This is a genomic window from Meiothermus ruber DSM 1279, from assembly GCF_000024425.1.
GTDB classification, from domain to species: domain Bacteria; phylum Deinococcota; class Deinococci; order Deinococcales; family Thermaceae; genus Meiothermus; species Meiothermus ruber.
Map to the genome: position 1 here is coordinate 2667249 of NC_013946.1, position 112233 is coordinate 2779481.

General features: G+C 63.8%; 108 protein-coding genes, 1 pseudogene and 1 riboswitch (2 of these 110 running past the window's edge). Of the genes and pseudogenes, 51 read left to right on the forward strand and 58 right to left on the reverse strand.

The window, feature by feature from the left end:
- Positions 1 to 222, forward strand: the final stretch of a protein-coding gene (locus MRUB_RS13230) for an aminotransferase family protein (protein ID WP_013014879.1). The gene continues 1134 nt to the left of window position 1, outside the view; only the last 222 of its 1356 coding nucleotides appear in the window; its start codon lies beyond the left edge, outside the window; the stop codon is at positions 220 to 222.
- A gap of 30 nt (positions 223 to 252) precedes the next feature.
- Here the strand turns inward: MRUB_RS13230 and MRUB_RS13235 are convergent, their stop codons facing one another.
- The gene (locus MRUB_RS13235) at positions 253 to 1458 is read right to left on the reverse strand and encodes a bifunctional folylpolyglutamate synthase/dihydrofolate synthase (protein ID WP_041654124.1); all 1206 of its coding nucleotides are present in this window, start codon (positions 1456 to 1458) and stop codon (positions 253 to 255) included.
- Positions 1459 to 1529: 71 nt separating this feature from the next.
- Between MRUB_RS13235 and MRUB_RS13240 the strand changes: the two genes are divergently transcribed.
- Positions 1530 to 2078, forward strand: a complete 549-nt coding sequence (locus tag MRUB_RS13240; protein ID WP_013014881.1) for a hypothetical protein — start codon at positions 1530 to 1532, stop codon at positions 2076 to 2078.
- Between the two features lie 16 nt (positions 2079 to 2094).
- On the opposite strand, the gene MRUB_RS13245 is transcribed toward MRUB_RS13240, so the two are convergent.
- Both MRUB_RS13245 and MRUB_RS13250 read right to left on the reverse strand, forming a co-directional pair.
- Positions 2095 to 3036 carry a VWA domain-containing protein gene (locus MRUB_RS13245; protein WP_013014882.1) on the reverse strand — a complete coding sequence of 314 codons (942 nt, stop codon included), beginning with the start codon at positions 3034 to 3036 and terminating at the stop codon, positions 2095 to 2097.
- Between the two features lie 147 nt (positions 3037 to 3183).
- On the reverse strand, positions 3184 to 4611 hold the full coding sequence (locus MRUB_RS13250; protein ID WP_015586708.1) for a nitronate monooxygenase: 1428 nt from the start codon (positions 4609 to 4611) through the stop codon (positions 3184 to 3186).
- Between the two features lie 209 nt (positions 4612 to 4820).
- On the opposite strand from MRUB_RS13250, the gene MRUB_RS13255 reads away from it, so the two are divergent.
- Positions 4821 to 5486: a uracil-DNA glycosylase gene (locus tag MRUB_RS13255; RefSeq protein WP_013014884.1), complete on the forward strand. Its 666-nt coding sequence runs from the start codon at positions 4821 to 4823 to the stop codon at positions 5484 to 5486.
- A gap of 26 nt (positions 5487 to 5512) precedes the next feature.
- Here MRUB_RS13255 and MRUB_RS13260 read toward each other — a convergent pair whose 3' ends face one another.
- A complete protein-coding gene (locus tag MRUB_RS13260; protein ID WP_013014885.1) occupies positions 5513 to 6163 on the reverse strand; it encodes an MIP/aquaporin family protein in 651 nt (216 codons plus the stop codon).
- A gap of 95 nt (positions 6164 to 6258) precedes the next feature.
- Here MRUB_RS13260 and MRUB_RS13265 point away from each other — a divergent pair, with 95 nt between their 5' ends.
- Positions 6259 to 6720 carry an HD domain-containing protein gene (locus tag MRUB_RS13265; RefSeq protein WP_013014886.1) on the forward strand — a complete coding sequence of 154 codons (462 nt, stop codon included), beginning with the start codon at positions 6259 to 6261 and terminating at the stop codon, positions 6718 to 6720.
- Here the strand turns inward: MRUB_RS13265 and pruA are convergent.
- From pruA to MRUB_RS13300, 7 genes are all read right to left on the reverse strand, one after another.
- Positions 6717 to 8264: an L-glutamate gamma-semialdehyde dehydrogenase gene (pruA, locus tag MRUB_RS13270; RefSeq protein ID WP_013014887.1), complete on the reverse strand. Its 1548-nt coding sequence runs from the start codon at positions 8262 to 8264 to the stop codon at positions 6717 to 6719. The two genes, MRUB_RS13265 and pruA, sit on opposite strands and share 4 nt — an antisense overlap.
- A gap of 59 nt (positions 8265 to 8323) precedes the next feature.
- A complete protein-coding gene (locus MRUB_RS13275; RefSeq protein ID WP_013014888.1) occupies positions 8324 to 9247 on the reverse strand; it encodes a proline dehydrogenase in 924 nt (307 codons plus the stop codon).
- Positions 9248 to 9257: 10 nt separating this feature from the next.
- Positions 9258 to 9917, reverse strand: a complete 660-nt coding sequence (locus MRUB_RS13280) for a GntR family transcriptional regulator (protein ID WP_013014889.1) — start codon at positions 9915 to 9917, stop codon at positions 9258 to 9260.
- Positions 9918 to 10002: 85 nt separating this feature from the next.
- A complete protein-coding gene (gene metK, locus MRUB_RS13285; protein ID WP_013014890.1) occupies positions 10003 to 11178 on the reverse strand; it encodes a methionine adenosyltransferase in 1176 nt (391 codons plus the stop codon).
- Positions 11179 to 11292: 114 nt separating this feature from the next.
- The gene (locus MRUB_RS13290; RefSeq protein WP_013014891.1) at positions 11293 to 13878 is read right to left on the reverse strand and encodes a GAF domain-containing protein; all 2586 of its coding nucleotides are present in this window, start codon (positions 13876 to 13878) and stop codon (positions 11293 to 11295) included.
- A gap of 107 nt (positions 13879 to 13985) precedes the next feature.
- Positions 13986 to 15236, reverse strand: a complete 1251-nt coding sequence (locus MRUB_RS13295) for a DUF4127 family protein (protein WP_013014892.1) — start codon at positions 15234 to 15236, stop codon at positions 13986 to 13988.
- A 218-nt stretch (positions 15237 to 15454) separates the two neighbouring features.
- On the reverse strand, positions 15455 to 17122 hold the full coding sequence (locus tag MRUB_RS13300) for a bifunctional metallophosphatase/5'-nucleotidase (RefSeq protein ID WP_013014893.1): 1668 nt from the start codon (positions 17120 to 17122) through the stop codon (positions 15455 to 15457).
- A gap of 397 nt (positions 17123 to 17519) precedes the next feature.
- Between MRUB_RS13300 and MRUB_RS13305 the strand changes: the two genes are divergently transcribed.
- Positions 17520 to 18623, forward strand: coding sequence for a PQQ-dependent sugar dehydrogenase (locus MRUB_RS13305; protein WP_013014894.1), 1104 nt, complete (start codon positions 17520 to 17522; stop codon positions 18621 to 18623).
- Positions 18624 to 18664: 41 nt separating this feature from the next.
- Here the strand turns inward: MRUB_RS13305 and MRUB_RS13310 are convergent, their stop codons facing one another.
- Positions 18665 to 19414 (reverse strand): hypothetical protein, encoded by a 750-nt coding sequence (locus MRUB_RS13310; RefSeq protein ID WP_013014895.1) that lies wholly within the window; start codon positions 19412 to 19414, stop codon positions 18665 to 18667.
- Between the two features lie 183 nt (positions 19415 to 19597).
- Between MRUB_RS13310 and MRUB_RS13315 the strand changes: the two genes are divergently transcribed.
- The 8 genes from MRUB_RS13315 to MRUB_RS13350 all read left to right on the forward strand — a co-directional run bounded on the left by MRUB_RS13315 (position 19598) and on the right by MRUB_RS13350 (position 27684).
- A complete protein-coding gene (locus MRUB_RS13315; RefSeq protein ID WP_013014896.1) occupies positions 19598 to 20959 on the forward strand; it encodes a glutamine synthetase family protein in 1362 nt (453 codons plus the stop codon).
- Between the two features lie 293 nt (positions 20960 to 21252).
- On the forward strand, positions 21253 to 22413 hold the full coding sequence (locus MRUB_RS13320; protein ID WP_013014897.1) for a branched-chain amino acid ABC transporter substrate-binding protein: 1161 nt from the start codon (positions 21253 to 21255) through the stop codon (positions 22411 to 22413).
- Positions 22414 to 22858: 445 nt separating this feature from the next.
- A complete protein-coding gene (locus MRUB_RS13325; RefSeq protein WP_013014899.1) occupies positions 22859 to 23839 on the forward strand; it encodes a branched-chain amino acid ABC transporter permease in 981 nt (326 codons plus the stop codon).
- Positions 23836 to 25269 (forward strand): branched-chain amino acid ABC transporter permease, encoded by a 1434-nt coding sequence (locus MRUB_RS13330; RefSeq protein ID WP_013014900.1) that lies wholly within the window; start codon positions 23836 to 23838, stop codon positions 25267 to 25269. The genes MRUB_RS13325 and MRUB_RS13330 overlap by 4 nt, the downstream gene beginning before the upstream one ends.
- A complete protein-coding gene (locus MRUB_RS13335; RefSeq protein WP_013014901.1) occupies positions 25266 to 26072 on the forward strand; it encodes an ABC transporter ATP-binding protein in 807 nt (268 codons plus the stop codon). The genes MRUB_RS13330 and MRUB_RS13335 overlap by 4 nt, the downstream gene beginning before the upstream one ends.
- On the forward strand, positions 26059 to 26772 hold the full coding sequence (locus MRUB_RS13340) for an ABC transporter ATP-binding protein (protein WP_013014902.1): 714 nt from the start codon (positions 26059 to 26061) through the stop codon (positions 26770 to 26772). The genes MRUB_RS13335 and MRUB_RS13340 overlap by 14 nt, the downstream gene beginning before the upstream one ends.
- A 17-nt stretch (positions 26773 to 26789) precedes the next feature.
- Complete coding sequence (locus MRUB_RS13345) at positions 26790 to 27134, forward strand: cupin domain-containing protein (RefSeq protein ID WP_013014903.1); 345 nt, start codon at positions 26790 to 26792, stop codon at positions 27132 to 27134.
- A 4-nt stretch (positions 27135 to 27138) separates the two neighbouring features.
- Positions 27139 to 27684, forward strand: coding sequence for a GNAT family N-acetyltransferase (locus MRUB_RS13350; RefSeq protein ID WP_013014904.1), 546 nt, complete (start codon positions 27139 to 27141; stop codon positions 27682 to 27684).
- Here MRUB_RS13350 and MRUB_RS13355 read toward each other — a convergent pair.
- A complete protein-coding gene (locus MRUB_RS13355; RefSeq protein ID WP_013014905.1) occupies positions 27681 to 28061 on the reverse strand; it encodes a YkvA family protein in 381 nt (126 codons plus the stop codon). The genes MRUB_RS13350 and MRUB_RS13355 overlap by 4 nt on opposite strands.
- A gap of 220 nt (positions 28062 to 28281) precedes the next feature.
- On the opposite strand from MRUB_RS13355, the gene MRUB_RS13360 reads away from it, so the two are divergent.
- The 4 genes from MRUB_RS13360 to MRUB_RS13375 all read left to right on the forward strand — a co-directional run bounded on the left by MRUB_RS13360 (position 28282) and on the right by MRUB_RS13375 (position 33172).
- Complete coding sequence (locus MRUB_RS13360; protein WP_013014906.1) at positions 28282 to 29871, forward strand: ABC transporter substrate-binding protein; 1590 nt, start codon at positions 28282 to 28284, stop codon at positions 29869 to 29871.
- Positions 29872 to 30061: 190 nt separating this feature from the next.
- The gene (locus MRUB_RS13365) at positions 30062 to 31066 is read left to right on the forward strand and encodes an ABC transporter permease (protein WP_013014907.1); all 1005 of its coding nucleotides are present in this window, start codon (positions 30062 to 30064) and stop codon (positions 31064 to 31066) included.
- Between the two features lie 70 nt (positions 31067 to 31136).
- Complete coding sequence (locus MRUB_RS13370; RefSeq protein WP_013014908.1) at positions 31137 to 32021, forward strand: ABC transporter permease; 885 nt, start codon at positions 31137 to 31139, stop codon at positions 32019 to 32021.
- Between the two features lie 104 nt (positions 32022 to 32125).
- Entirely contained in the window at positions 32126 to 33172 is a 1047-nt protein-coding gene (locus tag MRUB_RS13375) for a protease complex subunit PrcB family protein (protein WP_013014909.1), read from the forward strand.
- 23 nt (positions 33173 to 33195) lie between these two features.
- On the opposite strand, the gene der is transcribed toward MRUB_RS13375, so the two are convergent.
- Positions 33196 to 34557, reverse strand: coding sequence for a ribosome biogenesis GTPase Der (der, locus tag MRUB_RS13380; RefSeq protein WP_013014910.1), 1362 nt, complete (start codon positions 34555 to 34557; stop codon positions 33196 to 33198).
- 79 nt (positions 34558 to 34636) lie between these two features.
- Between der and MRUB_RS13385 the strand changes: the two genes are divergently transcribed.
- A complete protein-coding gene (locus tag MRUB_RS13385; protein ID WP_015586702.1) occupies positions 34637 to 35299 on the forward strand; it encodes an SDR family NAD(P)-dependent oxidoreductase in 663 nt (220 codons plus the stop codon).
- Between the two features lie 109 nt (positions 35300 to 35408).
- Here MRUB_RS13385 and MRUB_RS15830 read toward each other — a convergent pair whose 3' ends face one another.
- Positions 35409 to 35645, reverse strand: a complete 237-nt coding sequence (locus tag MRUB_RS15830; protein ID WP_013014912.1) for a hypothetical protein — start codon at positions 35643 to 35645, stop codon at positions 35409 to 35411.
- A 423-nt stretch (positions 35646 to 36068) separates the two neighbouring features.
- On the opposite strand from MRUB_RS15830, the gene MRUB_RS13395 reads away from it, so the two are divergent.
- Both MRUB_RS13395 and MRUB_RS15650 read left to right on the forward strand, forming a co-directional pair.
- Complete coding sequence (locus tag MRUB_RS13395) at positions 36069 to 36896, forward strand: IS982 family transposase (protein ID WP_013014913.1); 828 nt, start codon at positions 36069 to 36071, stop codon at positions 36894 to 36896.
- A gap of 91 nt (positions 36897 to 36987) precedes the next feature.
- Positions 36988 to 37557: an AfsR/SARP family transcriptional regulator gene (locus MRUB_RS15650; RefSeq protein WP_157413588.1), complete on the forward strand. Its 570-nt coding sequence runs from the start codon at positions 36988 to 36990 to the stop codon at positions 37555 to 37557.
- Between the two features lie 177 nt (positions 37558 to 37734).
- On the opposite strand, the gene MRUB_RS13405 is transcribed toward MRUB_RS15650, so the two are convergent.
- Positions 37735 to 38004 (reverse strand): hypothetical protein, encoded by a 270-nt coding sequence (locus MRUB_RS13405; RefSeq protein ID WP_013014915.1) that lies wholly within the window; start codon positions 38002 to 38004, stop codon positions 37735 to 37737.
- A gap of 553 nt (positions 38005 to 38557) precedes the next feature.
- Between MRUB_RS13405 and MRUB_RS13410 the strand changes: the two genes are divergently transcribed.
- The 4 genes from MRUB_RS13410 to MRUB_RS13425 all read left to right on the forward strand — a co-directional run bounded on the left by MRUB_RS13410 (position 38558) and on the right by MRUB_RS13425 (position 41706).
- Entirely contained in the window at positions 38558 to 39427 is an 870-nt protein-coding gene (locus MRUB_RS13410; protein ID WP_015586699.1) for an ion transporter, read from the forward strand.
- Positions 39428 to 39454: 27 nt separating this feature from the next.
- On the forward strand, positions 39455 to 40069 hold the full coding sequence (locus tag MRUB_RS13415) for a lysophospholipid acyltransferase family protein (RefSeq protein WP_013014917.1): 615 nt from the start codon (positions 39455 to 39457) through the stop codon (positions 40067 to 40069).
- 68 nt (positions 40070 to 40137) lie between these two features.
- On the forward strand, positions 40138 to 41214 hold the full coding sequence (gene prfA / locus MRUB_RS13420; RefSeq protein WP_013014918.1) for a peptide chain release factor 1: 1077 nt from the start codon (positions 40138 to 40140) through the stop codon (positions 41212 to 41214).
- 15 nt (positions 41215 to 41229) lie between these two features.
- Positions 41230 to 41706, forward strand: a complete 477-nt coding sequence (locus MRUB_RS13425) for an NUDIX hydrolase (protein ID WP_013014919.1) — start codon at positions 41230 to 41232, stop codon at positions 41704 to 41706.
- A 3-nt stretch (positions 41707 to 41709) separates the two neighbouring features.
- On the opposite strand, the gene pheT is transcribed toward MRUB_RS13425, so the two are convergent.
- The 17 genes from pheT to MRUB_RS13505 form a co-directional block, all read right to left on the reverse strand.
- The gene (gene pheT / locus MRUB_RS13430) at positions 41710 to 44064 is read right to left on the reverse strand and encodes a phenylalanine--tRNA ligase subunit beta (protein WP_013014920.1); all 2355 of its coding nucleotides are present in this window, start codon (positions 44062 to 44064) and stop codon (positions 41710 to 41712) included.
- A gap of 12 nt (positions 44065 to 44076) precedes the next feature.
- A complete protein-coding gene (gene pheS / locus MRUB_RS13435; RefSeq protein WP_013014921.1) occupies positions 44077 to 45147 on the reverse strand; it encodes a phenylalanine--tRNA ligase subunit alpha in 1071 nt (356 codons plus the stop codon).
- A 254-nt stretch (positions 45148 to 45401) separates the two neighbouring features.
- Positions 45402 to 45575 (reverse strand): hypothetical protein, encoded by a 174-nt coding sequence (locus MRUB_RS15955; RefSeq protein WP_013014922.1) that lies wholly within the window; start codon positions 45573 to 45575, stop codon positions 45402 to 45404.
- Between the two features lie 47 nt (positions 45576 to 45622).
- Complete coding sequence (locus MRUB_RS13440) at positions 45623 to 46411, reverse strand: DUF1932 domain-containing protein (RefSeq protein WP_013014923.1); 789 nt, start codon at positions 46409 to 46411, stop codon at positions 45623 to 45625.
- A complete protein-coding gene (locus tag MRUB_RS13445; protein WP_013014924.1) occupies positions 46411 to 47061 on the reverse strand; it encodes a 4-carboxy-4-hydroxy-2-oxoadipate aldolase/oxaloacetate decarboxylase in 651 nt (216 codons plus the stop codon). The genes MRUB_RS13440 and MRUB_RS13445 overlap by 1 nt, the downstream gene beginning before the upstream one ends.
- The gene (locus MRUB_RS13450) at positions 47058 to 47771 is read right to left on the reverse strand and encodes a PIG-L deacetylase family protein (RefSeq protein ID WP_013014925.1); all 714 of its coding nucleotides are present in this window, start codon (positions 47769 to 47771) and stop codon (positions 47058 to 47060) included. The genes MRUB_RS13445 and MRUB_RS13450 overlap by 4 nt, the downstream gene beginning before the upstream one ends.
- Positions 47768 to 48700: a DUF6282 family protein gene (locus MRUB_RS13455; RefSeq protein ID WP_013014926.1), complete on the reverse strand. Its 933-nt coding sequence runs from the start codon at positions 48698 to 48700 to the stop codon at positions 47768 to 47770. Before MRUB_RS13455 ends, MRUB_RS13450 begins: the two co-directional genes overlap by 4 nt.
- A complete protein-coding gene (locus MRUB_RS13460; protein ID WP_013014927.1) occupies positions 48697 to 49386 on the reverse strand; it encodes a GntR family transcriptional regulator in 690 nt (229 codons plus the stop codon). The genes MRUB_RS13455 and MRUB_RS13460 overlap by 4 nt, the downstream gene beginning before the upstream one ends.
- A gap of 1 nt (position 49387) precedes the next feature.
- The gene (locus tag MRUB_RS13465; protein WP_013014928.1) at positions 49388 to 50386 is read right to left on the reverse strand and encodes a catechol 2,3-dioxygenase; all 999 of its coding nucleotides are present in this window, start codon (positions 50384 to 50386) and stop codon (positions 49388 to 49390) included.
- An 83-nt stretch (positions 50387 to 50469) separates the two neighbouring features.
- Entirely contained in the window at positions 50470 to 51678 is a 1209-nt protein-coding gene (locus tag MRUB_RS13470; RefSeq protein WP_013014929.1) for a 4-hydroxybenzoate 3-monooxygenase, read from the reverse strand.
- Positions 51671 to 51925, reverse strand: a complete 255-nt coding sequence (locus tag MRUB_RS13475; RefSeq protein ID WP_013014930.1) for a hypothetical protein — start codon at positions 51923 to 51925, stop codon at positions 51671 to 51673. Before MRUB_RS13475 ends, MRUB_RS13470 begins: the two co-directional genes overlap by 8 nt.
- 10 nt (positions 51926 to 51935) lie before the next feature.
- Entirely contained in the window at positions 51936 to 52448 is a 513-nt protein-coding gene (locus MRUB_RS13480; RefSeq protein WP_013014931.1) for an aromatic-ring-hydroxylating dioxygenase subunit beta, read from the reverse strand.
- A gap of 9 nt (positions 52449 to 52457) precedes the next feature.
- On the reverse strand, positions 52458 to 53792 hold the full coding sequence (locus MRUB_RS13485) for an aromatic ring-hydroxylating oxygenase subunit alpha (protein WP_013014932.1): 1335 nt from the start codon (positions 53790 to 53792) through the stop codon (positions 52458 to 52460).
- A 15-nt stretch (positions 53793 to 53807) separates the two neighbouring features.
- Positions 53808 to 55262, reverse strand: coding sequence for an ATP-binding cassette domain-containing protein (locus MRUB_RS13490; protein ID WP_013014933.1), 1455 nt, complete (start codon positions 55260 to 55262; stop codon positions 53808 to 53810).
- On the reverse strand, positions 55243 to 56199 hold the full coding sequence (locus tag MRUB_RS13495) for a branched-chain amino acid ABC transporter permease (RefSeq protein WP_013014934.1): 957 nt from the start codon (positions 56197 to 56199) through the stop codon (positions 55243 to 55245). The genes MRUB_RS13490 and MRUB_RS13495 overlap by 20 nt, the downstream gene beginning before the upstream one ends.
- Positions 56196 to 57059: a branched-chain amino acid ABC transporter permease gene (locus MRUB_RS13500; protein ID WP_013014935.1), complete on the reverse strand. Its 864-nt coding sequence runs from the start codon at positions 57057 to 57059 to the stop codon at positions 56196 to 56198. Before MRUB_RS13500 ends, MRUB_RS13495 begins: the two co-directional genes overlap by 4 nt.
- Before the next feature lie 2 nt (positions 57060 to 57061).
- Positions 57062 to 58249 (reverse strand): ABC transporter substrate-binding protein, encoded by a 1188-nt coding sequence (locus tag MRUB_RS13505; RefSeq protein ID WP_013014936.1) that lies wholly within the window; start codon positions 58247 to 58249, stop codon positions 57062 to 57064.
- Between the two features lie 173 nt (positions 58250 to 58422).
- Here MRUB_RS13505 and MRUB_RS13510 point away from each other — a divergent pair, with 173 nt between their 5' ends.
- From MRUB_RS13510 to MRUB_RS16250, 7 genes are read left to right on the forward strand one after another with little or no spacing between them, the layout of a single operon-like run.
- The gene (locus MRUB_RS13510) at positions 58423 to 59226 is read left to right on the forward strand and encodes an IclR family transcriptional regulator (RefSeq protein ID WP_013014937.1); all 804 of its coding nucleotides are present in this window, start codon (positions 58423 to 58425) and stop codon (positions 59224 to 59226) included.
- Positions 59223 to 60023 (forward strand): 3-oxoadipate enol-lactonase, encoded by an 801-nt coding sequence (gene pcaD / locus MRUB_RS13515; RefSeq protein ID WP_013014938.1) that lies wholly within the window; start codon positions 59223 to 59225, stop codon positions 60021 to 60023. Before MRUB_RS13510 ends, pcaD begins: the two co-directional genes overlap by 4 nt.
- The gene (pcaC, locus tag MRUB_RS13520) at positions 60013 to 60414 is read left to right on the forward strand and encodes a 4-carboxymuconolactone decarboxylase (RefSeq protein ID WP_013014939.1); all 402 of its coding nucleotides are present in this window, start codon (positions 60013 to 60015) and stop codon (positions 60412 to 60414) included. The genes pcaD and pcaC overlap by 11 nt, the downstream gene beginning before the upstream one ends.
- Complete coding sequence (gene pcaH / locus MRUB_RS13525; protein WP_013014940.1) at positions 60407 to 61126, forward strand: protocatechuate 3,4-dioxygenase subunit beta; 720 nt, start codon at positions 60407 to 60409, stop codon at positions 61124 to 61126. Before pcaC ends, pcaH begins: the two co-directional genes overlap by 8 nt.
- Positions 61126 to 61677: a protocatechuate 3,4-dioxygenase subunit alpha gene (gene pcaG, locus MRUB_RS13530; protein ID WP_013014941.1), complete on the forward strand. Its 552-nt coding sequence runs from the start codon at positions 61126 to 61128 to the stop codon at positions 61675 to 61677. Before pcaH ends, pcaG begins: the two co-directional genes overlap by 1 nt.
- Positions 61678 to 61680: 3 nt before the next feature.
- A complete protein-coding gene (gene pcaB / locus MRUB_RS13535; protein WP_013014942.1) occupies positions 61681 to 63042 on the forward strand; it encodes a 3-carboxy-cis,cis-muconate cycloisomerase in 1362 nt (453 codons plus the stop codon).
- Positions 63039 to 64385 (forward strand): 3-oxoacid CoA-transferase, encoded by a 1347-nt coding sequence (locus tag MRUB_RS16250; RefSeq protein WP_013014943.1) that lies wholly within the window; start codon positions 63039 to 63041, stop codon positions 64383 to 64385. Before pcaB ends, MRUB_RS16250 begins: the two co-directional genes overlap by 4 nt.
- Here MRUB_RS16250 and MRUB_RS13545 read toward each other — a convergent pair.
- Positions 64348 to 64935, reverse strand: a complete 588-nt coding sequence (locus MRUB_RS13545) for a glycerol-3-phosphate acyltransferase (RefSeq protein WP_013014944.1) — start codon at positions 64933 to 64935, stop codon at positions 64348 to 64350. The genes MRUB_RS16250 and MRUB_RS13545 overlap by 38 nt on opposite strands.
- A gap of 286 nt (positions 64936 to 65221) precedes the next feature.
- On the opposite strand from MRUB_RS13545, the gene MRUB_RS13550 reads away from it, so the two are divergent.
- The 8 genes from MRUB_RS13550 to MRUB_RS13585 all read left to right on the forward strand — a co-directional run bounded on the left by MRUB_RS13550 (position 65222) and on the right by MRUB_RS13585 (position 72141).
- Positions 65222 to 66415, forward strand: coding sequence for an argininosuccinate synthase (locus MRUB_RS13550; RefSeq protein ID WP_013014945.1), 1194 nt, complete (start codon positions 65222 to 65224; stop codon positions 66413 to 66415).
- Positions 66416 to 66426: 11 nt separating this feature from the next.
- Entirely contained in the window at positions 66427 to 66924 is a 498-nt protein-coding gene (locus MRUB_RS13555; RefSeq protein WP_013014946.1) for a GNAT family N-acetyltransferase, read from the forward strand.
- A gap of 13 nt (positions 66925 to 66937) precedes the next feature.
- Positions 66938 to 68374, forward strand: a complete 1437-nt coding sequence (argH, locus tag MRUB_RS13560) for an argininosuccinate lyase (protein ID WP_013014947.1) — start codon at positions 66938 to 66940, stop codon at positions 68372 to 68374.
- The gene (locus tag MRUB_RS13565) at positions 68361 to 68906 is read left to right on the forward strand and encodes an N-acetyltransferase (RefSeq protein WP_013014948.1); all 546 of its coding nucleotides are present in this window, start codon (positions 68361 to 68363) and stop codon (positions 68904 to 68906) included. Before argH ends, MRUB_RS13565 begins: the two co-directional genes overlap by 14 nt.
- Before the next feature lie 58 nt (positions 68907 to 68964).
- On the forward strand, positions 68965 to 70059 hold the full coding sequence (locus MRUB_RS13570; protein WP_013014949.1) for a type II toxin-antitoxin system HicB family antitoxin: 1095 nt from the start codon (positions 68965 to 68967) through the stop codon (positions 70057 to 70059).
- Between the two features lie 101 nt (positions 70060 to 70160).
- The gene (carA, locus tag MRUB_RS13575) at positions 70161 to 71327 is read left to right on the forward strand and encodes a glutamine-hydrolyzing carbamoyl-phosphate synthase small subunit (RefSeq protein ID WP_013014950.1); all 1167 of its coding nucleotides are present in this window, start codon (positions 70161 to 70163) and stop codon (positions 71325 to 71327) included.
- 189 nt (positions 71328 to 71516) lie between these two features.
- A complete protein-coding gene (locus tag MRUB_RS15660) occupies positions 71517 to 71804 on the forward strand; it encodes a nucleotidyltransferase family protein (protein ID WP_013014951.1) in 288 nt (95 codons plus the stop codon).
- Positions 71794 to 72141 carry a HepT-like ribonuclease domain-containing protein gene (locus tag MRUB_RS13585; protein WP_013014952.1) on the forward strand — a complete coding sequence of 116 codons (348 nt, stop codon included), beginning with the start codon at positions 71794 to 71796 and terminating at the stop codon, positions 72139 to 72141. Before MRUB_RS15660 ends, MRUB_RS13585 begins: the two co-directional genes overlap by 11 nt.
- Positions 72142 to 72189: 48 nt before the next feature.
- On the opposite strand, the gene MRUB_RS13590 is transcribed toward MRUB_RS13585, so the two are convergent.
- Positions 72190 to 72816 (reverse strand): TapB family protein, encoded by a 627-nt coding sequence (locus tag MRUB_RS13590; protein WP_013014953.1) that lies wholly within the window; start codon positions 72814 to 72816, stop codon positions 72190 to 72192.
- Between the two features lie 130 nt (positions 72817 to 72946).
- Here MRUB_RS13590 and MRUB_RS13595 point away from each other — a divergent pair, with 130 nt between their 5' ends.
- A complete protein-coding gene (locus MRUB_RS13595; protein WP_013014954.1) occupies positions 72947 to 73804 on the forward strand; it encodes an alpha/beta hydrolase in 858 nt (285 codons plus the stop codon).
- A 24-nt stretch (positions 73805 to 73828) separates the two neighbouring features.
- Here the strand turns inward: MRUB_RS13595 and solA are convergent, their stop codons facing one another.
- Together solA and MRUB_RS13605 are read right to left on the reverse strand one after the other, a co-directional pair.
- On the reverse strand, positions 73829 to 75004 hold the full coding sequence (gene solA, locus MRUB_RS13600) for an N-methyl-L-tryptophan oxidase (RefSeq protein WP_013014955.1): 1176 nt from the start codon (positions 75002 to 75004) through the stop codon (positions 73829 to 73831).
- Positions 75001 to 75972, reverse strand: coding sequence for an NADPH:quinone oxidoreductase family protein (locus MRUB_RS13605; RefSeq protein ID WP_015586686.1), 972 nt, complete (start codon positions 75970 to 75972; stop codon positions 75001 to 75003). Before MRUB_RS13605 ends, solA begins: the two co-directional genes overlap by 4 nt.
- Positions 75973 to 76099: 127 nt before the next feature.
- Here MRUB_RS13605 and crtI point away from each other — a divergent pair, with 127 nt between their 5' ends.
- From crtI to MRUB_RS13620, 3 genes and pseudogenes are all read left to right on the forward strand, one after another.
- Positions 76100 to 77740, forward strand: a complete 1641-nt coding sequence (crtI, locus tag MRUB_RS13610) for a phytoene desaturase family protein (protein WP_013014957.1) — start codon at positions 76100 to 76102, stop codon at positions 77738 to 77740.
- Positions 77741 to 77749: 9 nt separating this feature from the next.
- A complete protein-coding gene (locus tag MRUB_RS13615; RefSeq protein ID WP_013014958.1) occupies positions 77750 to 78337 on the forward strand; it encodes a SinI family restriction endonuclease in 588 nt (195 codons plus the stop codon).
- Positions 78338 to 78439: 102 nt separating this feature from the next.
- A pseudogene (locus tag MRUB_RS13620) lies at positions 78440 to 79557 on the forward strand (DNA cytosine methyltransferase).
- Here the strand turns inward: MRUB_RS13620 and ilvA are convergent.
- From ilvA to bshA, 3 genes are read right to left on the reverse strand one after another with little or no spacing between them, the layout of a single operon-like run.
- Positions 79554 to 80786: a threonine ammonia-lyase gene (gene ilvA / locus MRUB_RS13625; RefSeq protein ID WP_013014959.1), complete on the reverse strand. Its 1233-nt coding sequence runs from the start codon at positions 80784 to 80786 to the stop codon at positions 79554 to 79556. The pseudogene MRUB_RS13620 and the gene ilvA sit on opposite strands and share 4 nt — an antisense overlap.
- 55 nt (positions 80787 to 80841) lie before the next feature.
- The gene (locus MRUB_RS13630; RefSeq protein WP_013014960.1) at positions 80842 to 81330 is read right to left on the reverse strand and encodes a CYTH domain-containing protein; all 489 of its coding nucleotides are present in this window, start codon (positions 81328 to 81330) and stop codon (positions 80842 to 80844) included.
- A 5-nt stretch (positions 81331 to 81335) separates the two neighbouring features.
- Positions 81336 to 82601 (reverse strand): N-acetyl-alpha-D-glucosaminyl L-malate synthase BshA, encoded by a 1266-nt coding sequence (bshA, locus tag MRUB_RS13635; protein WP_013014961.1) that lies wholly within the window; start codon positions 82599 to 82601, stop codon positions 81336 to 81338.
- Positions 82602 to 82814: 213 nt separating this feature from the next.
- On the opposite strand from bshA, the gene MRUB_RS15835 reads away from it, so the two are divergent.
- Positions 82815 to 82952, forward strand: a complete 138-nt coding sequence (locus MRUB_RS15835; RefSeq protein WP_015586683.1) for a hypothetical protein — start codon at positions 82815 to 82817, stop codon at positions 82950 to 82952.
- On the opposite strand, the gene treS is transcribed toward MRUB_RS15835, so the two are convergent.
- The 18 genes from treS to MRUB_RS13725 all read right to left on the reverse strand — a co-directional run bounded on the left by treS (position 82942) and on the right by MRUB_RS13725 (position 102927).
- Positions 82942 to 85836, reverse strand: coding sequence for a maltose alpha-D-glucosyltransferase (treS, locus tag MRUB_RS13640; protein ID WP_013014962.1), 2895 nt, complete (start codon positions 85834 to 85836; stop codon positions 82942 to 82944). The two genes, MRUB_RS15835 and treS, sit on opposite strands and share 11 nt — an antisense overlap.
- 17 nt (positions 85837 to 85853) lie before the next feature.
- On the reverse strand, positions 85854 to 86543 hold the full coding sequence (gene otsB / locus MRUB_RS13645; protein WP_013014963.1) for a trehalose-phosphatase: 690 nt from the start codon (positions 86541 to 86543) through the stop codon (positions 85854 to 85856).
- Positions 86540 to 87889: an alpha,alpha-trehalose-phosphate synthase (UDP-forming) gene (locus tag MRUB_RS13650; RefSeq protein WP_013014964.1), complete on the reverse strand. Its 1350-nt coding sequence runs from the start codon at positions 87887 to 87889 to the stop codon at positions 86540 to 86542. The genes otsB and MRUB_RS13650 overlap by 4 nt, the downstream gene beginning before the upstream one ends.
- A gap of 176 nt (positions 87890 to 88065) precedes the next feature.
- Positions 88066 to 89496: a phosphodiester glycosidase family protein gene (locus tag MRUB_RS13655; RefSeq protein ID WP_013014965.1), complete on the reverse strand. Its 1431-nt coding sequence runs from the start codon at positions 89494 to 89496 to the stop codon at positions 88066 to 88068.
- 304 nt (positions 89497 to 89800) lie between these two features.
- Positions 89801 to 91579 (reverse strand): acyl-CoA dehydrogenase, encoded by a 1779-nt coding sequence (locus MRUB_RS13660; RefSeq protein WP_013014966.1) that lies wholly within the window; start codon positions 91577 to 91579, stop codon positions 89801 to 89803.
- Between the two features lie 26 nt (positions 91580 to 91605).
- Positions 91606 to 92415 (reverse strand): [LysW]-aminoadipate kinase, encoded by an 810-nt coding sequence (locus tag MRUB_RS13665; protein WP_013014967.1) that lies wholly within the window; start codon positions 92413 to 92415, stop codon positions 91606 to 91608.
- Positions 92416 to 92451: 36 nt separating this feature from the next.
- Entirely contained in the window at positions 92452 to 93003 is a 552-nt protein-coding gene (yjjX, locus tag MRUB_RS13670) for an inosine/xanthosine triphosphatase (RefSeq protein ID WP_013014968.1), read from the reverse strand.
- A 3-nt stretch (positions 93004 to 93006) separates the two neighbouring features.
- Positions 93007 to 94047 (reverse strand): N-acetyl-gamma-glutamyl-phosphate reductase, encoded by a 1041-nt coding sequence (gene argC / locus MRUB_RS13675; RefSeq protein WP_013014969.1) that lies wholly within the window; start codon positions 94045 to 94047, stop codon positions 93007 to 93009.
- Positions 94048 to 94050: 3 nt separating this feature from the next.
- Positions 94051 to 94896, reverse strand: a complete 846-nt coding sequence (lysX, locus tag MRUB_RS13680; RefSeq protein WP_013014970.1) for a lysine biosynthesis protein LysX — start codon at positions 94894 to 94896, stop codon at positions 94051 to 94053.
- Positions 94897 to 94946: 50 nt separating this feature from the next.
- Complete coding sequence (gene lysW / locus MRUB_RS13685) at positions 94947 to 95111, reverse strand: lysine biosynthesis protein LysW (protein WP_013014971.1); 165 nt, start codon at positions 95109 to 95111, stop codon at positions 94947 to 94949.
- Positions 95112 to 95133: 22 nt separating this feature from the next.
- Positions 95134 to 95445, reverse strand: a complete 312-nt coding sequence (locus MRUB_RS13690; RefSeq protein WP_013014972.1) for a hypothetical protein — start codon at positions 95443 to 95445, stop codon at positions 95134 to 95136.
- A gap of 21 nt (positions 95446 to 95466) precedes the next feature.
- Positions 95467 to 95970 carry a LeuD/DmdB family oxidoreductase small subunit gene (locus MRUB_RS13695; RefSeq protein ID WP_013014973.1) on the reverse strand — a complete coding sequence of 168 codons (504 nt, stop codon included), beginning with the start codon at positions 95968 to 95970 and terminating at the stop codon, positions 95467 to 95469.
- On the reverse strand, positions 95963 to 97213 hold the full coding sequence (locus MRUB_RS13700) for a 3-isopropylmalate dehydratase large subunit (RefSeq protein WP_013014974.1): 1251 nt from the start codon (positions 97211 to 97213) through the stop codon (positions 95963 to 95965). Before MRUB_RS13700 ends, MRUB_RS13695 begins: the two co-directional genes overlap by 8 nt.
- A gap of 50 nt (positions 97214 to 97263) precedes the next feature.
- Entirely contained in the window at positions 97264 to 98502 is a 1239-nt protein-coding gene (locus tag MRUB_RS13705; protein WP_013014975.1) for a LeuA family protein, read from the reverse strand.
- A 260-nt stretch (positions 98503 to 98762) separates the two neighbouring features.
- Entirely contained in the window at positions 98763 to 99962 is a 1200-nt protein-coding gene (locus MRUB_RS13710) for an ABC transporter substrate-binding protein (RefSeq protein ID WP_013014976.1), read from the reverse strand.
- Between the two features lie 80 nt (positions 99963 to 100042).
- Positions 100043 to 100837, reverse strand: a complete 795-nt coding sequence (locus MRUB_RS13715) for a carbohydrate ABC transporter permease (protein WP_013014977.1) — start codon at positions 100835 to 100837, stop codon at positions 100043 to 100045.
- A 61-nt stretch (positions 100838 to 100898) separates the two neighbouring features.
- Entirely contained in the window at positions 100899 to 101732 is an 834-nt protein-coding gene (locus MRUB_RS13720; RefSeq protein WP_013014978.1) for a carbohydrate ABC transporter permease, read from the reverse strand.
- A 139-nt stretch (positions 101733 to 101871) separates the two neighbouring features.
- A complete protein-coding gene (locus tag MRUB_RS13725) occupies positions 101872 to 102927 on the reverse strand; it encodes an HD domain-containing phosphohydrolase (protein ID WP_024050596.1) in 1056 nt (351 codons plus the stop codon).
- Between the two features lie 512 nt (positions 102928 to 103439).
- A riboswitch (cyclic di-GMP riboswitch) is annotated at positions 103440 to 103525 on the forward strand.
- Here MRUB_RS13725 and MRUB_RS15840 point away from each other — a divergent pair.
- Positions 103505 to 105247, forward strand: coding sequence for a S8 family peptidase (locus MRUB_RS15840; protein WP_152024900.1), 1743 nt, complete (start codon positions 103505 to 103507; stop codon positions 105245 to 105247). It overlaps the preceding riboswitch by 21 nt.
- Before the next feature lie 2 nt (positions 105248 to 105249).
- Positions 105250 to 105960 (forward strand): type I CRISPR-associated protein Cas7, encoded by a 711-nt coding sequence (locus MRUB_RS13735; protein ID WP_013014981.1) that lies wholly within the window; start codon positions 105250 to 105252, stop codon positions 105958 to 105960.
- Positions 105961 to 105967: 7 nt separating this feature from the next.
- Positions 105968 to 108214: a sensor domain-containing diguanylate cyclase gene (locus MRUB_RS13740; RefSeq protein WP_013014982.1), complete on the forward strand. Its 2247-nt coding sequence runs from the start codon at positions 105968 to 105970 to the stop codon at positions 108212 to 108214.
- Positions 108215 to 108269: 55 nt separating this feature from the next.
- Positions 108270 to 109733, forward strand: coding sequence for a lyase family protein (locus tag MRUB_RS13745; protein WP_013014983.1), 1464 nt, complete (start codon positions 108270 to 108272; stop codon positions 109731 to 109733).
- 160 nt (positions 109734 to 109893) lie between these two features.
- A complete protein-coding gene (locus MRUB_RS13750; protein WP_013014984.1) occupies positions 109894 to 110901 on the forward strand; it encodes an isocitrate/isopropylmalate dehydrogenase family protein in 1008 nt (335 codons plus the stop codon).
- Between the two features lie 195 nt (positions 110902 to 111096).
- Positions 111097 to 112233 carry a type IV pilus assembly protein PilM gene (pilM, locus tag MRUB_RS13755; RefSeq protein WP_013014985.1) on the forward strand — a complete coding sequence of 379 codons (1137 nt, stop codon included), beginning with the start codon at positions 111097 to 111099 and terminating at the stop codon, positions 112231 to 112233.
- Positions 112226 to 112233: the 5' end (the start) of a competence protein gene (locus MRUB_RS13760; protein WP_013014986.1), read on the forward strand. The gene runs 658 nt beyond the window's last position; the window shows 8 of its 666 coding nt (coding positions 1-8); it begins with the start codon at positions 112226 to 112228; its stop codon lies beyond the right edge, outside the window. The genes pilM and MRUB_RS13760 overlap by 8 nt, the downstream gene beginning before the upstream one ends.

Genomic DNA, 112233 nt, shown 5'->3' on the forward strand with positions numbered 1-112233 from the left:
GCCCTGGTCGAGGTGGTGGAGGACAAGGCCAGCAAAAAGACCTTCGATCCAGCCAAAGGCATTGGAGGACACTTGATGCAGGTCAGCCGGGAAAAAGGTGTGATTGTGCGCTGCAACGACACCGGCTTTGCCATTGCCCCACCCCTGGTCATTACCGAGCAAGAGATCGACGAACTGGTAAACGCCCTGGCCGAGACCCTGGACGAAGTCCTGGGCGCCTAAAAAACATCTCGTAGTGGGATGAGACCAGCATCAAACCGGTTCGGTGGCGGGCAGGTCGGTTGTAACGCGCCCCTGTAGCAGCCGGAGCATCTCCCCTACCAGGTACAAAGAGCCTGTCACCAGAACCGGCCAGCCATCCTGCCGGGCTATTTGAGCAGCGTCCTGGAGGGCCTCGAGCGGATCTTCGAAGTAGGGTGCCGGGTAAGCCTGCAAGAGCTCCTCCGCCCGCAAAGCGCCTTTTGCCGCATAAGTAAAGCGCACGCTTCTGGCTTTGGGCAGCAGGGTGTGCAGGATGCTGCGGTAGTCCTTACGGGGGAAGGCCCCAAACACCAGATGAAAGCCCTCAAACTCCTCCACCAGGGCCCTGGCCGCAGGGGGGTTGTGGGCCCCATCCAGCACCACCGGGAGGCCTTGGTAGGTAAGCTGCTGCATGCGGCCTGGGTGCTGGGCGGTGGACAGACCGGTGGCAATCACGCTGTCGCTGTAGCCCAGCAAGCGCAACACCGCCGCAGCCAGACGGGCGTTTTGCTCCTGAAAACGGCCCCGCAAGGAGGGCCGGGCTGGCAGCTCGAAAAGCGGACTGCCTTCGCTTAGCACATACAGCGGCGCGGCCCGCTCAGCGGCGATGGCACGAATTACCTCGAGCCCAACCCCCTCGGCCCCGGTCACCACCGGAACCCCTGCGCGAATGGCCCCTGCTTTGTCCCTGGCCACGCCCTCGAGCGTGCCCCCCAGGGTCTCCAGGTGGTCTTCACCGATGTTGGTCAGCACTGTGGCCCGCACCCCAGGGAGCACGTTGGTGGCGTCCAGCGCCCCCCCCACCCCTGCCTCCACCGCGGCCAGGCCCACACCCTGCTGGGCAAAATGCTGAAAGGCCAGGGCCGTGGTGAGGTCGAAAAAGGCCACCGGCTCGCGGAACGACTGGCCCCGGGCCCACTCCACAAACCGCAGCACCTCCGCTTCGGGGATCGGGCCCAGATGGGTGCGGATGCGCTCACGAAAGTCCAGCAGGTGGGGGCTGGTGGTAGCCCCATAGCCTTCACCGGAAGCTTTAAAGGCCGCCTCGAGGTAGGCCACCACGCTGCCTTTGCCGTTGGTTCCAATCACATGCACCGCAGAGAACCCGGCCTCGGGATGACCCAGGCGTTCCAGCAGTTCTCGAATCCGCGACAGGCCCCGCGGCGCCCCGGCGCGGCTTTGGGAAAACAACCATTCCACCGCTTCTAGGTAGGTCACGAGCATCAGTCTAGCGGGGTGCCCCCTGCAAGGGTAGGGTGCTTGGTCAGTCCGTACCGGATAATGGGGTCATGGAACAGATGCGCGCCCGGATGGAACTCGAGCTCAGCCAAGCCCTGCTGCACACCTGGATCAGCCGCCAGCTTGAGCGGGTGGATCTGCCGGTTCGGCTGCTACGCTTTCCGCTGGGCCGCCTCCAGCACGGCCAGCTTCGGCATTTTGAGCTGGGCGAAAACCACTGCCAGGCCGAGCTTGGGTTCGCCAGCGGCCCGGCCCTGCGCCTCAGGGTGCGGGCGCTGGACTTCCAGCCCGAGTCGCAAACCTGGCGGCTACGGGTCGAACACCTGCATTTTTCGGGGTTTCGGGGAGGGCCGGTGCTCAACCTGTTGCCGGGCAAGGTGCTGGAGATGGTCGCCCAGCAGGCCAACCGGCAGCTACCCGGCCTGCTGGCGGTGCACAACAACCTGGAACTCGAGCTTCGCCTGGAGCCGTTGCTGCAAAAAATCCTCAGGGCAGCGCCGCTCCAGACCATGGGCCTGGAAAAGCACCCCAGCGCGCGAATTGAGCACCTCGAGCTAGCGCAAAACCTCTTGCGGCTCAGCCTTCAGGCCAGCGGCTGAGCTGGGGAGTTTGGTTTTAGATGACCTGGCGCCGCAGGTTGGCGAGCAGCAGGCTCGAGGCCAGCAACACCCCGGCCAGCAGCCCGAACATACCGCTAATTTCGGTGCGCTGGGGCTTCCAGCCCACCATCCGGCCCAGGTTGCGGTAGGCCTGCCGCAGGGCCTCCGCCGAGCCTGCAGCGTAGTACTGCCCCCCGGTGGCCTCGGCGATGGCCCGCAGGGTTTCTTCGTCGAACTGCATCCAGTAACCGCCCCAGTACTGGTCGGGGTCGCCGGGGTTGCTGCGGCGGCCCAGCCCGATGGTGTGCACCACCACCCCCATATCCCTGGCAAAGGGGGCGACTTCCATCGGGTCTACCCCGCTGTTGGTTCGACCGTCCGAGAGCAGCACCACCGTGGAGGGGCCCAGGGGCTTGCCGTTTTCGTCTTTGGGGATGGCCCTGAGGCTCTCCAGCAAACCATCGCCAATGGCCGTCCGGCGGGCCATCTGTAGCAGTTCGATCTGGTCTATCACCCGCTGGTGGTCGGTGGTGGGCTCCGCCTCCAGGGTGGCGTAGCCCGCAAAGCTCACCAGCCCCACCTTGATCCCATCCGGCAGCGACCGCACAAAGTTTTTGGCTTCCTGTTTGGCCGCCTCGAAGCGGGTGGGCTGGATGTCCTGGGCCCGCATGGAGAGGCTGATGTCGATGGTCACGATGACGGTGGCCGTGGGGTCGGGCACTGGCACCACGGCTTGCGGACGGGCCAGCGCGGCAATGGCCAGGGCCAGGGCCAGGCCGTATAGAACAGCACTTAGGTGGCGCTTCCAGCGAGGCTCGGATAAGCGGGCCAGCTGGGCCAGGCTGGGGTAGAGCACGTGGCCGCTCGAGCGCCCTTCCTGCACCCTGCGCTGGTAGGCCCAGGCCAGCAGCGGCAGCAACAGGAGCAACAACAGCAGCAGCGGAAACTCAAACCCCACAGCTCACCCCCTCGAGCAGCGCTTCGGGAAATAAACTACTCCTCGAGTTTGCCGACTAATGCCCTGCCAGATGGTAGGCCCATTTACGGTTGATCTTCAAAAATTTTACACAAACCAACAGACGCGGGGGCTCCAAGCAAAGGCGCATTACCCATGAACCATCGCCGGCTGGGCTTCCAGTTGGGATTGAGCTGTGGCGCCCAGCAGATAGGCCACCACATCCCGTGCGCTGTACTCAAGGCCAAACCGGCGCACAAAGCGGCCGATGCGCTCGAGGTCGTCGCCGCTGGTGATCAAGGGCCGCTCGAGGTCGCCGTTTTTCTGTAGCTGGCCCATCCCCACCGCCGCTAAAAGGGCGTTGCACAGGCACTTGCGCCCCTCGGTGTTGGCGAGCTCACCCCCTTTAGCCAGGTACTGCTCGATGGGCTCGGAAGCGCAGCGAAAGCCGATTTTGCCTTCGGGCGTCTGGTAGGCTTCCCGCAGGTAGCCCAGGTCGCAGACCCGCACCCGGCGCTGGTAGACCTCCGGCTGGGAGAGGGTGCCTTCCACCTCGGCCACCTTGAAGGGAAAGCCGGTGGGCGAGGCCTTGGGGTCGGTAAACACCTTCACGGCTCCCTGCGCGGCCTGCTCGAGGACGCGCCGCTTGAGCTCCGCTTCGAAGCCCGATTCCTGGCTGTAGGCAAACAGGGTTCCCACCTGAATGCCGGCGGCCCCTTGTGCAAGGGCTTCCTGCAAGGCCTCGGGCGAGCCCGTACCGCCGGCCAGCCAGAAGGGCAGGCCCAGGGCTTTGATCTGCTCGAGATCCACCACATCCCGCTCGCCGTAGACCGGCTGCCCGCGCTCGTCAAACACCGGGGCACCCCTAGGCGGGGCGTTGTGCCCGCCAGCGGTGGGGCCCTCAATCACGAAGCCTTGGATGCTGCCCGTCACCTTGCGGGCCAGCAAGGTCGCCAGGGAGTTGGAGGCGATGATGGGCAAAAAGTGGGGGCGCTTGAGGGTTTGCGCGCCGCCCAGCACCTCACGCGGGTCGAAGTGGAGTCGGGGGGCCTCGCTGCCCGTCCAGCCGGTTACGTCAATTTTGAGCGAGGCAGTCTCGCCAGCGGATAGTTTGTCGAGCACCTCGGGGATCTCGCGGGGAATGCCCGCCCCCATCAACACGTAGTCCACCCCGGCCAGCATGGCCCCATACAGCGTGCCCAGGGTGGGCAGTTGCAGCTTGGTGAGCAGGTTGATGCCCACCAGGCCCGAATGCCCTTCCTTGGCCAGAAACACCTCGATATACCCCCCCAACACATGCATAATCTGCGAGGCGGTATCGCCCAGTCGGCTGGGCATGGGCAGACGTTTATAGGGCTGATCGCGGCGGCCCTCGGGCTGAAAATACCTCTCCAGCACCGGCTTAACCCAGCGCTGTACCGGAAACGCGGCCAGGGCCCGGCGCACCAGCCCGCCGGGGTCGCCGTCCTGCAACCGCCGCACCAGCACGGTGTCCATGGCGGTTCCGGAAACCACCCCCAGTTGTCCCAGCATCGAGACCGTTCGAGCCAGGCGCCAGTTGGAAACGGAAACGCCCATTCCGCCTTGGATGATGCGCGGTAGGGCTATAGTAGCAACACTTTGCACGTCAACAAACCTCCATCAAAGCACTACGAGACCACGACAAGATGGCTGATTGTACGGTATGCGCAGGTGAGAACTACCGGCGCAGGTTCAAAAGTCGCCCGATCTGTACTGGGTACAAAACTATAGCCACAGGCTTACTCAGATGATGTAATGAAACCTGCATGAGCCTCGAGGCCCTCTACGCTCAACTCACCGCCTGCCGGGCCTGCCCCCGGCTGGTGGTCTGGCGGGAGCAGGTCGGGCGGGAAAAACGCGCGGCATTCCGCCACACCCCGTACTGGGCCAAGCCCGTGCCAGGCTTTGGCGACCCCAAGGCGCGGATTTTGATTTTTGGACTGGCCCCTGGCGCCCACGGCTCCAACCGCACCGGGCGGCCTTTTACCGGCGATGCCTCGGGTGATTTCCTGTACCCGGCCCTCTACCAGGCCGGGCTGGCCAACCAGCCCACCTCGAGCCACCTGGACGATGGCCTTGCGCTCGAGGGGGTGTACATCACCGCAGCGGTGCGCTGCGCCCCGCCCAAAAACAAGCCCACCCCGCTCGAGCTCCGCACCTGCGCGGGCTGGACAGCCCAGGAGCTGGCCCTCTTACCCCACCTCCGGGTCTACCTGGCCCTGGGCCAGATCGCCCACCAGGCCCTGCTGGCATACCACGGCCTGCCCAGGGCTCACCACCCCTTCCGGCACGGCGGCGAGTATCGAGTGGGGGAACGGGTTCTGCTCAGCTCCTACCACGTGAGCCGCCAGAACACCCAGACCGGTAAGCTAACCAGGCCGATGTTCGAGGCCATCCTCGAGCGGGCCAAGGCGCTGGCCGAGATCGGGTAAAAAGTGGTGCCCCTGCGAAAGACCGACTAGCTTTCTACCTGCTTGCTGTACAAAAAATCGTAGAGCAAAGCCGCCAACCCAGCCCCCACCAGCGGGCCCACCCAGTAGACCCAGTGGGCCGCCCACTCCCCACCGATGATGGCCGGGCCCAGCACCCGCGCCGGGTTCATGGCCGCCCCAGAGATGGCCCCACCGGCCAGGATGCCCATGGTAACGGCCAGGCCAATCGCCAGTCCGGCAAAGCTAAAGTTATTGAAGACCGCCGAACCAAAGATAACCGAGACCAGGAAAAAGGTCAGGAAGATCTCCATCATGAGGGCCTGGATGACGGTGTGGTTCGCCCCGGGGGTCGGGGTTCCATCGGCCACCGCTGCACCGCCATACAAAGCACCAATGAAAAAGGCCGCAAGCAGTCCTCCTAACAACTGGGCCACCCAGTAGCCCAGCGCGCCCACCGGGGTAATGCGTCCAGTAATGAGCATGGCAAAGGTCACGGCGGGGTTAAAGTGCGCCCCCGAGACAGCCCTCAGCGCCACCACCGAAAGGCCTATGGCCAGGCCGGGGGCCAGGGCCACCACCATCCAGTCATCCCTCTGGGTGGCCGCAATAGCCCCAACCGCCACAAAACACATAGCAAACACCCCTAAAAACTCCGCCACAAGGGCACGCAAGTTCATGCTTTCCTCCCGCTCATACGTTACCCCAGCCCGTCAACTTCTCACAATTGGCCGAATTTGACAATCAAGGGGGCTTGTGTGCGTAGGATAAATCCGTGTGGTTGCGGCTTAAGCGTTTGTATAAAGCCTTCATCCCAGCCCAGGCCCAGCCGGACGACGCCTGGGCGCTGGCCGAGCTTAGCCTCGAGGAGGCCCCCCTGTACAAAGCCATGGACGTGCGCGACCGCGAGCACGCCGTGCGGGTAGCCAAAAGGCTGCTGGAGCGCTACCCGGACGCCCCCAGCTATGCCGTGCGGGCCGCCCTGCTGCACGACTGCGGCAAGGCCCTGCGGCCCTACCGTCCTTTGGAGCGCATCCTGACCGGGCTTATAAGCCTGGACGTGCCGATTGAACCGCTGCACAAAGGATGGCGGGGGGCCTGGCAGATTCGCCAGCACCACCCCGAGTACGGGGCTATGCGCATCCTCGAGCCCCAGGTAGCCCAGATTGTGCGGGAACACCACCAGCCGGTGAGCCTGTGGGCCAGGCGGTTACACGAAGTGGACGAAGAGTTCTAGAACCGCTCGGTGACGCTTTTCATCTGCAAAAAGTTGAGCAGGTAGTCGGGCCCCCCGGCCTTGGTGTCGGTGCCCGAGAGGTTGAAGCCGCCGAAGGGCTGCACCCCCACCAGGGCCCCGGTAATCTTGCGGTTGAAGTAGAGGTTGCCCACGTGGAACTCGCGCCGGGCCCGCTCGAGGCGTTCGCGCTTGCGCGAGAAGACCCCGCCGGTCAGGCCGAAGCGCGTGCCGTTGGCTACCTCCAATGCGGTGTCGAAGTCGGGGACGCGGATCACCGAGAGCACCGGGCCAAAAATTTCCTCCTGGGCGATGCGGGCATCGGGGGATACGTCTTCGAAGACGGTGGGCGAGATGAAGAAGCCGCCGCCCTCGAGCCGCCGCCCCCCCAGCACCAGCCTGGCCTCCTGCTGGCCGATCTCGATGTAAGAGAGCACGGTTTTCTCCTGCTGGGCGCTGGCCACCGGCCCCATGTCGGGGTTCTCCTCGGCCGGCCCTACAATCAGGCTTTCGGTGCGGTCGAGCACCTGCTCCATGAGCTGGTCGTAGATTCCATCCACCACAATCAGGCGCGAGGCCGCCGAGCACTTCTGGCCCTGGAAGCCAAAGGCGCTCTGCACGGTGGCCTGGGCTGCCGCGGCAATATCCGCGGTTTCGTCCACGATCAGGCCGTCTTTGCCGCCCAATTCCAGGAAGACCCGCTTGAGCCAGATCTGCCCCGGCGAAAGCCGGGCCGCGCTCTCGTTGATCTTGAGGCCCACCTCGAGCGAGCCCGTAAAGTTGATGAAGCGGGTGCGGGGGTGCTGCACCAGGTAGGCCCCCACCTCACTCCCCTCCCCAGGCAGGTAGTTGGCCACCCCGGCGGGCAGGCCGGCTTCCTCCAGAATCTCGAAGAGCTTGGCCGCAATCACCACGGTGTCCTCGGCGGGCTTGGCCACCACGCAGTTGCCCACCGCAATGGGGGCCACGGTCATGCCGGTCAGGATGGCCAGGGGGAAGTTCCAGGGGGCGATCACCACCCCCACCCCCAAGGGGATGTAGAAGGCCTCGTTGTCCTCGCCCGGATAGGGCACCACCGGGGCGCCGTCCTTGTACTTGAGGGCCGAGAGGGCGTAGTAGCGGGTGAAGTCGATGGCCTCGGCCACGTCGGCGGCGGCCTCCACCCAGTTCTTGCCGATCTCATAGACCAGCCAGGCCTCGAGCTCCCGCTGGCGGCGCTTCATGATCTGGGCCGCCTTCAGCAAAACCCGGCTGCGGTGCTCCTGGGGCCAGTCGCGCCAGGTTTTGAAGGCCCGCCAGGCCGCATCCAGGGCCGCGTCGGCCTCGGCGATGCCAGCCTTGGCGCTCACCCCCACCACCTCGCTGGGGTTGGAGGGGTTGGTGGAGGTGATGGTGGCCGGGGTGTGCACCCGCTCCCCCCCGATGATGAGGGGATAGTGGCGGCCAAACTGGGCCCGCACCGCAGCCAGGGCCTTGCGCATGGCCTCGAAAGCCTCGGGGCTCTGAAAGGTTTCAATGGGTTCGGGACGGTAGGGTTCGGTGGTCATACTTGCTCCTTTCAGTTAGGTTACAATAGGGCGTTCGCGATACCCGGGATTGAACATATCTACCCCTGGATCAGGCTGCGCGCCACGAACAAAAGGTTCTCGGGGCGCTCGGCGATGCGGCGCGAGAAATAGGGATACCAGTCGGTGCCGTAGGGCACGTAGGCCCGCACGGTATAGCCCTCGGCGGCCAGCTTTTTCTGCTCGTCGCGGCGCACCCCATAAAGCAGTTGAAACTCGAAGCGATCCGGCCCGATGCCCATCTGCGCCGTCCAGCGTTTCATCTCCTGGATGATCTGGGGGTCGTGGCTGGCAATGGCCGTGTAGAGGCCGTTTTCCATGGCTTTCTTGCACAGCAGCACAAACTGGGCGTCCACCAGGCGCTTATCCTGAAAAGCCACCTCGGGGGGTTCTTTGTAGGCACCCTTCACAATGCGCACCGGCGCTTTGAGGGGTATCAGGGCCTGCAGGTCTTGTTCGGTGCGCTTCAAGTAGCTTTGCAGCACCACGCCGGTGTTGTCGAAGCCGGCCTCGCGCAACCGCCGGTACATCCGGAGTGTGGCGTCTACACGGGGGCTGTCCTCCATGTCCATGCGCACGAAGCAGTCGTGCTGCCGGGCCTCGCTCAGAATCTCCTCCATCAACGAAAAAGCTAGGTCTTCGGAGATATCCAGACCTAGCTGGGTGAGCTTGAGGGCCACATAGCGGGGGTAAGGTCGCTCACCCAATGCCTGCACCAGCCGGATAATCTCACGCTGGAACTGCCGGGCCTGGGCTTCGGAGGTGACCATCTCGCCCAGCAGATCCAGGATGGCGTGAATCCGGTCGCGCTCGAGGGCCTCCACCACCTGCAAGGCCTCCTCGAGGGTATCGCCGGCAATAAAGCGGCGGGCAAATTTGCGGCCACGGGTGAGCACCAGGTGTTTGATGCGCTGGTTCTGGGCCAGGGCCAGCACAAACGAGCGGTAGCTTTGGTTGAAATCCATAGGGGTTCCTCTACTGCCAGGCCTGCGCCTGGAGGCTTTGTAGCACTAAGTCGCGGAAATAGCGCACATGGGCCCGCGCGGCCTCGGCGGCCTCGACGGGGTTGCGGGCCTTAAGCGCTGCCAGAATGGCCTGGTGCTGCTGGCGGGTTTTGGGGTGCTGGGACTGGGTTTGCTGAAACGAACGGACGAGGGTGAGGCTCGAGCGCAGATCGGCGTAGATGCGGGCCAGGGTTTTGTTGTGGGCCGCTTCGACCAGGGCGGTGTGAAAGTCGAAGTCCACCTGCATCTGCTGGGCATAGGCTTCCTTTGGCAGGGCCTCCAGCACCTGGAGCAGCCGCTCCAGCCGATCCAGTTCGGCCTCGGTGGCGTTTTGCGCCGCCAGGGCCGCCGCCTCGCCCTCGAGCAGGGCCCGCACATCGTAGACCTCGCGCACCTCCTCAGCCGAGAGCACCCGCACCCGCGCCCCCTTGCCCGGCAGCAGTTCTACCAGCCCCTCCTGGGCCAGACGCTGCAGAGCCTCGCGCACCGGGGTGCGGCTGACGCCCAGTTCCTGCGCCAGCCCCGGCTCGGAGATGCGCGCCCCGGGCAGCAGGGAACCCGTCAGGATGGCCCCCCGCAGGTGGCTGTAGGCGGCTTCCCGCACCGAGTGGGGTCGCTGAAACTGGGCCATAAACTGTATACAGTATACATTACAGAACCCCCTGGGTCAAACAAAAAAGGGCGGCCCGCAGGCCGCCCAGAGCAGTTAAAGAGCGCTACGGCAGGAGCTTGCGCAGCTCCTCGACCTTGTCGGTGTTCTCCCAGGGGAAGCCCTCGCGGCCAAAGTGCCCGTAGGCCGAGGTGGGGGTGTAGATGGGGCGCTGTAGTTTCAGGTTCTCGATGATGGCCTTGGGGCGGGCATCGAAAACCTTCTGGGCCACCTCGGTGATTTTCTCGTCGGGTACAATCCCGGTGCCAAAGGTCTCGACCCGCATTCCCACCGGGCGGGCCTTGCCGATGGCGTAGGCCAGCTCGATCAGGGCGCGCTTGGCCAGCCCCGCCGCCACGATGTTCTTGGCGATGTAGCGGGCGTAGTAGGCCGCCGAGCGGTCTACTTTGGTGGGGTCTTTACCGCTGAAAGCCCCGCCGCCGTGGGGCACCGCGCCGCCATAGGTATCCACGATAATTTTGCGCCCGGTCAGGCCGGTGTCGCCGTGGGGCCCCCCAATCACAAACTTGCCCGAAGGGTTGACCAGGTAGAGGGTCTCTTTGCTCAGGTACTCTTCGGGAATGGCCTTTTCGATCACCTTGGTGCGGATGTCGTGGTGGATCTGGTCGGCCTCCACTTCTTCGGAGTGCTGGGTGGAGACCAGGGCCGTACCCACGTAAAGGGGCTTCTGGCCCTCGTAGACCACCGTCACCTGGGCCTTGCCATCGGGGCGCAGATAGGGAATTTCCCCGGTTTTGCGGGCCTCGGCCAGGCGGCGGGTCAGGCGGTGGGCCAGCGAGATGGGCAGCGGCATCAGCTCGGGGGTCTCGTCGGTGGCGTAGCCGAACATCAGGCCCTGGTCGCCCGCGCCCACCCGGTCGAACTCATCGCGGGAGCCCAGCACCCGCCACTCCCAGGACTCGTTGACCCCGCCGGCAATGTCCGGCGACTGCTCGTCGATGGCCGTAAGCACCGCGCAGGTATCGCCGTCGAAGCCGTATTTGGCCCGGGTGTAGCCCACCTCGAGCACAGTCTGACGCACCAGGCGGGGAATATCCACGTAGCTATCGGTGGTAATCTCGCCCGCCACCATCACCAGGCCCGTGGTCACCAGGGTTTCGCAGGCCACCCTGGCTTTGGGATCCTGGGCCAGAATCGCGTCCAGCACCGCATCCGAGATGCGGTCGGCCAGTTTGTCGGGGTGCCCCTCCGTCACCGATTCCGAAGTTACCAGTCGTTGCAACTTAGTCCTCCTTATAGCAGCGGTCGGGCCGCGTCAACCGAAAGAGTATAGCACCCCGCTCTTCCGTTCGACGAAAAAGCACTCCAGCCCTGTCTTTTACGCTGTATAAAGGGGTCAGGCCGAACCCACCCGGCTGGCGATCAGCTCGACAAAAGCCTCCACGATGGCCGCATCGAGGGTCTGCCCGGCCTGCCGCTGCAGCTCGCACAGCGCATCCTCACAGCACCAGGCGGCTTTATAGGGCCGGGGGTGTATCAGGGCATCGTAAACGTCCACTACAGCAAACAGGCGGGCCTCGAGGGGTATCTCCTCGCGGGTCAGGCCAAAGGGATAGCCGGAACCATCCACGCGCTCGTGGTGGTAGCGAACGATATTCCGGGCCGTCTGCGACAAGAAGCCCAGGTTTTCCAGCATGCCAAAGCCAATATCGCAGTGGCTTTGCATAATGCGCCACTCAGCATCGGTGAGGGCTCCCGGCTTGAGCAGAATCGAGTCGGGGATGGCCAGCTTGCCCAGGTCGTGCAGGTAAGCCCCCATGCGCAACCCCTCGAGGTCGGGGAAGCCCAGGCGCTGCCCCAGGGCCACGGTCAGGGCCACCACCCGGTCGGTGTGGCCTTTGGTCTCGAGGTCGCGCAGCTCCAGGCCCAGACCCAGGGCCCGCAAGGCGTCCTCGCGGGTGCGGGTGATCTCCTCGAGGTGCGCTGCCCGCTCCAGCGCCCGCTCGAGCCGCCGGGCCACCGCTTCCAAAAGCGCCAGGTGCTCCTCGGAAACATGGGCCCTGTGGTCGAAGCTGGCCAGGGTAAGGGCCCCATACGGCTCACCCCGTAAAAACAAAGGGGCGGTTAGCAGGGTTCTTAGCTTGTGAACCTTCAGCTCCGGCCAGGCCCCCTCCCAGTCCTGGTAGTCCTCGATGCGCTGCACCTTGCCGCTGGCCAGGGCCTTACCCATAAACCCCTGGCCCAGGGTGATGGGTAGGTTGGAAAAGTGCTGCAAGCGCCCCTCCCTGGCCCGCTCGTGCCCCAGCACAAGCCGCACCCGACCGCTGCCCTGGCTCGCGTCCTGCAGTTCCAGGCGAAAAAAGCCGCCGGCGGAAAGCCCCGTAAGATCGATCAGCGTCTCCAGGGCCCGCTGGGCCATGCGGGTGGGGTCATCCAGGGTCTCGAGGTCGGAGGACATCTGCACCAGCCTGCGGTAGCGCTCGGTCTCCCGGTTGGCGCGCTCGAGGGCCTGCAAGCGCGAAAGCAACACCCCGGCCACCCTGGCCAGCACCTCCAGGGCGTAGCGATCCTGGGGGTGTATCTCCCCGCCGGCTCCGGCCGTATCCACCGAGAGCACGCCCACCATTCGGCCTTCAGGGTCACCCAAAGGCACCCCCAGGTAGGCCGCCGGAACCCGCCGGCCCGAGGCATACACGGCGCTGGGTTCGCGGGAGGCATCCGGCAAATACAGGGGGCTGCGCTGCTCCAGCACCCGCCAGGCCAGCCCTTCATTCCGCCTGATCCGGATACCTGCTGCCTTTTCGGCCGCGTGGCCGGCCGCTGCCACCACCTCGAGGAGGTCTTCTTTGGGCCGGTACAACGTGACCAGACTGGTGGAAGCCCCGGTCTGCTCCAGGGCCTCCCGCACGATAAGCTGTAGCAGTTCTTCGGTGGTTTGTGCAGCCGTTAGGCCTTGACTGGCCCGGGTCAGGCTCTGCAACCGGGCCAGCTCGCGCTGCTGGGCCGCCTGGGCCTGCAAGCGGGCCAGCACCTGGCCGGCCCCTCGGCCGAAGGCCTCGAGCACCGGCATATCCTCCGCTTCGAAGGGGGTCTCCGCGTAGGCCACCACCACCCCGAAGCCCTCCCCCTGGGCATCCTGGAGGGGGATAAAAGCGGCGTACTCCTGAGACCTGGCCGGCACCGCGAATTTGGGGCCGGCATCCTCGAGACGCAACATCTGCACCCGGCGCTCCTCGAGGGCCGCCCAGGAGATTCCCTGGCCCCTGGGAAGCGAAAAACCCAGCGCTTCCTTCCAGTTGATGGCGGCCTGTATCCTTAACTCGCTGCCCTCCCGACGCAGCGCCACTGCGCGCTCCGCGCCCAGGATTTCCATTACCAGGCGGGGCAGGGCCTGCCAGAGCAGATCCACCTCGCGGAAAGTAGACAGCACCTCCAGCACCCGGGCTAATCGCTCTTCGCGCTCGAGGCGGGCCTGGGTATTCTGGCGCTCTTTGATGGTTTGCAAAACCACGCCCAGGCTGAGCGCCAGCTCCCGCGCCAGCGGCAATGCCTCCGGCGGGAAGGGGGAGGCCTCAAAGCGATCCAGGTTGATCCAGGCCTCTACCCTGCCCTGCAGCGGGATGGGAATCTTGAGCAACCAGCGCATGCCCTGCAGGGTCTGGCGATCCCGTGGCAACAAGCCGCTCCGCTCGGCCTGAATCTGGAGAGCTCGAGGCCAGCCCGATAAGGCCTCCTCCAGGCTGCCCCCATACCAGCGAAGCTCATCCTGCAGGTTCAGGGTATACCCGGGCAGGGGCATCTCGTGGCCTCGCATAGCCACAAAGCGGTAGGCGTTTTCCTGGCGCAGCAAAACCGAACCGGCCTGGGCCCCCGGAATCAAGCGCATGGCCCCCTCGAGCGCGGCCACGAGCAGATTCTCCAGGGTGGGGCACCCAACCAGCTCACGCAGTAGGGCCAGCATGCCCTGATAAGAACCGCCCATCTTTGCACCAGCCTAGGGCCATATCCACCCCGCCCAAGTTTATACATCACAAGCTTATTGGGCTTGGCTTTGGTACAAAAAGCGGGCGTGTTTTTTGCCCTGCACGCTCAGCGCTGAGAATTCGGCGCCCAGTCCAAGCGGTACTGCCATTCGGCCTCAAAACTACGCCCCCAGGGGAATTTCAGACCCTCCGGCCGAAGCTGCCCCAGCCCCAGGCGCGGCATGGGTTCAACCTGCAGGCGTTCAAAAACATAGCGGGCGGCTTCCTCGGTGAGGGGTTCGGGAAAGCGCGCGCGCACCCACGGGCGACCGATCTCACCCCAGAGGTACTCGAGGTAGGCCTGGGCCAGCACCTGGGTGCGCCGTTCCTCGCACCAGGCCACAGGGTTTCCGGCCCGCTGGCACAAAGGCGTGGCAAACAGCCCTCCCTGGGCCAGCGCCGCGCCCAGGTTGTTGCCAGGGGTTCCCCACGAAGCATACGAGGCCAGCCCGGGGTAGAGATCCAGGGCCACCAGGTAGCGAACCAGCGAGGCATCGCCCCGGTTGACCCGGGCGATATCGGCCAGCGCGACCGGCGCTTCACGCAAGCCCTGCAGCACCGTTAGAACACCTCGCCGGGGGTCGCCACCGCTGTACACCACCAGCACCAGATCGGGCCGGCTTTCCACAGCAACCGCCCCTGCCGCAGCCAGCAGGCGCGAAACGGATTCTTGCAAGGGAATCCCCTCGTAGCGGGTAACCTGCTGGGCAGCCTGGGGCTGGTCGTAAAGCACCCGCACCCGCATCCCTGGGTTCAAAGCCCGCAGCAACAGCACCTGCCCCGCCTCGTCGGCCCCAGGCCGGGTGGGAATGGGTAGGGTGGCGGCTTCGGCCACCGCCGGTGAACCCGGCAAGGCGTCGTCCCAGGGCGCTTCGACATACGCAAAAGCATCCCCCAAATTGCGCAGCAGGTCTAGGTTGCGCGTCCGGTGGGTGGCGTCGGGATGGCGTGGAATCACCCCAAAAGCCAGCACCCGCCCACCCGTACGGGCCTGCCAGTGGGACAGCACCTCGAGGCGGCGCTGGGCCTCTTCCAGCGGGAGGGGCGAATTGCGGCTCTGCACCAGCCCGCCATACACCAGGGCATCCAGGCTGGCCACCAGGGTATGGCCGGTCTGTTCCTGCAACCAGCCCCAGAGCGCCTCCAGGCTGGCTCCTTGGCGCCCTTGGTAGAGCGCTCGAGGCGGGCAGCGTACCACCTGCCAGGTGCAGGGCGACCAGTTGGGGGGCCGATCATCGAGGGGCAGGTAGAGGGTTCCACTCGGAAAAGCCCAGCCAAGCGACACAAAGATCAAAGCAAGCAACGACGCCCATCGCATCAAGCCATGGTAAAGCAGGTTGGTGAGGAAAGTTGCAGGGGCCGGACAGCCGCGCCTGGGAGCGGATCGGCTTCAGCATCTGAGCAACCATCCCATGGCACTGGGATTCCTTTGCAGGAAAGGTGGCCTGGAGCTGGCATGGGGCAATTGAAAAAAAGAGGGCGGGCTGGGGCGGGTGACCTCCCCCCACCCCAGCGCCCTCACCTTGGATTTAGGTACTAGACCCCCACCCGCAAAAAGCGATCGGTGTAGAAGGGGCCTTCCCAACGCTGGCTGCGCGGTTCGTTGAGGATGGTGATGCGGTTTTCCAGGCGCGGCTCCCAGGAAGGCTGGGTGCGCAGGTACTCGATGAGCACCTCGGCATCGCCAAAGCCCGTATCCACCCGGAGGCCTTTGGCATCCCGCAAGACGGCAAAGCCGTCCCCACCGTTGGCGATAAAGTTGTTGGTGACAACCCGGTAGGTGGCGTTGGGGTCGAGCGGCTGGAAGCCGGTGGGGGTCTGCACCTGAACCTGGGTCACCCGGCTGCCCGCTGGGCGGGAAAGGTCGAAAGTGTAGCGAATACCAGCCACCCCCGACAGGAAGCGGCCTGCAATCTGCTCCCACTGGGAAACGCCGTTTTCTAGCGCGGCCAGAACCTCGCTGCCCTTGAGCTCGAGCACCACCAAGGTGTTGCCAAAGGGCAGTACCTCGTTGACCTGCCCAACCGTAATGTTCCCCGCCGGGATGGTGGTGCGGATGCCCCCCCCGTTCTGCAGAGCGATGGTGGTACCGGCCTGGCGGGTTTTCCAGAGCATGGCATCGGCAATCAGGTTAGCCAGGTTGGTTTCGCGGCGGCGCACATCGTTGCGCTCACCGTTGAGCACCACAGCGGCCCTGGAGATCACCTGGGCCCGCAAGGCTGCGATGGGCATGCCATAAGCTGTAATAGCGTCCAGGGCGAAGCGATCCTCAGGAAGGTTGGCGGTCAGGGGAATCACCTGGCCTTGGTGAGCCACCAGCTCGCCCCGCTCATCGAAGGTGACCTGCAGGCGGCCCACCACCTTGGCCCACTCCCAGGCCTGCACGATCAACACATCTTTGTTTTCGGGGTTTTTCACGATGGTGGGGTAAGGCCCCCCGGGGCGCAGCTCGGGGAAGGGGGTTTGCCCCAACAGGGTGTGGCTGTGGCCGCCCACAATCACCTGTACCCCCGTCACTTTGCGGGCCAGCTCCTGGTCTTGCAAGTAGCCCAGGTGGGAGAGCACCACAATGTACTTCACACCCTTGGCCAGCAGTTCCACCACGGCCTGCTGGGTGGCCGAAACCGGGTCGGTAAAGCGAACGTTGGGGCCGGGGCTGGACATGATGGGGGTATCGGGGGTGGTCAGTCCGATGATGCCCACCGGCTGCCCTCCCACGCTCACCACCGCGTAGGGCTTGATGCGCCCGGCCAGCTTGGGCTCCCTCGAGACGTCGGTGTTGGCCGAGACCACCGGGAAGCGCACCCCATTCAAAAAGTTCGCCAGCCCATCCGGCCCCAGGTTGTACTCGTGGTTGCCGGGGGCCATGGCCCGGATACCCATGCGGTGCAAAAAGAAGCGGTCGGCCAGCCCCTGGTACTGGTTGAAGTAGAGGGTTCCCTGGAACACATCGCCCGCGTGTAAAAACAGGGGGTTGGTCGCGGTTGCACGCAGGCGGTCAAACAGCGAGATCACCCGCGCAAACCCCCCCAGGCGCTGGTCTCGCTGCCCCCCCAGGGTGAGGCCACCGGTGGGCTCGAGGTGGGCGTGGGTATCGTTGATGTGAACGATGGTCATGGTGAAGCTGCCACCCTGGGCCCGGGTTAGCCCGGCCAGTGCCGCTCCACCCACCAAACCCGCTTTGAGTACTTCTCTACGACGCATGGTTCCTCCTCGCAATGTTGCAAGGCTATTTTATACCGATGCCAGGTCAGTACTACGTCATTACTTCGTAGCATGCAAAGCGAAATAAATTTGGTGTAGTTTTCGATATAGAACGGCTTGCTAAGTTTACAGCAGCGGGGCTCGAGGTTTTTTACATGCTGCCGGATGTGCGGGTTGACTGGAATTATCCCCAATCCATCCGGCCCATCCCCTCTCGTGCCGGCAGCGGCTCGTCGAAAAACGAAGCCTCACGCAGCCAAGCCTTCCTAGACATCACTGCAAAAACCCCAACTCCGGCAGGGTGAGCTGTATGTCATGAGACCAAAGGGCAGATCTGGCGGGTCAACCTGTAGCCTGCACACACCGACCTCAGAAAAAGCTTGGCTACACTGCGTTTATGCGACAGATTGTTTGCTTTACCCTGTTGTGGTTTGGCCTGGCTTCTGCGCAATCTATTAACCTGGTTCCAATCGCCAACAACCTGAACCGCCCGCTGTTTCTCACCTATTCCCCAGATGACACCGGGCGGCTTTTTATCCTCGAGCAGGGCGGCACCATCCGCATCTGGCAGAACGGGCGGCTGCTCGCAGAGCCGTTCTTGGATATAAGCAGCCTGGTGGCCTGTTGCGGTGAACGGGGCCTCTTGGGGCTGGCCTTCCATCCCAATTTCCGCCAGAACAACCTGTTCTTCATTAACTACACCAACCGCAGCGGCAACACCGTAATTGCCCGCTACCGGGCAAACGGCAACCGCGCCGAGACAGATTCCGCTCAAACCCTGCTCACCATCGAGCAGCCCTATGCCAATCATAACGGCGGCATGATTGCTTTTGGCCCGGACGGCATGCTGTACATCGGCATGGGCGATGGGGGCTCGGCCGGCGACCCCCTCAACGCCGGCCAGCGGCTTGACACTTTGCTGGGCAAGATCCTGCGCATAGATGTGAATCGTAGCGAGGGCAGCCGGGCCTATGCCATCCCCGCCGATAACCCTGTTCTGGCCGGACGCCGCAGCGAGATCTGGTCGTATGGCTGGCGCAACCCCTGGCGCTTCAGCTTTGATCGTCAGACCGGCGACCTGTGGGTCGCAGATGTCGGGCAGAACGCCGTGGAGGAGGTGCACTTTCAACCCGCCAGCAGCAAGGGCGGTGAGAACTACGGCTGGCGCATCATGGAGGGGAATCGGTGTTTCAACCCCCCGCAAAACTGCAACCGCAACGGTCTGGTTATGCCCGTGCTGACCTACACCCACGACCAGGGCCGCTCCATCACCGGGGGCTATCGCTACCGGGGCAGCGCCATGCCGGCCTTTCGCGGGGCCTACTTTTATGCCGACTACGTAAGCGGTCGCATCTGGGCTGCTACCCCTCAGGGCAGCGGCTGGCAGAGCCGGGAGGTGCTTAAGACCGATCTAAACATCAGTTCCTTTGGTGAGGATGCCGAGGGTGAGCTGTATGTGGTGGATCACCGCGGCACCATCTACCGCATGACCCAGCGCTAAAAAAAGCCTCCCGCAAGGGAGGCAAGCTCTTGCATATAAGCTCAGGGCAGGTAGTTGCCGGGCGTGCCCAGGGTCTCGGGTTTTTCCGTCCACTCGCCGGCAATGCCCAGCTTCCAGGCCCCCGCTGCGCCGCTGGCGTTGGTGTAGCCGCCGTATACCCCCAGCCGCAGCCCCCGCATCACTTCGTAGTACAAGGAAGTGGTGATGTCATAACCCAGGCTCAGGCCGAAAGGATAGCGAAGACCTCCTTCCAGATAAGCGTTCAGCTCACGGGTAAGCTCCAGCTTCAAGCCGGCATAGGCGTTGGCCGCAGCATTGAGCGAAAGCGACGGCGCCACCACCAAGGTGGCGTCCAGGCCCGCGCCCCCATACAGCACCGCCGCACTGGCGATGCGCTGGGTAATGAAAATTTCCCCTCCTGCGTCGAAATCAAAGCCAAAAGGCCCAGGTAAAATCACCTGGTTCGAGCCCAGGCGGAGGGCTCCTTCTACATAACCCGCATTGGATTCATTGAGCTTGGCTACCCCTACCAGCCCGGCGCGGCTGGCCAGCACCAATTGCCCGGCGAAAAAACCTGGGCGCAGACTGGCTCCAGCCACGACGTTATCCGACAGGTTGAAGGTGTAGTTGACCGCAGTACCCCGGTAGCTGCGGTAAGGGGTTGTAAACTGCCCACCCACCAGGCCAACGTCGGGCAAAAACTGCAGGTTGCCTGTAACGGAAAAACCATCGGCCAGAGCCGCCCCACCGATACCCAACGAAGCCATTACTGCCAACAAGGTTTTTTTCATGATTCCTCCAGATGGCTAAAGCGCCACAAACGGCCCAATGATAGCGTCTGCGTTTGCTCAAAGATTGAGAAGGATTACAAGTTTCCTTAACACACATCCACATCGAAGCGGATTCACCTGCAATGACCGGTTGCGCAAAAAGATCGTCGTTACAAGGCTAGAGGCTATCGGTATGCTGTATATATGGCGCGAACCAAGCAAGACCTATTGCAGGAACTCAAAGACCAGCGAGTGCGTTTTCTACGCCTACAGTTCACCGATATCTTAGGCATCAACAAGGTAGTCGAGCTGCCGGTTACCCAGTTCGAGAAAGCGCTGGACGGCGAAATTATGTTCGACGGTTCCTCCATCGAAGGGTTCGGTCGCACCGAGGTGGAGGAGTCGGACATGCTGCTCAAACCCGACTACAACACCTTTGTGGTCTATCCAAGCGACCTCGAGCCCACCACCAAAGGGGCTGTGGCCCGCCTCATCTGCGACATCGCCTACCCCGATGGCAAGCCTTTTGAGGGCGACCCCCGGCAAGCGCTCAAGCGCCAGATTGAGCGAGCCCAGAAAAAAGGCTTCGATAACCTTTATGTGGGCAGCGAGGTGGAGTTCTTTCTGTTCAACCGCAGCCCGGAGGGTGGCCCCACCATTCACACCTACGACCGGGCCGGCTACTTCGATCTGGCCCCCACCGACAAAGGCGAGGAGGCCCGCCGGGATATGGTGGACATGCTGGTGCGGATGGGCTTGCAGCTCGAGGCCGCCCACCACGAAGGCGCCCCCGGCCAGCACGAGATTGACCTCAAATACACCGATGCCCTGCAAGCGGCCGACAACCTAACCACCCTTAAGTTTGTGGTCAAGCGAATTGCCATCAACCATGGGCTGCATGCCACCTTTATGCCCAAGCCCATTGCCGGCATCAACGGTTCGGGCTTGCATTTCCATCTGTCGCTCTTCAAAAATGGCGAGAATGCCTTTTATGAGCCAAAGGGGAGGCTCGAGGTCTGGCCCCATCAGCTTTCCAAAACCGCTCTGCAGTTCATCGCCGGCCTCTTCGAGCACGCCGAGGGCATGGCCGCCATCACCAACCCGCTGGTCAACTCCTACAAGCGCCTGACCCCCGGCTACGAGGCCCCCACCAGTGTGGCCTGGTCGGTCTCGCACCGCAGCGCCATGATTCGGGTGCCCAAGCGGCGCGGCACAGGCACCCGGGCCGAGTTTCGCTTTCCCGACCCCTCCTGCAACCCCTACCTGGCCCTGGCGGTAATCCTGGGGGCGGGCCTCGAGGGCATCGAGAACAACCTAACCCCCCCACCGCCCATCGAGCGCGACGTATACGAGCTTTCGGTGCGCGACCGGCGCAAATACCGCGTAAGCGAGATGCCCGGAACCCTGCGCGAGGCCCTCGAGGCCCTGCAAAAGAACCGGGTTATACGGGCTGCACTGGGTGAGCAAATTTATAAAGACTTCTTACATGCCAAACAGGTGGAATGGAACTCTTACCGAATCGCCGTGCACCAGTGGGAACTTGACCAGTACTTGGCCGAGTACTAGCACCTAGCAGAGGTTTTTGCCGTACCGCTTGTAGCGGATGTAAGGCTTCATCGGCTGTGCGTGGTGGTCTTACTAAAACCAGTCAATGCCACTCCACCTAAAGGAGGATGCACAGGCCCTGACCTGGATCAGGAATCACACAAAGTACATAATCTTGCATTTTTATCAGGGTTGTGTAGGCTCATATTGGCTGGTTGGCAAAACATCCCCCCAGATTGACACAACGCTGCATGGGTCGGGTAAAATAGGCCAGCCAGCTAAGGCTAACTTGTTGTTCTTCAGGAGGAATCGGCATGAAAAAGCTCGCAATTCTAGCACTGGGCGCATTGGCTTTGGGTGCAGCCTCGGCCCAGTCCAACGTGATCAAGATCGCTTCGGTCTCGCCCCTGTCCGGGCCCCAGTCGGGTCTGGGCACTGCCATTGCGCAGGGTGCGCAGATGGCCATCGAGGACGCCCAGGCCCGCTTCCAGCAGCTTGGCTTCCAGCTCCAGTTCGCCCCCCAGGACGACCAGGCCAACCCCGACGTGGGCGTGGCTGTGGCCCGGCGTATCGTCAACGACCCCGACCTCTTGGGGATTGTGGGCCACCTGAACTCCGGCGTGGCCATTCCGGCTTCGGAGATTTATAAAGACACCAACCTGGTGATGGTCTCCCCGGCCAACACCAACCCCCGCGTGACCGACCGCGGCTACCTGAGCGTCAACCGCATCTGCGGCCGCGACGACGTGCAGGGCCCGGTGGGCGCTGAGTACGCTGTTAGGATACTCAAGCGCAGCCGTCTGTTCGTGATCCACGACAAGACCCCCTACGGCCAGGGCCTGGCCGAAGCCTTCGCTGCCCGCGCCAGAGAGCTGGGTGCTACCGTTGTGGCCCTGGTGGGCACCGAGGAAGCCTCCAACTTCCAGCCCCTGATCCTCCAGATGCGCGCCCAGCGCCCCGACCTGGTCTACTACGGCGGCATCTACGACAAGGGCGGTGTCTTGGTCAAGCAGATGCGCGAGCGCGGCATTACCGCCACCTTCATGGGCGGCGACGGTCTGGACGCCTCCGACCTGGTCAAAATCGCCGGCTCGGCCTCCAAGGGTGTGCTCTTCACCACTACCGCCGGCCCCATCAGCACCCTGCCCAAAGCCGCGGCCTTTGCCCAGCGCTATAAAGCCAAGTTTGGCAAAGACCCCGAGGCCTATGCGGTGTATGCTTACGACTCGGCCAACGTCATCCTAGCTGGCCTCGAGGCTGCCATCAAAGCCAATAATGGCCGTAAGCCCACCCGTGAGCAGGTGGCCCGTGCGGTGCGCGAGGTCAAGATGGACGGCCTCACCGGTCGCATTGAGTTCGACAGCAAGGGTGACCGCAAGCTTTCCGACTACTACGTCGTAGGCTTGAAAGAGGCCAAGTACCCCGGCGAAGTACTGCGCGTGATTCAGTTCGCACCCCCGGCTGCTCGCCAGTAGGGTTGCTTATCCATCAAAGGCCCCCGTTTGCGCGGGGGCTTTTTTGTTTGTTCCAGAAAAACCTCCAGGTACAGCCCACAGAACCCCCCCATCGGCCGGTCGCGCGCTTCTGGATTTATACGCATTTCGGTAGTATCGTTCACGGTGGCAAGCCTAAACGATACTACCGAAATGCTTTTCTACTCCCTTCGGTCGGCTTGAATCCTTCACCTCTGACTACGCAGGGCGGTGAAGGATTCAAGCAAAAACGGTATTAGAAGCTTTTTTACGGAAATATCAAGGAACTGACCCGATGGTCAGTTTTATCCAAATTTTCAGCATTGCCAACCCGTTGTCAGGTTGGTTTGCAGCCTATATACTCTGGCAGGCTAAAGCTGGAAAGAACGCACGCTTGTATGGTTTTTTATGCGTGTGTTCGTATAATCATAAAGACTAGGAGGTTTACTTGACGGTTGCAGATCTGTTTGCCATCCTACCGCAAACCCTGCTCGAGGGGCTGCTTTTGGGGTTCGTATATGCCATGGTGGCCCTGGGGTACACCATGGTTTATGGGGTGCTGGGGCTGATTAATTTTGCCCACTCCGAGGTGTTCATGATCGGGGCGGTGATCGGCCTCGAGGTCTTCCGCTTCTGGGGCAATCCCGAATCACCGGTGATCGCCAATCCGTTTGTGCTGCTCTTGGTGGCCCTGATTTTTGCCGCGGTGGGTTCGGGCATCATGGCTGTTCTGGTTGAGCGCTTCGCTTACCGGCCCCTGCGCAAGCGGGGCAGCAAAAACATCCTGGTGCCCATGATCACGGCCATTGGGGTCTCGTTTTTGCTGCAAGACCTGACCCGTATCTACGCCGCGCTGCGCCACAATGAGTTCAACATGCAGTACCGTACCTACGACGCTCTGAACCAGACCTTTGAGCTGCCCTTTCAGACCATCATTCAGGTCAAGGGCATCATCATCATCGTGGTCTCCATCCTGATGCTCATCGGGCTCACCTACCTGGTCAACCGCACCAAGCTGGGCAAGGCCATCCGGGCCGTCTCACAGGATATGCAAACGGCCTCCCTGATGGGTATCAACCCCGATGTGATCATCTCGCGCACCTTCTTGATTGGGGGTTCGCTGGGCGGGGTGGCAGGGGTTTTGTTTGGCCTGCTCTACACCAACGTAACCCCCTACTCCGGGGTGCTGCCAGGGCTCAAAGCCTTTACTTCGGCGGTGCTGGGGGGCATCGGTAACATCCCCGGTGCAATGGTCGGGGGGCTTATTCTGGGCCAGCTCGAGACCCTTTCGGGCACCTACCTGCCCTTCCTAACCAACGGCAACTTTGGCACCGAGTACAAAGATGTGTTTGCTTTCCTGACACTGGTGCTGCTGCTGCTGTTCAGACCACAAGGCATCTTTGGTCAGAATGTGAGTGAGAAGGTATGAGCCCGTTCATGCTTCCTTTTACCGTGGTCTTCACGGCCCTCTCCGTACTCGGGGCCTTTCTAGCACCCCAAAATGGACTGACCAACCTGGCCATGCTGCTCTCGGTTGGACTGGTCAGCCTGGGCCGGCTGCCCACCGCCTGGCGCTCGGGCTTGCTGGCCGTGCTGGCCTTGGCCCTGACGCTCCTGCTGCGGCTCAACCCCAGCGATAAGCTGGCCTTTTATGGCCTGCTGGGGGTGCTGGTAGCAGCGTTTTTGCTGCCCAACCTGAGCACCCTGGTGCGCGTTGCGCTGGGGGCGGCCATCCTGTTCATTGCCGTGCCCATTGCCGGGCTTACCAACTCGTTCCTGTTCGAGCTGGGCATCCAGATCGGTATTTTTGCGGCCCTGGCTCTGGGCCTCAATGTGGTGGTCGGGCAGGCCGGGCTGTTAGACCTCGGTTTTGCGGCTTTCTTCGCCATTGGAGCCTACACCTGGGGCATCTTTGGCTCGCCACAGGCAGCCCAGTTCATCCCCGGTTACCCCTCGGAGGGCCTGCCGGGCAACTACCTCTACTTATTCATGGCCCTGGCGGTTATAACAGCGGCCATTACCGGGGTGCTTATCGGTTTACCAGCCCTGCGCTTGCGGGGCGACTATCTGGCTATTGTGACCCTGGGCCTGGGTGAGGTGGTACGGGTCTTCGCCAACAACCTCGACAAGCCCCTCAACATCACCAACGGCCCACAGGGCATTACCCCAGTCAACCGACCGGAGGTGGGGCCGCTCACCGAGTTCCTGCGGGCCATTGGGGCCGAACGCCTGTACGGTCGGCCCATTGACGAACCCATCGCCTATGCGTTTTTCTTCTACCTGCTGGTGCTGGTGGTCATCGGCATTGTGGTGCTGGTCAACATCCGGCTGGCCAACTCCCGCTTTGGACGGGCCTGGGTAGCCATCCGCGAGGATGAAATTGCCGCCAAGGCCATGGGCATTCCGCTTCTGCCCACCAAGCTCTTGGCTTTCGCCACCGGCGCGGCCTTCTCCGGTGCGATGGGGGCCATTTTCGCCGCCAAGCAGACCTTCGTAAGCCCCGAGTCCTTTACCCTGCAAGCCTCCATTAATATTCTGGCCTTCGTGATTCTGGGCGGCATGGGCTCCATCGGTGGCGCGGTGGTGGGTGCGGCGGCGGTCACGGTGCTCAACATCGGCATCCTCAAGGACTTCTCCGACCTCCTGAACACCTGGCGCCAGACCGGGGTGACCATCCTGGGCTATAACATGGCCAACCTGCCTCCCCAGCTCAACCCCGCCAAGTACGAGCGCCTGGTCTTCGGATTGATTCTGATTCTGATGATGATCTTCAGGCCTGAGGGGCTTATACCCGAGCAAAGGCACCGGGCCGAACTACAGGAAGCCCGTCAGGAGGCCAAGGAAGGTGGTGGCAAGTGAGTGAGCTAGCCCTGGATGTACAAAACGCCACCAAAAAGTTTGGCGGCTTGGTGGCGGTCAACAACGTGAGCCTTCAAGTACGACCCAAAGAAATCTTCTCGGTGATTGGCCCCAACGGGGCCGGCAAAACCACCTTCTTCAACCTGTTGACCGGAATTTACAAGCCCGATACCGGCAAGGTGGTGTTTTTTGGGAAAGACATCACCGGCTACTCGCCGGATAAAGTAGCCCGCACCGGCATTGGTCGCACCTTCCAGAACATCCGGCTGTTCAAGGCCATGACCGTGCTGGAGAACGTGCTGGTAGGGCACCACAGCCTCACCCATCAGAGCTACCTGGACGTGCTGTTGCATACCCCGCGCTTTCACGCCTCGGAGCGGAAGGCGAAAGCGCGGGCCATGGAGCTGCTGGCCTACATGAACCTGGACAAGCGGGCCGAAGAGCTGGCCTCGGGGCTTTCGTATGGGGAGCAGCGCCGCCTCGAGATCGCCCGGGCCCTGGCCCTGGAGCCCAGGCTGTTGTTTCTGGACGAACCGGCAGCCGGCATGAACGAGCAGGAGACCGAAGACCTCAAGGTGCGGGTGCGCAAGCTGCGCGACGACCTGGGTCTGACCATCGTGCTGATCGAGCACGACATGGCTATGGTAATGAGCATCTCGGATCGGATTGCGGTGCTCGAGTACGGCTCCAAGATTGCTGAGGGGCTACCCGCTGAGATCCGGAGCAACCCTCGGGTTATCGAGGCCTATTTGGGCAAAGGTGCCGCCGGGCAGGCTGGAGGGGGTACCCATGCCTCTGCTTGAAGTCAAGGACATCCACACCTACTACGGCCATATCCACGCGCTTAAGGGCGTCTCGCTCACGGTTGAGGAGGGTGAGATCGTGACCCTGATTGGCGCCAACGGCGCGGGCAAGAGCACCACCCTGCGCACCATCAGCGGGATGAACAAGCCCCGCAAGGGCGAGGTGCTGTACCAAGGCAGCCCCATCCACAAGCTGCCCGCTGACAAGATCGTGGGGCTGGGCATTGGGCACGTGCCCGAAGGGCGGCGCATCTTCCCGCGCATGACGGTGGAGGAGAACCTGGATATGGGCGGCTTTCTCATCCGCGACCCCAAAGTGGTGCAGGAGCGCAAGGAGCAGGCCTTCACCCTCTTCCCCCGCCTGGCTGAGCGCCGCAACCAGAAGGGGGGCACGCTTTCGGGTGGCGAGCAGCAGATGCTGGCCATTGGCCGCGCCCTGATGCAAGACCCCAAGCTGCTGCTGATGGACGAGCCCTCGATGGGCCTGGCCCCGGTGCTGGTGGATTTTATCTTCGAGATCATCCAGAAGCTCAACCAGCAGGGCAAAACCATTCTGCTGGTAGAGCAGAACGCCCGGCTGGCCTTGCAGATTGCCCACCGGGGCTATGTGTTGCAGACCGGTCAGCTCACCATGAGCGGCCCGGCTAAGGAGCTGGCAGCCCGGCCCGAGATTCAGGAAGCCTACCTGGGTGGCCACTAGCCTTAGAGGAGCGACCTATGAAAACCAAGTATGCCCAGTCCGCCAGTCTGAGGGGCCTCGAGGTGCCCGGCGCGGTGCTGCGCCCTTTTGCCGGTGAGCATCTGATGCTGCTGCGGGCCGAGGGGAAAGCAGGCTCGCCCCTGGCCGCCCACGCCCACCCCCACGAGCAGATCACCCTGGTGGTCTCGGGGCGGCTGCGCATGCGGGTTGGGGAGGAGTGGCTCGAGCTCGGCGCAGGTGACCTGGTGCACGTTCCCTCCAACGTGGAGCACGAGGTGCTTTTCCTTGAGGACAGCGTGGTGTTTGACGCCTTTCACCCGGTGCGGCAGGATTTGCTCGAGCGGCTCGAGGCCCAAAAATAGTTCCATGCAGCAGGAGGTCACCACCTACTACCTGGAGATGCGCGCCCCCCATGAACTACGCCCCAAGCGCGTTGAGATGGAGGGGTTGCAGCTTATCAAAGCCGAAATTCCCAGCGCCGAGTTGCAGCACTTCCTCTACCGCAGCGTGGGCGGCGACTGGTACTGGTACGAAAAGGCCGACTGGACGTATCAGCAGTGGCTCGAGTACGCCCAGAACCCCCACCTGCATACCTGGGTGCTGTTTCTGAAAGGTACGCCGGCGGGTTACTTTCAGCTCGAGGTGCAGCCGGATAACCAGGTGCAGATCGTGTATTTCGGCCTACTGCCGCAGTTTAGCGGGATGGGGCTGGGGGGGCATCTCTTGACCTGTGCGCTCGAGGAGGCCTGGCGCCTGGGGGCCAAGCGGGTCTGGGTGCATACCTGCTCACTGGATAGCCCGGCGGCCCTGGTTAACTACCAGGCCAGGGGTATGCGGCTTTATAAGTCTGAGACTAAAGCAATGGAAATTCCCGAGCGGACACCAGGCCCCTGGCCGGGCGCCCATGGTTAGTTTAGAGACGGCTCCCCAAACCACTCATCTGCTTTTCGTCGAGCCTGCTCCTTGATGGCGGGGGTGATGTGCGCAGCCACCGTACCAATGGCCACCAGCAGGACGCTTAAATCGTCGGTGAAGCCCACCAGTGGGGCTAGGTCGGCCACCAGATCGAAGGGCAGGATAAAGTAAACCAGCGCGCCCACGATGGTACGCTTGGCCCAGGCCGGGGTCTCCGGGCGCTTTAGGGTGTAGTACAGCCAGAGCGCTTTTTCCACCACCTCGCGGCCTGCCTTACGGGCAAACTTTTGTAGTTTGTGCCAGAAGGCGGTTTCGCTGTAGCGCTCGGCTGCGTTAACCTCAACCACGTGCAGTCTCTGAATCTCGTTACCCATAGTTAGCCCTCCTGATCAACAAGAGGTATATATCTCATGGTAGCAGGTAGCCTGCGAGATGGCTCGAGCCCGCACAGACCCCCCCTTTACGTTCTAAGCGGCAGGTGTATACTTCGCTCTGTAGTTATATCTACCGAGTCCTGGTCAGGTTGCTTGAAGCAAAAGTCGTTTATTTGCAGCGTTTCAGCGCTCGAGCCAGGCTCGAGGTAGGAGGAAGCAGATGAAATATAGGCTGTTAGGCATCTTGGCTCTGGGGTTATTGGGCAGCCTGGGGATGGCCCAAAAAATCCTGGTGTTCGGCTCCAACGGGGAACCCGCAAGCCTAGAGTCGGGCAACATCACCGATGGAATTTCCATCTACGCCCAGCGGCAGATCTACGATACCCTGGTGGACTTCAAACCGGGTTCCACCGATCCTCAAGCAGGCTTAGCGGTTAGCTGGTTCGCCTCTCCCGATGGTAAAACCTGGACATTCCGCCTGCGTCAAGGGGTTAAGTTCCACGATGGCACCGATTTTGATGCCAATGCGGTGGTATTCAACGTAAATCGCTGGTGGGATCCCAAAGACCCCAGCCGCATTAGCGGTGGCTCCAACTACGAAATTTGGGGTGAGCTTTTCGGCGGCTACAAAGGTGAAAAAGGTAGCTTCTTAGCCAGCGTAAGCGCCGTAGACAAGTACACCGTGCGCTTTACCTTTAATAATCCTGTACCCTACTTTCCAGTAGCCATCGGATCGGGCTATTTTGGCATAGCCAGCCCTGCAGCCATCAAGGCTGCCGGGGCCAAGTACGGTACGGCCGCAGGTGGAGCCGTCGGTACGGGACCCTTCAAGGTTAAGGAGTGGCGTCCGGGCGATCGCCTGATTCTCGAGAAGAACACCAACTATTGGAAAAAAGGCTCCCCCAAGAGCGACGGCGTGGTATTCCGCTTTATCAAAGACCCCGCCGCACGTCTGGCTGAGCTGAAGGCTGGCTCCATTGACTTCACCACCGACATCCCCCCGGCCAATCTCAAGGATCTGCAAAGCGATCGCAACCTCCGCGCGGTCTTCCGCCCCAGCTTCAACGTGGGCTATCTGGCACTGAACCCCAGCCACAAGCCGCTTTCCGATGTGCGGGTACGTCAGGCCATCGCTATGGCCATCAACAAAAAGGAGATTGTAAAAGCCTTCTGGGGTGATCTGGGTGTCACCAACGGCCACTTCTTGCCTGGTAGCTTCAAAACCTACTACTCGCCCAAAGTAACCGACTACGAGTACAACCCCGCCAAGGCCAAGCAACTGCTGGCCGAGGCCGGCTATCCCAATGGCTTTGACCTCGAGCTCTGGTACATGCCGGTTTCGCGCCCCTACTTCCCCACCCCTAAAGAAATAGCCGAGGCCATGGGGGCTGACCTCTCGGCCATTGGCATTCGCGTGAAATTCCAGACCAAGGACTGGGCCACCTACCTTAACGACCGCCGCAACCCCCCGGGCTTCCAGGCTTACATGCTGGGCTGGACTGGCGACTACGGTGACCCCTCCAACTTCTTCGACCCACACTTCGCCTCTCCCATCAGCGACCTTTTCGATAGCGCTGGCAATAAGCTCGACATTAAGGAGCTCAACAGCGTGCTAGCCAAAGCTGCGTCCAGTTCCAACCAGGCTGAACGTGTGAAGCTCTATCAGCAAGCTGATGAGATCACCTTCAACCTTGCTCTGCGCATCCCTATTGTGCACAGCCAGCCCCTGGTTGCTCAGCGGGCCAATATCAGCGGCTGGGTTCCCAGCCCACTTGGCAGCGAGTCCTTCGAAGACATCGTGAAGCGATAAAAGATATCTCCTCTAGGGCGTAGCGCGCTACGCCCTTTTTTATTGGGTCTCCCAGTCATTTCAAAGCGAAAGCTGGTATGGCGTATTTCAGTCAAAGTGCGTTGCCAGGCTGGTCTCTACCTGTTTCTAACCTATAGGCTTCACATCCTCGGCCAAGACCTATATCATCTGAAAGCTAGGTAATTATCTCATGTGGGCTTATACAGCTAGGCGTCTTCTGGGCATCATCCCGGTACTCTTTGGGATATCGCTGTTGGTCTTTTTGTTTCTTCATCTAATACCCGGCGATCCTGCTGTGGTCATGCTGGGCGAGCGCGCTGAGCCGGAGCGCATCGCTGCTCTACGGGAAAAGCTGGGCCTCGAGCGCCCGCTTTGGGAACAGTACCTTTTTTTTGTAGGCAACTTGCTGCAAGGTGATCTGGGAACCAGTATCTTTAACCAGCTCACCGTCAAAGAGCAGTTGGCTCGTCGTTGGCCTGCTACTTTTGAGCTGGCCATCGCCGCAACTTTGTTTGCCGTAATCATCGGGATTCCCTTTGGGATACTGGCAGCCATCCGCAAAAACTCGCTGATAGACAACCTCGCCACCTCGTTTTCGCTTCTGGGGGTATCGCTGCCGGTATTCTGGCTGGGCCTTCTGCTGGTCTACCTATTTGCTGTAAATCTGCAGTGGCTACCTGCGGGCGGCAGGCTTTCCATCGATGTAGATGCGCTTTTTAAACCCATCACGGGGTTTTACGTCCTAGATGCTTTATTTCAACCCCAGACCTTCTGGGATGTAGCCAAGCACCTGATCTTGCCAGCCATCACCCTGGGCACCATCCCGCTGGCTATCCTGACCCGCATCACCCGTAGCGCTATGCTCGAGGTGCTCTCACAGGATTATGTGCGCACCGCTCGAGCCAAAGGTCTGAGCGAACGGGTGGTGATCTGGCGGCATGCCTTCAAAAACGCCCTGCTCCCCGTCGTAACCATCATCGGTCTGCAGTTTGGAACCCTTTTAGGTGGTGCCATTCTGACCGAGACCATCTTTAGCTGGCCGGGCATTGGCAGTTGGATCTACGAGGGCATTCTCAATCGCGATTATCCAGTAGTGCAGGGAGGGGTAATCTTTGTGGCGTTGGTGTTTGTTGTCGTCAATCTGGTTGTGGATCTGTCTTATGCCCTGCTCGACCCAAGGATTCAATACCGATGAGCCGCTTTATCCAGCCACATACGTTGCCCACGTTCCATGGTTTCAATCTTGGTTTGTTGAGTGAGGTGGTATGGCCCTGACCCAAACAGCCCCCAAACCCAGCACCGACACCCCAACCCGCTTGGCAGTCAGGCGGTTCATGAGATCGAGTTCTGGCAAAATCGGACTGGTAATGGCGGTATTGTTGGTGCTGCTGGCCTTGCTGGCACCCGTACTCAAGCCCTACGACCCCACCACCGACCGTGATTTTATAAACCGTTTGAAACCCCCTTCAGCAGAGCGGCTTTTTGGTACCGACAATCTGGGACGCGATGTGTTTACCCGGGTAATTCACGGCAGCCGAATCTCGCTCCAGGTGGGGCTAATTGCCGTAGCCCTGAGCCTGGTAGTAGGCACCTTGTTGGGGCTGATGGCTGGCTATTTCCGGGGCTATCTTGAGATGCTTATCGGATGGATTACCGATATTTTGCTGGCCTTTCCCAGTACCCTGCTGGCCATTGCCATCGTGGCGGTGGTGGGCCCCAGTCTAACCAACGCCATGATCGCAATTAGCATCACCCAGATTCCGGTTTACATCCGGCTGGCCCGCAGCGTGGTGCTTTCGGCCCGTGAGCTCGATTACGTGCAGGCTGCCAATGCGCTGGGAGCCCCCAACCGGCGGATTCTACTGCGCCACCTGCTCCCCAATGCCTTGCCTCCCATCATCGTACAGGCCACCCTTTCCATCGGCACTGCTACCCTCGAGACCGCCGCGCTGGGTTTCCTCGGCTTGGGGGCTCAGCCGCCCGCACCCGAGTGGGGGGCCATGTTGTCTGATGCGTTCCGGGGCGGCTATGCTCTCAACGCCCCCTGGACAATGGTTTTCCCCGGTCTTTTCATCATGCTGACCGTACTGGCCTTCAACCTGCTCGGGGACGGCTTACGCGACGCCCTCGACCCCAGGGCCCTGCGGTAGCTGCGCTTTAGCAGCATCTCATCATCGGCCAGCTCAGCTTCTTCTCTTTTGAGGAAAGATTTACCCAAGGCCAGCCCCTCATCCGAAGCCGCTAATATGGGGGTATGAAACCTTGGCTGGGTCTTATCCTGTTGGCCCTGGCCGGCTGCATCCCCGAGCCGGGTCAGCCGACCTACCGGGCCACCGAAATTCAGGTGCTGTTCCCCGAGAACACCGAGCGCTGGACGTATTTTTACGGCGAACCCCAGGTGGTGCAGCTCGACGGGCGCAGGCTGGCCCTTACCAAAGACACCTCCAGCAGCCCCCTGGCCGTGCCAGAAGCACTCCTGGTAGACGGCGAGGCCCTCTATCGTGAGATTGGGCCGGCCCAGCCCCGTGTAGCCCAGACCAGCCGCACCTTCTTCGGTTCACAGTTTGTGGTACGAGCCAACCGCAATGTGCAAAGCGCCTGGCTGTTTGATGGGGACTGGTCGAGGCTGGGAAACAGTTTCCTCAGCAGTAGCGCACAGGTTGTGGATAATCGGCCCGGCATGCCCCGTTTCGAAGAGCTGTCCGCGGCCGAGAACGCGGTGGTGCTGCGGGAAATCCTGGCCCGCCGCGGGGGCCGCCCGGTGGTGCTGTACGAGATTCAACCGGCCCTCGAGCCCAACCGCTACACCCCCGCCCCCAGCCAGAGCCGGGTGGCGGCCCTGGCCGTGCAGTACGGCCTCGAGACGGAGCTCACCCTTATGCCCCCCAACCCTAACCCCAGCCCGCGCATCATGCGGCAAGGCAGCCAGTCGGCCTATACCGCCCCAGAGCCCGCCGCTTTCCTGGTTAGCAGCACCGAGCAGCTCCTTAGTGTCTGGCGGCTGGCTACCAGCAACCAGATCCCCCAACCCGCCACCCCATCGGTCGATTTCAGTCGGAGCCGGGTGGTGGCCTTCTTCTGGGGCCAGAAGCCCACCGGCGGCTATGGCGTGCAGTACGTGAGCAGCCAGCTTTCGGGCAGCACCCTGCGGGTCACCCTGCGCCTGGTGAGCCCCGCGCCAGGGGCTATCCTGACCCAGGCCCTGACCAGCCCCTTTGTGCTGCTCGAGGTTCCCGGACGCTTCACCAGGGTTGAGTTCGTAGACGTGAACGGACGGCTCCTGGCCAGCGCGGGAAGCTGAGCCCCAAGCGCTGGCGTGTCTCGTTACTCCCTCTCCCCTGCCCCTTTGCCCGGCTGCTCCCGACGCCCGCGGAAGACCATCCGGAAGGGAATCTCGCGCAAACCCAGGTCTTCGCCAATGCGGTTGCGTAAAAAGCCCTCGAAGGCCCGCGTGACAAACTCGGGGTGGTTGCAAAAGAAGACAAAGGTGGGGGGGGCCACCTCGGGCTGGGTGAGGAAAAAAAGCTTGAGGGGTTTGCCCTTAAAGTTGGGGAGCAGGGTCTGGGTACTCCAGACCGAAAGCCAGCGGTTGAGTTCAGCGGTCTCGAAGCGAACCCGGGCCAGCTCATAGAGCCGGGCGGCCTCGGAAAGAAGCTTGTGCAGGTTCTGCTTGGTCACCGAGGAGACATACAGGAGGGGCAGGTGCTGCACGTGCGAGAGTTTGAGGGCCAGGTCGGCCCGCACCCGCCTGGCCTCTTCCTTGGTCTCGATCAGGTCCCATTTGGTGATGGTCAGGATGACCGGCTTGCCGGCCTCGAGGGCCTCGTTGGCTAGCTTCAGCTCGTGGTCGCCCAGCTCCTTGGGGTCTATCACCAGCAGCACCACATCGGCGTCGCGGATGGCCTGGTGGGCCCGCACGATGGCCTGTTCCTCCACCCCGGTCTCGGGCCGCTTGCGGATGCCGGCGGTGTCGACCAGCAAGAACCGGCTACCCCCGTAGTCGAACTCGACATCGATAGAGTCGCGGGTGGTCCCGGGTATCTCCGAGACGATCACCCGTTCCTCGCCCAGGATGGCGTTGAGCAGGCTGGACTTGCCCGCATTGGGCCGGCCCACGATGGCCAGCCGGATGGGTACGACCTCGGGCTCGCTCTCCCCCTGGCGGATGGGCAGCAGGGCCCAGATGCGCTCCAGCAGCTCATCGAAGCCCCGGCTGTGGGCCGCGCTGGTGGGGACGGGCTCGCCAAAACCCAGGGCATAGAAACTCCCCAGGTAGGCCTCGTGTTTAGGGTCGTCTATTTTTGTGGCTACCAACAACACCGGCTTGCCCTGGCGGCGCAAAAAGTCGGCGACCTCGAGGTCGGCAGTAACGATATCGCTGCGCCCATCCACTGCAAACAGCACCAGATCAGCATCGGCGATGGCCCGTTCGACTTTTTGCTTGATTTTCTTCTCCCACACGTCCCCCGACCACAAACCGCCGGTATCCACCAGCTTGAAGCGGCCCTGCTCACTTTCTACAACGCCCTCTTTGAGGTCGCGGGTCACCCCCGGCACATCGGCCACCACCGCAAACTGGCTCCCGGCCTTGGCGGCTTTCTCGGGGGCGGCGCGCAGTCCCAAAAGCTTGTTGAACAGGCTCGACTTACCCACATTGGGGCGGCCCACAATGACCACTCTATACATAACTCAACCCGCTTTCGGTTCTAGCTGGCCCACGTTACATAAGGCCATAAACAGCATTCTTGATGTTACCATGCGCGGTATGAAGCCTAAAGCCTGCCTGGTGGTTGGAATGGGGCGGGGGCTTGGGCTCTCGGTGGCCCGGCGCTTCGGCCAGGAAGGGTACCGGCTGGGCCTGATCGCCCGCAGTGCGGCCAGCCTGGAAAACTACGCAGGGGCGCTGGAACTCGATGGCTGCGCGGTTCAAACCTTTCCCGCCGATGTAGCCCGCACCCCCCAGCTCATCTCCGCCATCCGCGAGGCCGAAAAAGCGCTCGGCTCCATCGAGGTATTGGTGTACAACGCCTACGCCGCCCAGGGCCGCCGGGCCTCGGAGCTGAGCCGGGAGGCCCTCGAGCAAACCCTCCAGGTCAATCTTTACGGGGCTTTGCTGGCAGCCCAGCTGGTCATCCCCGGCATGCTCTCGCGCCGCCAGGGCACCCTGCTCTTTACCGGGGATGGCCTGGCCCTGAACCCCCAGCCCGACCAGGCCGCGCTCTCCATTGGCAAAGCCGCCCTGCGGGCCCTGGTGGGCGCCCTGAGCAAAGAGCTCTATCACGAAGGCATCCATGCCGCTACCGTGACCATCGCCGGCCCGATCCGGCGCAACACCCCCTTCGACCCTGACCTGATCGCCGAAAAGTTCTGGGAGCTGCACACCCAGCCTCCGGGCCGGTGGAAGACCGAGGTGGTCTACCAAGGATGAGGCCCACTTCATCAAAGCAAACTTCTTGTAACACCTCTCCGTAAAGCTCGCTCGGCTCTGGATTTAAACAGGGGATACCGTCCTAGAGAGCGTGTTTGTATTACCAGACTTATTCCTCTGCAGTGGGCTTATCTGGACGTGCACCACGGAGCAAAGCCAACACCGCGAGTGCAGCGTTCAGACTTATAGCGAACAATACTATGGCCCATACTGCAACGGCTAAGCCTGAATTCCAGTTAATAACCATATCGCCGTTCACCGCAACGATGACCAGTGCAAAAAGTGATAACAGGATCCTGGTTAGATTTTTTTTTAAATGACGGTTCGATTTACTTTTCCCCAGCATATCTACCCTCCGCCGTGAAGCCTTCCTGTCCGTTTATTGAATTGCTGCTCTTGCTCGAACGACGCAAGAACTGAAGAAAAATCCCACCCAGCCACCCTGACAGAAACAAAATCATTGCGTAAAGTGGCAGAACCAGCAAAACCCCAGGTAGGCTAGCAACTCCCAGGCTATTGTAAAGTGCAGGGAACTGCACCACAACAGCCGCTGTTGCCCAGCCAACTGACCAAGCAACCACCCAGAGGCTCATCTCAATGAGCGTATGGTATTTCGTCCATGCTACTATCCCGCTTAACACCGCCCCCACCAGTCCAACCGAAAAAATGGGTGGCCCACCCGACCCCATGGCTGTTCCCAGCGCGCTAAGTGAGCTTACAATAACTCAAGTTGCCACCTATCCTGACTACGCAGAAAATAAAGGCCACTATGAACTGGACTGTTCTAGTGGCCTTCTGCATTATAGACGATCTGCTCAAGACCCTCGGACACAAGGACGACCCCCAGAGCAAGACCCCCGCCAGCGTCGTCCTCACCCTCTGGATTCTGGCCGCCCTGGCTTTCGCTGGAAAGCACAAGCACGCCCTGATCTATGCCAAAGAGCAGGGTCTTTTCAGCTACATCCCCTCCCCCAGCCGCTTCAGCCGACGGCTGCACAGCCTGGCCCACTGGATACCGCTGCTATTGTCCCTGAGCAAGACTTTATGGGAGCAGCTAAGCTCAGTGGAGCACTACATCCTCGACACCTTACCCCTGCCGGTCTGTGAAAACATCCGCGCGCCCCGTTGCCGCCTGGCCCCAGCCCGCGTATACCGGGGCTACATTCCCAGCAAACGCAGCTACTTCCACGGACTCAAGCTCCACCTGGTCTGCACGGATAACCAGTGGATCAGCGAAGTTCTCCTCACCCCTGGCGCCACCGCGGACGTGGAGGGGTTGTATCGGCTGCCGCTGGACTTGCCGCAGGGAAGCAAGCTGTACGTGGATCGGGGGTACACCGACTATCAGGCCGAAGATGACCTGGCCATGGCTGAGGGCATCCGGCTGCGCGCCATCCGCAAGGGGAACTCCAAGCGCTACCACCCACCCGGTCAGTTCATAGTCACCGTGGGCAGGAAGATTATCGAGTCGGTGGGTGCTGCCCTGACGGAACTATTCCCCAAGCGCATACATGCCACGACCCTCCAGGGCTTTGTGCTCAAGGTGTGGGGCTTCATCTTTGCCCACAACTTCAGGCGGCTGGCTAGTATTTTGTAGGTGGCAACTTGGGTTAGCTATAACCAACAGCAAGGCCCGGGAAATTCTGGTTTGGCTGGCACTCAACGGCAAAGGAAGCCGCGGGCAGATCGTGGACGCACTATGGGATGGCTCCGACGACTATCGTCACATTGACTATTTCAAGATCTCGGTTCGTCGGCTTCGGTCGGCGCTTGCCAGTCATCCGCTGGTGGACTTTGATCCAGTACCCTTCGAGGGCGGCCTTTACAGGTTTGGCGATCGCCTCGAGGTGCAGGTGGACGTCGTGGAGTTGGAGGGTCTTTTGGCGCTTGGCAGTGCCGAAGACCTGGAAATGGCCCTGAAAGTTTACCGAGGAACCTTTTTGCCGGAAGTCGAGGCGGGCTGGGTGGAGCCCATCCGAACCCGAGCCCTCGATGCAGCCCTGGCTGCAGCTGCCTCGTTGGGTGAAATGCTGGCGGAAAATAACCCCACCCAGGCTGCTTGGGCTTTTCAAAAGCTGGTTGAGCTTGATCCCCTCGCAGAGGCCTCGTACATCAAACTGCTGAGGGTGTTGCGTCGGCTTGGTGACCATCCTCGGGCAAAACTGGTTTTCCGCTCGTTGGTGCGTATGTTGGCCAATGAGTACGGGGCCGACCCCGATCCAGCGGTAGTTCGGGAGTTTGGCGACCTGCTGGAATAGCGAACCCAAACCACCCCCTAAAAGTACTTCCGAAGAACTCTCAGCCACGGCAACCGCACAGCCAGGGCGCGTTCATCCTTACTGCGCTGATTGTTCAACCGGGTTTGGCGCTCTATGGTGGCTTCCCGGTGTAACCGGGCCAGCTTTGTTTCGGTATACTCCCTGAGGAACATTTCGTTAATCTGCATAACCATCTCCTCTGTCCAACTCGAGCCAGTTGACAATGGCCTCTAACGAGGCCGAAACCGTCGCGGAGGCTGGGGGCAGAAGGTTGCTGGCTAGCTGGCGAATTTTGGCCAGGACGTCCGAAATTTCCTGGCCGGAGCTGAGTTTCTCTTCTGCCACAACAATCAGCGTCTCCCCAAGTAAAACCTGCTGCTGTGTCCAGGTACGGGTAAGCGGGGCCTCGCGGAACCTGGCTCGAATGGTGTCTAAGGCCAAAAGCACGGCATCATGTCGGCGAGGATTTTTCACGCAGCCCCCGTATGCACAACATGGGCTTATACCAATCGGGATGAACCGCTTTCCTGAAGAACTGGGTATGCTTGAAGCCAGGGTTCCGGAGACGGCATTGGTTCAGGGATTGGAAGCGGAATCGGTATGGGAATTGGACGTGGCCAGGGCAGCGGCATGGGCTCAAATCGGCGGCTCTCCACGCCAACGAGCTGGTAAGGCGAAGAAGCGCTATGAGTCCCATCAGACTCCACTAACCCCTAACCAACCAGCACGACCGAGCCCAGCACAGCGCTGACCAAGGCCGAGATTAGAACTCCTACCTGAAAACCCAAACGGCGTTTTTGCATAGCTACCTCCTTGTGTCACTTTGCGGCCCGCGCTTCTTTGGTGGCGAGCCAAGGGCAGGGTACACAGTGCGCGATAACAACACGGGAACAACCGCAAACCGCCAAGGTGTCTCCGAGGTGTCTCTGAATTGAGTTTTGGGTTGCTCCTTTAGCCTGCACGCCCGGTCAGGGGCTTGGCAGGGCCTATACTTGGGCCTGTGAGTGCCTCTACACCCAATCCCCTGGGTCGTCTGGTGGCGTCGGCCGCCTTCAACCGTTTTGTTACCGCTGTTATCGTGTTAGCCGCCGTACTGGTGGGCCTCGAGACCTACCCACCTCTCATGGCACGCTACGGCCCCGCCCTCCACCTGCTCAACAACCTGGTGCTGGCTATCTTTGCCCTCGAGGTGCTGCTGCGCATGGGGGCGCTGTGGCCCCGGCCGCTGCGCTATTTCCTCGACGGCTGGAACGTCTTCGATTTTTTGATCGTGGTGGGGAGCCTGCTGCCGGGGCTGGGGGCCTACGCGGTGGCGGCCCGCCTGCTGCGGCTCCTGCGGGTGTTGCGCCTCGTCCGCACCCTCCCCGACCTGCAAATTATTTTGGGCGCGCTATTGCGCAGCATTCCTTCCATCGGCTACGTCCTGCTGCTGATGCTGCTTTTGCTCTACGTCTACGCGGTGGCCGGGGTGTTTTTGTTCGGGACCAACGACCCCTTCCACTTCGGTAACCTGCACACCGCGCTGCTCACCCTCTTCAGCATCCTGACCTTAGAAGGCTGGGTGGATGTGCTGCGCATCCAGTACTTTGGCTGCGAGCGCTTCGAGCTGCCCGACCCGGCCCTGTGTGTCCAGCCCCAGGCCCAGCCGCTGGTCGCAGTGGTGTACATGGTCTCGTTTGTCCTGCTGGGCACCCTGGTGTTTTTGAACCTGCTGGTGGGCATCATCGTTAATAGCATGGACGAGATGCGCAAGAGCCTGCAGGAGCGCAAGGCGCCATCCTCCGACCTCGAGGCCCGGCTGGCAGAGGTACAGGCCAAACTCCGGGAGGCCCAGGCCCTGCTAAATAACCTCGCCGGGCACCGCGGGTGAGGCCATCCTTTATGCTATACCGGTAACATGAAGCATCCTTACGCAATTCAGCCCCGGACGCCCTGGCAGCGTTTTGGGGTATGGGCCTTGCAACGGCTGGGCTGGACGCCCGTGATGGCCCCGCCCCCCGGCCAGAAGTTCGTGCTGGTGGGCTACCCCCACACCTCCAACTGGGACTTTCTATATGCCTTGCTGTGGGGCATGGCCTCGGGCACCCGCTTTCGCTGGGTGGGCAAGAAAGAGCTGTTTCCACCGGTGCTGGGCGTGGTGATGCGGTGGCTGGGGGGCATCCCGGTGGATCGGGCCAAGGCAGGCGGCGATTTTGTGGGCCAGGTGGCGCGCATCTTCGAGCAGCACGACAACCTGTGGGTGGTGGTGGCCGCCGAGGGCACCCGCAGCCGCGCCCCCTACTGGAAAAGCGGGTTCTATTACATGGCCCTCAAAGCCCGTGTGCCCATCGCCCTGGCCTACATTGACTACCGCAAGAAAGAGGTGGGGGTGGGCGGCTACCTCACCCCCACGGGCGACCTCGAGGCCGACTTCGAGCAGATCCGGGCCTTTTACCAGGACAAGGCGGGCAAAGACCCCCGCAAACAAAGCCCCATCCGCCTTAAACCCAAAGACAGCGAAGCGTCCACCTAACCCACAAAGCAAGCGCGCGCCTACCCGCGCCCACACTTCCGCGCTATTCTGGTAGATAGTGACCGTGTATGCTGGAGAAACTTGAGTCCTTAGAAGCCGAGTACCAGGCACTCGAGCGCCAACTGGCCGACCCGGCGGTGCTCGCCAATCAGAGCGAGTATCAGCGCATCAGCAAGCGCTACGCCGAGATGGGCCACCTGGTCGAGACCATCCGTAGCTACAAAGAGGCCCTGACCCACCTGGCGGAGGCCCGCGAACTGCAGTTCGACCCCGAGCTGGGCGAGATGGCCCGGGCCGACATTGCGGCCCTCGAGCCCCGCATCCGCGAGCTGGAAGCCGAGCTCGAGCTATTGCTGCTGCCCAAAGACCCCCTCGATGAGAAAAACGCCATCGTGGAGATTCGGGCCGGCACCGGGGGCGAGGAGGCCGCGCTGTTCGCCGCCGAGCTGCGCGACATGATCATGGAGTACGCCAAGCAGGGCGGCTACCGGGTCGAAGTCCTGGACACCTCGCTCACCGACCTGGGGGGGGTTTCTAAGGTGGTCTTCGAGGTGAGCGGGCCGGGGGCCTATGGCTACCTGAAGTACGAGGCTGGGGTGCACCGGGTGCAGCGGGTGCCCGCCACCGAGACCCAGGGCCGCATCCACACCTCCACCGCCACCGTGGCGGTGATGCCCGAGGCCGAGGAGGTGGATGTCCAGATCGACCCCGCCGACCTCGAGATCACCGTCTCGCGGGCCTCGGGGCCAGGGGGGCAGGGGGTCAACACCACCGACTCGGCGGTGCAGGTTCTGCACAAGCCCACCGGCATGATCGTCTCCTGCATGGAGTCGCGCAGCCAAATCAAAAACAAAGAAAAAGCCCTCTCCATCCTGCGTTCGCGCCTGCTGGAGATGAAGCGGGCCGAGGAAGCTGCCCGCCGCCGGGAAGACCGCCTGGCCCAGATTGGGGCGGGCGAGCGCTCGGAGAAGATTCGCACCTACAACTTCCCCCAGTCGCGCGTGACCGACCACCGCATCGGCTTCACCACCCACGACCTGGAAGGGGTGCTGGCCGGCGACCTCTCCAAGCTGCACGAGGCCCTGCGCAAAGCCGATCAGGAACGGCAGCTCGAGGCTTTGTCCACCGCATCCAAGACCGCCTAGGCGCAGGTGGTCGGTATGCATGGGTTACGGCGTGACCTATTGGTGGCAGCCGCCATCCTGATGGACAAACAGGGACGGGTCTTGCTGGTCGCCAACGACTGGAGCCGCCGCGGGCGGGTGCGCTATACCCTGCCAGGGGGGATGGTCGAGGCTGGGGAGAGCGTGCTGGCCGCCATTGTGCGCGAGGTGCAGGAAGAAACCGGCCTGCACATCAGGGCCATCCAGCACCTGGCCTACGTGGTGCAGGTGGAGGACGCCCGCAAGAGCGAGCGCACCATCGCCATGGCCTTCCGCGCCGACTACCAGGGCCTGCTCAACCCCAAAGACCCCGATGGGCACATTGTGGAGGCCCGCTTTTTTACGGCCGAGGAGGTCGCGGTCAAGCTGGACGAACACCGGCCCCTGCTGGAGCCCCTCATGGACTATATCCGGGGGGAGCGGGGCCGGTTTTATGCCTACTCGAGCTGGGGCGGCGAGGGCACCCGGGTATGAGCCTCAGCGGCGAATGGCAAAACCTTTTTGCTCGAGCGCGGCGATGATGTTTTGCATAAACCCATCGGTCTCCGGGTCGGTCAGGGTGCGCTCGGGGTGGCGGAAGCTGAGGTGGAAGGCCAGGCTCTTCTGCCCCTCCTCGAGCGGCTTGCCCCGGTAGACATCGAAGACCTCGAGCTTTTCCAGGTATTCCCCAGCCCCCGCACGAATCAGCCGCTCGACCTCGGCATAAGGGGTGGCGTCCGGTACCACCACGGCTAGGTCGCGCATGGAAGCCGGATACCTGGCAATATCCACGAAACCGCCAGAACCCCTGCTGAGGGGGAGGGCCAACTCGAACAAGAACACCGGCGGCAGTTCCAGCGCCTCGGCAATGGCCGGGTGCAGCGCACCGATCTGCCCCACCTTCTGCTCGTTCCAGTAGACCGCCCCGCTGATGCCGGGGTGCAGGTAGGGCACGGCCTCTTTCTCGACCCGCACGCAGCTCCCCAGGTTGTGCGCAGCCGCCTCGAGGAGCCCCTTGAGGGCAAAAAAGCCGCCTCCCAGGCCCTTCTGCCACAGCCCCGGAACCGGGTCGCCACACAGCAAAGCCGCCAGGTGCAGGGATTCGACCTGCCTGAAGACCTTACCCACCTCGAAGAGCAGAAAAGGCTCCTCTTCTCCCTGGGCCAGGGCGGTTTGCAGGTTCCTGAGCAGGCCGGGGTAGAGGGCGGTGCGCAGGGCGGTGCGGTCGGGGGTCTGGGGGTTCTGCATGAACACCGTGGGGGCCGGCGCCCGCATCAGGGTGCATTCCTCGGGGGAAGACCAGGAGTAGTTCAGCACCTCCTGGAAGCCCAGCCCGGCCATCACCTGCTTAAGCCGCTCGTTGGCCTCGTAGGGCGCCTCCACGCCCAGGTTGTCGGGGTGGGGGAAGAAGCTGGGCAGGGTGGTGGGGATCTGCTCGTAGCCCACCACGCGGGCCACCTCTTCCACCAGGTCTTCCTCGATGTTCAGGTCTACCCGGTGGCTGGGCGGGGTCACGGCCCAGACGCCGGCCTGATCGGTGGGCTCCACGGTGCAACCCAGGCGGCGGAGCACCTCGGCCTGGGTGGCCTCGGGGTACTCGAGCCCGACCAGCCTCGAGGCATAGGCGGGCCGGAAGGCAATGGGCGGGTGGGGCTGGGTGTGGTTGAGGTCGAGGCGATCCTGGGCCACCTGCACATTGGGCCCACCCCAGGCCTGCAGCAGCTCCATAAAGCGATCGGCGGCCAGAAGCTGCCCGTCTTTGTCCACCCCGCGCTCAAAGCGGTAGGAGGCCTCGGTCTTGAGGCCCAGCCGCCGGGCAGTGCGGCGCACCCGCACCGGGTCGAAGTGGGCCACCTCGAGGGCCACTGCGCTGGTGGTTTCGCGGATTTCGTCCTCGAGGCCCCCCATCACCCCGGCCAGCCCGGCGGGACGGGTCTGTGGGCCGTCCTTGACCGCAATTAGCAGGTCGCGCTCGTCCAGGGTGCGCTCCTGCCCGTCCAGGGTGACCAGCTTTTCGCCGTTGCGGGCCCGGCGCACCACCAGGCCCTCCCGAATGAAGGCGGCGTCGTAGGCGTGCATGGGGTTGCCCAGCTCGAGCATGGCGTAGTTGGTAGCGTCTACCACGTTGGAGATGGGCCGCATTCCCGCCGCATACAGGCGGCGCTGCACCCAGAGCGGGCTGGGCCCCACCCGCACCCCCCGCGCATAGGACAGGGTAAAGCGGTCGCAGCCCTCGGGGTCTTCGATCCAGACGCCAAACGGCAGCGGTAGGGGCGTGGTCTGGGGCTTGGGGCTGGGCCGCACCAGGCTCAGGCCCAGGGCGGCCAGATCGCGGGCCACCCCGTAGACCGAGAGCCAGTCGGGGCGGTTGGGGGTGATCTCGACCTCGATCACCTCGTCGGGCCCCCAGGCCTCGGCCAGGGGCGTGCCGGGCGGCAGGGCCTCGGGCGCAAACTCGAGCAAGCCCCCGGCATAATCGCCCACCCCCAGCTCCTTGGGCGAGAGGGCCATGCCGTAGGACTCGAGACCGGCAATGGTGCGCACCCGCAGCTCGCTGCCATCGGGCAGCACCGTACCCGGCAGGGCCAGGGCCACCCCCACGCCCGCTTTAGCGTTGGGCGCAGCGGAGATCACCTGCACCTCCTGCCCAATGTCCACCACAAGCCGGCGCACCTCCTTGCCTTCCAGGTTCTCAACCTGCAACACCCGGCCAAACACCACCCGGCTGGGCGGTGGGGCCAGTTTGGTGATGGACTCGGTCTCGAGGCCCAGTCCAGCCAGAAGCTCCTCCAGGCGCTCGCTGCTGGGGGCATCGGGTAGAAATTCTTTGAGCCAGCTATAGACAATTTTCATCTGCAAACCCCACTAGCCTCTAAACTGCCGCAAAAAGCTCAGGCGGTTCTGGTAGAAGTAGCGGATATCGGGGATGCCGTAGCGCAGCAAAGCCAGCCGCTCAACCCCCATTCCGAAGGCCCAGCCGGTCATCCCCTCGTAGGCCCTGGGCAGGCCCTGCCGCTCGCGGTAGTCGTCCACCGCCTTGAACAGGTAGGGGTGTACCATGCCGGCCCCGCCCAGCTCGAGCCACTTCTGGCGCTCGGGCCACCACATGGCAAACTGCACCCCCGGCTCCACAAAGGGAAAAAAGGTGGGCTGGAAGCGGGCCTTGCCCTCCTTGCCGAAAAGCCCCCGGGCCAGCTCGCTGATGGCCCCCTTGAGGTCGGCCATGGTGATGTTGGGCCCCACCACCAGCCCCTCGAGCTGATGGAACATGGCCTCGTGTGAGGCGTCGGTCTGTTCGTAGCGGAACACCCGCCCCGGCACCACAATTCTGAACGGTGGGGTGTGCTGGATCATGTAGCGGATCTGCATCCCCGAGGTATGGGTGCGCAACACCGCCCCACCCAACCCGGTCACATCCTCGCCGAAGGGGCCCTGGATGGTAAACGCTTCTTCCGCGGCACGGTTGAACTCAACCCAGAAGGTGTCCTGCATGTCCCGCGCAGGGTGCCACTCGGGCATGTTCAGGGCGTCGAAGTTAAAAAACTCGCTCTCCACCTCGGGGCCTTCCACCACGCTGAAGCCCAGCCTGCGAAAGATATTTACCAGCTCGAGCACAATCCGGCTGGTGATGTGCAGCCCCCCCGAAGGGAAGGCGTAACCCGGCAGCGAGACATCCAGGGCTTCCTGCTCAAGCTGGGCCTGCAGGGCCTGCTCTTTAAGCTGGGCCTCGCGCGCCTCCAGGGCTAGCTCGAGGGCCCGCTTCCACTCGTTCAGCACGCGGCCCTTTTCCCTGCGCTCCTCGGGTGGGAGCTGGCCCAGGGTCTTCATCGCCTGGGTCACCTGACCGTTCTTGCCCAGGTAGTGCACCTTCAGGCCCTGTAGGCGCTCCAAATTAGGCGCTCTGCCAATCTCTTCCAGCGCGGCTTCGATATCCATGCAACCTCCAAGCAACCTTGCCCAGTCTACCCAAACGCGGTGGGCGGCACGCAGGCCGCCCACGAGAGAGTCTTGCATCTCCCGCGGGCCTAGCTAAAAAACCACCCCCCGGCCATACTTGCGGGTTAGCCTACCACCCCAGCAAAACCCCGGTCAATCGCGGTCATCACCCAAGCGCCGCACGGGGATGGCCTCTCGAGGGCCAGCGGCGTTTTTCTGTTTGAGCTGGCTAAACCACCTCCCACTGCAGGTTGCTAGCCAAGGACAAACAACAACAGGCCCAGCACGGCCGTCCCCACCGCGCTGGCCATCAGGATGGGGAAGGCTTTGTTGAGGTTGGGGTTGCGCGGGGCCAGCACCCGCCAGAGTGCTACCTCCACCGCGCTGACCAGCAGCAGCAGCAGACCAACTAGTTTGATAGCTTCCACAGGCCCATTGTAGCAGCAGACCCTCCGAAAAGTACCGTTGGCTCGGCCTACTCAACGGGGCGCTGCCGTGTTTGTTCGAACAGATCGGCCAGCCAGGCCTCGGTGGCCTGGGCCATGTGGGGGGTGATCCCCAGCGCTTTGAGCATCTCTGCTGCTGCGGCCATCTCCTCCCGCCGGCGCCTCGCGTGGCGCAGGCTGCCCTCCACCAGCCGGTCTACCAGGCGGGCATCGGCGGCGGCCAGGGTCTCGGCGATGTTCTGCCAGGTCTCCTGCTCGCAGCCGAGCCGGCGGGCGGCCTCGAGGGCCTCCCCCACGGCCGCGGCCATCCCCTTGAAAAACACGCTGCGCACCAGCTTGCGGGCGGCTGCAGCCCCCGCCTCCGGCCCCACCGGCTCCACCGGCATGCCCAGGGCCCCCATGGTGGCGACGAAGCGGGCCGCCCCCGGCCCCGAGACCAGGGCCGGGGTGCGCAGGCCCCTGCCCGGCACCGGGCTCATCAAGGCCACGTCGGCGAAGAGGGCCCCGGTGGGGGCCAGCACCGCGGCCAGCGACTGCTTGAGGGCCGGCGCGGCGGTATTGAGATCGGCAAAGAGCTGCCCTGGGCCGAGGGTGGGGGCCACGGTCTGGGCCACCTCGAGAGCCACCCGGGCCCAGTTGACGCTCAGGATCACATGGGCGCCCCGAACGGCCTCTATTTCGCTTCCCACCCGCTCGAGGCCCGCCACGCTGCGCTCGGGGATGGGGTCGTATCCTCGCACCCGTACCCCCAGGGCGACCAGATCGGCGGCGATGGCCGAACCAGCCTCCCCCAGGCCCAAGATGGCGATAACGGGCATCACCCCTCCCCCATAGCCCTGGACAGCTCTTCTTCTACCTGGGGGCGCAGCCCGTAGAGGTCAATGGACAGCGCCCCCGCTGCGAACTGCTCGCGCAGACCGGCCTCGCGCTGGGCCCTGGCCTGGGCTGCTTGCAGGACTTCTTCGGCCCGCTCGGCAGCCACCACCACCGCCCCGTCGGCGTCCAGCACCACGATGTCGCCGTTGTGGATGGTCGTGCCGCCCAGGGTGAGGGGCACCCCCAGCCGGCCCAGGCTTTTGCGCTCGGCCCCCCGGGCCCGGATGTAGCGCGCCCAGATGGGCAGGCCCATCCGGCCCAGCTCCTCGGCATCGCGCACCGCGGCGTCGATCAGCATGCCGGCCACGCCGCGCCGGAGGGCCTGGGTGGCCAGCAGCTCCCCCACCAGGGCCACCGGCTGGGCCTCGGGCATGGCGATCACCAGCACCTCCCCCGGCTGGGCCACGGCCATCACCGCGTGCACCATCAGGTTGTCGCCCTGGGCGCACAGCACCGTGCGGGCCGGCCCGGCCACCCGGCTGCCGGGGGTGAGGGGGTGCAGCGGGAGATCCACCAGGCCCTGCCGCCCCGAGGCCTCGTAGACGGTGGCCACCCCCAGCTCGGCGAAACGCTGTAAATCCTCGAGCCTCATAGCGACCTCACCACCTGCGGCAGCACCCGCTGAAAAGCCTCGGCCCGCTCGATGTCTTTGTAGCCTGCGATGCGCCGGGCGTGGTTGGCCCGGTGGGCGGCCCGCTCGCTGTAGTACTGGCGCAGGTAGCTTTGCGAAGCGAAGACCGCCATGGCCTGCTGCTTCTTCTCCCAGACCGGGGTGATGTCCAAAAAGACGTTGGGCACGAAGCCGCATAGCTCGGGCTGGTGCGGCTCGAAGAGCAGCAGCTCGGGCGGACGCACGGTGCGGAAGGCGCTGGCCACCCCGGAGCCGCTGGCGAGCTGGCGGGCCCGCTCGGTGGCGGCGTAGGCCACCGGGTGGTCGGGGTTGAAGGGATCCTGCTGGGCGTGGGTGAGGATCAGGTCGGGGGCGGTCTCCACGATGATGGCGGTGAGGCGCTCGAGCGCGGCCCTGTCCACCTCGAGGGGGTAGTCCCCCAGATCCAGGCACTCGAAGCGGGCCCCCAGGATGGCGGCGGCCTGGCTGGCCTCGCGGTGGCGGATCTGCTTGACCTTCTCTTCGGTCTGGCCCGGTTCCTTCCACAGCTCGCCCGACTCGCCCCGCTCGCCGTAGCTGAGGGCCACCACCCGCGCCACCCCGCCGGCTGCGGCAAAGGTGGCGATGGCCCCGCCGGCCCGCCACACGAAGTCGGCGGCGTGGGCGCTGATCACCAGCAGGCTCCGGCTCATGCGCGCCCTCCCGTGGCCAGCCGGACGGTGTTGGTCACCGCCATGACCCGCACCTCCTCCTCGCTGAAGCCGGCCTCGAGCAGCCGGTCGGCGAACAGGGCCAGCCCGTCCTCCACCGGGGGGTTCTGGGGCTGGCCGAGGTCGGTGGACAGAAACGAGTGCGCCGGCCCGGTGGCTCGGATGGCCTCGAAGGTGTGCTCCCAGGAGACCTTCCCGCTCACGATGGGGGCCAGGCAGCGCTCGAGGTAGGCCCCCTGCCGGGCCAGGGCCTGCTGGTCTTCAAAGGAGAGGTTCTGGGTGGGGTAGTCCGGGTGGGTGATGACGATCTGCTGCACCCCTTCTTCGCGGGCGGCCTGCACCACCGCCATAATCTCGTCGCGCCCGAGGTGGCCTGTGGCCAGGATCAGGCCGTGCCGGGCGATCACCTGCAAGACCTGCCGCACCACAGGGCGCACGGTTCCGTCCGGGTTCAGCACCTCGATGGGCGGCAGCGGCAGGCCGGCTTCACGCAGCTCGAGCTGTAGCTGGGCCCACAGGGGCAGCTTGCGCCCCGGCCTGGGCTCGGCCTCGTGGGCCTCGTTGGCCGCGTCCACGGTGGGCAGCCAGACGATGCGGGCACCCCCCCGCGCGGCGATCTCCACCGCTACCGGGTTCAGCCCGCCCACCGCGTGGTTCAGCACGATGGCCCCCAGGGCCTCCACCCCCGGCACCGCGGCGCGCACCACGGCGGCGCGCTCGGCGGTGGGGGTGTAGTGCGACTTAAGCACGAAGCCCCGCAGACCCAGCTCGCTGTAGCGGCGGGCCAGCTCCAGGTCGCTGATGCGGCGGCGGATCACGTCCGGCTCGATGTGCACGTGCAGGTCGTAGGCCCCGCGCACGAGTTCGCGGGCCCCTGCGCTGGGCGATGGGATGGGGGTGGGTTCGCTCATGCTTCCTCCAGGATGGGGCTGGGTGGTTGGGGTGTGGTCAGGGCCGCGCTCTGCCGAAGGGCTTCGGCCACCTGGCTGAGGTGCTCGAGCATGGCCTGTGCGGCTTTTTCTTCGTCGTGGGCGGCCACCGCCTGCACGATGCGGCGGTGTTCCTCGAGCGAACGCCTCGAGCGGCCCGGCACCAGGATGGTGCGGAACTGGTGGCGCACGTTCTGGGCCCGCAGGCTCTCGATGAGCCGGGCGGCGGTGCGGTGCCCGGCGATCTCCAGCAGGCGCTGGTGCAGTTCGCTGTTGAGCTCGGACATCCCCAGCAAGTCACCGGCCTCGTAGCGCGCCTCCATCTGCCGCAGGATATCCTCCAGCCGCTCGACCTGCTCGGGCGTGGCCTTGCGGGCCGCGTAGCGGGCGGCCAGGCTCTCCAGGGCCGCTCTGGCCTCGAGGATCTCCACCGCCTCGGCCTCGTCAATGGCCCGCACCGTGGCCCCGCGGAAGGGCTCGCTTTTTACCAGCCCCTCCTGCTCGAGGCGGGCCAGCGCGGTGCGGATGGCGGCCCGCCCCAGCCCGAAGCGCTCGGCCAGCTCCTTCTCCACCAGGCGCTGCCCCGGCAGAAGCTCCTCGGCCAGGATGGCCTGGCGCACCCGGTAATAAGCGGTCTGTGTCTCGGTGGCCTTCTCGCTTACCGGCATATCACTCCTTCTCGACCGGCGGGGTGCCGTAGGTGTGGAAGGTGGGTACGGTCTGCAGACCCCAGGCCTGGCCCCGCTTGCGCTCCTCCTCGTTCCAGACGATGGGCTTCCAGTCCGGGGCCAGCAGCAGCCGGGCCCCCGGACAGGCGACCTCGAAGCGGTTGCCCCCCGGCTCGTAGACGTAGAGGAAAAAGGTCTGCTGGATGGCGTGCTTGTGCGGCCCGGTCTCGATGAACACCCCGTGCTCGAGGCAGATGTCCGCCGCCCGCAAGACCTCCTCCCGGCTGTCTACCGCGTAGGTGCAGTGGTGGAAGCGCCCCCGGGCCCCCCGGTGGTCCTTGGTGATGGCTATGTCGTAGGTTTTGTTGTTGGAGGTGAGCCAGACCCCCTGCTCGTCGCCCCCGCTGAAGATGATCTGTTCGGTCACCTTCATGCCCAGGCCCTCCTCCATAAACACCCGCATGACCCGCACGTCCGAGGCCAGCAGGTTGAGGTGATCCAGCCGGCGCAGGTTGGCGCCCTTGCCCGGAAAGCGGGCGGCCTGGTTTTTCAGGGCGGGCCGGGTGGCCTCGCTGGGGGTGTACCAGCGGGTCTCGTAGTAGAGTTCCATGGGGTGGCCGTCGGGGGTGGTGAAGCGGTAGGCCGGGCCGTGGCCGGCATCGCCCTCCGTCCAGCCCCCGCCCCAGCCGAGGGCCTCCAGTTGTCGCACCCGCCGCTGCAGGGCTTCTGGACTTCTCACCCGAAAAGCGAAGTGCCCCAGGCCGCTGGTCTGGGCAGCGGTGAGCTTGAGGGTGTGGTGCTCGTAATCGTCCCAGCCGCGCAGGTAGACCGAGGCTTCCTCCGTACCGCTCACCGTCAGGCCCATGACCTCGGTGAAGAAGCGCAGGCTCTCCTCCAGCCGCGGGGTGAGGAGTTCCAGATGGGCCAGGTGGGCCAGGTCGCAGTAGGGCCAGACCCCCTCCTGGACAGGATTGGCAGGTTGTGGATGTTCGGTAGACACGCGCACCTCCTCAATGGGTCAACTACATTGTCAACAATATTGTAGATGATAAGCCGGCCTCGAGGGCAAAACCTCAAGGCCCTCTACCCCCGCACCGGGGCGCGCAGCACCCCCGCGTAGCGCCCGCTGGTGTGCAGGCCCACGTAGTTCTCGGCCAGAAAGCGCTGCAGATGGGGGCTCTGGCCCAGGTGGCGCAGGTGGGCCTGGCGCAGGCCGTCGTCGAAGGGGTCGGCGGGGGTGTGCAGCAGGGTGGTCATGAAGTAGGAGAAGAGTTCCGCCTGCCAGACGTGGCGCAGGGCCTCCGGGGTGTAGGCCTCGAGCGGGCCCGGGTCTTTCTGCTGGTAATAAGCCTTGAAGGCCCGGTACAGCAACACCGCGTCGCACAGCGCCAGGTTCATCCCCTTGGCCCCGGTGGGCGGGACGATGTGGGCGGCGTCGCCCATCAGGAAAAACCTCCCGTGCTGCATGGGGGTGACCACCATGGAGCGCAGGGGGGTCAGGCTCTTTTCCAGCAGGGGGCCGGGCTCCACCTGGGCCACCCCCTCCAGCCGCCGGTTGAGCTCCTCCCAGATGCGCGCGTCGGGCCAGTCCTCCAGCCGCTCCTCCACCGGCACCTGCAGGTAGTTGCGGGCGATGCTGGGCGAGCGCATGCTGAAAAGGGCAAAACCCCGGGGGTGGCTGGCGTAGATCAGCTCCTCGGCGGCCGGCCGGGCCTGGGCCAGGATGCCCAGCCAGGCGAAGGGGTAGGTTTTCTGATGCACCTGGGCCCCCGGAATCTGGCTGCGCAGGAGGCTGTGCGAACCGTCCGCCCCCACCACAAACTCGCAGACCAGCCGCTCGGTTTGGCCCTGGGGGGTGCGGTAGACCAGGGTGGGCTCTGCCTCGAGCGCCTCCAGCCCCACCACCTCGTGCTCGAAGTGGATGGCATGGCCCTTTTCCAGGTACAGCCGGATTAAGTCCTGCACCAGGTACTGCTGGCCGTAGACCCAGATGCTCCGGCCCTCGGTGAGCGCGGGGAAGTCGAGGCGGTGCAGGGCCCCGTCGAAGGCCAGGTAGACCCCCCGGTGCTCGAGGCCCTGCACCAGCATGCGATCGCCCAGGCCGGCCTGCGCCAGGATCTCCTTGCTGCCCCACTCCAGCACCCCGGCCCGGATGCGGTGGGGGCTTTGCTCCAGGTACTCGCGGCTGCGGGCCTCGAGCACGGCCACCTCGAGGCCCTCCCCAGCCAGCAGGTGGGCCAGCAGAAGCCCCGCCGGCCCCGCCCCCACGATGCCCACCTGCACCCTAGGCATGCTCACCCCCAAAAAGAATCAGGTCAGAGAGGGGCCGGGCCTCCACCCCGTCCTCATCCGGGCCGTAGGGCGTGGATAGGAGTTTGGAGAAGGTCTCCACCGGCTGCCAGGTGAGGGACTCCAGCTCCAGCGGGTCGAGCTCGATGCTGTAGCCCAGGCGTGGAGAGGTGATGCGCAGGCGTTCGCCGTTGCGGGTGGCAATTTTCTCCACCGTCACGGTGGTGAACTCGTTGGTCAGGGTGAGCACGGACACCTCCCTAGAAGAAAAAGGCCAGGTTGTGGGTGGGCAGGGTGGCGCTGTCCAGGATCACCGTGCGGCGGGCCAGCCGCCAGCCTGCCGGGCTGTACCGCCACACATCGCGCCGCTCGGCGGCCAGGAGGGTGTAGTCGGGGCGATCCCAGCGGCTGCGGAAGACCAGCAGGTTGGAGCGCACCGCGCTTTCCTCGCCCTGCGGGGTGGGCTGGGGGTCGCCGATGCGCACGTTGGTGACGAAGTGGCGCAGGCGGGAGGGGGGGTCTTCGGCCCAGGCGAAGCCGGTCTCGAGGCGGGCCACCCGCATCTCCAGCGAGGTGTAGTCCTCGTCGAGGTGGTACATCCCCTCCATCACCCCGCTCACCCCGCCCTCCGGGCCGCGCTCCTTGGTGACCCGCACCGGCACGCGGTAGCAGATGTCCTCGGCCAGCAGGCCCAGCCACTGGCGGTACTGCCCCTCGTCCAGCAGCTCGGCCTCCTGGTACAGCGTGTTGAGCAAGGCTTGGGTGCGATCCATGGGCTACCTCTAGGAAAGCAGCATCTCCACGTAGCGGCGGTGGAAGTTGCGCATGTTGGCGTCGGTGAAGTTGAGGCCGTAGGCCACCCCCGGCCCCGGCCAGTTGGGGTCGGGCTCGAGGGAGAGGCCCATGCGGTAGTTGAGGCGCAGCGTCCGGCCCTGGCTGCTGCTGGCGTTGTGGGCCACGTGGCTCCAGATCTCGGTGTCGTCCTGCTCGAAGGTGCCCGAGGAACCGAAAAAGCGCAGGTAGGAGTGGCGGGTTTTCTCCTTGAACCACTCCGGCGCGTCCTTTTCCACCAGGGCCCAGGAGAAGATCTCGATGCGGCCAGGGCCCAGCGGATGCCAGACCCGGAAGGTCAGCATGGGCACGGTGCCCTGGTACTTGTGATCGGGCTTGCGGATGGGGTTGTGGAAGGAGAAGTTGGGGAAAAGGGTGACCAGCAGGATGCGGGTCTCCTTGGCGGTCTCGAACTGCTCGCGGCTGGGGTAGGAGGCTTTGGAGCGCTCCATCATCTCCTCGGGGTAGCCCCAGAAGGGCGGCAGCTTGGCCCCCGGCGGGGCACCCACCACCATGCTGCCGTGCCCCTTGCCGGGAATGTGAATCTGCTCGCCGTACATGGCGTACTTGGCATCCTTGGGGGCGATGCCCAGCTCGATCAGCGAGCGGTGGGTCATGAGGGTGTGGTAGCTGTCGCTGAGGAAGGTCTCCAGGGCCAGCTTCCAGTCAGTGTTCACCACCCAGCGCTGGGGCGGCCCCAGCACCTCCAGGCCCGCGGGGCTGCGCTTGGTGACGAGCTCGAGGTACCAGCGAATCTCGCCCAGCCACTCCTCCAGCGGGGGGGCCTGGGGGTCCAGGTTACCGAAGATCATCCCGTCGAAGACCTCGAGGCGGGGGATGGGGCGAAGCCCCCACTCGGCCTTATTGAAGCCGGGACCGAAGGCCTCGCGCTCGGCCGGCACCCCCACCAGGCTCCCATCGTTGCGGTAGGTCCAGCCGTGGAAGGGACAGCGGAAGTGGCTGGCGTTGCCCAGCTCCGCCCGGCAGACCCGCATCCCCCGGTGGCGGCACATATCCAGCAGGGCCCGCACCGCCCCGTCCTCCCCCCGCACCACGATGTAGGGGTTGTTGGCTACGTAGCGCAGCACGTAATCCCCCGCCTGGGGGATCTCCGACGCATGGGCCATATAGACCCAGGAGCGGCTGAAAATCTTCTGCTGCTCCAGCTCGAAAAGCTCCGGATCGTTGAAGATCCAGGCCGGCACCAGGCCGTCTTCGATGCCCTCGAGCAGCTCCTCCAGCATCTGGTTGAGCCGGGGGGAGATCCCGGTTTTGATTCTTGCCATCCGCACTCACCTCGCTCAGACGCCCAGGTAGCGGTGCAGCACCGCCTGGCTGGCCTCCTGGGGCCGACCCTCCCAGACCACCTGGCCGTGCTCGAGGATGTAAACCCGGTCGGCCACCGAAAGGGCCATCTGCACGTTCTGCTCGGCCAGTAGCACGGTCTCACCCTCTGCCTTGAGCGTTCGAATGATCTCGGCCACCTGCCGCACCATCAGGGGGGAGAGCCCCTCGGTGGGCTCGTCCATCAAAACCAGCCGGGGGTTGCGCAGCAGGGCGCGGGCAATGGCGACCATCTGCTGCTCTCCGCCGGAAAGGGCCCTCGAGGGGTTCCGGCGGCGCTCAGCCAGCCTCGGGAAGACCTCCAGCACCCGCTCCAGCGTCCAGCGACCCCGCTGACCCCAGGCCGCCATCTGCAGCTCTTCCTCCACGTTCAACCCGTCGAACATCCGCCGGCCCTGGGGCACCAGGGCCAGGCCCAGCGCGGCCCGGCGGTGGGGGGGCAGGCGGCCGATCCCCTGGCCCAGGAAAAACACCTCCCCCTCCTGCAAGGGCAGCAGGCCCATCAGGGCCGAGAGCAGGGTGGTCTTGCCCATGCCGTTGCGCCCCAGGAGGGCCACCACCTCGCCCTGGGCGACCTCGAGCCGCACCCCCGAGAGCACCTGCATGGCCCCGTAGCCGGCCCCCACCCCTTCGCTGCGCAGCACCTCCGCGCCTTTGGTCGTGGCCGCCTGGGCTTCTGCGGCCCAGCTGGCCCCCACATAGATCTCCTGCACCTGGGGGTTCTGGCGGATCGCCTCCGGCTCGCCCTCGGCAATCACCTGGCCGTAGTGCAGAACCGTGACCCGCTGGGCAAAGCGCAGGGCGTACTCGAGGTCGTGCTCCACCAGCAGCACGGTCATCCGGGGATCCAGCCCCAAAATGAGCTCCCCAATCCGCTCCCGCTCGGCCCCGGAAAGCCCGGCCAGGGGCTCGTCCAGCAGCAGCACCGAAGGGTTTTGCACCAGGGCCATGGCGATCTCGAGCTGCCGCTTCTCCCCGTGCGAAAGCTGGCTGGCCACCACATGGGCCCGCTCAGCCAGGCCCACCTGCTCCAGCACCCGCTGCACCCCCGGCTCCGGTTTCAGGCGCTGACCAAGGGCGGCGCCCTGACCCTGGGCGGCCTTCTGGGCCAGGGCCACGTTCTCCCAGACCAGAAGCTCGGGGAAGGCGTTGGAGCGCTGGAAGGTTCGGCCCAGCCCCAGCCGGGCCACCCGCTCCTGGGGCATCCCGCTCACCTCCCGCCCCTGCAGAAAAACCCGCCCCTGGCTGGGCCGCAGCTCCCCCGCCATCACCTTGAACAGGGTGCTCTTGCCAGCCCCGTTGGGCCCGATAACCGCCCGCCGTTCACCGGGGGCCACCTCGAGGCTCACCCTGGCCAGGGCCAGAAGCCCCCCAAAGGCCTTGCTAACCTGCTCAACCCTCAGCGCCTGCACGGCCCCCTCCCAGACGGCGTTCCAGCAGGGGCCACAGCCCCTCGCGGGCAAACAACACGGTCAGCACCAGCAAACTACCCACAAACAACCCCCACAGATCGGTAAACGAGCTGACCCAGGCCTGCACGAAGGTGTAGAGCAAAGCTCCAAAGACCGCCCCCCAGAGGCCCCGGCTGCCGCCCAGCAGCACCATGACCATCAGGGTGGCCGAGGTCAGCCAGAAGAGGTCGTGGGGGCTGATGAAGCTGCGGTGCAGGGCCAGCCCGCTGCCAGCCAGGCCGGTGAGCGCGGCGGTGAGCAGGTACAAGGAGAGCTTGTAGTAAAAGGTGGGCACCCCCAGGGAGCGGATTTTTTCCTCGTTCTGCCGGATGGCCTCGAGGGTCTTGCCATACGGGGTCTGCAACAGTGCGCGCAAACCACCCACCGCAGCCAGCAGCACCCCCACCGCCACCAGGTGCAGCAGCACCGGGTGGATGGAGAGTCCGGAGAGGCTCAGCCCATCATCCCCCCCAGTGAGGCCGGTCCATTTGTGGGCCGCCGAGTAGACCATCTGCCCAAAGGCCAGGGTCAGCATCAGGATGAAGATGCCATGGGTGCGGAAAACCAGCAGACCGGTCAGCAGGGCCAGCAGGGCCGCCGCCAGAGGGGCGAGTAGCAAGGCCAGCCCCAGAGGAAGCCCGGCCTTCAGGGCCAGGCCGACCGTGTAAGCCCCAAGCCCCAAAAAGGCGGCCTGGCCCAGCGAAGGCACCCCGCCGTGGCCCAGCAGCAGGCTCAGGGCCACCGCAGCCAGGCCCAGCAGGGCCGCTTCCGTCGCCAGGTACAGCGGATAGCCCCCCAGGGCCAGCGGCAACAGGAGCAGCCCCACCAGCCCCCAGCGCAGCAGGCCCTGCCGCCCGTTGCTTCCCGCCCGGGCTTCACGCGACAGCTCGGCCATCATGCCATCCTCCTACCCAAAAGGCCCTCGGGCTTCAGGGCCAGCACCAGGGCCATCAAAGCAAAGATCAGGAACATCGCCAACTGGGGCAGGAACAGCCGCCCGAAGCCGTCCACCAAACCCACCAGGATGGCCCCCCAGAAGGCCCCCTCAATGCGCCCCAGGCCGCCAATCACCACCACGATCAGCGCAAACAGGGTCATCTGGGCGTCCAGGCCGGGGGCCAGGGCGATCATGGGGGCCCCCACCACCCCGCCCAGCCCGGCCAGGGCCGTGCCGATCCCGAAGGTGAGCAGGCTCACCCGGGCGGGCTGGATGCCCAGGGTGCTGGCCATGCCGGGGTCGGCGGTGACCGCCCGCACCTGCACGCCGAAGGGGGTTCTGGCTAGCAGCAGACGCACCAGGAGGAATAAAAGCACCCCCATCGCCAGCACGAACAGCGGGTACTTGGGGTAGATGAACGAGCCCAGGAAAAGCGGCCCCGCCAGCTCGGCGGGAGGCGGCACGGAGCGGATGGCCGCGCCAAAGAAGGCCCGCAGCAGGTCGGCCAGGATGAAGCCCAGGCCGATGGTGATCAAGACCTGCTCGAGCTCCCGTCCGTGCAAACCCCGCAAGAGAAAGCGTTCCACCAAGACCCCCAGGAGGCCCACCAGCAGCGGCACCAGCACCAGCGCCAGCCAGAAGCTGCCCAGGCTGGCCCCCAGGGCCAGCCCCAGGTAAGCCCCCAGCAGGTAAAAGGCCCCATGGGCCAGGTTGACCACCCGGGCCACCCCAAAGATCAGGGAGAGGCCCAGGGCCAGCAGGAAGAGCAGCATGGCAAAGGCCAGGCTGTTGAGCAGTTGGGTGAGCAGGAGCAACAGCATGCTTACTTACCAGGGTCGCGGATGGTGCCCAGGTCGGCCAGCAGGCGGTTGGTCAGCACCCCATCGATGCGGGCTACTTCCCGGGCGTAGACGTGCTGGGTGACGTTGTTGGTCTCCGGATCCATCTGCACAAAGCCCCGCGGGCTGATTATTTTCGCGCTCTCAATGGCCCCAAGCAGCCGCTGGCGGTTGCTCAAATCGCCCTGCACGGTGTTGATAGCGTCCACGATAAACTGCATGGCGTCGTAGCCCCGCACGGCAAAGTGGTTGGGCACCGCGTTGAATTTCTGCCGGTAGGCCTGGATGAACTCCCGGTTGGCGCTGTTGTTCAGGGTATAGACCCAGTGGTCGGCGCTCTTGGCCCCCAAAGCGGCATCCCCGATGGCCTCGAGCACGTTCTCATCGGTTACCTCGCCGCTTACCGCAAGCTGAATGCTGCGGTTGAGGCCAAACTGGATGAACTGGCGCAGGAAGATGACCGCATCGCTACCGGAAAGCACCGCGTGCACCGCTTCCGGGCGGGCCGCGGCGATGCGCGAGATCACCGCGCTGTAGTCGGTGCTGCCCAGGGGGGTGTACAGCTCGGCCACCGGCTCCCCGCCGGCCTGCAGGAAGCCCTCTTTGAAGGCGGCGGTAGCTTCTTTACCGAAGGCGTAGTCCAGGGCCAGCAAAAAGACCTTTTTCCCGACGTTGCGGGCCACCCAGGGGCCCATGGGGTAGTGCTGCTGCCAGGCGCTGATGGAGGTGCGGAAGATGTAGGGGCTCCGGCGTTCGCGGGTGATGCCGTTGGCCGCGGCGTTGGCGATGACCAGGGGAATCTGCCGCTCGTGCACGTAGTCCCGGATGCCGTAGGCCGAGGACGAAAGGATAATGCCGCTCAGCAGGTTGACGCGATCCTGCTCGACCAGCTTGCGCACCTTGCGCACCGCCACCGCGGGATCGGCCTCCTCGTCCTCTTTCAAGAGCTGGATGCGCCGGCCCCCCGCCTGGTAGCCCACTTTTTCCAGGTAGAGCTCCATCCCGCGGGTGATCTCCTGGCCCAGCCGGGCGTATGGCCCCGAGTAGGAGAGCACCACCCCGATGCGGATGGGTTCCTGCTGGGCCAGGCTGAAGGAAAAGCGGCTTGAGGCTGCCAGCCCCGCTAGCCCGAGCCCTGCCTTGATCAACTGCCTGCGACGTATTGTGGCCATTTTGACCTCCCTGCTTTTTTGCTTGTACCAGTGCCGCCAGCTTAGCAAATGGTCAGCCAGATTGTCAACAATCTTGTAAACCCTAAGCCGACGCCGGTACTAAAAGCCCTGCGCTTGTTCGTATAGCGAACATATATACACCTTGCGAACAAGCGTATGCTACACTAGCCGACATGAACCTGCAAGCGCCCCCGATCCCGGAAGAGGCCGATACAGCCCCGGAGGAGCGATTTTTCGTGGAGGCGCTGGCTCGAGGCCTGGCGGTGATGCGCAGCTTCGACCAGCAGCACGAGCGCCTGACCATCAGCGAGGTGGCCCGGCGCACCGAGCTCAACCGGGCCACCGCCCGCCGCTTTTTACTCACCCTGCAGGCCCTGGGCTACGTCGCCAGCGACGGCAAGTTTTTCTGGCTCACCCCCAAGGTGCTCAGCCTGGGCCATGCCTATCTGTCCTCTACCCCTTTGCCCCGGCTCCTGCAGCCGGTGCTGGAGCAGGTGAGCGAGGAGCTGCACGAGTCCTGCTCGGCCAGCATCCTGGAGGACGGCGAGATCGTCTACATCGCCCGCGCCGCCACCCGCCGGGTGATCTCCATCGGGCTGGGGGTGGGCAGCCGCCTGCCCGCCTACTGCACCTCGATGGGGCGGGTGCTGCTGGCGGCCCTGGAGGCGGATCAGCTCAGGGCCTACCTGGACAGTACGCCCCTGCTGCCGCTCACCCCCTACACCCTGACCGACCCGGAGCGGCTCCGGGCCGAGCTGGAGCGGGTGCGGGCACAGGGCTACGCCCTGGTGGATCAGGAGCTGGAACTGGGCCTGCGCTCGATTGCGGTGCCGGTGCGCAACGCCCGCGGGCGGGTGCTGGCCGCCATGAACGTAGGAGTACAGGCCGGGCGGGTGAGTCGAGAGGAGATGCTCGAGCGCTTTTTACCGGTGTTGCAGCACGCCGCCCAGGGGCTCACACCGTTGCTGGGGATATGAACATGGCTTCTTTTGCAGCTTTGCATCACCTGACCTTGCACTACCGGCTCGAGGGCGAGGGCACCCCCACCCTGGTCTTCCTCAACTCGCTGGGCAGCGACCTGCGCATCTGGGACGGGGTGGTGGCCTCGCTGGAAGGGCGCTACCGGGTGCTCCGCTACGACCTGCGGGGCCACGGCCTCTCCGACGCGCCGGTGGGGCCTTACACCCTGGAGGATCACAGCGCCGATCTCCTGGCGCTGCTGGCGCACCTGGGCGTCCCCCGGGCGGTGCTGGTGGGTATCTCGGTGGGGGGGCTGATTGCCCTGGATCTGGCCCGGCGCCAGCCGGAGCGGGTCGAGGCCCTGGTGCTGTGCGATACCGGGGCCCGCATCGGCAGCCAGGACTCCTGGAACGAACGGATCGCCGCCATCCAGCATAAAGGGCTGCCGGAGGTGGCCCGTACGGTCATCGCCCGTTGGTTTACGGAGGATTTCTTTGTGCAGCGCAAGGCCGAGGCCGCCGGCTACTACAACATGCTGAGCCGCACCCCGGTAGAGGGGTATCTGGGCACCTGCGCGGCCTTGCGCGATGGCGACCTGCGCCCCTGGCTCCGCAGCATCCGGGCGCCGGCCCTGGTGCTGTGCGGCGAGCTGGATAAGGCCACCCCGCCCGAGCTTTCACAGGAACTGGCGCAGGGGTTGGGGGCCCGGCTCGAGCTGATCCCCCAAACCGCCCACCTGCCCTGCGTCGAGGCCCCTGCGCTGGTGGGGCAGCACATCCGTAGCTTTCTGAAGGAGTTGGGTTATGACCGATAGATATCAGCAGGGCATGAAAACCCGCCGTGCAGTGCTGGGGGAGGCCCACGTCGAACGGGCTGAAGCCGAAAAAACCCAGTTCGACGCGGATTTCCAGCAGTTCATCACCGAGTACGCCTGGGGTGCGGTGTGGACGCGGGAGGGCCTCGAGCGCAAGACCCGCCACCTCATCACCCTGGCCCTGCTGGCCGCCCTGGGCCACGAGCACGAGCTGGCTATGCACATCCGGGCCACCGCCCGCACCGGCCTGAGCCCCGACGAGGTACGGGAGGCCTTGCTACAGGTGGCAGTCTACGCGGGGGTTCCCGCTGCCAACCGCGCCTTTGCGGTGGCTAAGCACACTTACGTGGAGATGGGGCTGCTCGCGCCCCAAGGAGGAAGCCATGAGTGAATCGGGTCATAAAGGCGTTTTGGATTGGAGCATCCAGCCACCCTACCTGCACGCACCCTATGTGGCCACGGTGCGCAGGGCCCCCCACCACCCCCTGGTGCCGCTCGCGGCCTCGCTTATGGAGCGCACCGGCCCGGTGTATGGGGAGGGGGATATCGGGCCCCTCGACCACGACCTCACCAAAAACGCAGCCAAAAACGGCGAGCCCCTGGGGGAACGCATCATCGTCACAGGCCGGGTGCTCGACGAGAACGGGCGCGGGGTGCCAGGGGTCTTGATTGAAATCTGGCAGGCCAATGCGGCCGGCCGCTACATTCACAAAAACGACCAGCACGACGCACCTTTAGACCCCAACTTTGTGGGCGCGGGCCGCACCCTCACCGACGAGAAGGGGTTCTACCGCTTCATCAGCATCAAGCCGGGGGCCTACCCCTGGAAGAACCACTTCAACGCCTGGCGGCCCGCCCATATCCACTTCTCGCTGATCGGGCGCAATTTCAGCGAGCGGCTGGTGACCCAGATGTACTTCCCCGGCGACCCGCTGCTGGAGTACGACCCGATTTACCAGGGGATTCCCAACATCAAGGCCCGCTCGCGCCTGATCTCCCGTTTCGACCTGGAGACCACTCAGCCCGAGTGGGCCCTGGGCTACCGCTTCGACATCGTGCTGGCCGGCTACGACCAGACCTACTTTGAACCGGGAGGCCACTGATGCGCGCACAGTATCCCAGCCAGACCGTGGGCCCTTTCTTTGCTTTTGCCCTGGTGCGCGAGGGCGGCAACGTTCTGGTCAACGAGCAGACCCTGGGGGAGCGCATTACCCTGAAGGGCCGGGTGCTCGACGGGGACAACCAGCCGGTGGACGACGCCCTGGTGGAAATCTGGCAGGCCGACGCCCAGGGGCGCTTCCGCCACCCGGCCGACCCCCAGCACGCCCAGGCCGACCCCCACTTCAAGGGCTTTGGCCGTTCGGGCACCACTGGCGAGGGTTTTTGCTTCCAGACCATCAAGCCGGGGCCGGTTCCGCCCAGCCCGGTGCCCTGTATAGCCGTCCGGGTGTTCGCCCGCGGCATGCTGATTCACGCGGTCACCCGGGTGTACTTCTCCGACCACGACAACACCCAGGATCCGGTCTTTGCCGGGCTCGACCCCGTGCGGCGCCAGACCCTGGTGGCCCAGCGCTGCGAGCTGCCCGGCGGGGTGGTGTACCGCTGGGATATACGCCTGCAGGGCGAGGGCGAGACGATCTTTTTCGATTTGTAAACCATGCCGTTTTTGCCGCACGAATCGAGGGTCTGGTCGGGGGTTTTTGGCGACCCGGCCCTGGCCGAGATTTTTTCCGAAGAAAACTGGTTAAAGCGGGTGCTCGAGGTCGAAATAGCCCTGGCCGGGGTGGAGGCCCGGCTGGGGCTCATCCCCCCGGAGGCCGCCCAGGCCATCGGCCAACTGGCCGGCTTTACCCCCGACTGGGAGCGCCTGGCCCGGCAAACCGAGCGGGACGGGGTGCCCATAGCCGGGCTGGTGGCTCAGCTCCAGGCCCACCTGGGGCCCGGGTATGCCCGCTACCTGCACCTGGGGGCCACCACCCAGGACATTCTGGACACCGCGCTGGTGCTGCAACTGCGCTCGGCGCTGGAACTGCTGGAAGAGCGGCTGCGCAAAAGCCTGCAAGGCCTGGCCCGGCTGGCCCGGCAGCACCTCGAGACCCCCATGCCGGGGCGCACCCACGGCCAGCAGGCCCTGCCCATCACCTTTGGGTACAAGGTGGCCGGATGGATGGCCCCCCTGCTGCGGCACCTGGAGCGCCTGCAAACGCTCAAAGAACGGGTGCTGGTGGTGCAGATGGGGGGGGCGGTGGGCACCCTGGCCGCGCTGGGGCCGCACGGGGTGGCGGTGATGGAGGGGCTGGCCCAGGCCCTCAAGCTGAAAGCCCCCCTGCTGCCCTGGCACACCGCCCGCGACCACCTGGCCGAGCTGGCTAGCTGGCTCTCCCTGTTGAGCGGGAGCCTGGCTAAGATGGCCCAGGACGTTATTCTGATGGCCCAGAACGAGGTGGGCGAGGTACACGAGAGCCTCGAGCCCGACCGGGGCGGTTCTTCGACCCTGCCCCAGAAGTCCAACCCCATCAAAAGCGAGGTGATCATCGCCGCGGCCCGGGCCAACGCGGCCCTGCTCGCGGCCATGCACCAGGCCCTGATCGCCGAGCACGAACGGGCCACCCACGCCTGGCAGCTCGAGTGGCTGACGCTGCCGCCGATGCTGGCCCATACCGGGGTGGCCCTCAACCAGGCCGTGTTTCTAAGCCAGCACCTGGCCGTCCACCCCGAGCGGATGCGGGCCAACCTGGCTGCCTCGCAGGGACTGATGCTGGCCGAGGCCCTGAACCTGGCCCTGCGTGAGTATATGGAGCCCGCCCAGGCCAAGGCCCTGGTGCGCGAGGCGGTGCAGGTGGCGCTGGCGGAGGGACGGCACCTGCTGGAAGTGGTGCAGGAGCGAGTACAGGCACCGCTGGACTGGGCGGCCTTGCGCGAGGAAGCTTACCTGGGCTCGAGCCGGGTATTCACCGAGCGGGTGCTGGAAGAAGCCGATCGGCGGCTGGGCCAGCCAGCAGAGGAGGGAGGAAGGTGAAGCGAGTACCGCGAATTACGCCGCAGGAAGCGGCTTCGATGGTCAAAGATGGCGATATTTTGTTGGTGGGTGGTTTTGGCATGACCGGCAATCCGGTGCACCTCCTGCACGCCCTGGCCGAGACCCCGGTCAAAAACCTGGTCTATGTAGCCAACAACGTGGGCGAGCCGGGACTGGGAGGGGGCCGGCTGCTGCGCAACGGCCAGATTCGCAAGGCCATTGGCTCCTACTTCACCTCCAACCCCGAGGCCGTGCAGGCTGCGCAGAGCGGGGCCATCGAGGTGGAGCTGCTGCCCCAGGGCTCGCTGGCCGAGGCCATCCGGGCCGGGGGGGCGGGCCTGGGCGGCTTCTACACCCCCACCGCGGCTGGAACGCTGCTGGCCCAGGGCAGGGAGACCCGCCTGATCGGCGGAAAGCCCTACGTGCTGGTCGAGCCCATCCGGGGCAATGTGGCCTTTATCCGGGCCTGGAAAGCCGACGAGGCCGGTAACCTGGTCTACCGCATGACCGAGCAGAACTTCAACAAGGCCATGGCCACCGCCGCCGACCTGGTCATCGCCGAGGTGGAGCAGATCGTACCGGTTGGGGCCCTGGACCCCGACCAGATCCACACCCCGGGCTGCTATGTGGATTACCTGGTGGAAGCCAAGATGACCCCCGAGGATCTGGGCTCCTCCGCTTCCATCGAAAACTCCAGTAAAAAGGTGGATCCCCTGCGCCTGCGCATGGCCCAGCGGGCTTTGCAGGAGCTGAAGCCCGGGCAGGTGGTTAACCTGGGCATCGGCATCCCCACCCTGATCGCCGACCTGATCACCCCGGAGATGGGCATCATCCTGCATACCGAGAACGGGATGCTGGGTGTGGGGCCGGCCCCGGAAGAAGGAGGGGCCATGGACTACCCGGTCAACGCCGGGAAAATCCCGGTTACGGCCCTGCCGGGGGCCTCATACTTCGACAGCGCCGACTCCTTCGCCATGATTCGTGGGGGGCACGTGGACGTGGCGGTAATGGGCGGTTTGCAGGTGGACGAGCGGGCCAACCTGGCCAACTGGGCCGTTCCAGGCAAGCCCCTGCTGGGGGTGGGGGGGGCCATGGACCTGGCCTCGGGCGCGCAAAAGCTGATCATCACCATGACCCATACCAACCCCGACGGCTCGCCCAAAATCGTACCGGAGTGCACCCTGCCGCTCACCGCGGTGGGCGCGGTAGACCTGGTCATTACCGAGCTGGCGGTGTTTGGCTACCCCGATGGGCGCCTGACCCTGCTGGAGCTGATGCCGGGGGTGACCCTTGAGGAGGTCAGGGCTAAGACCTCGGCCCACTTTGTGGAGGCCTTGCAGTAGGCTGGCGGTTCCAGTCGCCCAGATACCTGAGCACCACCGGCGCCGCCAGGCCAAAGCCAAACCACAGGTAAGGGAGGCTGCCCCCGATAAGAAGCGCCGCCAGGGGAAAGGCCAGCACGGCCAGCACCACGCCCCGGTAGCGGCTGCGGGTAAGCAAAAAGGCCAGCCCAAACAGCCCCAAAGCGGCCGCGAGCAGCGCTGGCTGAACCGCGAACAAGACCCCCACCGAAGGGGCGATGCCCTTGCCCCCACGCCCCAGCAGCCACACTGAGTAGCAGTGCCCCAGCACCGCCAGGGCCCCGGCCAGCAGCCCGCCGCCGGGGTCGCGCGCCAGGAACTCGCCCAGCGCCACCGCCATAATGCCCTTGGAAACGTCCAGCACCAGCACCATTAGCCCTGGCACGGCCCCCAGCACCCGCCAGGCGTTGGTGGCCCCGATGTTGCCCGAGCCCTCGAGCAGCAGGTTTTTGTTTTGCAGCACCCCAAACCAGTAAGCAAAAGGCAGTGAACCCAGCAGATAACCGGCCAGGGCCGCATAAAGCCATTCCATAGCCTTCAGGCTATCAGATGGCGGTGGGTTGGGCGCGCCGGGGCTTTGAACATTTATGCAGCAATGCCCCGCGCTTATGCGTGTGGGCCTGGGCGATCGGCGGTATCTTGATGCAGTGTCACCCAGCCAACCCCGGCGACCCGGGCCGCTATTTTTGCGTAGAGTCGGCTTGACTGCGCCTGCTGCGGTATGTATCCTTATACTTCACGCCTGGGTTGTATCCAGGGCGGTTTGGCGGTACTGTATGGCTTTGTGTGGGGCCTGTGGCCCGCTCCGAGGTGAATGAATGAAAATCGTGCTTGCATACTCCGGCGGTCTGGACACCAGCATCATCCTGAAGTGGCTCATCGAAAACTACAACGCCGAGGTGGTCACCTTCACCGCCGATATCGGCCAGGGCGAGGAGGTCGAGGAGGCCCGGCGCAAAGCCCTCCAGACCGGGGCCAGCAAGGCCTACGCCCTGGATCTGCGCGAGGAATTCGTGCGCGACTTTGTTTTCCCCATGATGCGCTCGGGGGCCCTCTACGAAGGCTACTACCTGCTGGGCACCTCCATCGCCCGCCCGCTGATTGCCAAGCACCTGGTGCGCATCGCCCAGGAGGAGGGGGCCGAGGCCATCGCCCACGGTGCGACCGGTAAAGGCAACGACCAGGTGCGCTTCGAGCTCACCGCCTACGCGCTCAAACCCGATATCAAGGTCATCGCCCCCTGGCGCGAGTGGAACCTGGTGAGCCGCCCCCAGATGATGGAGTATGCGGCCCTGCACGGGATTCCGGTGCCCACCACCCTCGAGAAGCCCTACAGCGTGGACTCCAACCTGCTGCACAACTCCTTCGAGGGCGGGGTGCTGGAAGACCCCTGGGCCGAGCCGCCCGCCGGGATGTTCCGCCTGACCCAGGATCCCTGGCAGGCCCCCGACGAGCCCGAGCTGGTGGAAATTCAGGTGGAGGGCGGTGATGTGGTGGCGGTGAACGGCGAGCGGCTCTCGCCCGCGCAACTGCTGGCCCGGCTCAACGAAATTGGCGGCCGCCACGGCATCGGGCGGGTAGACCTGGTGGAGAACCGCTACGTGGGAATGAAGTCGCGCGGGGTTTACGAGACCCCCGGCGGCACCCTGATCTACCACGCCCGGCGGGCGGTGGAGAGCCTCACCCTCGACCGCGAGGTGCTGCACCAGCGCGATCAACTGGGGATTAAGTACGCCGAGCTGGTCTACAACGGCTTCTGGTTTGCCCCCGAGCGCGAGGCTTTGCAGGCCTATATGGATCACGTGGCCAAGACTGTCACCGGCACGGTGCGCTTCAGGCTGTATAAGGGCAACATCATCCTGGCCGGGCGTAAGTCGCCCCTCTCGCTTTACGACAAGAGCCTGGTCTCCTTCGACGAGAAAGGCGGCTACAACCAGGCCGACGCCGACGGCTTCATCAAGCTCAACTCGCTGCGCTTGCGGGTGCGGGCCAAGGCCCAGCCCAAGGACTAGCGGAGCCCAGCATGGCCGCCCAGGTATCCATTCGCCTCGCCACCCCCGCCGATGCAGCGGCCATTGCTCTGGTGGTGCGACAGGCCTGGGCCGACCGGGTGGCAAGGGACTCCTCGGGGCATAAAGAAAGCCCCGAGCAGGTGCGGGCCGACCTCGAGCGCGGCTACGGCTGGGTGGCCCTGGATGGAGAAGCGGTGGTGGGCACGGTGCGCCTGGTACGGCACCCTGACCCGCTGGAGCGGGGGGTGTGGGAGGTGCGCAGGCTGGGGGTGCTGCCCGAGTACCGCCGGCAGGGGGTGGCCCACCGGCTGATGGAGGCCCTGCTCTGCCAGGCCTTCGAGCTGCGGGCCAGGGAACTGCGCTTAGCTGTGCGCCACGACCAGCCCAAACTCCTGAAGTGGTACACCCAGTTTGGCTTTACCTACGACCCCAGCCTGCGCTACAGCACACCCAACCCCCAGACCCCACCCCCTTTTGTGATGTCGAAGAAGCTCGAGGTGCAGTCGTGACGAGGAGGAAGGTTTGAGCCAGGAAACTCAAAAAACCTGGGGTGGCCGCTTCAGCGAGGCCCCCAGCCAGATCGCCCAGGAGTTCAACGCCTCCTGGAGCTTCGATAAGCGCCTGGCCCTGGTGGACATCCAGGGCTCGCTGGCCCACGCGGCCATGCTAGCCCAGCAGGGCATCCTGACCCTCGAGGAAGAAGCCCAGATCCGCCAGGGTCTTTTGGCGGTGCAGCAGGAGATTTTGCAGGGCAGCTTTCAGTGGCGGGAGGAGCTGGAAGACGTGCACATGAACATCGAGGCCCGCCTGATCGAACTGGTGGGCCCGGTGGGGGGCAAGCTGCACACCGCCCGCAGCCGCAACGACCAGGTGGCCACCGACCTGCGCCTGTGGGTGCGGGGCGAGCTGACGAGCCTGCTGGACGAGCTAAAGGCGCTGCGCAAGGTTCTGGTGCAGGAGGCCGAGAAGCACCTCGAGCCCCCCCTGGTTCTGCCCGGCTACACCCACCTGCAGCGGGCCATGCCGGTGCTGCTCTCGCACTGGTTCCTGGCTTACTACGAGATGATCTCGCGCGACGCGGGCCGCCTGCAGGACGCGCTCCACCGCCTCAACGAGTCGCCCCTGGGGGCGGCGGCCCTGGCCGGCACGGGCTTCCCCATCGACCGCCACGCCACCGCGCAGGCCCTGGGCTTCACCCGCCCCATGCGCAACTCCATGGACGCGGTGGCCTCGCGCGACTTCGTGCTCGAGGTGCTGGCAGCTTTGGCCATCGGCCAGATCACCCTCTCGCGCCTGGCCGAGGAGATCGTCCTCTACACCACCTTCGAGTTCGGCTTCGCCGAGCTGCCCGACGCCTTCTCCACCGGCTCCTCCATCATGCCCCAGAAGAAAAACGCCGACCACGCCGAACTCATCCGGGGCAAGGCGGGCCGGGTGCTGGGCAGCTTCGTCACGCTGGCCACCCTGACCAAGGGCCTGCCCCTGACCTACAACAAAGACCTGCAGGAGGATAAAGAACCCCTCTTCGACGCGGTGGACACCTACCGGGCCTCGGTCAAACTGCTGGCCGCCATGCTGCCAGGCCTGACCTGGAAACCCGAACCCATGCGCAAAGCCGCCGAGTCGGGCTTCTCGCTGGCCACCGAGCTGGCCGACTACCTGGCCGAGCGCGGCCTGCCCTTCCGCGAGGCCCACCATGCGGTGGGGCGCCTGGTGCGGTACTGCGCCGAACACGGCAAAGAGCTGCGCGACCTGAGCCTATCCGAGCTGCAGGGCTTCCATCCGCTGTTTGGCGAGGATGCCCTGCCGCTCACGCGCTTGGAAACCGCCATTCACCGACGACGGAGCCACGGCGGCACCGCCCCCGAGGCGGTGCGGGAGGCTCTGCGACAGGCCAGGCTCGAGGTCGAAGGATCAAACGGGATGGGGGAGGCTTTAGAAAGAGATGAGCACAATTGAAATTGGAACCACCGTGCTGCCCAAGGTGCGCTGGAACGCCCAGGTGGAGCTGCGCAAGGCCCGGATGAAGGACGTGGAGCCGATCTACACCCTCATCAAATACTGGGCCGAACGCGGCCTGATGCTGGTGCGCAGCCACAATCACCTGTACGAAAACCTGCGCGACTTTTTCGTGCTGGAAGACGAAGACGGGCAGATTGTGGGCAGTGGGGCCCTGCACATCCTCTGGCACGACATCGCCGAGGTGCGCGGCCTGGCCATCCACCCTGAGCGGCAGGGGCAGGGCCTGGGCCGCTGGATTGCCCTGGCCGCCGAGCGCGAGGCCAAAGACCTGGGCATCCCGCAGATTTTCGCCTGGACGCTACAGGTTCGCTTTTTTACCTCGCTGGGCTACCAGGTCACCACCCGTGAGCAGCTCCCGCCCAAGGTCTTCGCCGAGTGCAGCGCCTGCCCCTTCTACGACAACTGCCGCGAGATCGGGGTGACCAAGGTGCTGGACGCCGAAAACGCCTACCGCAAGCCCGGGGCGTGAACCGAACACCCCGGTATGGGGCGCGGCGCGCCCGGGCTAACCTTTAGAATCGGAAGGTATGGGATTGATCAGCGAATACCTCTCGGCGGCGCTGCGGCAGGCCCGCTACAAACCAAGCGAGGGTGGGTTTATCGAGGCCAGCGTGCCGGGCCTGGCCGGCGTGATGGTGCGGGGGCGCACCTTTGAGGAGTGCCGCGAACGCTTACAGGACGAACTCGAGCTCTACCTGGCCCGCACCCTGCTGGCCCACGAGGCCCTGCCGGAGATACCGGGGGCCTCCAACGCCCTGCAGACCCTGGCCCTGGAGATTCACCCCGGCGCCAGCCTGGTCGAGCAGACCATTCTCCAGACCGCGCGCACCATCCTGGAAGAAGTGCGGCTGCTGCGGCGCGGCGGCGGAAGCCCGGAAAAACCACGAACCCCGGAGGCCCGGCGGCCCTCTTTCCGCATCTCCGAGTACGTGCAGGAAGCCGGGCTGGGGCTTCAGCCGAGCCAGAATGGCCTGACCGAGGCCGAGGAAAAAATCTTCGAGCGCGTGAGCGGTTTCCTGGGCGAGCGCTACGGCTCGCTCGAGGGCCTCTACCAGAAGCTCAAGGCCGCCACCCAGAAGGACAACGGCGAGTTCCAGTACTCGCTGGCCTCGCTCAGCCAGCAGGACATCGGCATCAACACCCAGTTGTGCACCCTGCTCAAGGAGGGGGGGCTGCTCAAGAGCTACACCTACAGCCCCAAGCAGCGCCGCATTTATGGCCGCCTGGCCGACGATGGCAAGACCCGCGGCCTGATCACGGGGGGCTGGCTCGAGCGCTACGCCCGCCAGGTGGTGCAGCTCACCCTGCGGCGGCGCAACATCCCCCACGACCTGCTCCTGAACCCGGTGCTGCTCTATCCCAACGGCGACCGCTTCGAGGTAGACCTGCTGCTGCGCACCCCGCAGCTCTTCCTGCTCCTGGAGTGCAAGACCGGGGGCTACGAGGAGAACCTCGAGCGCCACCAGCGCATCGCCGCCGACCTGCGCATTCCCGCCAAGCAGGTGCTGTACCTGCTCCTGGGCGTGCCCGAGGCCGTGCTGGATGAGCTAAGCCGCCAGTGGGGCTTTACCTTCGTCAACGAAAAAACCCTATCCGAGCGGCTCGAGCGCCTGCTGGGCTAACTGCCAGGATGAGGAAAAGTCTGGGGGGGCACTAAAGGACTGAGATTGCATAGATTTGCAAAAAGCGTGTATATTGTTCGCTTGGGAAGCGAGGCGCTGGCATGAGAGAACGCGCAGTTTTGGTTCTGGAAGATGGCACCGCCTACCACGGCTACGCCTTCGGCCACCGCGGTAAGAGCGTGGGTGAGGTGGTGTTTAACACCGCCCAGACTGGCTATCAGGAGATTCTGACCGACCCCAGCTACAACGGGCAGATTGTGGTCATGACCTACCCCCACCAGGGCAACTACGGGGTGAACGTCTTCGACATGGAGTCGAACCGTCCCTGGGTGCGCGGTTTTGTGGCGCGGGAATTCAGCAAGTACACCGCCGGCCCCCGCGCCCAGCAGAGCCTGGAAGAGTTTATGCGCGATACCGGGGTGATCGGCCTCGAGGGCATTGACACCCGCGCCCTGGTGCGCAAAATCCGCGAAGGTGGGGTGATGAAAGGCGTGATTGCCCACGCCACCCACTTCGGCTCGCCCAGCTACCGCTTCACCCCCGAAGACATCGCGGCCCTGCGCGAGGAGGCCCGCAAGTGGACCGACATTGACGGGCGCGACATGACCCCCGAGGTCTCCACCCCCCTGCCCTACCAGTTCCCCACCTTCAAAGGACAGCGCCGGGTGGTGGTGATGGACTTTGGCATCAAGCACGCCCAGATGCGCTACATGGCCGAGCTGGGCTTCGAGCTGATCGTGGTGCCGGGCAAAACCAGCCCCGCGCAGATCATGGCCCTGGAGCCCCACGGCCTGTTCGTCTCCAACGGCCCCGGCGACCCCAGCATGCCCCGCTACGCCCACGAGACCCTCTGGAAGCTAATGGGCCTTTTGCCCACCTTTGGCATCTGCCTGGGCCACCAGCTCCTGGGCCTGGCCGCGGGCGGGCGCACCTTCAAGCTCAAGTTTGGGCACCGGGGGGCCAACCACCCGGTCAAGAACCTGCTCACCGGCAAGATCGAGATCACCAGCCAGAACCACGGCTACGCGGTAGACCCCGACACCCTCAAAGACTTCAAGCCCACCCACATCAACCTGAACGACGGCACCCTGGAGGGCATGGCCCACCTGCGCTACCCGGTGTTCAGCGTGCAGTACCACCCCGAGGCCTGCCCCGGCCCCCACGACTCCATCTACCTGTTCCACCGCTTCTTAGAGGAGGTGGACGCCTTCAACGGCCTGACCGGAACGCCGGTGGAAAAGCAGCGTGTGGGGGGTTTGGGGATTTAGGAAAGGTACAAAGAGTTTTTGAAGTTGTTGAACGAACATGAGGTGGAGTTGGCGGATACGCGGTCGGGCACTGTTGCCGCATACCGCGTTTTCCCGCTCGAACAGCTATTTCGCTTCTCGCGGGGGCTCCATGACAAGCAAAAATCAGAGGTGGAGAGCTTGCCAGCGCAGCCTTGCTACAATGATGTTGTGAAGCTCTCGGAGCTGGAAAATATCCTAAAAAACCACCGGGCTGAGCTCGATACCTTTGGCGTCAGGCGGCTTTATGTGGTGGGCTCTGTGGCTAGAGGGGAAGCACGGCCCGGCAGCGATGTTGATTTTGTGGTTGAACTCGAGCGCTACACGTTGCGTGATTTTGTAGGGCTCAAGCTGGCCCTCGAGGACTGGCTTGGTATGGCTGTTGATCTAGCTACCCTAAGAAGCCTCAAACCCCAGCTTCGTAAGGAGCTCGAGGGAGACATGAAGCGTGTCGCGTAGGCTAGATCTGTACTTTCAGGACATTCTCGAGGCTACTGCCCGCATTCGTCGCTATACCCAGGGTCTGGTCTTCGAGGATTTTGATCAAAATGAGCTGGTTCTAGATGCATGTATTCGCAATTTTTTGGTCATAGGTGAAGCGGTTAAGCAAATCCCAGACGAGTTGCGTCTCCAGCAGCCCGAAATCCCGTGGCGCCTGATTGCGGGAATGCGAGATGTGCTGGTTCATGCCTATTTCTCCACGGATAGCCGGGTGCTTTGGGACGTGATTGAGAATGAACTCGAGCCTCTAGAACAGGCTATTGGAAAGATGCTCGCCAATGAGGCTTCCGAGTAGCTCCCAGGTGTCCTGTGCAGGTTTTGACTGAAAGCGCAGATTGATTGGTTATCCGCTGCGCCTGAACTCCAGCAGCTCACTGCTCTGCCCACCCAAATTGCTCTCGCTGACCTGCTTGACCACCCCCACCTCCTCGGCAAACCAGTAGGTGGCCTTGCCACTGAGGCCGATGCCAAACTCCCCTCGAAACACCGCCTCGACCCGCAGGGCTTCGAACTGGCCGGCTGCTACGGTGATGGTTTCCCTGGCAACGATGCGGTTTTCCACCTCGAGAAACCCGCTGAGCTCGAAAAACGCAATTCTTCCTTTCAACTCGTAGCGGTAGGCCCAGCGCCCCCCTACCAGCCAGGTTTCACCACTGGGGATGATCACCCCCGTCAACCTGGTGAACCGCAGGCTACCCCCCGGAATGGCCCGCTCGCCCTCTGGCAAGGTGCGCAAACCCTGGGGGGTGCACACCCACTGGGTGGTCTCGGTGCGGTCGGGGTAGCGGCGTTGTTCGAGCAGGGTGCTGGGGCCGGTGGGTGTAAAGGTTTGGAGATAGGTTTGGTTGCTGCTCAAGTCACGGTAGCGCCAGCGCAGGCTGGGGTCGGTGGGATAGAAGGGGCTCGAGCAAAGATTGCCCAGCGCCAGACCCCCCAACCATAGCACCATGCCAAAAACCCAGGCTTTCATACCACCAATGTGGGCTTTTAGCTTCAGGGAAATGTGGTAGCACCTGACATTGCTCAAAAAAATCGTTGACCGCCAGGTGCGCCAGTTCGCTTGGGCTCGACTTTTGGTGGTAAGCCCGTACAATACGCCAATGGGCTATCTCGCTCAGGCACAAACCTGGAAACCCCACCCCACCGGCCCCGGCCACACCGTGGTGGGGGAGGTGCTGGTTTATGAGGACTTGCGCAGCCCACAACTGGGCAACAAGCGCGACATTCTGGTCTACCTGCCGCCTTCCTACCGCAAAAGCAGCCGCCGCTACCCGGTGCTCTATATGCACGATGGGCAGAACCTCTTCGACGAGGCCACCAGCTATGTGGGCGAGTGGCGGGTGGACGAAAGCATGGAGGTGCTGGCTCGAGAAGGGCTAGAAGCCATTGTGGTGGGCATTCCCAACATGGGGGTGGAGCGCCTCAACGAATACAGCCCCTTCCACGACCCCCAGCACGGCGGCGGCAAGGGCGAGAAGTACCTCAAGTTCCTAATCGAGACCGTTAAGCCCTTCATCGACGATGAGTTCCGCACCCTGCCAGGCCGCGAGCACACCGGCGTGATGGGTTCTTCGATGGGGGGCTTTATCAGCTTGTGTGCCTATTACCTGCACCCCGAGGTTTTTGGCATTGCCGGGGTGGTGAGCCCCGCATTCTGGTTTGCCGATGGGGCCATCTACAGCTTTGTGGAAAAAGCCCCCCAGGTGCCCGGCAGGCTCTACATGGATGTGGGCTTCCGCGAGCTCACCCTCTCGCACGTGAGCAGCCGCCGCTATCTGGAAGGGGTGCGGCGCATGCACCGCCTGCTATTGCAAAAAGGCTGGCAGCCTGGCCAGGATTATCTTTATCTGGAAGACCCGGAGGGCGTGCACAACGAAAGCCATTGGGCGCGGCGTTTTCCCGAGATGATGCGTTTTTTGTTTGGCGATAAGCGGGTCGAAGCACAGGCCAGGCGGTGATACCTCGCCACACCCCCTGAAGCTCTAAGCCTGAGCCCATGGCGGCCTGTGGCCCAGGCGGAAGGGGGCTATGTCCAGGGCGCTTTGCCCCTCCAGGGCCAGTTCGGCCATGATCTCCCCCACCGCTGCTGAATGCTTAAAACCGTGGCCCGAACAGGGCGAGGCCACCAGGATGCGCTCGGCGTCGGGGTGGTGGTCGAGGATGAAGTCGCCATCGGCAGTGGAGGTATACAAGCAGGTGGCGCTTTTGAGGCAGGCGGGGCCCAGCCCTTTCAACCGGCCCTGCACGTAGCCCTCGAGGAAAGCCTGCACCTCGGCCTCGAGCACCGCGCGCTCGACCCGATCGGGGTGGGTGGATACCCGCGACTGCTCGGTGGCCACCTTCACCCCTTGCACAACCTGGGGAAAGCCGTAAAAGTGCTCGCCCTCGCCGCTGCCAAACATCCAGATGAAAATGGGAAACCGCCCCGGTGCGTAGGCCTGGGGATCCTGGGCCTCGAGCCAGAACAACACCTGCCGGTAGACCCGGAGCACCCGCTTAAAGGGCTCGCCCAGCAGGTCGGCTGCCCAGGCCCCTGCGCTTACCACTGCTTTGGCTGCGGTGTAGCGGTTCTTATCGGTCTCGACCTGTACCCCATCGGCCTGGGGGATGAGCCGCTGCACCCTTTCGCCCGTGTGCACCCCGGCGCCCAGGCGCTGGGCCAGCTCGAGCTGAACCTGTATGCAGCGCTCGGGGTAGAGCAGCCCGGCCCCCGGCTCGTAGTAGCCGGTCTCGTCGCCCTTCAGGCCAAACTGGGGAAAGCGCGCCTCGATCTGGGCCGCGTCCAGCACCTCGTGGGGAATCCCAAACTGCCGGGCGGCCTGGATGGTGCGCTGCAAAAACTGTGGCTTGCCGTGGTGCAGGGCCTCGCCCACCGGGCTGCTTAGAATCAGGCCCCCGCAGGCCAGAAAAAGCGAGGCCCCGCTCTGGGTCTCGAGTTCCCGCCAGATCTGGTGCGAGCGCAGCACCAGCGGCACGTACGCTGCCCCCTCCCCAATGGCCTGCCGGGTGATGCGGGTCTCGCCATGGCTGGAACCGTAGGTATGTGGGGGCCTGTGCTGATCCAGGCCGATCACCCGGGCCCCGCGCCGGGCAAGCTGGTACAGCGCAGCACTGCCCATCGCACCCAGGCCCACCACCACCACATCGGCGCTGTTCATGGCTGCAGAATCACCTTCCCGGTGTTCTTGCGGCTCAACACAAACCGGAAGGCCTCGGCCGCCTCTTCCAGCTTAAAGCGCTCCCCCACCACCGGCCGAACCTGGCCCGAGGCCACCAGGGGCATCAGAAAATCCACAGCGGCCTGCATCTCGGCGGGGTCGCTCAGGAACGGGGTGAGCCAGACCCCAATCACGCTCTGGTTGCCCTTCATCAGGCCCACCGGGTGCATCTGGGCCATCTCGCGCGAGGCCGAACCGATTACCAGCAAGCGGCCCCTGTAGGCCAGCATCTTGAGGCTCTGGGCGAAGCCCGCGCCCCCCACCACCTCCATCAGGATGTCCACCCCTTTGCCCTCGGTGGCGTTCCTGACAGCCTCGAGCAGGTTGTCCTGGGTGTTGAGCAGGGTCACATCGGCCCCCAGGCGGCGGCACAGGGCCAGCTTTTCCTCGCTGCTAGCCAGGGCAATTACCCGCAAGCCCATCTGCTTGGCAATCTGAATGGAGGCCGTACCCAGCGCACCGGCGGCCGCCTGGATAAGCACCCATTCGCCGGGCTGGGCCCGGGCCTGGGTTCTCAGGGCAAAGTAGGCGGTGAAGTAGGAGACCGGAAAGGCCGCGGCCTCGGCTGCGCTCATCTGGGGCGGCAGCGGCAGCACCGAACGGACTGGCACCACCGCATACTCGGCAAAAGCGCCGCTGCCCCCCAGGGCCGCCACCCGCACCCCTGGCTGTAAGCCCTCCACCCCCTCGCCCAGGGCCTCGATAACCCCTGCGAACTCCATGCCCGGCACCGTGGGGTAGCGGGTGCGCACCAGGTACTCACCAGCCACGTAGAGGATATCGGCGAAGTTGAGCCCCGCGGCCTCGACCCGGATGAGCACCTGCCCAGGGCCAGGGCTGGGTTTGGGAAGGTCGGTAAGTTCCAGAACCTCGGGGCCGCCTGCGCGCTGCACCTGAATGGCTTTCATGCTGCCTAGCATAAATCCCAAGGCCTGTTGCCGTCACCAGAAATAATCTGGGAGGTTCGATTATCTCCGCAAAATGTAGTTCCACCGAAAAATGCCCCTGACCCCTGGGGGTATCCTTGGCCTTGATATGACGAGAACGGCCATTGTGATTGGATCGGGTATTGGGGGCCTGGCCATGGGCCTTCGCCTGCAAAGCCTGGGCTTCGATACCACCATTGTAGAAAAACTGGACGGCCCCGGCGGGCGGGCCTACGTGCGGCAGGTGGACGGCTTCACCTTCGACATGGGGCCCACCGTTATCACCGTGCCGCACTTCATCGAGGAGTTGTTTAGCCTCGAGCGCGGGAAACCCCACCTGCACCTGCCCGATTTTCCCCCCGAGGTGCAGGGCGAGGACAAGCGCATCAAGAGCGGCCTCTCGGGCGGGCCCAACACCAGCAAGTACGTGCAGATCGTCCCCATTCTGCCTTTTTATCGCATCTACTTCGACGACGGCACCTTCTTCGACTACGACGGCGACCCCGAGAACACCCGCCGCCAGGTCAGGGAGCTGGGCGAGCCGGGCGACCTCGAGGGCTACGAGCGCTTCCACGCCGATGCCAGGGCCATTTTTCAGCGGGGGTTCCTCGAGCTCGGCTACACCCACTTCGGCGACCTGGGCACCATGCTGCGGGTGGTGCCCGACCTGCTGCGGCTGGACGCGGTGCGCACCCTGTTCAGCTTCGCCAGCAAGTACTTCAAGTCGCCCAAGCTGCGCCAGGTCTTCAGCTTCGAGACCCTGCTGATCGGGGGCAACCCCCTCAGCGTGCCGGCCATCTACGCCATGATTCACTTCGTGGAGAAGACCTGGGGCATCCATTTCGCCCTGGGAGGTACCGGGGCTCTGGTGCGGGCTTTCGTGCAAAAGTTCGAGGAGCTGGGCGGCAAGATGCGCTACAACGCCGAGGTCAAGAAGATTAACGTGGTGCGGGAGGGCCGAAAGAAAATCGCCAAGGGCATCACCCTGGCCGACGGCAGCGTGCTGCACGCCGATATTGTGGTCTCCAACGCCGACTACGCCCACACCTACCTGAAGCTAATCGAGCCCCAGTACCGCTTCTGGAACTCCGACCTCATCGTGAAGAAACGGCCCCAGAGCATGTCGCTGGTGGTGATCTATTTTGGCTTCAAAGCCGACGGCACCGAAGGGCAGAAGCTGCGGCACCACAACATCATCCTGGGGCCGCGCTACGAGGAGTTGCTGCGCGACATCTTCGGGCGTAAGGTGCTGGCCAAGGACTTCAGCCAGTACCTGCACATCCCCACCCTCACCGACCCCAGCCTGGCCCCGCCCGGCCACCACGCCGCCTACACCCTGATTCCAGTGCCCCACAACGGTAGCGGACTGGACTGGGATCTGCTGGGCGAGCCCTTTGTGAACAAGGTGCTCCGCTTCCTGGACGAGCGCGGCTACTTGCCGGGCCTGATGGAGCGTCTGGTGCACAAGAGCTTTATCACCCCCGACTACTTCGAGCACACCCTGAACAGCTACCTGGGTAACGCCTTTGGGCCCGAGCCCATCCTGGCGCAGTCAGCCTACTTCCGGCCCCACAACCGCAGCGAGGACATCGCCAACCTCTACCTGGTGGGCGCGGGCGTGCAGCCAGGGGCTGGCACCCCCAGCGTGATGATGTCGGCCAAGATGACCGCCCGGCTGATTGCCGAGGACTTTGGAATTGCGAATCAACCTGTGGAAAACCATTTACACGGAGAGCCAGTGAGCGTTTAGTATTGGTGGATGAATTTTGAAGGCTTGTTGGAGGCTGCTCACAACGTCGTCCGATCCCTTAGCAGGCCCTGGGATGACCGTCTCAATGTCATTCTGCGCTACTGCGTAGATCACGGGGCTTTCCCCAAGATCGGCAGGCTAAGCCCGGAAGGCGAGGATTTGCCCACTTATTTGAAGCTTTACATTACGCGCTATTATGGGGCTCGAGAGCAACGCCTGGAATTTCGCGCTGTTGGAACCACCCCTGATCCCGCTGTGGACGTGATTCTCCAGGCATTTATCGGTCTAAGCGATCTATCGGTTGTGTCAGAGCATCACCGCCAGTCGATGGCGGCGGAAAACCTGCTAGGCCTGCTGCTCGAACGCTACATCGCCGAGCAGCTTGAGCCGCAGGGCTGGGTATGGTGCGCTGGCAATACCGTGCGTTCGGTTGACTTCCTGTCTGGCGACCTCAGTACTGCGCTGCAGGTCAAGAATCGAGACAACAGCGAAAATAGCTCTTCTTCTGCTATCCGCCAGGGTACTTCCATCAAGAAGTGGCATCGCATCAATTCGAAAACGGGCAAAACCAATTGGCCCAGTTTCCCCGTTAAGTAATCTTAAGCGAAGAAGGCTTTCATCGCTATATTGAAGCTTACGCAAATAGCCTACAATAGAGTCGTGCGTAACCTATCGCATATTTCTCTGTTCTCCGGGGCGATGGGTCTGGATCTGGGCTTGGAGCAGACAGGTTTCATTACGCAGGTTTTGGTTGAGCTAGACCCGATAGCTCGCCAAACCATTCAGCACAATCTCAGGCGCCTTGGTCGCACAGCAGCCATTTTTGAGGACGTAACGCAGGTAACCGCAGAGATGCTGCTCGAGGCCGCTGGCCTGCGCATAGGCGAGGTTACCCTCATTTCCGGTGGCCCCCCTGTCAACCCTTCAGCACAGCAGGGCGCCGGGCGGCTATACAGGATCCTCGAGGGAGCCTATTTCGAGACTTCGTTCGTCTTATCGAGGGGGTGCGGCCCCGCTTCTTTGTGATGGAGAATGTGCGGGGTTTACTGTCCGCGGCCATTCGCCACCGCCCCATCAAGGAGCGGGGAAAAGGAGCTCCTCCTTACGAGCCCGATGAGCTTCCCGGCTCAGCCTTTCAGGTCATCCTCGCGGAGTTTGATCGCCTTGGTTATTCCTATGTGTACGGCCTGCTCAATGCGGCCGACTATGGTGTGCCTCAGGTGCGCGAGCGAGTGATTATTATTGGTAGTCGAGACCACGAGCCTATTGCCCTGCCCCAACCTACCCACCACAAAGATGGTCTGCACTTACCCCGCTGGCGCACAGTACGCGAGGCCTGGGATGGTTTAGACGACCCATCTCCAGAGTATCCACCTTACCCCGAGTCGCGGTTACGTTTTTTGCGCCCGGTTCCTGAGGGGGGCAACTGGCGCGATCTGCCTCCGGAGCTTTGGCCCGAAGCCATGGGTGGGGCGTTTACCTCTGGGGGTGGAAAAGTGGGCTTCTATCGCCGGCTGGCCTGGGACAAGCCGGCCCCTACCGTCACTACAAGCCCTGCACAAAAAGCTACCGACATGTGCCACCCCTCCGAGCTACGGCCCATCAGCGTCCGCGAAGCAGCCCGGCTGCAAGGTTTTCCCGACAATTGGCTGTTTTGTGGCTCAATGGCAGATCGCTATCGACAAATTGGCAACGCCGTTCCAGTGGGCCTGGGTAAAGCCATCGGCGAGAGCATTGTGGCAACCATGCGGGGGGAATCACGAACCACCATCCGGCAGGGCCGTCTGTTCGAATTGGCGGGCAAACCCAGCTCTTAATCCGGCCACTCCCCCACCCGTTCCCGCTCGGGGTGGTAGCCGGCCTGCTCGAGCCTCGCCATCACCTCTTTACCGTGCTCGGCGTCGCGCACCTCCAGCACCAGCTCTACCCCCACCTTGCCCAGCGGGGCCAGCCAGAGGGCTCGGCGGTGGAAGATATCAATGATGTTGGCCCCGGCGGCTGCTACGTGATCCACCACCCGCGCCAGCGCCCCCGGACGATCCACCACCGCCAGCTTGAGCAACAGGTAGCGGCCCTGCCGCACCATCACCTGCTCGATTACCCGGGAAAGCAGGTTGCCGTCGATGTTGCCTCCGCACAGCACCGTGGCGACGGTCTGACCGGGCCGCACCGGCACCTTGCCGGCCAGGATGGCCCCCATCCCGGCAGCCCCGGCCCCTTCCACCACCAGCTTGAGATGCTGGGCGCAGTGCACGATGCCGCGGGCGATCTCGTCGTCGGTGACCTCGAGCACCTGGTCTACGTACTGCTGGATGAGGGGGAGGGTTAGCTCGCCTGGACGTTTGACCGCAATGCCGTCGGCGATGGTCTGGGCCACCGGCACGCTCACCGGATGCCCGGCTCTGAGCGAGGGGTTGACCGGCGCACAGCCCGCCGCCTGCACCCCCACGATCTGGACTTGCGGGCGCAGGTGCTTGACTGCCAGGGCGATCCCCCCAATCAGCCCACCCCCACCGATGGGCACCACCAGCACGTCCAGGTCGGGCAGGGCCTCGAGCAGCTCGAGGCCGATGGTGCCCTGTCCAGCGATAATTTTTTCATCGTTGAAGGCGTGCACATAGGTGTAGCCGTGCTGCTCTTGAAGCTCGTGGGCATGGGCCACCGCGTCGTCGAAGCTGGCCCCGTGGAGCACCACCTCAGCCCCCAGGCGGCGGGTCGCCACCACCTTGGTGAGGGGGGCGTGCTGGGGCATCACAATGGTGGAGCGGATGCCCTGGAGCGAGGCCGCCAACGCCACCCCCTGGGCGTGGTTGCCCGCTGAAGGGGCGATCACCCCACGGGCCTTTTCCTCGGGGGTGAGGGCGGCAATTTTGTGATAGGCTCCGCGAATCTTGAAGGAGCCGCCGCGCTGCAAACACTCCGCCTTGACAAAGACCCGCGCCCCCAGCTCGTCGGAGGTAAGCGGGTCGGGTAGGGTGGGCGTGGAGGCGATAACCTTGCGAATGACCGCACGGGCGGCCTGGATGTCTTCAAAGCGAACTGCCATGCGGTGATTGTATCGCTAAGCGCCCACACCCCCGAGGCCTCCAGCCCACCTGGACTCACAAGCCCGGTAAAGGCCGCTGCCCCCACCTCGAGAACGGATGCTCCACCAGGCTGGCGTTGAGGTAGCGGGGGTCGTGGGTTACCTCCTCCCCCACCCAGTCGGGCAGCTCGAGGGGCTGGTCGGGCGACTCGAGCTCTACCTCGGCCACCACCAACCCCTGGTTCTCCCCGGCGAACTCGTCCACCTCCCAGACCCGCCCCCGAAATTCGATGCAGTAACGGGTTTTCTCGATCAGGGGCTTCAGGCAAAGGTGCTCCAACAGCTCCTGGGCCTCGGCCAGCGGGATGGGGTACTCGTACTCAAGGCGGGTCACCCCCTGGGCCTGGCCCTTGATGGTCAGGTAGGCCTGCCCGCCGGCTATACGCACCCGCACAGTGCGGGCCTCCTGGCGGCACAGGTAGCCCTGGCGGTACAGCACGCCCGCCGCGCCGGTTTTCCACTCCGGCGAACGCACCAGGAATTTACGCTCAATCTCCCGGCCCATGAAGATCAGGCATCGGCCAGGTTCCGCTCGAGGGTTCGCTCGTAGACCTCGAGGTACCGGGGCAGCACCACCTCGGGTCGGAAGTGCTCGATGGCCCGTGCACGGGCCGCCTCGCCCATAGCGCGGCGGCGGGCTCGGTTGGTAAGGATTTCCAGGCTGGCCTCGAGCATCGCCGGTATATCCCCCATAGGCCGCAGGAAACCGGTTTTACCCTCTTCAATCAGCTCGGGCAGCCCGCCCACCCGGCTGGCCACCACCGGCACCCCACTAGCCATGGCTTCCAGGGCCACCAGACCGAAGGATTCCTGCTCAGAAGGCACCAGCAAAAGATCGGCCACACTCATGAACTTCTCGATGCTGGGCGTGGATTCCAAAAACTGCACCCGTCCGGCGATCTCCAGCTCGTCGGCCAGCTCCATGCACTCCTGGCGCAGCGGTCCATCCCCGATCATCAACATACGGGCCGGCATCTGCTCGAGGATGCCAGCAAACACCCGCAGCGCATCCAAAGGCCGCTTAACTGCGCGAAAGTTGGAAACATGCAGCACGATGGCCTCCTCGGGCTGGGCAAAGCGGGCCCGGTAGGCCGGGTCTTTGTTGGGCTGGAAGCGCTCCGGATCCACCCAGTTGTAGATCACCTCAATCTCGCGCTCCACCCCCAACTGGGCGCGGGCCTCCTCAGCCAGCGCGCGGGAGACCGCCGTTACTGCGTCCGAGCTGCGCACCGCGTGCTGGGTGGTCTTGGCAAAAGCCGGCTCACGCCCCACCAGGGTGACATCGGTACCGTGCAGGGTGGTAACCACCTTGATCTCCAGCCCCATCTCACGGGCCAGAATAGCGCTCGTCGCATGTGGAATAGCGTAGTGGGCGTGCACCAGATCGATTTTGAAGCGTTCGATGAGCTCGGCAATAGAGTTAGCCGCCGTCAGGGGGGTGAGCGGCTCCTGGAACAAGGGGTAGTCGGCGCTCAGCACCTGATGGAAGTTAAGGGAGCCAGCCCGCAACGGCTTTTTGAGAAGACCCAGCCAGCGGGCAACGCTCTGTTTGGAGGCCTGAAAAATGCGGCCCAGCCCACCCACCGGGTTCTGGCCCATCGAGCGCAGGTTGCTGCTCAGGCCGAGCTGGTTGAGGCGTTCTTCAGTCAGGCGGAAGGGCCGTTCGGTAGCCACCAGATGCACGTTATGCCCCAGCCCGGCCAAGGCCAGGGCCAGCTCGGTCGCCACCACACCCGAACCCCCTGCGCTGGCGTGACAAAGAATTGCAATGTTCATAAAACCTCCTGTTCGGGTCAGCTCAAGATTCGGAACGGGACACCCCCTAAAAGCTGTGCTCTATACTGCATGAACCGGGTCAGCGCAACTTCAGATAGGGGGCTTACTGAGCTTAAAGTGCTGATGTGAGAAAATGCCGAGAACCCAACTGCAGGCCCCACCCCCAGCTTATAAGAGACTGTCTTAATACCCTCCCTCATGCTATAGTCACGCATGGAACTCAGAGAAAGCCGCTACCCCAGCGATCTGACCGACCAGGAATGGGCTATCCTGGCACCCCTGATGCCTCAGCCCTCCGCCTCCTCCCCCGAGGAGGCCCAGTTCACCCCCAAGGCGCCCGTCAAGGGCTAGCGGCCCGTTCCTTCCACCGGCGGAGGATGCGCAGGCGGATGGATCGTTCCTCCCGCTGGAGCTGAACCTCGGCCCAGGAGGCCATGACACCCGGCCAAGCCTCTAGGTCTAGGGGCTCCGGGACGGTGTCCTGGTAGGCGCCGAGCAGGGCCTCCACCACGAACGCCCCCACGGCCTGGCTCATGCCCTCCTCCTCTTCTCCCAAGCTCTCCCAGGCTAATTCCACGGCCCGCTCCAAGTCGTAGGCCATCCGCGCCAGGTCCTCCAGGGGGCTTCCCCAGCCCCGGGGCCCCAGGGCCAGGAGGTAAAGCTCCCCCGAGACCTCCAGAAAAGCCCCCAGGCCCCGCCCCAGCAGGGGCACCCCTTCCCCCTCCCCCTCCACCTGCTTAAGGCGCTGGTGCAGGAGGGCCAGGCGGACTCCAAGGAGCCGGGCCAGGCTTTCCAGCTCCCTTAGGGCTTCCACCAGAAGCCCAGCCCCTCCCTCCTCGAGGCGCTGCCCCCGCAGGCGGGCCAGACCCTCGGCGGCTAGGGTCTGGACCAGGGCGAAAGCCTCCTGCGGCTTTCCTTCCGGGAGGGGTCCCGTGAGGGCCAGGACCCGGCGTTCCCTCCCGCGTTCCCAAACCAGCTGCCCCTCTGGGGGCAGGATCCAAGGCAGATCCAGCCGGGGCAGGGTCTCGAGGGTGCGGTTCAGCCCCCCGTCCTGAACCAGCCCCAGCTGGAGCCAGACCCCATCGCCCGCGGCCAGGCCGGGCCGCAGCAGGGTGAGCTCCTCGGGGACGGGCCCCCGGTGCTCCCCTCGGTAGTAGGCCTTAAGGCTCCTGCCCTGGAAGCCCTCCTTGAGCCGGCGGAGCAGGAGGGCGTAAAACCCCGCGTCTTGGGAGAGCTCGTAGAGGTAGCCCTCTCGAGGCCGGGTGCGGGCGAAGGCCCCCGAGCTCTCGCGTTCCTCGGCGTCCCAGGCCAGGGGGAGGAAGACCAGGGTGCGGCCGTGGTGTTCCAGCTGGAGGAGGGTGAGGTAGAGGGGGGACGTTTTCTGGAACCGCAAAGCATCGTAAAGCTCCCCCCGCTGGGGTTTCAGGGCCAACCAGCTTCGCTCCCCCAGCCACTGAACCAGGGCCTTTAGGAAGGCAGCCCTGGCCCTTTCGTCCGCCATGGTCTCCACGAAGAGGGACTCGAGGCCTTCCTCCATGGGAACCTGGGGGAGCATTTCGGGGGTGACCTCTTCGGCCCAATCCGGGGCAGAGACGCGGATGGTTTCCGGAAGGGCGAGGGCGAAAAGGGTGAAGCCGTGAGGGCCCAGGGTCATGGGGTAAAGGGGCTGGGTTACCGGGGGGAAGGGGTTTTGGGAAAAGAGCTCTATGGGCACTAAGCCCTGGAACGCCTCCAAGGGGAGGTGGAAGGCTTGGGTGTAGCGGCTGAGGTTGGCCACAACTAAAAGGCGTTCTTCTCCGTAGGTGCGGAGGTAGGCCAGGATCCGCCGGTTTTCCACGGGTAAGAGGGTGAGCGTCCCCTGGCCGAAGACCTGGGCGTACCGCTTCCTCAGGGCCAAAAGCCGCCGGTTAAAGTTGAGCAGGGAGTGGGGGTTATCCTGCTGGGCTTCCACGTTGACGAAGTGGTAGCTGTAAGGCCCTTCGCTGACCGGGGGCAGGAAGAGCCGGTGGTAGGGTGCCCGGGAGAACCCGGCGTTGCGGTCGGCGTACCACTGCATGGGGGTGCGCACCCCGTTGCGGTCCCCTAGGAAGGGGTTGTCCCCCATGCCGATTTCGTCCCCGTAGTAGAGGATGGGGGAGCCCTTAAGGGTGAGGAGCAGGGCCTGCAGCAGCTCGTAGCGTCGGCGATCTCCCCCAAGAAGGGGCATTAGGCGGCGGCGGATGCCCAGGTTGATGCGGAAGCGGGGATCGGGGGCGTAGATCTCCCAGAGGAACTCCCGCTCCTCTTCCGTTACCTTTTCCAGGGTGAGCTCGTCGTGGTTGCGGAGGAAAAGCGCCCACTGGGCGCTTTCGGGGATGCCCTCCGTTTCCTGGAGCATGGCCTCAATGGGCCGCCGATCCTCCCGGCGCAGGGCCATGAAGATGCGGGGCATAAGGGGGAAGTTGTAGGCCATGTGAACCCCGTCTCCTTCCCCGAAGTAGGGGAGGGTTTCTTCCGGCCACATGTTGGCCTCCGCCAGGAGGATTTTTCCCGGGCCGTAGCGCTTCTCCAGGGCGGCCCGCAGGCGCTTTACCGCGGCGATGGTCTCCGGGAGGTTCTCGCAGGAGGTGCCCTCCCGCTCGTACAGGTAAGGGATGGCGTCCAGCCGGAAGCCGTCCACCCCCAGGTCAGCCCAGAAGAACATCACCTCCTGCATGGCCTTTTCCACCTCGGGGTTGTCCCAGTTGAGATCCGGCTGGTGGTGGTAGAAGCGGTGCCAGTAGTAGGCCCCGGCCACGGGGTCAAAGGTCCAGTTGGAGGTTTCAAAGTCCTGGAAGATGACCCGCACCCCCTTATACTTCTCCGGGGTGTCGCTCCAGACGTACCAGTCCCGCATGGGGCTTCCGGGTTTGCGGGCTTCCTGGAACCAGGGGTGGTCTATGGAGGTGTGGTTCAGCACCAGCTCCACGATGACCCTGAGCCCCATCTCGTGGGCCTCGTCCAAAAAGCGCTTGAAGTCCTCCAGGCTTCCGTGTACCGGGAGGATCTGGTAGTAGTCGGAGATGTCGTACCCGTCGTCCCGTAAGGGAGATTGGAAGAAGGGCATGAGCCACAGGGTGTTCACCCCGAGGGCCTCGAGGTAGGGGAGCTTCTGCCTTAGGCCCTCAAAGTCCCCGTAGCCGTCGTCGTTGGCATCGTAGAAGGAGCGGACGTGGAGCTGGTAGATGACTGCGTCCTTGTACCAAAGAGGATCCACACCCTAAAGCTAGGGGGTCAGAGGTAAGTTTTCAAGTAGGCCAGAACCTCGTCCACATCCGCCAGGCGCCCTGCCGCGGCGGTGGGCCCGGGCCCCACTTTAAGGGTCAGGCCCCGGCCCTGAAGGGCGCGAAAGGCCGTCTCGTCCGTGGCGTCGTCCCCGATGCAGACGGGGGTGTGGCCGGGGTGGCGCTCCAGCAGGCGGAGAACCGCCCGGCCCTTCTCCGCCCCCTTAGGCTTGATCTCCAGAACCTTCTTGCCCCAAAGGGCCTCGAGGTCTAAGGCCTGGAGAAGCCCCTTCACCTCTTCAAGCCACCGCCGGAGGCAGGCTTTCACTCCCTCTTGGTCTCGGGCTCCCCGGTAGTGGAACGCGAGGGCAAAGCCCTTGTCCTCTAGCTGCACCCCTTCGCAGGGGAGGAGGCGTTGCCGTAGGGGGGAGAGATCCACAGAGAGCAGGGAGCGGACTTCTCCTCCTAGGATGCCCTCCTCTGCCCCGTGCCCTCCTACCACTGGGAGGCCGGAAAGGGGGAGGAGGGCCTCCAGATCCCGCACCCGGCGCCCGGTGATCACGTAGACCGGGAAGCGGGCCCGCAAGGCCTCCAGCACCCTGGGGGCCTCAGGGTAAGGGAAGGCCTCCTCGGGCCTGGGGGCGATGGGGGCCAGCGTCCCATCGTAGTCCAGGAAGAACACCGGGTTTTCCGCCCTCATCTCCCCTCCGCCAACGAATGGAGAAAGCCCTCCGCCCACCGCTTTACGTCCAGGCCGTCTATGCGATCCCAAAGGGCCTGAAGCCTTTCCTGGCGCGCCCCCTTAGGGGTGCGCAGGGCCTGATCCAGGGCGGCCCCGATGCCCTCGAGGTCATAGGGGTTGACCAAGAGGGCTTCTCTGAGGTATTCGGCCGCCCCCGCCAGGTTGGATAGGATGAGTATCCCTTCTTCCGAGGTGTAGGCGTACTCCAGGGCCACCAGGTTCATGCCGTCCCGCAAAGGGGTGATGAGCGCGACGTCCGCCGCTAGGTAGAAGGCCACCAGCTCCTCTGGGGGAAAGGCCTGGTAGAAGTACCGCAAGGGGATCCAGTCCTCCCGCAGGAAGCTTCCCATGATCCGCCCCACCACCTCGTCCACCTGGCGTTTGAGCTCCCGGTATTCCGCCACGCTGGTGCGGGTAGGGGTGGCGATCTGGAATAGGGTCACCTTGCCCCGCCAGTGGGGGTGGGTACGCAGGAACCGTTCGTAGGCCAAAAGCCTTTCCAGAATGCCCTTGGTGTAGTCCAAGCGGTCTACTCCAAGGATGAGCCGCTTGCCTGCGAGGTGCTTCAACGCTTGGGCGTGCTCTTGGACCCTTTTGTCCCGAACCAGCTCCCGGAAGCGGGCGGTGTCTATGCCTAGGGGGTGAACCTCTACCCGAATCCAGCGGTCCCCCCACCGAACCCGGTTGCCCTCTATGGGGAAGCCGTAGTGGGCGGCGGTTCTGAGGAAGTTTTCCGCGTACTCCGAAGTATGGAACCCGATGAGGTCAGCACCTAAGAGGCCTTCCACCAGAGCTTTCCCCCAGGGCAGGACGCGGAACACCCCGCTGGAGGGCCAGGGGATGTGGAAGAAGAACCCTATGGGGTTTGGAACACGCTCCCGCAGGAGCTTGGGCAGGAGCATGAGGTGGTAGTCCTGTATAAACACCACGTCTTCGGGTTGGAGCAGTTCGGTCACCTTGCTGGCAAAGCGTTGGTTGGCCCGAACGTAGTCTTGGAAGTAGTCCCGCTTAAGCTCAACTTTCTCCAGGAAGTAGTGGCATAGGGGCCAGAGGATTCGGTTGGCAAACCCCCCGTAAAACCCCTGCCACTCCTTTTGGGGTAAGGTGACCTGTACCAAGCGGATGGCGCTTTCCCGGGGCCTTAGGGTGAGGGCCTTTTCCCCTTCTTCCCGGGCGGCTACCCAGACGCCTCCCCGGGCCTCGAGAACCGGTAAGAGGGCGGAAGCCAGGCCGCCCACCGCGGGGGCTAGGCCTTCTGGGGTAAGGCGGAAAGGGGCTCGGTTGGCCACGATGACCAGTCCCATTTGCTTCTATCCTACAGGTTTTGGGGGCAAGGGGGTGATTCAGGGCCGGTGCGTGAGGTTACGCACCCCGACCGATGGCAAAACTTGATGCGACCGGGGTGGAGGCGACGCTTCAGGTGGCACAAGAAGGGATTACCAAACCCAGACCAGGCCACCGGTGGGAGCCGAAAGCTGCTCTATGGCTTGGGGTACAGCGCCAGCCCGTTCACCACCGGGCGCACCCCCAGCAGGCCATTGCCCGGATTGCGCAAACGCCCCTGCACCCAGAGCTGGGCCGAGCCGCCTCCATCCATGCGGATGGCTCCCCAGAAGCCCTGCTCCTGCAGCACCCGGGCCAGCGCCTCGGGGCGCATGGGCTCGGTCACGATAAAGTAGAGCGCCCCCTCCTGTGACCAGGCCACCACCGACTGGGCCGCCACCGCCTCTACCGGGGCGCGGTCGCGGAAGGGCTCGGCGTTGGGGTCGAAGACGTTGGCCCCGCTTTGGATGAGCAAAGGGCCGGCCTCGAGCGCGTAGTTGGTTGGGGGCTCGAGGCTGATCATCAGCCGCAGGGTCTCGCCGGTGCGGGCGATGGGGGCTTCGGCAGGAAAGGTGAGCGCCCAGTAGCCCTCAGGCAGTTCGTGCGGGGCAGGGTAGGTAGCAACAATCCGGTCGCCCTGCACGATGTGCACGTTCTCTCCCGGGCGCCCCACCGGCCCGGCCAGGGTGTGCGCGGTGTATTTCGCTCGGTTGAGGTTGACCCCCACCCGAACGCTGCGCCCATCCATGAGCTGCACCGAGGCCGCAAACTGCGGCCGTCCGGCGAATATACTCCCATCCTGCCAGAACAGCGCGCTGCGCCCGTAGGGAAAGCTCAGAGGCACCCCCCCGCGCACCCAGAGGCCAATGGGCGTTCCGGTTCGGCCATCGAAGTAGCCCCCGTTCAGGATGGCCAGGGCCCCAGGGGCCATCTCCGGCAACACCTTGCGCTCACCGGGGCGGCCCACCGGCTCCATGCGCCAGCTACCGGGCGCGGCCTCGAGCCAGTACATGCGCACCGGCTCGGGCGTCCAGGCCCACACTTCGCGGTAGCGGAAGCCCGGCATAAGGGTCTCCTGGCGCTCGGGCTCGAGGTAGTAGACATCCAGCACATAGCGGCTGGGGTTGGAAAGCAAAAAAGTGCGGTAGCGGTAGAAGCGGCCCGGCGGGGCTTGCAGCCTGAGCAGGGTGCTTTGCAGCTCGTAGCGGGCCTCTACCCCCACCCCGGCAGGCCGCACCGCCTCGAGGCCCGGGGCGAAGTAGGGCAGGCTCAGCTCGAGGGAGCCCGGGTACGGGGCCAGGCTGGAGGGCGTGGGCTGCACCGCGTCGCCCTCGGGCAGATCGAAGACCAGGCGCAGGCGGTTGGCGCTGGCCGAGTAGCGCACCCCGGCTTCCGGCGCCGCCACCAGGCCCACCGCCCGGACTACCTCTACCGGCAGCATGGCCCCCTGGGGCGGGGGCAGGCCGGCTTCCAATGGGGGGATCCAGCCCAGGCCCTCCACATAGGTAAAACTCAGCCCATCCTTGTGAAAGGTGGTGGCCCCGTTCTCCTGGGTCACGCTCAGCCCCAGCTTAGAGGCCGGAAGCATCGCAGGGGGTGTTTGTGCATAGGCCGCGCACCAGAGTACCACCAACACCATCCACCAGCGCACCATACCGCTATTCCAACGCATATTCGTCACCCAAAGATGGGGAAATTCTCAATCGGCCTTGGCATAAACAGCCAATTGAGCCCAAAGCCAGTCTCCAGGATTCAAAAGATGGCCTCTGCAGGCCTTGTATTCGCGCCACCTGTGGGCACGGAACTGCTTTGGGCCGCCGGGAAAGTCGCGCGCTGGCCGCAGCAAGGCCAGCCCCCGGCAAGCCACCCACAGGATACCTGTTTATCCCGAATCAATCTGCCACCAGCCAGTCCTGCTCGGGGTACAAAAACACATCGTCCAGGCGCATCAGCCTCGCGGCCAGCAGCGGCACCTTGTCGAGCTCGTAGAGGAAAAAGTAGCGGGCGGCCTCGAGCTTACCCCGGTAGAAAGCCCCTTCCTTTCCCAACGCTTTGCGCGCCTGCTCCAGCCACAGCCAGGCCAGCGTCACCGTGCCGAAGAGTTCCAGATAGGCAAACGAGTTGGCAAAAGCCCGCTCCACCGCCCCCTGGGCCGCCTTGTTCAGCAGGTGCTGGGTGACCTCGGTGGTGGTCTGCAGGGCCTGCTCGAGGGCTTCGGCGTAAGGCCGCAGGGCCTCGGTGTCCCGGCTGGCCTGGATGGTTCGTTCGACCTCCTGCGCCCACAGCCGGAAGCCCTGCCCTCTCTGCATCCCCACCTTGCGCGCCAGCAGGTCGAGGGCCTGGATGCCGTTGGTGCCCTCGTGAATGGCGTTGAGGCGGTTGTCGCGGTAGAACTGCTCGACGTTGTAGTCGCGGGTGTAGCCGTAGCCCCCGTGCACCTGAATAGCCAGCTCGTTGGCCCGCATACCCAGCTCGCTCGACCAGGCCTTGACCACCGGGGTGAGCACCTCGAGCAGCAAACGGGCCTGCTCGGCGGCCTCGGGGGTGGGAGCGGTACGCTCCTCGTCTACCAGCCGGGCCGCATACAGGCACAGGTGCAAGCAGCCCTCGGCGTAGGCTTTTTGCATGATCAGCATGCGGCGCACATCGGGGTGCTGGATGATGGGAACCGCGGGGCTGGCCGGGTTCTTGTCGTGCAGGCGGCGGCCCTGGGTGCGGGTCTGGGCGTATTCCAGCGCGTGCAGGTAGCCGGTGTAGGCCAGCGCCATCGCGCCCATGCCCACCCCGATGCGGGCCTCGTTCATCATGGTGAACATGTAGGACAGGCCCTGGTGCGGCGCGCCCACCAGCTCACCCACCGCGTCCTCGAGGCTCAGCAAGCAGTTGGGAATCCCCCGGTAGCCCATCTTGTGGTTGAGGCCGGCCACCCGCACCCCGTTGCGGGGCCCCAGGCGGCCATCCTCGTGCACCAGGTACTTGGGCACGATGAAGAGCGAAATCCCCTTGACGCCGGGGGGGCCTCCGGGAATCTTGGCCAGCACCAGGTGCACGATGTTCTCGGCAATCTCGTGGTCGCCCCCGGAAATCCACATCTTGGAGCCGTTGAGCCGGTAGGTGCCATCCGCCTGGGGTTCGGCGCGGGTCAGGAGGTCGGTGAGCGAGGAGCCGGCGTGGGGCTCGGAGAGGCACATGGTGCCAAAAAAGCGGCCCTCGAGCTGGGGCAGCAGGTACTTTTTCTGCTGGGCCGGCGAGCCATATTTGCGCAGAAGGTTGGCGTTGCCCGCGGTGAGCAGGGCAAAGCTGGCGGTGGCGATGTTGGCCGCCTTGAACAAAGCGCCGTAGGCCGTGGCAATCACGTAGGGCAGTTGAATGCCGCCCAGCGCGTAGTCGTGCGTGGCCGCAAACAGGCCCGCCTGGCGGTAGGCCTCGAGGGCCGCCTTGATCTCGGGGTTGGTGTGCACCCGCTCGCCGTCGAACCAGGGCTCTTCCTGGTCGTTTTTCTTGTTGTGGGTGGCGAAGTGCTCGAGCGCGATGCGGTAGGCCACGTCCAGGATATCTTTGAAGGTCTCGCGGCTGTGGTCGCGGTAGCGCTCGCGCTGGGTGAGGGCCTCCACCTCCAGCACTTCATACAGCAGGAACTCGAGGTCGCGCCGGGAGATGAGCTTTTCCATATTGAGGCGATTGTACCGCCTGGAGCTTACCGCACCACCGTACCGGCCCCCGCCAGCGCCGCCGAGATGGGCTGCTCGATGCGGGCATCCCCAAACACCACCCGGCCCACCCCACCCTGCACTGCCTCCACCGCCCCCAGCACTTTTTTCTTCATGCGCCCCTGGGCCACGCTCATGTACTGGGGGTCGCCCACCCGGGCTGCCGGAATCTCGCGGATCAGGCTCGACTCGTCGGGGAAGTTGGCCAGGAGGCCCGGAATGTTGGAAAGGAGCAGCAGCGCTTCGGCTTTGAAGGCCGTGGCCAGCAGGGCTGCTGCGGTGTCGCCGTCGGTGTTGATGGCCTCGCCCTGGTACGAGACCGCCGGCGGGGTGAGCACCGGCAGGTAGCCCGCCTCCAGCAACAGGGTAAGCAGGGCCGTGTTCACCTTTTCCACCGAGCCCGTGTAGTCGCCCCGGTGAATCTTGATCTTGCCGTTTTCGATGTACTTGACCGCGTCCTTGCGCTTGCCCTCGAAGATGCGCCCATCCAGCCCCGAAAGGCCCACGGCATTGACGCCCTCTTTCTGCAACAGCTCCACGATGCGCTTGTTCACCAGGCCGCAGTAGACCATCTCGAAAATTTCCAGGGTCTTCCGGTCGGTGAGGCGGCTGGTGAGGCCGCCGGGGTGGGTCAGAAACTGCGGCGGATGGCCCAGGGCCTCGGCAATTTTGTTGGTCTCGCTGCTGCCCCCGTGCACCAGGATGAGCTTCTGGCCCGACTTCCAGAGCGAAGCGGCGTCCTTCGCCACCGCCTCGTAGTTGATGCCTTCTGAACCGCCTACCTTGACTACAATCATCGCCCAACCTCTAGCCCGCCATCATACCGATTTTCCCTAGGTGTCGGGGAACAGGTACGCCACACCCTCCAGTGGATAAAGCTCCGGGCGCAGAAAAGGGGGCAGGGCCAGCTCGAGGGTGTGCCGCCAGAACTCCATCCGTTCGATGCGCGAAAGGGTAAGGATGCCCACCGCACCGCTGCCCTTCTTGGTGTCTTTTTTTCCCACCAGATCGTCCATGATGGGGCCCAGCTCCTCGCCCCTTCGCAGGCGCTCCCCCACCCGCGGCGGCAGCAAAACCGAGCCCCCGCGGGCCAGGCCCCACCGCCCATCGGCCCGCAGAATCACCGCAATGTTGAAGAGCCAGCTCCCCTGCCCATTGAACTCCACCCCAGCCTCCAGCCCCAGGCCCCAGGCTGCGCCGGGCTGGGCCAGGGCTGCCCGGGCCCGGTTTAGGGCGCCCTGCAGGGTTTCATGGTAGCCAATCGGCTGGGCCCGCACCCCGCTGGGCACCTCCACCCCGCGCACCTCCAGGCCCGGAAACACCTCTGCAAACACCCGGCGCACCGGCTCGAGCTTGGCCGGGTTGGTGCTGCCGACGACGACCATAGCCTACGGATGCAGCCCGCTGAACTCGAGGCCCGCGGTCTCGGGCCAGCCCATCCGCACGTTCAGGCTCTGGATGGCGTGGCCCGCGGTTCCCTTGACCAGGTTGTCAATGGCCGAGATCACCACCAGCCGCCCGGTATCCTCTTCCAGCTCGAAGCCCACATCGCAGTAGTTGGTGCCCTCCACCACGTTGGGGTCGGGGTAGCGGTGGATGCCCTTCTTAAGCTTCACCAGGCGGATGAAAGGCTCCGCCCCATACACCTTGCGGTAGGCCCCCCAGACCTCTTTTTCGCTCAGGCCCTGGCGCAAAAAGGTCTGGGCGGTCATCAGGATGCCGCGCACCCGGTCGGTGGCGATGGCGGTCAGGTGGAGTTCGGGCTGGCCCGGCAGGTTCTCGCGAATTTCGGCGGTGTGGCGGTGGCCGGTGGGCTTGTAGGCCCGGATGCTGCCCGCGCGTTCGGGGTGGTGCGAGGCCAGGCTGGGCTCGGCCCCGGCGGCGCTGGTAGAGATCATCACCGTGGCGAAGATGGGCCCCGGGGCCAGCAGGCCCTCTTGCAGCAAGGGGTAGAGGCCCAGGATGGTGGCGGTGGCGTTGCAGCCGCAGCAGGCGATGTAGTTGGCGGTTTTGAGGGCCTCGCGGTACAGCTCGGGGTTGCCGTAGACCCACTGGCCCACAAGGTCGGGGCGGGGGTGGTCTTCGCCGTAGTATTTCCTGTACAGATCCAGGTTCTTCAGGCGAAAGTCCGCCGACAGATCCACGATCACGGGGGCCAGGTGCTGGTATTTCTCAAACTCCTTGGCCGCCACCCCGTGCGGCATGGAAAGCACCAGAATATCGCAGGGCTCGAGGCTGGCCGGGTCTACAAACTTCAGGTTGGTGCGGCCCCGCAGGTTGGGGTGCACCAGCGTGACCGGGTCGCCCATCATACGGCGCGAGGTGACCTGTTTGACCTCGAGGTACGGGTGCCCCAGGGCCAGCCGCAGAAACTCCCCCCCGGCGTAGCCGGAACCCCCCACAATCGAAACCGTCTTTTTCTCGCTCATAGCCTAACGCAGTCGCAAGCTCCAGGCGTACTCCAGAATCCTGGCCGGGATGTCCACCCCGGTGGTGCTCACCGAGTTCTTGAACTCCATGGTGTGGTTGACCTCGTTGACCAGCAGGCCTCGAGGCGACTCGAACAGGTCGATGGCCACCACCCCACCCCCCACCGCCCGGGCCGCCCTGACCGCCAGCTCGGCCAGCTCGGGCGTTACCGGGCAGTTGGAGGCCTTGCCCCCGCGGGCGGTGTTGGTAATCCAGTGGGTCGAGGAGCGGTAGATGGCCCCAATGCAGGTATCCCCCACCACAAAGGCCCGGATGTCCCGGCCGCCTTTGTCCACCAGCTCCTGTATGTAGAAAAGCTGGTGCTGGTAACCGCCCAGCACCTCCTTGTGCTCGAGCACCGTCTCGGCGGCATCGCGGTCACGGATCAGCGAGAGCAGGCGACCCCAGCTCCCCACCACCGGCTTCATCACCACCGGGTAGCCCATCTGCTCGATCAGCTTGAGGGCTTCCTCGGCCTCGGTAGCCAGGGCGGTTCGGGGCTGGGGCACCCCATGGGCCTCCAGGGCACAGCTTGTGGCCCATTTGTCACCGCACACCTCGATCACTTCCGGGGCGTTCACCACCGGAATCCCCAGGCTTTTTAAGTAGCGCGAAACAGCCAGGCCCTTGCTCTGGGAGACCAGGCGCTCCACCGCACAGGTAACGCCCTCGAGCTCCGGCGGGCGTTCCCCCAGGCGCATGGGCATCTGCTTGGCGTAGATTTTCTTGAAAGGAATGCCCAGCCCCTCGGCAGCCTTGAAGAGCATCTCCTCGTCGGGGCGGATGCGGTCGTACAGAATCGCCAGCATAAAAAATCAGGGGTCGGGAGCAGGCCGGCGGGCCCGCTCCCGGGTGCTATTTACTCGCCCCAGTCCTCCGCTTCCTCGGGGGCCGTCTGTAGCTTGAGGGGCTCCAGCCCCACCACCTCGAGCTCCGCACCACAGGTCTCACAGACCACCAGCTCCCCCAGCTCAGGGCTCTCCAGTTCGATCGGGCTTCCACATTCCACACACTCGGCAGTCATAATCGCTCCTTCCACCTCGTCGCTAGTCCAGATCGTCTTCCTCGTCTATTTCCGACCAGTCCGGCGTAAAACGATGCCCACACTCCGGGCATACCACCTCTTCTTCGCTGCCATCCACCTCGAAGGTCAGGCCGCACTCCGGGCAGTCCACGAAAAAGCCTTCCTCGCCATCCTCAATCACCACCACCTCGAGCGGATCGGTCGAGAGAATTTGCAGGTAGGCCCCGCAGGACTCGCACTCGATGTAATCATCGGACGTGAGTTCCTCGAGGTCTTCAGCGAGCAGGTAGTTGGGCTCGTTGCACACCGGACAGATCACTTCTATATCTCCCATAAAGGCCTCAACCGCCCCAGTTTACCCTTCAAGCCCTTCGCCGGGAAACCGCCCATACTTGCGGTAGTACTCCAGGATGCTGCCCTCTTTGAGGGCTTCCAGCAGAAAGGCCGGGGGTGGGCGGAGCCGGAAGGTCTCGGCCCCGCGCCGCAGTATGCCCTGCTCAAAGTCCAGCTCCACCTCATCGCCGTCTTGCAAAGCTTCCACCACCTCCGGGGCCTCAAAGGGCATGATGCCCAGGTTAACCAGGTTGCGGTAGAAGATACGGGCATAGCTTTTGGCAATAATGGCCTTCAGGCCCAGCTTACGCAGGGCTTCTGGCGCATACTCACGCGAAGAGCCAAGGCCGGTGTTCTTGCCGCAAACCAGAATATCGCCCGGTCGGTAGTTGGAGGCAAAATCGGGGCGTATGTGGGCGAAAGCATAGGTGTGAAATTTATCCTCGCCCACCATAAAAGGGGCGTACTTGCCGGGCAAGATGTCGTCGGTGTTGATGGCATCGCCAAACTTCCAGACCCTAGGCACGGGACACCTCCAGCTCTTCCGGGGTGGTGATGTAACCAGCAACCGCCGAAGCAGCAGCTACCCGGGGCGAGGCCAGGTAAATTTCGGCATCGGCCGCCCCCATCCGGCCTCTAAAGTTGCGGTTGGAGGTGCTCACGCACACCTCGCCGGGGGCCAGCACGCCCTGGTGCCGCCCCATGCAGGGCCCGCAACCCGGGGTGCCCAGCGTGGCCCCGGCTTGCAACAGGGTGAGCAGGGTGCCATCGGCGGTGGCCTCCTCCAGCACCTGCGACGAGGCCGGTATCACCAGCAACCGCACCCCCGGTGCCACTTTGCGACCTTTGAGAATTTCGGCCACCTGGTGCAGGTCATCCAGCCGTCCGTTGGTACAGGTGCCCACAAACACCTGATCCACCTTCTTACCCCTCACCTTTGCCACTTCTTCCACGTTATCCACATAAAACGGCACCGAGACCCTGGGGGTAAGGGCTGCCAGATCGATCTCGATCTCGCGCGCGTAAACCGCATCGGGGTCGGGGTAAAGCCAGTCGGGCACCTCATACATGTCCAGAATTTCCCCGCTGGGCACCACCAGCCCACACTTGGCCCCAGCCTCCACGGTGAGGTTGGCCAGGGTCAGGCGCTGGCTACGGGTCAGGGCCTCGGCCCCCTCCACCAGGTGCATCTCGATGCTCATGTAGGTAGCCCCATCGGCGGTCAGCACTCGAATCATCTCGAGGGCCGCATCCTTTGCGGTCACACCCGGTGCAAGCTGCCCCCGGAAGGTAACCTTGACGGTTTCCGGCACGCGCAACCAGGTGCGCCCTGAGGCCGCGGCCAGCGCGATATCGGTAGCCCCCATCCCGCTGCCAAAGCACCCAATGCCGCCGTAGGTGGTGGAGTGGCTGTCCGAGCCCAGCACGATACCCCCCGGCAAGGCCAGGCGCTCCTCCACCAGCACCTGGTGGCAGATACCCCGCCCCACGTCGAACACCCGGCAGCCATACCGCTTGCCCCAGGCACGAATTTCCTGCTGGGCCTTGGCCACCTCCACATTGGCGGCGGGGGCCACATGGTCAATCACGATGGCGACCTTTTCCGGGAAGCGCGGCGTGGCGCCCAATTGCTCCAGTCGCTTGAAAAAGCTCCCGGCAATGGAGTCCACCACCATCACCTGATCCACCTCCACCACCACCAACTCACCAGCCTCGACCTGACGGCCGGCTCGCCGAGAAAGGATTTTTTCCGCTAAAGTTAGTCCCATCACCCCCTCCTATCACCAGTGGCTATACATCCAGACTCTGCAGGAAGCTCTCAATCCAGGTTCTCCAGCCGCGCGGTGGGCACCTCCTCGGGTAGGGTATGGCGCAGCAGGCCGTGGGCCTCAGCAATTTCCAGCAAAAGCTCCTCGGGTTTCTTCCGGCGCCCAATCTCGCTGGTACGGCCCTTGAACTCCTGGGCGATCTGCTTGGCCTGCTCTTTGCTGATCACAAAGCCTTCCACTTCTTTCAGATAGTAGTAAATCAGGTTCCAGCCCGACAGGGGCCCCAGCAGTAACTGGTTTTTGTCCACCCCAAAGTCGTGCAGGTTGTGGGCCTCGTAGACTTTCTTTTCATTCAGAACGGCCTTCTGGTGCACACCAGCGGTATGGGTGCGGTTGGTCAGCGAGACCGGCTCGGTGTAAGGCACCAGCGTACCCAGAATAGAGGCCATCAGCACGTTGAGGGGATAGCACTGGCTCAGGTTGTACTGCTGGGCTATCTCGGGGTAGCGCTTCGAGAGGTTGAAAAGCACCCCCGTTACCGAGGGGATGCCCGAGCGCTCGGCCAGGCCCCAGATGGAGGCATCCACATAGCGCACCCCGGCCCGCACCGCGGCAATTACGTTGGCCAGGGCCAGTCCCCGATCGTTGTGAAAGTGGCACTCAAGCGCCACATTAGGATAGCGCTGGCGTAGCTGGGCCACCACAGCACTCACATCCTCGGGCTCAGCTATACCCACGGTATCGGGCATGCCCAGGGTATTTACATAGGGGTAAATGGCGTCGTAGAGGCGAAAGATATCCTCGAGCGGGGTGCGGAAAGCGTCTTCGGCGCTAAATCGGATATACAGATCCGGATGGGCCGCGCGGGTAGTGGCAATCACCTCCTGAACCAGTTGCACCGATTCCTCCAGGGATTTTTGGGCATTGTGCTGCTGGGCCAGGGGCGAAACCCCCAGGTAAAGATTCAGACCATTGCAGCCGGTCTCGAGCGCCTGCTCAATGTCCTGCAGGTTGCAGCGGCAGTGGGCCAGGAAGCGAAGGGGCTTCTGGGTGAGCGCGCTGGCATGGGCTATTAGCTCCCGCACATCCTGCGCCTCGGCCACTCCCACCACCGGTGAAAAAAACTCGAAGTGGGTGACGCCCAGCTCGAGCAAGCCGGTCATCAAAACCTTCTTCTCTTCCAGTGTGAACCGGTACTTCTCGGTATCGAACAAAAGCGGCGACTGCTGGCCGTCGCGGAAGGTGGTGTCGACGATTTCAATGCGGTGGGCTGGGGTGGACGCTGGCATAAACTCCTTTATAAAAAAAACCGCCCGCAAGCTGTGTGCGGGCCGGGATACGCAGTGCGCGGGCTAGCTCAGACTAGCCTCCCGGCACTGGATTTTTTTGCACTTAAGATCATCCCAGGGGGCAGTGTACCTATGCACCGTTATTGCTGTCAAGACGGTGTAATCGGTCAACCACGAACAGTTCACCATCCACGGCAGGATTCATACTGGATCCCCAAAAATCCAGCCATAGCAAAACCTATCCCAGACCAGCGGCTCCATCAGCGGCGCTCAACGCTGCTGGCGCGGCGCTGGGCCTCTTCCAGCACCTGTCTGGCGTTGGCGTTGCCTTTCAGGGCGCGCTCGAGGGCGTCCTCCAGGAAGCTGTACCAGATGGTAAACTCGGGGTCTTGCAGCCACACATCGGCGTGCTCTACCTGGCTGAAGGCCACCCGACGGCGGGGATCTTCTTTGTAAAAGTCTTCCAGCAAAGGCTGAGCGGCCCGGCGCATGGGCATGTAGTAGGTGGCCTTGACCCATTTGGCGATGTTGGCCGGCTCCATAGCAAAGCGCCAGAAGGCCACAGCCCCACGGGCCTGCTGCTCACTGGCCCCGCGGAGCACCACCAGGGTGCCACCCGCCAGCGGCACTTTTCCACCTTCCGTGCGGGGTACCGCTGCAACTCCCAGCCTGAAAGGGATGGGGGCGCGGTTTTCGATCAGCGGCCACAGGGTAATGGGCGCGACGCCCATAAAGGTCTTGGTGCGCAAAAAGTCGGCGACGGAGAACTGGGCCTCGGCGATGTTCCGGCTCTGGGCTATGTTCTTCCGCACCATGTCCTGCAGGAACTCGAGGGTCTCCACCACCTTGGGGTTGGTAAAATCCGGGCGGCCCTGGCTGTCCACAATAGATCCTCCCCGGCTCATCACCATTACCACAAAGCTGTAGATGTCGCTCGAGACCGTGTACCCCTTGGCGGCCCGGGTGGTCAAGCGCTGCGCCGCCGTGACCACATCATTCCAGGAGCGCGGGACGCCCAACCCTTTGGCAGCAAACTGGTCGGCGTTGTAGAAAAACACCGGAATCGAGAGGCCTATCGGCAGCCCATAGGTGCGGCCCCGCAGCTTGCCGGTCTCCAGGAATCCGGGGTAAAAATCCCCGGGCAGGTTTCCTAAGTACTCATCCAGCGGCTGGGCTACGTTGTCCTGCACCATCCGCCCCAAAAAGGAAATCTCAGCATGAAACAGCGCCGGGGCTCCCCCAGAACGCAGCGCCGCCAGGAGTTTTAGACCCCCTTCGCGGTAATCCCCCACAAAGCTGGGCACAATTCGGTAGTCCCGCTGACGGCTATTAAAATCGCGGATTATCTCTTCTAGGGGCTCCTGGCCCGGAGGGCCTGCGGTGTGCCAAAAAGGTATCTCAACCGGGCGCTGGGCCAAAGCCCATCCCACTCCAACCAACAGTACCATCAACCAGCGCATCTGCTTCATCCTCCGTGGTTTACCCAGTTTCAGTTTGCCATAGCCTGTGTGAGAAAAAAGTTCGAATCATCAAAAGGGGCTTACCCTTTGAGGCCTTCTTCAAAGGTTTCCACAATCCGGCGCTCATAGAGCAAGTAAATGATCACCAGGGGCAGGGTAGCGGCCAGTGCCGCTGCCGACAAAGGCCCCCAATCGGCCGGATTCTGGCGCTGCAGGTCGGTAATCCAGGTCTGAACGGTTTTAAGTTCTTTGCTGCCAGCCACAATCCGCGGGTACAGCACCAGGTTCCAGTGCGCCGCAAAGGCCAGCACCCCGGCTGCAATTAGCTGAGGGCGCAAAAGCGGCAACAGGATGCGGGTGAGCAAAACGCGGTGACCAGCCCCATCAATCCGGGCGGCCTCGAGCAGTTCTTCCGGGACGGTGCGCATCCCCTGGAACAGCAAATACACAATGAACGGACTGGCCGCAAAGGGCAGCACCAAAGCCCAGATGGTATCCAAGATCTTCAGCCCTACCAACAGACCATACAAAGGAACCAGCAGCAACTCGACTGGAATAGCCAGCAGCACCAGAAAAAACGGCAGGAGCCTGGCCCCCTCCTTAATGGCATAGGCCGCCAGAAAGCCGGTGGCGAGCTGAAGCAGGGTTACGCTCCCGGTTAAGAGCACCGAGAACAGCAGGCGTCCCCAAAAACCCTCCCAAAAACCCTCCCGGCCCAGCACCTCGAAATTAGCCAGGCTGAAGCCAAGCTGTCCAAAGATGTTGCCGCTAAAAACCGCCTCGGGCGGAATAAAAGCCGCATAGGCCATCCAGATGAAAGGCAGGGCCACCAGGAAGGCCACCGTCCACACCAGCAGATGGCCTAGCCAGCGCACGGGCACACCTCCAAGCAGAAAGCACCAAGCCTGGGTTGTGCTAGAAAAACCAGCCCAACTTTCATCTCTCCTCCCGCAGCAGCCGGGCCTGCGCCAGGGCAAAGGCCAGCGTCAACAGCAAAATGATCACCGTGAGGGCCGCGGCATAGCCGAGACGGCCCGCTTCGAAACCCGTCTTGTAAAGATAGTAGCCAAGCACCTCGGTGCCTCCGAAGGGGCCCCCGCGGGTCAACAAAAACACCGCTGTGTAGCCCTGGAGGGTCAAAACGGTGCCAATCACCACCAGAAATGTAATCGCTGGGCGCAGCAGGGGCAGGGTAATAAAACGAAAAGACTGGGCGGGGGTGGCACCATCCACAGCGGCAGCCTCGAGTAGGGCCTTGGGGATGGCCTTAAGCCGGGCCGAGACCACCAGCACCCCATAGCCGATGTGCCGCCAGATGGTAAAAAGCATTATCAGGACTAAAGCCCAGAAGGGGCTTTGATCCCAGCGGGGCACCGGAATCAGCGAAGCCAGGGCACCGTACTCGGGCGAAAAAAGGGTGTACCAGGCCACCGCAGCCCCCCCCAGGGTGACCAAACCTGGCAAAAAAAGCAGGGCTTTGATAGGACGTTCGTAGGGCTGACCATCCAGGGCCAGGGCCAGCAGCACCGAGAGCAACACGAAAGGCACCAGGGTCATCACCCCAAAAACCAGGGTGATGCGCAGGCTGTTGTAAAAATCCGGATCGCGCAGTATGTCGCGGTAGTTCTCGAGGCCAACCCCCCGGGGCTCCGATAGCCCCGACCAGTCCCAGGTTGAGAAGCGCAACACATCCAAAAATGGGTACAGCAAAAACAGTCCCAGCGAAGCGACTGCTGGGAGAGCAAACCAGAAAGCATTCCTGCGGCCCATACCCCACCCGTGTTTGGCCACGGCCAAACAGCACCAGGGTACTATACCAAAACCTTGCCACATGGTTTTACAGCGCATTTTCAGCCCTGGCGCGCGCCACCGATCCGGTGACCGGCGATCCCGCTGTGCGATAGAAGCCTTACAAGCTTTTGGCAGGATCGGGCAGCAGCAGATCTCCTGCACGGACGCATCGCAAGAATGCCCCCACCGCTTCGGGGTCAAAATGAAGACCTGCCTGGCGCCTAATTTCCGCCACGGCCTCCGGTACAGGCCAGGCCTGTTTGAAGGGCCGTTGGCTCACCAGGGCATCAAACACATCCACCACCGCCACAACGCGGGCCTCTAGCGGGATGGCTTCGCCCTTAAGGCCGTCCGGGTAGCCGCTTCCATCAAAATGTTCATGGTGGGAGCGGGCAATGCGCTGGGCCATTTGCAGGTAAACCGACTTACCCCCCTCGAGCATCGCTGCACCCACCACGGTGTGGCTTTTCATAAGTTCGTACTCCTCGGGGGTGAGCCGGGAGGTTTTGCGGAGAATGGCATCTGGTATGGCGATTTTGCCTATGTCATGCAAGGGCGCAGCCCGCCGGATCACCTCGACCCAGCCGGCCTCCAAGCCCAAACGCTGGGCCAATCGGCTGGCATTTTCCGCAACCCTGTGCACGTGTGAGCCCGTATCGTCATCGCGAAACTCCGCCGCATAGGCTAAACGCCTTAGCGCATCCAGGTGCGCTTCATGCAGCTCCTGGGTGCGGGCCTGCACCGCCGCCTCCAATCGCAGGTTCTCATCCTTTAGCCGCAGGTGCAAGTAGCGGATCTCCAGCAGATGGCGCACCCGGAGCACCACCTCGAGCAGATCAAAGGGCTTTTGCAAGAAATCGGCAGCCCCGAGGTTGAGGGCCCGGTGCTTAGCCTCAGCGGTGGTGTCGGATGTGAGCACCAAAACCGGCAAATATCCGTCGTTCTCCCGACGCCCTTGCAAAAACCTGAGTATCTCCAGGCCGCTCCGCTGCGGCATGTGCATATCCAGCAGGATTACATCGGGATTGAGCCGGTGCAAAAACTCCTCGAAACGGGTTGGGTCGGTGGTTGCGTATATGCGGGAAAATCCTACGCGCTCGAGGGTTCTCTGCAATAATGCCACGCTGGATGGCTCGTCGTCCACGATAAAAACGGTCATGTCTTCCAGTTGCACGGAAAGTCCACCCTTCACAACAACACAACCTTAGCGCCTATCAGCGGTTGAGTTGGCGCATTCAACCCAAACACGTCGCTGCAAATCTAAACCTAGCATTTTATTGCATTCTAGAAAGCCTGGTGGTTTATTTGCACATGCAGATCGCAATCACAAAGCTAAAGGCCTCCCACACCGGATTTTTGGCTTATCACCCACCCCAGGGCCCAGGCCTCGCGGGCGGGGGGATCTATAGGATTTGTGCCGTTTGCATAGGGATTTTAAGACCTTCAGTCGGCTCTGCTTTTGGGGTGTGCTTTCTGAACTTAACCCGCACCCCCACCCCTCTATGCTGCTGTTGGGTGGTCAGCCATGCAGACGCTTGTGGGAAATATCACAACCGAACCCGGAGCGGCGGCTTGTTCAGAGCTGACCTTGGCGGCGTTGAAGGCTGTTTTGCGGGATATTGAGAACAGTCGGAGCCTGGCGTGCGTCCTGGCAGTAGCTGCCAGTATCGGTATCCCAACCCAAAAACCAAGTTCGGAGGTGATGATCCGTGATTCCCAATCTGGGCACCAAGGGAAACGGGGAGCCAGTGGTGCAACCGGCCGAACCCAAAAGTACTGCCGTTGCTTGCTGGAGAGTCCCCACAGTAAAGAGCTTTATTAGCCTGGCTATTGCGGGCTGGATCGGTCTGGCCCTAACCTCCTGCACAACCACCCAGGGCTGGGCGGGCCTCGAGGTTACCCCCCAAACCGTTCCCCATCTGGGAGGGGAAGTTAATCTGCGCTGGCGCGTAGAAGGAGCCCGGGCCTATACCCTTCGCAGCGAACCCCCGCTACCGGGCCTGCCCCTGAGCACCACCGGCTCCTCAGTCAGCATCTGGGTGGCGGCCAACAGCAGCCCGGAACCCAAGCGCTACCGGTTAATCGTGGAATCCGACGGCCCTGAGGGCCTCAAGCAGGTGGTGGCAGAGCTTCGCCTCGAGGGCAGGCCGCCTTGCAGCAGTATCGGTGCGCAAAGCCAGCGGATAGCGGTCAGGGCCTTCAACGAGGTGGGGCTGGGCCGCTTCGATGTACCCCACGTGGCAGGGCGGCTGCTGGTGTATCACAAAAAAGGGCTCAGCCTGCAAAGCCACACCGCCAGCGCGCAAAGCCTGGGGGCCCAGCGGGTGCAGGATCTGGGCGGGGGCTGGGGCCTGTACCGCACCCAGCCGGGGCAGGAAGCCCAAGTGGCCCAAAAACTGTATCAGCAGGGTCTGGGACAGTACGTGCAGCCCGAGTATCTCTACCAGCCCGCCAGCCTGGTGGTGCCCCCCAATAACCCCAGCTACCCGACGGAGCAGGCGCCCGTGTTCCAGCAGATGAACATCGAGCAGGCCTGGCAAAAGCTAAGAGGAGAGGTCGGATGCCAAACGCCGATCATCGCCGTGGTTGATACCGGGGTGTACACCCAGCGGAACGATCTGGCCCCCAACCTAACCCCCCCGGATAGCTGGTTGGATGTGGTGGGCGAGGATCTCAGCAATCCTCAGCCCGCCCGGGGCACAGTAGAGCCCGAGCCCGGCACCGGTGCCAGCCACGGGACGCAGGTGACCAGCATCATCGCTGCCACCACCAACAATGGAACGGCCCTGGCTGGTGTGGCCTACAACCTGCTGCGCGTACTGCCCATCAAGGTATTTGATGCCAACCAGCAGGCTGGTACGCTGCAAATAGCCCAGGCCCTGGAATACGCAGCCGGAGCAACCCAAATTGCCGGTCAGCTCTTTGTCAACCCCACGCCGGCCCAGGTCGTCAACCTTTCCCTTTCCCTCTCCGCGCCAGGCTTTCGCGACCCTTACCTCGAGCACGTCCTGGAGCAGGTGACCCAGCAAGGCCTGGTGGTGGTGGCCTCGAGCGGCAATGCCGACTTGCCCGCGGTGGGTTACCCCGCCTCCTCGCCTTTCGTCATCGCGGTAGGGGCCACCGATGCCGGCCAGGCCCGGGCCCGCTGGCTGAGCGGCTACGCCTCCAACTATGGTGAGGGGCTCGAGTTTGTAGCCCCGGGCACCGGTGTGCCGGTAGCCCACGGGCCCAACCAGGGGGCATACGCCCTGGCCTATGGCACCTCGGCCTCGGCACCTTTTATCAGCGGGGCCATCGGCCTGTATCTGTTGCAACAGCAACTGCTGGGCCAGACCCCTCCCAGCAACCCCGGCGCCCGGCTGGATCAGGTGCGCACCTGTCTCAAAAGCGCCGCGCAAAACGCCCCCGCCTGGGACAGCCAGACCGGCTACGGCCTGGTCGATGTGGCCAAGGTGGTAGAGCCCAGCAACCCAGCCTGCTTCCCCAGGGGGTAGCCATGATTCATCGCCCCGATCTGCACCACAAGTTTGTTGTTTTGTTCGATATAAAGAACGCCAGTCCCCAGGATCTATCTTTTCTGAACGGCCCCCAACAGCTCTTACAAGAGGTGCGTTACGGACTGGTGCTGGATGAGGCGATCAAGAAAGCGCTCAACCTCTACTTCGAACGCGACGCGCTGCTGCCAATACTCGATAAATGGCCCAACATCGAACAGGTGGGGGTCAAAGCCCTGTGCGAACGCTATTACAACCTGCGGATGTTTGGCCTCACGCACCCAGCCGGGCATGTTCTGATACCAAGCCCGGTTCGCTTCTCGCCAGCGCGTTCGATCGACCCCGTCCTTCCCCTTACTTCGGGTCGCAACACCGCTTATGGGCTCTACCGCATGCACGGGTACTACCACCCCGGCGCTGGGCTGCACAACGGCGTAAGCGCGTCCGATCTGCAGTGGCTCTGGCAAGGGCTCTCCCAGGTGTTTGTTTCGGAGGCCTCGAGCCGGCCCATACAGGCCTCCACGCGGGGTTTGTGGATCTTTACCCACGAAGCCCAGCAGGCCGCGCCCATTCCAGCCAAAGCGCTGTTTGGCCTGGTGCAAACCCCAGCCCTGCAATCCCAGGCCACCCGGTTCGACGACTACACCATAACCACCCCGCCGCCAGGCCACCTCGAGGCCATACCCAGCGTGTACCTGACCCACCTGGTGTGAGGTTGCTATGAAGCCTAAAAATTTTTTACACACCAACGCCCCCAAAACCCCTGCGGTCAGACGGCCCCCCCTGGGCCTGCTGGTCGTATGTTTGTTGATATCAGCAGGAATACTTCTGCTCAGCCTCGGGAAGGCCTTTCAGCTCCCCGGGTTCATGCTCCTGGTGGCCGCTCTAAGCGCCGGCTATGGCCTGATGCCCGGCCTTTACACAGCGCTGGCCCTCGCCGCGCTCAGCGCATGGCTCAGCAACCCCCCGGCCTCGAGCCTGTGGGTTTTATCGGCGCTGGGGGCCACAGCCCTGATATCTGGGGGGGTTAGAAAAGCGCTGCAACAACAGCAGGAAACCTCCAATCAGCTTGCCTGGCTATCCTACGCCCTGCAGGCCCTGCTGGCCGCCAACCGCCGCGAGCAACTGCTCACGGCCATACCCAGCCTGCTCGAGCCACTGGGCGCACAGGTCGGGGTATGGTGGCTTCAGCACGGGGAACTGCGGCTGCACCACACCAGCCACCCGCGGGAAGCCGAGGCCCTCGAGCAGGTAGCCATGCAGGCCCGCACCCAGGGTGCAGCGGTGTACACGCAGTGTGGGCAGCCCCTTCACCATTGCGTGGCAATTCCCCTGTACGAGCGCAACAAGATAACGGCCGTGGTCAGTCTAAAACGCCGCCGGGCTTTTGGGCCTCAAACACAAGGCTACCTCGAGCAGCTAGCTCAAGCCGCAAGCAGCCGCCTGACCTCCATCGCAGAGCAGGCCGAAGCCCATCTGATGCACCAGCTCTCCACGGCTCTGGTCGCGGCTGATTCGGTGACGGTGCTGGCTGAACGGGCCCTGGCCCTGCTGACCTCGGCGCTGGGCGTACAGCACGGCATTATCCTGCAACAACAGGGCAGCCGGATGCGCATCCTGGCCCGGCTTGATGTAAAGCAGCCCCCAGACGACTGCTGGCAGGCCCACATCTCCGATAGCCAGGGGCTTTTTTGGACAGTTTACCGCACTGGACAGCCCATCTTTATCGACCAGCTAGAGCAAAAAACCTCGATACAGAGCATCGCTGTTCACCCCATTGGCCTTTCTAATCGGCCTCGAGCCCGCGTGCTGCTGGGTCTGGCCCACCCACAGCCATATCCCTGGCTGCCCTGCACACAGGATTTGCTGGCTATGGCGTGCCGATCAATAGGTCTGGCGCTGGAAGGGGCCATCGCCCGGCAGCGCCTGGAGCGCGTGCTCGAGCTCTCACACAAAGCCACACTGGAAGACTCCGAGAGCCTCTATCAGCAGGTGCTAACCTCGGCCGTCGAGCTGATACCGGGCGCCGAGGCCGGCAGTCTGTTGGTGCGCAAGGGCGAACGCTTCCACTTCCAGGCTGCGGTTGGATACGACCTGGAAAGCCTGCAAGGCCTTAGTTTTAGCGAGCAAGACCACCTCAAGTGGTACGGTCATCACCCCGCGGGGTGGTATGCCGGTGAGCCGCGCATCCTCTCCAGCGAGCAAGCCTCCATCCAGGAGCGCAGCGCCAGCAGCTCTGCAGGGCAGACGGTCGCCCATACCAGGCGCATTCAGTCCAACCTGGCCGTCCCGGTGCTTTATCAGGGCAGCGTGCTGGCTTTGCTCAACCTGGACAACTTTCACGACCCCCAGGCGTTCGGTTCGGATTCCCTGGAGGTCGCCCGCTTCTTCGCAACCCCGGTTGCAGCCCTGCTTCATCAGGCACACACCCGCCAGAGCCTTGCGGAGGCCGCCTTGAGCGATCCGCTCACCGGCCTGGCCAACCGGCGGGCTTTCAACAAGTTTTTCGATGAGGAACTGGCCCGCTCGAGGCGGTACCAGCAATCCTTTGCGCTGCTTGTGCTGGATTTGCAGGGCTTCAAAGCCATCAACGACCGGCTGGGGCATGCCTTTGGAGACGAAGCCCTGGTTCGGGTGGCCCAGGCCCTGCAGAAAACCAGCCGTAAGAGCGATGGCCTGTTCCGCCTGGGCGGGGATGAGTTTGCGGCCATTCTGCCCCGCACCACCGCCGATCGCGCCATGCATGTGGCCCAGCGCTATGCTAAAGCCGTTCAGGCCATCCGCATCGAGGGTGTGCCTTTGGGGGTGAACATCGGCCTGGCGGTCTATCCACAGGATGGTTCTAGCAAAGAAGACCTCCTGCGGTTGGCCGATCAGCGGATGTACGCCGCCAAAGCCCAGCGCGTCAGCATTCTGAGCCAGAACAGCTCAATTTCATACAAAACTCTGAGTTTGGCGATACCCTGAGTTTAACACCCCCTAAAGCCGGGCCGGGGTGTAGGCTTGAAACAGGGTGAACAGCATGCGTTGGCATAACCTGTACCGCCGCTGGGTATTACAAAGACATTTTCGCTTCGCCAAAGAGCACCTGGGCGATCACTTTTTCGATGCCCTCACGGCCTATGCCCTGGGCTTAGGCAAGCTTGGTATTGTGGAGGCCAAGGAGGCGGCCTGGGCCCTCAGCCAGCTCCGCAAGGATCCCATTCCGGGCTTTAGCGGGCAGCTCGAGGATGTGTTTTTTACCATAGATTTCTACCTGCGCGAGCGCTTTGGTTCCGAGGTGGCCAGCGCGCTGCGCCGGGGCCTCTCCCGCAACGACCTCGACCTGACGGTGTTCCGCGCCTATGCCTGCGAGCGGCTGCTGCGGGTTTTGACCTCGCTATCGGACTTAAGGCGGGAACTGCTGGGCCTGGGCCAGAACCACCGCCAGACCCTCCTCACCGCCTATACCCACCACCGCCCAGCCCAGCCCACCACCCTGGGGCACTACCTGACCGGGGTGGAAAACCTGCTCTCGCGCGACTACCAGCGGCTACGCTCGGCCTTCCAGACCACCGACAAGTGCCCGCTGGGGGCCTCGACCCTGGCGGGCAGCCCCTACCCGGTGGATCGCAAGGCCCTGGCCCAGTGGCTGGGGTTTGGGGGCACCCTCGAGCACACCTACGACGCCATCGCGGCCGGCGACTGGGCCCTGGAGATCGCCTATGCCCTGGCAGGTATGGCTACCAGCCTCTCGCGCCTGGTGGCCGACCTGCTGTTCTGGGCCGAGCAGGGGGGGTTCCTGGTCGCCGAAAAAATCAGCCAGGGCTCCTCGATTATGCCGCAGAAGGTCAACCCGGTGGTGCTGGAGCACGTGCGGGGCTTCCTGGCCGAGCTGATGGGCGGCCCCACCACCCTGGGCCACCTCAACTACAGCACCCCCTTTGGCGACGTCAACGACCACGGGCCGGGGGTGCTCGAGCCCCTCTACAACCTGTTCTACGCCGCCGAGGGGGCCGTGGCCCTTCTGCGGGTGGCCCTGCAGGAAAGCCGCTTTGTGCCTGAGGTGCTGGCCCAGGGCCTGCGCGACCGCAGCGTGCTGGCCTCCGAGCTGGTGGATGTGCTGGTCGCCGGAAAGCGCCTTTCGCTGGCCGAGGCCTACCCCAAGGTACAGGGCATGCTGCGCGAATTGAGCAGCAAGGGCCGCACCGTGGCCGAGCTGGGCCTGGACGACCTGCAAAGCCACCTGGGGTTTGGCGACCCCGAGCTGTTACAGGCCCTGGAGCCCGAGCGCTTTATAGCCCGGCGCAAGGTGCTGGGTGGGGCCGCCCCCGAGGCCCAGGCGGTCTATCTGGACTACGCCCTCAACCGCCTCAAGCTCGAGCGCCTGGAGCTAAAGGAGCTCAAAAGCCGCCGCCGCAAGGCCCTGCGCACCCTGGCCCAGGATCCTCTCAGTTTGTTGGGGGAGGCGCGTTCGCAGAGCCCAATTCAATCCTACAGAGCCTAATTTAGGCATATCCTCCAAAAACAGCAGCCCAGCGCTCCGATGCAAAATTACCGATAAATCCTACAGCCCGGTTTCGACAACCCGTCTGCTGGAGCCGGCGTCGAAGGTGCTTCAACTCAAAACAGGCCGTGCCAGGTTATAAAATAACCAGGGTGATACTGTGAGCAAAACCTACAAGATTTGTTTGATTGAAGGCGACGGCATCGGCCACGAAGTAATTCCCGCCGCCAGGCTGGTACTGGAAGCTACCGGACTCAAGTTTGAGTTTGTTGAGGCCCAGGCCGGCTGGGAGACCTTTGAGCGAATAGGCACCTCGGTGCCCGAGGCCACCCTCGAGGCCGTTACTCATACCGATGCCACCCTCTTCGGTGCAGCCACCAGCCCCACCAAAAAAGTACCGGGCTTCTTCGGAGCCATCCGCTACATGCGGCGCAAACTAGATCTGTTCGCCAACGTGCGCCCGGCCAAACACCACCCTGTGCCGGGCTCGAGGCCAGGGGTCGACCTGATCGTGGTGCGCGAGAATACCGAGGGGCTTTATGTAGAGCAGGAACGTAGCTACCTCGAGGGCGAGATCGCCATTGCCGATACGGTCATTACCCGCAAAGCCAGCGCGCGCATCGGCGAGTACGCCGCCCGGCTGGCGGCCAGCCGCCCCCGCAAGCAGCTCCATGTGGCGCACAAAGCCAACGTGCTACCCATGACCCAGGGCCTGTTCATGAACACCGTGCTGGCCGAAGCGGCCCGCTTCCCGGAGGTCAAAACCCAAGACATCATCATCGATAACTGCGCCATGCAGCTCGTGCGCAACCCCGAGCGCTTCGACGTGATCGTGACCACCAACCTGTTCGGCGATATCATCTCCGATCTCACCGCCGGGCTGGTGGGCGGCCTGGGCATCGCGGCCAGCGGCAATATTGGCATCAAGCACGCTGTGTTTGAGCCGGTGCACGGCAGCGCACCGGATATCGCCGGGAAGGGCATTGCCAACCCAGCAGCCACCATCCTCTCAGGCGTGATGATGTTGGATCATTTAGGCGAACACGAAGCCGCCCGCCGGGTAGAAGCCGCCGTGGATAAGGTGCTCCAAGAGGGCCCCCGCACCCCCGACCTTGGCGGCAACGCCACCACCCTCCAGTTTGCCGAGGCCGTGGCCCGGTCTCTATGAGCGATAAGCGGTGCGCGGCCCTGTGCAAATGACGCTCCCACAGCCGTCTAGGCGATGGAGCATTAAGATTGGATGTGCAAATGAACTGTCTAAAGGTTAAAACCTAGGCTAGAGTGGTCAATATGACCGCTGCAGCGCAGATTTATCGTGCTATACTGACACCTAGTTTGAGATTCATGTGGGAAAGGGGGCAGCGTGCGTGATTTCTTTGGCGGGTTGCTGAGACCCAGAATCGAGGCGCTCGGCCTCGAGATTGGATCGGCCAATATCAAAATGGTCGAGCTGTCCGGAACTCCCCCCAGCCTGAAAAACCTGAGCATCAGGCCCACCCCGCCAGGGGTGGTTCAGGAGGGTTCGATCATCGAGCCGGGCGCCCTGACCGAGGTCATCAAAGAGATGCTGGCTGAGATGCGCACCCGCAAGCGCTACGTGGTAACGGCGGCCAGCAACCTGGCGGTCATTACCCGCACCTTGCAGGTGCCCAAGATGCCCATCAAACAGATGGAGGAAGCTGTACGCTGGGAAGCTGAACGCTACATCCCTTTCCCAATTGACGAGGTGGTGCTGGATTACGCCCCCCTCGACTCCCTTGAGGCCATTCCAGATGGGGAGCAGATGGACGTGGTGGTAGGGGCGGCCCGGCAGGAGACCGTGGCCAGCCTGGTCGAGGCCCTCAAAGCCGCCGGTCTGGAGCCATTGGTGATCGACGTTAAGCCATTTGCCGGTCTGCGCACCCTGGGCGCCCGCCTGGCGGCCACCGACCGTGAGCCCATCACCCTCTTCCTCGAGATCGGGGCTGAATCCTCGGCCCTGGTTCTGACCCGTGGTGAGCGGTTGCTCCTGAACCGCGTCATCAACCTATCCGGTAAGGACTTCACCGCTGCGATTTCGAAAGCGTTCAACCTCGATGTGGTGGCCGCCGAAGACGCCAAGAAAAACTACGGCCTGGCTACCATCCCCACCGAAGATGAAGACCTGCTGCTCGACTTCGACGCCGAGCGCGAGCGCTTCAATCCGGCCCGTATGTACGACGCCATCCGCCCGGTGCTGGTCGAGCTGACCACCGAGCTGCGCCGAAGCCTGGAGTTCTTCCGGGTTCAGGTGGGCGACCTGGGGGTCGATCAGGGCTTTGTGGCCGGAGGGGGCAGCAAGCTAAGAAGCTTGGTGCCGCTTTTGTCTGATACACTGGGCATCCCACTGGAAACCGCCGACCCCTGGCAGGGTCTTCAAATCGATAAAAGCCGCTTCGATCTGGAGTACCTGCGCAGTCTGGCGCCCGAGTTTACGGTACCGGTGGGCCTGGCCCTACGGGGGGTGAATCCGCTTGATTAA

What these genes read in the sequence shown, in the direction of transcription:
- MRUB_RS13425 (WP_013014919.1), top strand. Translation starts at nt 41,230, where the DNA reads ATGCATGGGTTACGGCGTGACCTATTGGTGGCAGCCGCCATCCTGATG.
- MRUB_RS13250 (WP_015586708.1), bottom strand. Translation starts at nt 4,611, where the DNA reads ATGGGCGTTTCCGTTTCCAACTGGCGCCTGGCTCGAACGGTCTCGATG.
- MRUB_RS13295 (WP_013014892.1), bottom strand. Translation starts at nt 15,236, where the DNA reads ATGCGATGGGCGTCGTTGCTTGCTTTGATCTTTGTGTCGCTTGGCTGG.
- MRUB_RS13345 (WP_013014903.1), top strand. Translation starts at nt 26,790, where the DNA reads ATGAAAACCAAGTATGCCCAGTCCGCCAGTCTGAGGGGCCTCGAGGTG.
- MRUB_RS13700 (WP_013014974.1), bottom strand. Translation starts at nt 97,213, where the DNA reads ATGGGACTAACTTTAGCGGAAAAAATCCTTTCTCGGCGAGCCGGCCGT.
- MRUB_RS13275 (WP_013014888.1), bottom strand. Translation starts at nt 9,247, where the DNA reads ATGGATTTCAACCAAAGCTACCGCTCGTTTGTGCTGGCCCTGGCCCAG.
- crtI (WP_013014957.1), top strand. Translation starts at nt 76,100, where the DNA reads ATGACGAGAACGGCCATTGTGATTGGATCGGGTATTGGGGGCCTGGCC.
- MRUB_RS13495 (WP_013014934.1), bottom strand. Translation starts at nt 56,199, where the DNA reads ATGATGGCCGAGCTGTCGCGTGAAGCCCGGGCGGGAAGCAACGGGCGG.
- MRUB_RS13720 (WP_013014978.1), bottom strand. Translation starts at nt 101,732, where the DNA reads ATGGGCCGCAGGAATGCTTTCTGGTTTGCTCTCCCAGCAGTCGCTTCG.
- carA (WP_013014950.1), top strand. Translation starts at nt 70,161, where the DNA reads ATGAGAGAACGCGCAGTTTTGGTTCTGGAAGATGGCACCGCCTACCAC.
- MRUB_RS13665 (WP_013014967.1), bottom strand. Translation starts at nt 92,415, where the DNA reads ATGATTGTAGTCAAGGTAGGCGGTTCAGAAGGCATCAACTACGAGGCG.
- MRUB_RS13310 (WP_013014895.1), bottom strand. Translation starts at nt 19,414, where the DNA reads ATGAAAAAAACCTTGTTGGCAGTAATGGCTTCGTTGGGTATCGGTGGG.
- MRUB_RS13505 (WP_013014936.1), bottom strand. Translation starts at nt 58,249, where the DNA reads ATGGCCACAATACGTCGCAGGCAGTTGATCAAGGCAGGGCTCGGGCTA.
- MRUB_RS13550 (WP_013014945.1), top strand. Translation starts at nt 65,222, where the DNA reads ATGAAAATCGTGCTTGCATACTCCGGCGGTCTGGACACCAGCATCATC.
- prfA (WP_013014918.1), top strand. Translation starts at nt 40,138, where the DNA reads ATGCTGGAGAAACTTGAGTCCTTAGAAGCCGAGTACCAGGCACTCGAG.
- MRUB_RS13485 (WP_013014932.1), bottom strand. Translation starts at nt 53,792, where the DNA reads ATGGCAAGAATCAAAACCGGGATCTCCCCCCGGCTCAACCAGATGCTG.
- MRUB_RS13480 (WP_013014931.1), bottom strand. Translation starts at nt 52,448, where the DNA reads ATGGATCGCACCCAAGCCTTGCTCAACACGCTGTACCAGGAGGCCGAG.
- pheS (WP_013014921.1), bottom strand. Translation starts at nt 45,147, where the DNA reads ATGGATATCGAAGCCGCGCTGGAAGAGATTGGCAGAGCGCCTAATTTG.
- MRUB_RS13260 (WP_013014885.1), bottom strand. Translation starts at nt 6,163, where the DNA reads ATGAACTTGCGTGCCCTTGTGGCGGAGTTTTTAGGGGTGTTTGCTATG.
- MRUB_RS13605 (WP_015586686.1), bottom strand. Translation starts at nt 75,972, where the DNA reads ATGAAAGCCATTCAGGTGCAGCGCGCAGGCGGCCCCGAGGTTCTGGAA.
- MRUB_RS13590 (WP_013014953.1), bottom strand. Translation starts at nt 72,816, where the DNA reads ATGAAAGCCTGGGTTTTTGGCATGGTGCTATGGTTGGGGGGTCTGGCG.
- pcaD (WP_013014938.1), top strand. Translation starts at nt 59,223, where the DNA reads ATGAACATGGCTTCTTTTGCAGCTTTGCATCACCTGACCTTGCACTAC.
- pcaG (WP_013014941.1), top strand. Translation starts at nt 61,126, where the DNA reads ATGCGCGCACAGTATCCCAGCCAGACCGTGGGCCCTTTCTTTGCTTTT.
- MRUB_RS13320 (WP_013014897.1), top strand. Translation starts at nt 21,253, where the DNA reads ATGAAAAAGCTCGCAATTCTAGCACTGGGCGCATTGGCTTTGGGTGCA.
- MRUB_RS13315 (WP_013014896.1), top strand. Translation starts at nt 19,598, where the DNA reads ATGGCGCGAACCAAGCAAGACCTATTGCAGGAACTCAAAGACCAGCGA.
- MRUB_RS13740 (WP_013014982.1), top strand. Translation starts at nt 105,968, where the DNA reads ATGAAGCCTAAAAATTTTTTACACACCAACGCCCCCAAAACCCCTGCG.
- MRUB_RS13555 (WP_013014946.1), top strand. Translation starts at nt 66,427, where the DNA reads ATGGCCGCCCAGGTATCCATTCGCCTCGCCACCCCCGCCGATGCAGCG.
- MRUB_RS13440 (WP_013014923.1), bottom strand. Translation starts at nt 46,411, where the DNA reads ATGCCCGTTATCGCCATCTTGGGCCTGGGGGAGGCTGGTTCGGCCATC.
- MRUB_RS13595 (WP_013014954.1), top strand. Translation starts at nt 72,947, where the DNA reads ATGGGCTATCTCGCTCAGGCACAAACCTGGAAACCCCACCCCACCGGC.
- MRUB_RS13300 (WP_013014893.1), bottom strand. Translation starts at nt 17,122, where the DNA reads ATGCGTCGTAGAGAAGTACTCAAAGCGGGTTTGGTGGGTGGAGCGGCA.
- MRUB_RS13355 (WP_013014905.1), bottom strand. Translation starts at nt 28,061, where the DNA reads ATGGGTAACGAGATTCAGAGACTGCACGTGGTTGAGGTTAACGCAGCC.
- MRUB_RS13395 (WP_013014913.1), top strand. Translation starts at nt 36,069, where the DNA reads ATGAACTGGACTGTTCTAGTGGCCTTCTGCATTATAGACGATCTGCTC.
- MRUB_RS15830 (WP_013014912.1), bottom strand. Translation starts at nt 35,645, where the DNA reads ATGCTGGGGAAAAGTAAATCGAACCGTCATTTAAAAAAAAATCTAACC.
- MRUB_RS13290 (WP_013014891.1), bottom strand. Translation starts at nt 13,878, where the DNA reads ATGGGCGGTTCTTATCAGGGCATGCTGGCCCTACTGCGTGAGCTGGTT.
- MRUB_RS13615 (WP_013014958.1), top strand. Translation starts at nt 77,750, where the DNA reads ATGAATTTTGAAGGCTTGTTGGAGGCTGCTCACAACGTCGTCCGATCC.
- MRUB_RS13450 (WP_013014925.1), bottom strand. Translation starts at nt 47,771, where the DNA reads ATGAGCCGGAGCCTGCTGGTGATCAGCGCCCACGCCGCCGACTTCGTG.
- MRUB_RS13305 (WP_013014894.1), top strand. Translation starts at nt 17,520, where the DNA reads ATGCGACAGATTGTTTGCTTTACCCTGTTGTGGTTTGGCCTGGCTTCT.
- lysW (WP_013014971.1), bottom strand. Translation starts at nt 95,111, where the DNA reads ATGACTGCCGAGTGTGTGGAATGTGGAAGCCCGATCGAACTGGAGAGC.
- pcaH (WP_013014940.1), top strand. Translation starts at nt 60,407, where the DNA reads ATGAGTGAATCGGGTCATAAAGGCGTTTTGGATTGGAGCATCCAGCCA.
- MRUB_RS13650 (WP_013014964.1), bottom strand. Translation starts at nt 87,889, where the DNA reads ATGGGACTGGTCATCGTGGCCAACCGAGCCCCTTTCCGCCTTACCCCA.
- MRUB_RS13705 (WP_013014975.1), bottom strand. Translation starts at nt 98,502, where the DNA reads ATGCCAGCGTCCACCCCAGCCCACCGCATTGAAATCGTCGACACCACC.
- MRUB_RS13570 (WP_013014949.1), top strand. Translation starts at nt 68,965, where the DNA reads ATGGGATTGATCAGCGAATACCTCTCGGCGGCGCTGCGGCAGGCCCGC.
- pruA (WP_013014887.1), bottom strand. Translation starts at nt 8,264, where the DNA reads ATGACCACCGAACCCTACCGTCCCGAACCCATTGAAACCTTTCAGAGC.
- argC (WP_013014969.1), bottom strand. Translation starts at nt 94,047, where the DNA reads ATGAGCGAGAAAAAGACGGTTTCGATTGTGGGGGGTTCCGGCTACGCC.
- der (WP_013014910.1), bottom strand. Translation starts at nt 34,557, where the DNA reads ATGTATAGAGTGGTCATTGTGGGCCGCCCCAATGTGGGTAAGTCGAGC.
- MRUB_RS13240 (WP_013014881.1), top strand. Translation starts at nt 1,530, where the DNA reads ATGGAACAGATGCGCGCCCGGATGGAACTCGAGCTCAGCCAAGCCCTG.
- MRUB_RS13565 (WP_013014948.1), top strand. Translation starts at nt 68,361, where the DNA reads ATGAGCACAATTGAAATTGGAACCACCGTGCTGCCCAAGGTGCGCTGG.
- pcaC (WP_013014939.1), top strand. Translation starts at nt 60,013, where the DNA reads ATGACCGATAGATATCAGCAGGGCATGAAAACCCGCCGTGCAGTGCTG.
- MRUB_RS13365 (WP_013014907.1), top strand. Translation starts at nt 30,062, where the DNA reads ATGTGGGCTTATACAGCTAGGCGTCTTCTGGGCATCATCCCGGTACTC.
- MRUB_RS13690 (WP_013014972.1), bottom strand. Translation starts at nt 95,445, where the DNA reads ATGGGAGATATAGAAGTGATCTGTCCGGTGTGCAACGAGCCCAACTAC.
- MRUB_RS13255 (WP_013014884.1), top strand. Translation starts at nt 4,821, where the DNA reads ATGAGCCTCGAGGCCCTCTACGCTCAACTCACCGCCTGCCGGGCCTGC.
- pcaB (WP_013014942.1), top strand. Translation starts at nt 61,681, where the DNA reads ATGCCGTTTTTGCCGCACGAATCGAGGGTCTGGTCGGGGGTTTTTGGC.
- MRUB_RS13545 (WP_013014944.1), bottom strand. Translation starts at nt 64,935, where the DNA reads ATGGAATGGCTTTATGCGGCCCTGGCCGGTTATCTGCTGGGTTCACTG.
- MRUB_RS13415 (WP_013014917.1), top strand. Translation starts at nt 39,455, where the DNA reads ATGAAGCATCCTTACGCAATTCAGCCCCGGACGCCCTGGCAGCGTTTT.
- MRUB_RS13630 (WP_013014960.1), bottom strand. Translation starts at nt 81,330, where the DNA reads ATGGGCCGGGAGATTGAGCGTAAATTCCTGGTGCGTTCGCCGGAGTGG.
- otsB (WP_013014963.1), bottom strand. Translation starts at nt 86,543, where the DNA reads ATGAGGGCGGAAAACCCGGTGTTCTTCCTGGACTACGATGGGACGCTG.
- MRUB_RS13735 (WP_013014981.1), top strand. Translation starts at nt 105,250, where the DNA reads ATGATTCATCGCCCCGATCTGCACCACAAGTTTGTTGTTTTGTTCGAT.
- ilvA (WP_013014959.1), bottom strand. Translation starts at nt 80,786, where the DNA reads ATGGCAGTTCGCTTTGAAGACATCCAGGCCGCCCGTGCGGTCATTCGC.
- pheT (WP_013014920.1), bottom strand. Translation starts at nt 44,064, where the DNA reads ATGAAAATTGTCTATAGCTGGCTCAAAGAATTTCTACCCGATGCCCCC.
- MRUB_RS13350 (WP_013014904.1), top strand. Translation starts at nt 27,139, where the DNA reads ATGCAGCAGGAGGTCACCACCTACTACCTGGAGATGCGCGCCCCCCAT.
- MRUB_RS13655 (WP_013014965.1), bottom strand. Translation starts at nt 89,496, where the DNA reads ATGCTTCCGGCCTCTAAGCTGGGGCTGAGCGTGACCCAGGAGAACGGG.
- MRUB_RS13460 (WP_013014927.1), bottom strand. Translation starts at nt 49,386, where the DNA reads ATGCCGGTAAGCGAGAAGGCCACCGAGACACAGACCGCTTATTACCGG.
- MRUB_RS13385 (WP_015586702.1), top strand. Translation starts at nt 34,637, where the DNA reads ATGAAGCCTAAAGCCTGCCTGGTGGTTGGAATGGGGCGGGGGCTTGGG.
- MRUB_RS13360 (WP_013014906.1), top strand. Translation starts at nt 28,282, where the DNA reads ATGAAATATAGGCTGTTAGGCATCTTGGCTCTGGGGTTATTGGGCAGC.
- MRUB_RS13370 (WP_013014908.1), top strand. Translation starts at nt 31,137, where the DNA reads ATGGCCCTGACCCAAACAGCCCCCAAACCCAGCACCGACACCCCAACC.
- MRUB_RS13455 (WP_013014926.1), bottom strand. Translation starts at nt 48,700, where the DNA reads ATGAGCGAACCCACCCCCATCCCATCGCCCAGCGCAGGGGCCCGCGAA.
- MRUB_RS13280 (WP_013014889.1), bottom strand. Translation starts at nt 9,917, where the DNA reads ATGGCCCAGTTTCAGCGACCCCACTCGGTGCGGGAAGCCGCCTACAGC.
- MRUB_RS13340 (WP_013014902.1), top strand. Translation starts at nt 26,059, where the DNA reads ATGCCTCTGCTTGAAGTCAAGGACATCCACACCTACTACGGCCATATC.
- MRUB_RS13445 (WP_013014924.1), bottom strand. Translation starts at nt 47,061, where the DNA reads ATGAGGCTCGAGGATTTACAGCGTTTCGCCGAGCTGGGGGTGGCCACC.
- MRUB_RS13375 (WP_013014909.1), top strand. Translation starts at nt 32,126, where the DNA reads ATGAAACCTTGGCTGGGTCTTATCCTGTTGGCCCTGGCCGGCTGCATC.
- MRUB_RS13660 (WP_013014966.1), bottom strand. Translation starts at nt 91,579, where the DNA reads ATGGAAAAGCTCATCTCCCGGCGCGACCTCGAGTTCCTGCTGTATGAA.
- MRUB_RS13500 (WP_013014935.1), bottom strand. Translation starts at nt 57,059, where the DNA reads ATGCTGTTGCTCCTGCTCACCCAACTGCTCAACAGCCTGGCCTTTGCC.
- MRUB_RS13745 (WP_013014983.1), top strand. Translation starts at nt 108,270, where the DNA reads ATGCGTTGGCATAACCTGTACCGCCGCTGGGTATTACAAAGACATTTT.
- bshA (WP_013014961.1), bottom strand. Translation starts at nt 82,601, where the DNA reads ATGAACATTGCAATTCTTTGTCACGCCAGCGCAGGGGGTTCGGGTGTG.
- MRUB_RS13470 (WP_013014929.1), bottom strand. Translation starts at nt 51,678, where the DNA reads ATGCCTAGGGTGCAGGTGGGCATCGTGGGGGCGGGGCCGGCGGGGCTT.
- MRUB_RS15835 (WP_015586683.1), top strand. Translation starts at nt 82,815, where the DNA reads ATGGAACTCAGAGAAAGCCGCTACCCCAGCGATCTGACCGACCAGGAA.
- MRUB_RS13710 (WP_013014976.1), bottom strand. Translation starts at nt 99,962, where the DNA reads ATGCGCTGGTTGATGGTACTGTTGGTTGGAGTGGGATGGGCTTTGGCC.
- solA (WP_013014955.1), bottom strand. Translation starts at nt 75,004, where the DNA reads ATGAACAGCGCCGATGTGGTGGTGGTGGGCCTGGGTGCGATGGGCAGT.
- MRUB_RS13510 (WP_013014937.1), top strand. Translation starts at nt 58,423, where the DNA reads ATGAACCTGCAAGCGCCCCCGATCCCGGAAGAGGCCGATACAGCCCCG.
- lysX (WP_013014970.1), bottom strand. Translation starts at nt 94,896, where the DNA reads ATGCTGGCGATTCTGTACGACCGCATCCGCCCCGACGAGGAGATGCTC.
- MRUB_RS13330 (WP_013014900.1), top strand. Translation starts at nt 23,836, where the DNA reads ATGAGCCCGTTCATGCTTCCTTTTACCGTGGTCTTCACGGCCCTCTCC.
- yjjX (WP_013014968.1), bottom strand. Translation starts at nt 93,003, where the DNA reads ATGGTCGTCGTCGGCAGCACCAACCCGGCCAAGCTCGAGCCGGTGCGC.